This window comes from Pseudomonas sp. 21LCFQ010, from assembly GCF_024129905.1.
GTDB lineage: Bacteria > Pseudomonadota > Gammaproteobacteria > Pseudomonadales > Pseudomonadaceae > Aquipseudomonas.
Map to the genome: position 1 here is coordinate 57672 of NZ_JAMYDZ010000014.1, position 96956 is coordinate 154627.

Below are 96956 nucleotides of genomic sequence, written 5' to 3' on the forward strand. Positions count from 1 at the left end.
CGATAACTTCACGCTTTCGGCGGCGCGTGCCAGGGAGGCGCGCAAGCGTCTGGTGGCCGCACTTGATGCCGGCCAGGCGTTGCGGGTAGTGGTGGCCGGTTATGGTGATTCGCGGCCCAGGCCGGGGATCGATCCGGCCAGCCCGCTCAATCGGCGGGTGGAGATTCAGTTGCTGATGGTGCCGCAATTGGCTGCGGCGTCGCAGGAGCGGTTTTAACCGCAACACTGGTCACTTAGGTACTGTATACCCCCGATGGGAGTGACCTTGGTCTGGACGGCACTCCGACGAGAAGGCCAGTAACAACACTACATCTGCCGTGAACGCGCCGCCGTCTTCGTTGGCAACCGGAACACCGGCAGGCTTTAGCCCCTGCGCAATAACACCACGAAAAATATGCCGCCCAACGCTGCGGTGGCGATGCCGATCGGCAGGTCTTGGGGGGCGATCAATGTGCGTGCGGCGACGTCGACCCAGACCAAAAACAAGGCGCCCAGCAAGGCACTGACGGGAATCAGCCGGCGGTGTTCGGCACCGACCAGGTAGCGCGCCAGGTGCGGCAGCATCAGACCGACGAAGCCGATCGCGCCGGCTTGCGAGACCAGCACACCGGTCAGTAACGAGCAGCAGACAAATACCTGCCAGCGCACTTTGCGTGTGTCGTAGCCGAGACTGACTGCGGTTTGTTCACCGCTCATCAGGGCATTGAGCGGCCGGGCGAGGGTCAACAGAAGCACAAACCCCGCCAGGACGCATATCGCCGGTACCGCCAGCAGCTCCCAACGTGCCAGGCCCAGGCCGCCGAGCATCCAGAACATCACCGAACCGGCCGCGTGCGGGTCGCCGATGTACAGCAACAGATTGACCAACGCCATCAAGACAAACGACACCGCCACCCCGGCCAGCAGCAACCGGTCGCTGGCCAGCCGGCCTTGGCGGTTGGCCAGGTTCAGCACCAGCAGCATGCTGCCCAGCGCGCCGATAAAAGCGGCCAGTGGCAGGCTCAGGTCACCGGCAAAGCGTCCCAGGTACATCACCACCAACACCGCCCCCAGCGCCGCGCCGGAGCTGACGCCCAACAGATGCGGGTCGGCCAGCGGGTTGCGGGTGACCGCTTGCAGGGCACTGCCGACCATCGCCAGCCCGGCGCCGACCAGCGCGCCGAGCAATACCCGTGGAGCGCGAATCAGCCAGACGATCTGCTGTTGTCCCTGGCTCCAGTTGCCGTTTACCGAAAACCCCAGTTGATCCAGGATGATGCCGCCGACCTGGGTCGGCGACAGGCTGGCCGAACCGAAACCAAGCGCCAGTACGCAAGACAGCGTGAGCAGCGCCAGCAGCCCGAGAATCAGGGCACGATAGGCAATTCGTCCGATTACCGGCTTCACTGCGTGCTCTGGCTGAACAGCTGCGGATACAGCGCGGCGGCGAGTTTCTCTACCGCTTCGGCGTTGTGCAGTGAAGGCGTGGCTTGCAGGTAGCTGAGCACGACAAAACGCTGCTTGCGAATCGCCTCGACACTTTGCAGCGCCGGGTGACGCAGCAGGAAGTCGCGTTTGGCCTGCCAACCGATGGGGCCGTAATCAACGATGACGATCAGTTGTGGATCGCGCTCCACCACGCTTTCCCAGTTGACGCTGGTCCAGCTGGCGGCCAGCTCATCCATGACATTGTGGCCACCGGCGCTGTCGATCAGCGCTTGCGGCATGCCCAGTCGTCCGGAGGTCAGTGGCCGGTCTTCACCGCTGTCGTAGAGAAACACCCGTGGCCGCTGTGCTTGCGCGGCCACACGCTGATGGACCTGTTGCAGGCGCTGTTGCATCTGCCCGATCAATTGTTGCGCGCGGTCTTGGACGGAAAAGATTTTCCCCAGGTTGCTCAGGTCGCGGTACAGGTCTTCGAAGCGAGCCTCGCGCTGCTGCATGACAAACGAGCAGGATTCGCTGAGTTCATAAACCGGGATACCAAACGGCGCCAGGCTTTGCGGGGTGACCGGGCCGTTGATGCGCATGCCGTAATTCCAGCCAGCAAAGAACAGGTCGGCACCCGCTTCGAGCAGGTTCTCCGGCGACGGGTAACGGGCGGCCAGTTCGGGCAGCCCAGCGAGCTGCTCGCGCAGCGACGGGTCGAGGGTTTTCCAGCCGCTGATGCCGGTGTAGCCGACCATCCGCTCGCGCAGGCCCAGCGCCAGCAGCATGTCGGTCATGTTCACGTCATGACTGACGGCACGCTGCGGCGCGCGCTCGAAGGTGACCTCGCGCTCGCAACTGCGCACGGTCAACGGGTATTCACTGGCCTGAGCCGCATGGCTGACGGCCAGGGTAAGTAACAACAGGATACGGATCATGCTTGGGTTATCCAGGTAATACGCGGGTGGTCGGCCAGCGGGTGACTGTCGACCAGGGCTTGGACACCGAACACTTCGCGCAGCAATTGCGGGGTCAGCACTTGCGCAGGCGTGCCGCTGGCCGCCAGTTGGCCGTCATGCAGCACGTAGAGGCGATCACAGAAGGCTGCGGCCAGGTTCAGGTCATGAAAGCTGGCCAGGGTGCTGAGCCGCAGGCGGCGCAGCAACTGCAGCAGTTCCAGTTGATAGCGTGGGTCGAGGTGGTTGGTCGGCTCGTCGAGAATCAGCAGTTGTGGCTGTTGCACCAGCGCGCGGGCCAGCAGCACCCGCTGTTTTTCACCACCGGACAGGCTGGCAAAGGTGCGCGTTGCATGCAGCTGCATGCCGCTGCGTTGCAGGGCCTGGTCGATCAGCGCCAGGTCCTCGACGTTGTCACCTTGTAACAAGCCTTTGTGCGGCGCACGCCCCATGGCCACCACATCCAGCACGCTGAGGCCGAAATCCTCTGGGAATTCCTGCTGCATCACCGCGATGCGCCGGGCGCTCCAGCGCTGGGTCTGCTGCCAGAGATTCTGGCCGTCAAGCAGCACCTGGCCGGCATCCGGCTGGCTGAAGCGCCAGGCGCAGCGCAACAGGCTGGTCTTGCCGCTGCCGTTGGGACCGATCAGGCCGACGAACTCGTGCTCACCGACCTGCAGGTCAATGCCGTGCAAGGCGAAGCCAGCGGCGCGCGCCCATTCAAGTTGCTGGATGTTCAGATGCGCCATAAAGGATTCCAGTCGGGGCGCTGGCGGTGGGCCGCCAGCGCCAATGGCGGTCAGAAACGGTAGTCAGCACTGACAAACAACGAGCGAGGCTGGCCCATCAGCCATTGCTGACCGCTGTTCTGCCCGGTCACCACGTAGCGGCGATCCAGCAGGTTATACAGTTGCAGCCCCAGACGCACGTCCGGCAATGCCTGCCAGCCAAGGTTGGCATCCACTACCGTGTAGCCCGGCACCTGGGTGGTATTGGCGGTATTGGCATAACGGGCATCGACGTAGCGCAGACCGATCCCGGCGTCCACATCGTCACTGACCGCCTTGTTCAGCCACAGGTTGGCGCTGCGCCGTGGCACGTCGGTGGGACGGTTGCCTGCCCGCGAAACGCTCTGGCCGTTGGAGACTTCGTCAAAATCATCGTATCTGGCGCGTACCACCGAGGCATTGGCCGAGACCTGCCAGCCCTGCGCCAGGCTCAGGTCAAGACTGGCTTCCAGGCCATTGGAGGTCTGTTGGCCGACCTGCTGGCTGAGGCGGGTCAACGGATCGACCGACAACAGCTTCTTCTTGACGATGTGGTAGGCCGCCAGGGTCCATTCACCCTGCCCGTCCCAGAACTGCTGCTTGAGGCCGAACTCGGTCTGTTTCGCCTCGGTCAGGTCCATCTGCTGCTGGGTCGGGTTGAGGCTGATCAGGTTGCTGATGCCGTCTTCACTGGTGGAGTACTGGCCGTATAACGACAGCTGGTCGGTGACCGCAAACACCAGCCCGGCACGCCAGTTGCCGCCATCGAGGCTACGGTCGCTGCGGGTGCCGGCGCGCATGTCGTCGCGATCGATATGGTTCTGGTCGCGGCGGATGCCGGTAACCAGCGACCAGCGCTCGGACAGTTGCAGGCGATTCTCGGCAAACAGAGCGAAGGTGTGGGTGACGGTGTTGGCCAGCGGCCGGAACGGCGAGTTGCTCTGGAAATAACCGTCAGCCGCTAGCCATGGGTCGATGTAGTCACCGCCAACATCGTTGTACGGCGAGTTGTTATCGAGCTCGAAGCGGATCTTGTTGTACTCGGCGCCGACCACGGTCTGGCTGTCCAGGCCGAACAGCGAGTGCTTGAAAGTAAAGCTCTGGCGGTCGCCGATCTGTTCCTGGTCGTGCTTGATTTCCAGGTAGTCGCCGCGCAGCAGTTGGCCGCGTGCGCTGTCCCAGCTGTAGACCTCGGCATTGCGCCAGTGGCGGCGGCTCTTGATGTAGTACAGCTGGTTGCTGGCACTGACCGAGTCGCTGAGCGTCCAGTCAGTGGTCAGGCGGGTCCATTGATCGTCGTAACGCTGCACGGCGTTGCGCAGGTTGTAGTTCTCGTCGCGCAGGCTGTCGCGGTAGTGGCCGTCGATCAATGGTGTGCCAAAGTACGACGAAGGCTCGCTGTTGCCGCGATCATGGGCCAGGGTAAAGCTCAGATCATCGCTGGCCTGCCAGCGCACGGCCAGGCTTAACGCATCGCTGCGTGAGTCGCCGTGATCGACCCAGCCGTTGCTCTGCTGCTGGTTGAGGGTCAGGCGATAGCTCAGGCTGTCGCTCAACGAGCCGCCACTGTCCAGCGCCGCCTGCTGACGATCGTACGAGCCATAACCCAGGCGCAGGCGGTTGCGAATTTCGCCTTCGAACGGTTTCTTCGGCACGATGTTCACCGTTGCACCGGTGGCGCCCTCGCCATACAGCACCGACGCCGGGCCGCGCAGCACATCGATGTGCTCGACCATCCAGGTGTCCACCGGAAAGGTCTGGGTGCCCATGCCGGTGTAGAAGCGTGAGCCGTCAAACAGGGTCATTACCGATTCGTGCCCGCTGAAGCCGCGGGCCGACAGTGCGGTATTGCCATTGCCCGGTGCGGCAATGCTGGTGATACCCGGTGCGCGGGTCACTGCGTCCTGCACGCTCTGATTGTTGCGCTGCTCGATGGCAGTGCTGTCGATGCGGGTGGCGCTGGCCGGGGTTTGCAGCGACGTCAGATTGAGCCGCGAAGCGCTGGGCAACGGGGTGCTCAGGGTGGTTTGCGGCTGATCGGCCTGCTCTTGAACTGTGGTTGCCGGCAAGGCCAGGCTGCCGGGTTGCTCGGCCAGGGCGACAGGAGAAAGGACCACCGGCGAGAGCGCCAGCAGGCTGAACTGCAATGGAGAAAAACGGGACATGCTATTCCAACTCGATGAGGAAAGATGAACCCGGAGGGGAATAACGCATAGGCAATCAGGCACGCAGACGCACCCGAATACCGGCCTGCGCCCGCCCACCGCGGGGTTGCCAAACTGAAGTTGCAGGCCGGTCTCCGGGCTTGCGAGGATCATGAAACCTTCACCTTCCCATGCAGCCTGTGAGGCTGTAGCACAGTGGTATATAGAAGGTTTCGCTCGCCTACCGTTGCGGGGGCAGCGCCGGACTGGTCATCTGAGTGACGCACCGGCTTCCCGTTTCACCCCATGCACGGCGGCATGGGACACCTGAAACTGGGCGGCATATGACCACCGATGAACGGTCACGTCAATAGAAGATGGCTCACCGCCGTAGGAGCGGCTTTAGCCGCGAATTGGTCTTGCGTTTTGTGCATGGGTCATTGTCGCGGTTGTCTGGGCTGCCGGTTTCGCCCCCGACGGGCGACCTACTTTGGTTATGCCCAAAGTAGGCAAAGGCATTACTCCTGGCTTGGGTCCGCCCTGCGGGCGAACTACCCTCCGTCCGGCATCGATTCGGGGGCCGGCGCGATGGGCGTCCTGCCCAGCGCACCTGAAACTGGCTTCCCTGCCAGTTTCTCCCCCGAATCGACGCCTACCCTCGGCCAGCGCCCAAGTCGCGATTTGCGTCGTCTGTGCCATCTCTACTCAAAGATCAAAGGCAAAGGCAAAGGCAAAGGCAAAGGCAACGGCAACAGCAACAGCAACAGCAACAGCAACAGCAACAGCAACAGCAACAGCAACAGCAACAGCAACAGCAACAGCAACAGCAACTGAAGAAACTTCAGTTGCTTGAGTGTTCAGTCGTAACGAAACGCTGTTGCACGCTGACCCGGATAAACGCGCCGATAAACAGCACGGTATAGAACATCACGATGGTCGGCGCCGGGGCGCTGTCGAGGAAGAACGCCAGGTACACCCCGAAGAACGCTGCCAGCACTGAAATCAGCATGGCCACCAGCAGCATGGCCCTGAAGGTGCGGGTCAACAGCAAGGCAATCGCTCCCGGCGCGATCAACAAGGCAATCGCCAGAATGATCCCTGCCGCCTTGAGTGCGCCGACGATGGTCAGGGAAATCAGACTCAGCAGTCCATAATGCAACCAGCGCACCCGCAGGCCCACCGCCTGGGCGTGTGCCGGGTCAAAAGCATGCAGCAGCAGGTCTTTCCATTTCAGGCCGATGACCAGCAGGGTCAACGCGGCGATCAACGCTGAGCCGAGGATGTCGTCCAACCCTACCCCGAGAATGTCGCCGAACAGGATGTGGTCCAGATGCACAGCCGATTCGATCTTCACATACAGCACCAGCCCCAGACCGAACATCCCGGAGTACACCACGCCCATCACCGTGTCCTGTTTGATCCGGCTGTTGTCCTTGAGAAAGCCCGAACTGATGGCGCAGAACATCCCTGCCACGAAGGCGCCCACGGCGTAGGGAATATTGATGATGTAGGCGATCACCACCCCCGGAAACACTGCGTGGGACACCGCATCGCCCATCAACGCCCAACCGCGCAGGACCATGAAGCACGACAGCAGCGCCATCGGCAGCGAGACCAGCACCGCAACGATTAGTGCGTTGACCATGAAGTCGAACTCAAAGGGGCTGAGCAAGGTTTCCAGCAGGCTCATGGCTGCACGTCCAGAGCCGCCTTGCCGCGTCGCCGCGCCGCCAGCATGCCGTGTTTGGGGGCGAGGAAAAAGGCGCAGAGGAAGATCAGGGTCTGCAGCACCACGATGATCCCGCCGGTGGCACCGTCGACAAAGTAGCTCAGATAGGCACCGGCAAAGCTGGTCAGCGCACCGATGCTCACCGCAATGATCAGCAGCCGCTCGAAGCGGTCGGTCAGCAGGTAGGCCGTGGCGCCGGGGGTGATGACCATGCAGATCACCAGAAACGCCCCCACGGTCTGCAATGCCGCCACCGTGCAGGCTGACAACAGGGTGAAGAAGATGCCCTTGAGCAGGGTCGGGTTCAGGCCAATCGAGCGGGCGTGGTTTTCATCGAAAAAGGTGACCATCAGGTCTTTCCACTTGGCGGTGAGAATCACCAGCGAGATCACGCCAATCAACACCAGTTGCACCGTATCGCCCGGCGTAATCGCCAGAATATTGCCCTGCACGATGGTCTGGATGTTCACGGAGGTGGGCGACAGCGAGACCATGAACAGCCCCAGGCCGAAGAACGAGGTGAAGATCAGGCCGATGATCACATCTTCCTTGAGCTTGCTGCGCTGGTTGAGAAACAGCATCACTGCTGCGGCCAGGCCGCCAGCGAAGAACGCGCCGATCGAGAACGGCAGACCGATCATGTAGGCACCGGCCACACCGGGCACGATCGAGTGCGACAGCGCATCGCCGATCAGCGACCAGCCGCGCAGCATCAGGTAACAGGACAGAAACGCACAGACACCGCCGACCAGCGCCGCGACCCACATAGCGTTGCGCATGTACTCATAGGCGAAGGGTTCCAGCAGCCCGGCAATCACGACTGCGGCTCTCGCGGTTCACGGCGGGTAGCGATGCCATCGCGAATCACCAGCGGCCGTTCGTCGTCGGTGAAGATTCCGACCCGATGCCCCGGATCGCCCACCGCCGGATTGATCATGAAGTGGCGTAATACACCACCGAACGCCTGTTCCAGATTGTCCTGAACAAACACCTCTTCGGTCAGGCCGTAGGCCAGTACCGTGTTCTTGACCAGCACGGTGCGGTCGCAGAACTCAGGCACCGAGCCCAGGTTGTGGGTAGAAACCAGCATCACCCGGCCTTCGTCACGCAGCTCACGCAACAGCGTGATGATCTGGTCTTCGGTCTTGACGTCCACCCCGGTGAACGGTTCGTCGAGCAGGATCACCTTGCTGTCCTGAGCCAGCGCACGGGCAAGGAACACGCGTTTTTTCTGGCCACCGGACAACTCGCCGATCTGACGCTTGGCCAGGCGGGTCATGTCGACCCGCGCCAGTGCTGCTTCGACGGCCAGCCGATCGGCCTTGCGCGGGATGCGCAGCATGCCCATGTGACCGTAGCGGCCCATCATCACCACATCTTCGACCAGCACCGGAAAGGTCCAGTCGACCTCCTCGGCCTGCGGCACATAAGCCACCATATTGCGCTTGAGCACCTGGGCCACCGGCAGCCCCATGACCCGGATCTCGCCCTTGGCCAGCCTGACAAAGCCCATCAAGGCCTTGAACAAAGTGGACTTGCCAGCACCATTGACGCCGACCAGTGCGGTGATGGTGCCAGCTGGAATGCGAAAGCTGGCATCGTGTAATGCCGTGTGTCCATTGCGATAGGTGACCGTGACATCGGTCACCTCAATACCCCAGTGCTGCGGGGCCGGGTCCGCTACGACGGTCGATTCAGTCATGGCTCAGCCCGGCCTGCAGGCCTTTGGTCAGGGTGTCGGTGGTCACGCGCAGCAGATCGAGATACGTCGGCACCGGGCCATCAGGCTCACTGAGCGAATCAACATAAAGCACTCCACCGTAATGCGCCCCGGTCTCGCGGGCAACCTGGCGAGCCGGTTTGTCCGACACAGTGCTCTCACTGAACACCGCCGGAATCTGCTGCGCCTTGACCTGATCGATGACCTTGCGCACTTGTTGCGGCGTGCCCTGTTGATCGGCGTTGATCGGCCACAGGTACAGCTCTTTGAGGCCCAGATCGCGAGCCAGATAGGAGAACGCGCCTTCGCTGGTGACCAGCCAGCGCTGCTGCGGGGCAATCTGCTCAAGCTGGGCGTGCAGCGGCGCGACCGTGGCCTGAATGCTGGCCTTGTAAGTCTCGGCATTGCGACGATAGGTGTCGGCATTGGCCGGGTCGTATTTGACCAGCGCATCGCGGATGTTATCGACGTAGATCTGCGCATTGGCCGAGGACATCCAGGCATGGGGGTTGGGCTTGCCGGTGTAAGGCCCTTCACCGATGCTCATCGGCTGCACGCCGTCGGAAACCGTCACACTGGGCACATCCTTGAGGTTCTGGAAAAACTTCTGGAACCACAACTCAAGATTCAGGCCGTTCCACAGAATCAACTGCGCGCCCTGAGCCCGACGCAGGTCGCCAGGGGTTGGCGAATAGTTGTGGATCTCGGCACCGGGCTTGGTGATCGACTCGACCGTAGCGGCATCACCGGCGACATTGCGCGCCATGTCGGCGATCACCGTGAAGGTGGTGACCACCTTGAATTTTTCTTGCGCCGGATCTTGAGCAAAGGCCGTAACGCTGCAGCTTAAGGCCAGCAACGTGCCCGCTAAATGGGCTGACAGGCGGCTCCATCGAGTGTCGCGTTTTCGCATGTACAGCACCTCCGGACAACAGGGCCAAGACGGCTTGCACGGTGATCGCCTGACAAATCAACGACCTGCAACGACCGGCAAGGTAGATAAGATTGATTTGCATTATGATTTCATCCGTCGCATCCAGCAAGACGAGTTTACTCCCGGCCTCGCAGCCAGACAGCTTGCAGACAGTAAAGGCCAGGTTCGGGAGTCGCGCTGAAGAGGCCGGGTTACATACCGAACGCTCCGACCAACCGGTGCAGCTCACGCGATGACTCGGCCACTTCGTTGCTGGCGGTGACCATATGACCGGCAGATTCGGCGGTCGATGCACTCAAGCTACGAATCTGCCGGGTGTTGCGCTCGACGCTCTCGACCACGCTAGTCTGCTGTGCGGCTGCAGTAGCGATCTGCACGTTGTGCTGGACGGTCTCGCCCATGCCTTGGGTGATTGCTTCGAATGCCCCGACAGCCAGGCGTACTTCGCACATGACGTCTTCGGCGCTGACATGGATGGCTTGCATGCGCTGCGCCGCGTTGTCGACTTCCAGGCGCAACCGCTCGATGGTGTTGTGCATCTTGCCGGTCAGCCCCTGCGAGTGAGTGGCCAGGCTGCGCACCTCGTCGGCAACCAAGGCAAAGCCCCTGCCCTGCTCGCCGGCCCGTAACGCCGGTGCACAATGGCGGGTCATCGATCGGTCTCTTTGAGCGCGTTGTTTTTACAGGCAGAGGAGCTCGGCGGAACAGCATTGTCGACGAAATTGTATTCAGCCTGTATACAGGTCAGGCGCAACGAATTATTCATTTCAACAAGACATATCCGGTTGCCTTGGGTCGTCTGCCTTAACATCTGCATCGCCAATTGGGCCTGCAATCGGGCGGGGATCTGGGTCATGATGCGCGTCTGTCCAGACCGCCATACGGTTTGATCCTGACCCTGAACATTTTGGTTTTGCGCCCGGCAAAGGGCGCTGCATCGCTCCAGGAGGTTATCCGCATGACCCAGTCTGCATACGTTCCGCCCAAGGTATGGACCCACGAAGCCCCGTCCGGCGGCGAGTTCGCCAATATCAACCGTCCGGTGGCCGGTCCGACCCATGACAAGGCCCTGCCGGTCGGCCAGCATCCGCTCCAGCTGTACTCGCTGGCCACGCCCAATGGTGTCAAGGTCACCATCCTGCTAGAAGAACTGCTGGCGCTGGGCATCCACGAGGTCGAGTACGACGCCTGGCTGATCCGTATCACTCAAGGCGAGCAGTTCTCCAGCGGCTTCGTCGAGGTCAATCCCAACTCCAAGATCCCGGCCTTGCTCGACCGCAGTGTCGAACCGCCAATCCGGGTGTTCGAGTCGGGCTCGATCCTGCTGTACCTGGCAGAAAAATTCGGCCACTTCATTCCGGCCGATCCTGCCGGCCGCGCCGAGACACTGAACTGGCTGTTCTGGCAAATGGGCTCGGCGCCTTATCTGGGCGGTGGCTTCGGGCATTTCTACGCTTATGCCCCGGAAAAACTCGAATACCCGATCAATCGCTTCACCATGGAAGCCAAACGCCAGCTGGATGTGTTGAATCAGCGCCTGGCCGAGAGCCCTTACCTGGCGGGCGAGCAATACAGCATTGCCGATATCGCGGTCTGGCCATGGTACGGTCAGCTGGTGCGCGGCAATCTGTACTCGGCAGCAGAGTTCCTCGCGGCGCACGAGTACCGGCATGTCCAGCGCTGGGCTGAAGTCATCGCCCAGCGCCCGGCGGTCCAACGCGGCCAGCGGGTCAACCGGACCTGGGGTGAAGAAGCCAGCCAGTTGCCAGAGCGTCATAAGGCCAGCGATCTGGATTGAATCCAGGCTTCATGCAGGGGGCTCACCGCCCCCTGTAGGGTGCTTCTAAAAACGCAGGCGATGGCAACGCAGGCCGTTTTTTGCCTGAAAATGCGCCAATCAAGCGCTGATCCGCGCGTCACGATAACGCCCGTGAATCATAAAGGCTTGTCTGTCGATCGACGGCTATAGTTAAGTCACCCGGTATCGATACAAGATACCTACCCCGTCTGTAAGCCTTATGTTTACGTCAGCGTTCAAGAGGTGCTGAACATGGCGACCCACGTGATCAACTTCACCGCCCCGGTCAATTCCACCACCTGCGGCCAGCTCATCGAAAAGGCCTCACTCGCAGCCCAACAGCAAGCTTCCAGCCTGATTCTCAATATCGCCACCATGGGCGGCGAATGCAGCTATGGCTTCACCCTGTACAACTTTTTACTGACCCTGCCGATGCCGGTGCATACCCATAATCTGGGTACGGTCGAGTCAATGGGCAACGTGATTTTTCTTGCCGGCGAACGGCGCACCGCCTGCCCGCACAGCAAATTTCTGTTCCATCCCTTTCACTGGCACCTCAACGGCGCAGTGGACCACTCGCGAATGTCCGAATACGCCATGAGCCTGGACCACGACATGCACCTGTATTGCCGCATTGTCGCCGAACGCACTCAAGGGGCAGCACAGGCCCTGGAAACAGAAAAGTACCTGACCGCCGCGCCGCGCATTCTCGAACCCGACCAGGCGCTGGAGTGCGGAGTGATTCATGCGGTGGAATCGCCGGGGTTGAGTGGTGAGTTCGTGACCCATTGCGTGCACTCCTAGCGCCTGCTGCTCAGCCGACAGCGCACACCTGAGACCACGCTGCACGGAACGTCTAAAGGCCCAACTGAATCGGCACAAAGCGGCTGCAATTGCGGCCGTCATGTTTAGCCTGATACAACGCGCGGTCGGCTTCGGCCAGCAGTGCCTGGGCTAGCACCGGGGCGCCTTTTGCGCCAGTAGCGCCTGACTGCGCGTGTGGCAGCGCACCAGCCTCCAGGCTCGCCACGCCCACCGAAACCGTCACCCGGCCGTAGTCGCTGGTTTCATGCGGACGGTTTTGCGCCCGCACATGCTGGACTATCTCTTCGCCGAGTTGGCAGGCGCCTTGTGCTCCGGTGCCTGGAACAAGCACGGCAAACTCTTCGCCACCATAACGGGCAACCAGATCGGTAGAGCGCTGCACGCACGCCTTTACGGCATGGGCCACAGCGATCAGGCATTCATCGCCTTGCAGATGCCCATAACAGTCGTTGTAGCGCTTGAAGAAATCGATATCGAGCATTAACAACGAGAAAGCCTCTTGGTTGCGCCGCGCGCGCGACCACTCACGCTCGATGTTCTGGTCCAGGAAACGGCGATTGGCCAGGCCGGTCAGGCCATCGGTCTGAGCCAGCAGGCTGAGCTGGTCGATGGCCATTTTCAGGCGCAGGTGGGTCTTGACCCGGGCAGTGACAATCGCCGGCTGCACCGGCTTGCCAATGAAGTCTACCGCGCCCAGCGCCAATCCGGCCTCCTCCACGCGGGCCTCGGTGTGGCTGGTGATGAAAATGACCGGCACATCCTTGAGCAGTGGGTCGGCCTTGATCGCCTCACACACTTCAAAGCCGCCCATATCAGGCATTTCGGCGTCGAGCAGGATCAGGTCCGGGCGCATCTCCTGAATCAACTTCAACGCTTGGGCACCGCCGGTGGCAAAGCGGATCTGCCCCAGGCCATGCAGGATCTTGCTCAGCACGCGGATAGCGGAAATATCATCATCGACAATCAACAAGCTGGGTATCGGTTGCATCGCGCACGGTTCTCCGTTCATAAATCGGCGCGTTCGAGCAGTTGCAAGGCGCGCTCGAACTCCAGCCCTTCAATGGCCTGCCAAAGCTGCTCGACCAGTACCTGGCCGGCAGCCGCCTGAAGCGCTGGCGCAGCCAGTGCAAAGTGGTTAAGCGCATCAATGTCATGGTTTTCCAGCAGTCGGTGCAGGCTCGCAAGAGCCTGACGAGCCGTCGTCGGATCAGTATCGGCACAAGGCACTGAAGCAGTTGAGGCCTGTATGCTGGCAGCCTGTTGCTGTAGGGCGATGAATGCTTCGCTCAATTTACTCAGCGTCTGCCTGGCATCACCGCCATTGCGCAACATGGTCTCGGCCTGCCCGGCCAGTTGCGCCAGCGCCTGGGCCCCCAACAGGCTGGCGACACCGCGTAGCTTGTGCAGCTCGGCGATCAATGGATCACACGGCAGGTCTGTACGTCGTACCACCGCATACGCCTCGGCAAAGGCGCCAAATTCGGAAAAAAACCGCCGCAGTGACGACAGGTACAACGCTTTGTCGTGACCAAACCGGCCGGTGGCCTCACGTACATCAATACCTTCGATCAGCGGCCAGTCCTCAGCAGCATCCAGTGCCTGAGTCGAAGCGATGTTGCTGACCGCCAGCGGGGATCCACGTACTCGCTCGACCGCCCTGCGGATCGCCCGGATCAGTGCCGTGGGTTCAAGCGGCTTGGTAAGGAAATCATCCATGCCGGCCAGCTCTGCCTGGCGGCGTTCCTCGGCCAGTGCCCCGGCGGTCAGGGCCAGCACCGGCAAAAGAGTCAGGCCCAGTTCGGTGCGTAACCGGCGCGTGGCTTCATAGCCGTCCATTTCCGGCATTTGCACATCCATCAGTACCGCATCAAACAGCGCAGGCGCCTGCCGCAGAAGCTCCAGAGCCTGCAACCCCGTGGCACAGGTCTGCACGCTCGCCCCTTGCTGTTGCAGCAACAGGCTGGCTACCTCCAGATTGATTTCGCTGTCGTCCACCAACAGCAGTTGCAGACCGCTCAGCCAGCGGGTCATGGCAGTATCCAGGCGCGTGGTGTGCAGGACCCGTTCGGTACTGCCGTGATAGCGGGCAATACAGGCATTGACTGCATTGAACAATGCCGAACTGTCGAGCGGCTTGAACAGCACATTGTCGACCGGCCATGATGGCTGGACTCCTTCTACCGGCCCGGTCACCAGAATGACCGGCAACCGGGTGACCTCGCGCAAGTGATGCAGGTCTTGCAGCGTCGGACGCTGCCAGTCCACCAGCAAGAGGTCGGGCAGCGGACTACCGGTTTGCTGGCGCTCCTGCACGATCAGACACAGTGCCTGCTGATCAGCGCAGTTGGCCACCCGCCAGCCCAGACCACGACACAGACGCTGCAGGTTCGGCACGCCTGACTCCTCACTGAGCACCAGCACTTCAAGGCTGCTACCCAGCGCAGAAGGCTCCAGTTCGCTCGGACACAACTGAAAAGGCAACGCTACCCAAAAATCACTGCCCATGCCCGGTTCGCTGCGAACCCCCAACTGCCCACCCATCTGGTCTACCAGCCCACGCACTACCGACAGCCCCAGCCCGGTGCCGCCAAACCGCCGGGTGGTGGAGGCATCAGCCTGGGTGAACGGCGAAAACAGCCGGTCGAGCACCTCGGCAGCAATACCGCAACCGGAGTCCTGCACAGAGAAGCGCAACCAGCAGCGCTCGGCGCTTTGTTCCTGGTGACTGACACTCACCTCAACACCGCCCTCGGTGGTGAACTTCAATGCGTTGCCCACCAGGTTCATAAGGATCTGATTGACCCGCAGGGCATCACCGATCAGCAGACCAGGCATCTGCATCGCACCATTGACGGCAAAACGCAGGCCTTTTTGCTGGGCCTGTGCAGCAAACAATTCGCCTAGCTCAGCAAGCAGTTGCCGAGGGCTGAACGGCTTGTTTTCCAGACGCATCTCGCCGGCTTCGATTTTGGCGATATCGAGGATGTCGTTGATGATCCCCAGCAAGGTCCGACCGGCGATCTGCAACTTGGTCAGCAGTTGTCGCTGCTGCTCGTTCAAGGAGGAGTTCTGCAAGAGATGAGCGATGCCGATCACGGCATTCATGGGCGTACGGATTTCGTGGCTCATGTTCGCCAGGAACAGGCTCTTAGCTGCGTTGGCAGCCTCGGCACTGGCTTTGGCCGCCTGCATGTCAGCGCTGTGACGTAGCCGTTCGGTGATGTCCTGAGCAATCCCAAGGTGGCCGATAAGCTCACCATCGGTGGTACGGATCGGTGTGATAACCATCGATATCGGCACCCGTGAGGTATCCTTGCGCACGTAGGTCCACTGCCGGGTTTCAGCGCCGTCCAGTGCCGCCTTGTAGCAAAATACGTCGATACCTTCGATGGGGATGCCATACTCGCGGCTCAGTTCGGCAGAGCGCAGATCGACTTCTTCGGGCAGGTGAAAATCCATCGGTGTCTTGCGCCTGACCATTTCGGCGTGACTGTAACCCAGCAGTATTTCGGCACCGCGGTTGAAGACCACGATCTGTCCGTCAGTGTCCGTGGCGATGATCGACACCTCCGATGATGCATCAAGCACCGCCTGCAGCAGCCCGGCAACCCTGGACAGCTCGGCAGTGCGCTCACTGACCTGTTGTTCGAGTTGCGCGTTGAACTCCATCAGGTAGCGCTCGACCCGCTTGCGATCGGTGATGTCGTGCATCATCTTTGCTGCCCCCAGAATGGAGCCATCAGCCTCGCGGATCAGGCTGCAGGTGATGGTCACATCAATCAGTCGACTGTCTTTATGCAGACGCTGGGTTTCCAGGGTTGAACCACGCTCGCCACGTGCCACTCGCTCCAGCAGTTGCTCATCCTCATGAATCCGCTGCAACGGCACCAGTAAAGGAGCCAGCGGACGGCCCAGCACCTCATGTTCGGCATAGCCGAACATCTGCTCAGCGGCGCGGTTCCAGGTAATGATTCGGCCGTTCAGGGCTTCACCGATGATAGCGTCGCTGGAATTTTCAACGATGGTTGCCAGCCGGGCCTGACCGGCAATCACCTCCTGCTGACGCTGGCGCGACAACAGCAGGGTGCCGACCATCGCGGTCAGCAACAGGCTGGCCAGCACGCCAATGACAAACACCCGGCTGGACGACACCGGATCCAAAGCTTCGACGAACTGCGGATGGGCGCCGACCTCCATGCGCCAAATCCGGCCATAAATCTCGCGCTCGAAGGTGTGCACATGAAGAATTTCCGGGTCAGGGCCGTTTTCCGGGGTCTGGTAGATCAGTTGCCGGGTATCACTGACGTCATAAAGCCGCAGATGCAAGCGGTGGTTGGCCGGGTCCAGACTGGACATCACCTCAAGCATGGTCAACGGCGCATAAGTCCAGCCGATCAGGTTGGTCTCTCGTTGTGTGGTGTCGGTCGGGGTTTCCGGGGTGTTGTAGACTGGCAGCAAAAACAGGAACGCCCGCAAACGCTCTTCGCTGCTCTGCTGCAGGGTGATCGGCGCAGACAGGGTTGCCGCACCGCTGCGCATGGCCTGGACGGCCGCTTCGCGGCGGCGCGGCTCCGAGGCGATATCCAGACCCACGGCCTGGGCATTACGCGCCGGCGGGTCGATGAACTGGATAATGTAGCGATCGCCCTGATTGACACTGAGCCGACTCAACGTGAACTCAGGCTTGCCGTCAGACCTGACCCGCCGCAGGAACTCGGCCTCATCAGCAATCGCTACCCGGCGGATGAAACCAAAGCCACGCGCACCGGGATACTCTTTCTCGATATTGCGCCCCTGGCTATAGCGGCTCATCTGACTAATGCTGATGTAGCTCAGGTCAAGCATATGAATGGCGCCGCGCAGACCGCGCAGCCGATACTCATAGACCCTCAACCGTGCTTGCAGATTGTCACCGATACCCTCCCCGGCATCCCTAAGCGCATCCTGGACGTGCCGGTCAATTGTCTTGTCCTGCTGGTAACTGGCCAGGTAGCTGACCATTAAACCGGCCAGCAGTACCAGCGCCATCCAGCCACCAAGCCCTGTCAGAGAATTCGTCTTCATCGTCCGCCCCGCTATCCCTGCCGCTCAAACGACCGCCACTGACTCTGTCGAAATCCGTTACACCCCGGCAGACCGCAGGACACACGAACCACACAGTGTCAGGGTGATAGCACCGATCAGGGTTCCGTTTTCCAGCGTAGATCGTCCTGCCTTATATGCCAGCCAATATGAGGCTCAGGACTGGCTCAACACCCACTCCCTGAACTCGCTCACCACCGGTTCCTCGGCAATCTCTTCGCGAATGGCCAGGTAGTGAAAGGTCTGCGGCTGGACCACGTCGAAGCCCACCAGGCGCACCAATTGGCCTTGCCTGATCAGATCGCTGACCAGATGGTGCCAGCCCAGCGCCAGCCCCTGATCGCGCAGGGCCATCTGGATCAGCATGCTGTAGTCGTTGGCCTTGACAATGCCGGGTGCACTGAGCGAACGCCCGTCCAAGGCCACGCCCTGCAGGGCGAACCAGATTTTCCAGTCGACATATTCGGCCAGCGAGGGTCGGCCGTAGGGGCTGAGGTTGAGCAGTGCCAGGTCGCGCAGCCCTTCCAGGCTCATGTTCTGGGGCAACTGGCTGAAATAGCCTGGGCTGCACACCGGGTAGATCAATTCGCCGAACAACCGGGTGCTGACATACCCTTCGCGAATCCGCGCCGACTGGGTGATAAACGCATCCGGTCGCACATCGGCTTCCAGACGATGAAAATCATGGGTCGCGACCACGCTCAATTCGATGTCCGGGTACAAGCTGGAGAAATGCGCCAGGCGCGGCGCCAGCCACAGGTTAGCGGTGCCGGGCGAGCAGCAGATGGTCAGGCTTGGGCGCTGGTAATCCTGCTCGCGCAACCGCTCGGCGGCCTGGGCGATGTTCATGAACGACAACTGCGCCACGTTGAAAAACAACGTGCCGGCGGTGGTCAGTTCCACCGCGCGGCCGGAACGGTTGAACAGCTCGGTGCCCAGCGCGTCTTCAAGTTCCTTGATCTGGCGGCTGATGGCCGCAGGCGTTACGCACAATGAATCGGCAGCACGGGTGAAACTCAGGCACTTGGCCGCTGCTACAAAAGACCGCACCGCACGCAGTGACGGCATCTTGATCAGCAGTTGATCGGGTTCGGTCTTCTTCAATCTTGTGCCTTAGAGGTTGCAAGACCGCCCGGCCCAACCCGGGCGGCGACTGCATATTTATATCAGGAAGCCATGCGCCAGCGGGTCGTTGTCATCAACGAAGATGGTGTTGTGACCGGTGACTCTGGCCCAGCCGGTGACACCAGGCAGGATCGCGGGGTACTCGCCGACGCGGGTTACACCTTCAATCCGGCCGACGAACGTCGTGCCGATCAAACTCTGGTGGCGGAACTCCTCGCCCACCGCCAGACGCCCGCGACCCTGCAACTGAGCCATACGCGCGCTGGTGCCGGTGCCACCCGGCGAGCGGTCGATGGCCTGGTCACCATAGAACACCGCGCAACGGCCATCGATGTCAGGAATCGGCGGCTGGTCGCACCAGATCACATGATGAACACCGCGAATGCGCGAGTCCTCCGGGTGCACCGGTTCGGGCAACTGTGCCAGGGCGCTGCGCAGATTCTGGCTCAATTCAATGATGCGTTTGGTCGGCATGCCGTCCAGACCGGCCCACGTCGCCTGAGGCTCGACCACTGCGTAATAGTTGCCGCCATAGGCGATGTCGACACTCAAGCGGCCGAGCCCCTCGACGTCCACAACCACGTCCTGGGCATGCAGGTAGCTGGCGACATTCAGCATCTGCACGCTGGAGACCCGGTCGCCTTCGCGGGTGTAGCGGATATCGACCCGGCCAGCCGGCGTCTCAATGCTCAACTGGCCTGGCACCCGCGGCGTGACCAGCCCCGCCTCCAGCGCCGAAGTCACCAGGCCAATGGTGCCGGCGCCGCACATCGGCAGGCAGCCGCTGACTTCGATGAACAGCACAGCGAAGTCGCAGTCTTGCCGGTAAGCCGGGTAAATGATGGCCCCGGACATCACGTCATGACCGCGTGGCTCGAACATCAGCGCCTTACGCACCCAATCGTGGTGCTCGACAAACAATGCACGCCGCTCGGCGATCGGCACGTGCGGCAACAACGGCGCACCACCAGCCACAAGGCGCACCGGGTTGCCACAGGTATGGGCATCGATACAGAAGAAGGTGTGTTTCATGCTTGGCTTTCCTGGGCGGGAGACGGCGTAGGGCCGCCGTCTGTTCAAAGCGTGGCGCCGGCGCCCGAGTGCGCCGGCAGCCTATTGAGGATCACTCAGTATTTCTTGATGTTCTCCCAGCGCTTGATCAGGTCGGCATTCTTGTCGGTCCAGTCTTTGACCGCCTCGTCCATACTCTTGCCATCCTTGACCGCACCGTTGATGGCCTTGATATCGGCAATTGGCACGTACACCCCGGCAAGCGCTTCACGCGCGTTGGGGTTGTCTGCCGAGAAGCCTTTGCGACCGATCCAGTAGTAGCTCTGCGGTGGCGGGAATACCCCTTTGGGGTCAGCCAGGTATTTCATTTCATACTTCTGGGTCATCCATGACGGATCCCACAGCGTCACGGCGATGTTTTCCTTGCGATCAATCGCCGACTTCAGCGCAGCAGTCATCGCGGCGGTACTGCCTTCAAGCAATTGCAACTTGAGGTCGTAGGCCTTGACCGCGTTGGTCGCGTCGTTCATCAGGCCTGAACCCGGCTCGATGCCGACGATCTTGTTGCCGAACTTCTCGGCATTGGCATTGAGCTGTTCAATGGAGTCGATGCTGCTGTAGGACGGCACCGCGATGCCCTGATACAGGCCATGGGAAACCGGTGAAATTTTCTCCAGACGATTCTTGTTCTTGTTCCAGTAATCCTGCGCCACGTAGTCGATCTGCGAGGCCAGAATCTGGATGTCGCCCTTGCTGAGTGCGGCATAGGCGATTCCCCATTCAGAGAACGAGGTCACTTTTACCGTGTAGCCGTGGTCTTCGAGCACTTTCTTGGTGATGCCGGTGATGGGCGTCAAGTCCTCCCAGGAGAGTGTGCCCATGGTGATGGTTTTTTCTTCCGCATGAACCGATACCAGCGTGGCGGCCATCATGGCCAGCGCGCAAAACGCTTTCTTCAACATGTGCATGCTAATTCCCCGATCAGTTTGTTCTTATTAACCCGCCTTGAAGGCGTTCTTTTATTGCGTACACGAATGTGGCTCCGTGTCCGTCACGCAATACCTGCCCGTCATCGGCGCAACCCGCGCGCACCGCGTCAGGGCGTGCGGCCGGTCCGGCCTGAACCAACGGGCGCCGCTAAAAACCGCTGCCGGCGACCAGCGCATCGGCCTCAAGGCCAGGCGGCGTAATGAACATCTGCATGTTGCTGCGCGACAGTTCTCAATGCTCGAACACCAGATCAACGACCCGCCCCTCGTCGTGCCGGCCAATGGCCTCAATGAATTGGTCGTGGTGCTCCACCGCCAGATCCAGGCGCTGTTGCATGTGCGCATCGCGGGGCCGAAAGAAGGTATGGCCGATCCGCGCGTGATCGATCAGCAGCCGGCCCAGACTCGGCTCCAGGTACGGATTGGCGGCCATCTCACCCATGATCTGGTGAAAACGATTGTTCTCCACCACCATGCCCATGGGGTCCAGCGTGCGACTGGCCTGACGGAAGCGCTCTTGCGTGGTTTTCAGGTCATTGAGCTGCAAGGGGGTGAAATTGTGTACCGCCAACCGGCCAATGGCGGCATACACCATCGGCGCAACCAGAAAGAAATTGCGCAGCGTCGAATAGTCCATGGGGATGACCCGGGCACCGCGATTCTCGCGAATATCCAGATAACCTTCACCGGCCAGGCGCCGGAAGGTTTCGCGCACCGGGGTACGGGACAGGCCATAGCGCTCGCTGAGCGTGGCTTCATCCAGAACCTGATCGGGCCTTAGCTCCATGATCAGAATCTGCCGTTTCAAATCTTGGTAAAGGCCGCTCTTGCCGGTTTTCACCAGGAACCTCCAGTGCGCTGTTGTACCAACGTCACAAGAGACTGGCATGCAGCAAGAGGCCCGTCAACGAACTGTATTCTTTATGTAGACACATTAAATCCATAAGAAATACATTTTTCCAGCGGCGTTATCCTTGTAAAACATGAGCTTAGCGGATTGAACGATGCGGCCAATACGGTCGCAGGTAGATATGCAGCTGTCGTATACAAGTAAATACTCATCAAATGGATGCGAACCTCAAAACCTGAGCGGCGCATCAAACCTTGCCTGACTCGATGATTGACAGAAATACGGCGCAATTGGCCCCGATTGCGATTACAACGACGCGCAGGAAGTAACTTTCTGATACCGTTCGCTGATTCATCCTGTGCCCAAAAATCCGGCCTCGATAGAACGGACCCTACAGGAGAGCCACTTTTGCCTATTGCCGACAATGCCCTGGATCAAGCCATCGAGCGTTGCAGCCAGGAGCCGATCCAGATCCCTGGCAGCATTCAGCCCCACGGGTTTTTGCTGGTGCTCGACGAACCCAGCCTGCAGATCCTGCAGGCCAGTGAAAATACCGAGCAGTGGCTGGGCGTGGCTGCTGGCGACCTGATCGGCAAGGATTTCCCCGGCTGGGTGGATGACAGCTTTGATCTGGCCGGCCATCTGCAGGAACTGCCGGCTGACGAAATCTTTCCGTTTCATATCGGCGACGTGCACCTGCGCCGGGGTCCTTGCAGCGACCAGCGCATGACCCTGCTGGTGCACCGTCATGATCAGGTACTGATCGCCGAATTCGAGCCTGTACCAGAGCAATCGGCCCGCCGCAGAAACGACTTCTATCCGTTGATCCGTGGTTTCGTCAGTGGCTTGCAGCAGATTACCGATATCGAAGAGCTGCTGCGCCGCTCCGTGCAGCAGATCAAACAGATCACCGGGTTTGGCCGGGTCAAGGCGTACCGCTTCGATGCCGATGGCAACGGCCTGGTACTGGCCGAGGCCGTCGACGCGGGTTATCCGCAATACCTGGGCCTGTGTTTTCCAGCCTCGGACATCCCGCGCCAGGCACGAGAGCTGTATCGCACCAATCGAATCCGGCTGATCCAGAGCGCCAGTTACCAGCCTTCGGCGCTGATACCTGCCAACAACCCGCGCACCGGTCAGCCGCTGGACCTGAGCTATGCCTCGTTGCGCAGCGTCTCGCCCGTGCACCTGCAGTACATGCGCAATATGGGCACGCTGGCCTCGATGTCACTGTCGATCGTGGTCGACGGCAAACTCTGGGGGCTGATTTCCTGCCATCACCAGCAGCCTCGCCCGGTGGACTTTCAGACCCGCACGGCCTGCGAACTGCTCAGCAGCCTGCTGTCGTTGCAGATCGAGTCTCTGGAGTCTCATGCCAGCACCCGGCAATTACTGGATTTGCGCAAACGCATCGTGCAGATGCTGTCGTCGATGGCCGATCATGACAGCGTCAGTGACGGCCTGCTGGAACTGCCTGAAGTGCTGCTGGCCTTCGCCGACGCCCAGGGCGCGGCGATCATTTCTGCCGGGCGCTGCGAACTGATCGGCGCCACGCCGCCCGAGTCGATGGTCAATGCACTGGTGCACTGGCTGGGCCAGCAGGATGCCGAGGAAGTCTTCCACACCGACAACGTGCAGCGCGACATCGACGAACTCCCGGAGCTGGGCCAGTACGCTGCGGGGGTCATGGCGGTGGCCATCTCGCAAATTCACTCACACTATCTGGTGTGGTTCCGTCCTGAACAGGCGCGTACCGTGAACTGGGCCGGGCGCCCGGAAAAAGACATCAGCCCACAGGGCACTCTCAATCCGCGCCACAGCTTTGAGCGCTGGCAACAGGACGTACGTGGTTTTTCCGCGCCCTGGAACCCGCTGATCATTGAAGGTGTGGTTGAGCTGCGCAGCGCGGTATTGGGTATCGTGATGCGCAAGGCCGAAGAGCTGGCGCAACTGTCTGGCGAGTTGCAGCGTTCCAACAAAGAGCTTGAAGCGTTCTCTTACAGTGTCTCCCACGACCTGCGCGCGCCGCTGCGACACATTGCCGGCTATACCGAATTGCTCAGTGAAATCGAAGGCTCGGTGCTCAGCGAGCGCGGCAAACGCTTTTTGCAGCACATCGAAGACGCCGCGCGCTTTGCCGGGACACTGGTCGATAATCTGCTGAATTTTTCCCAGATGGGCCGCTCTGCGCTGCGCTTGTCGGATGTCGACCTCAATGCCCTGATCGACAATATCCGCAGCGACCTGCAGCCTGATTATGCTGGCCGCGAGGTTGTCTGGGAAATTGCCCGGTTGCCTAAAGTGATTGGCGATCCGGCCTTCATTAACCTGGCCCTCAACAACCTGATTGCCAACGCGCTCAAATATACTCGTGGGCGCACCCCGGCGCGCATTGAAATCGGCGCCCGGCAGACCGAGAATGAAACCGAAGTGTGGATCCGCGATAACGGCGTGGGTTTCGACATGGCCTATGCCAACAAGCTGTTCGGGGTTTTCCAGCGTCTGCATCGCATGGAAGACTTCGAAGGCACCGGCATTGGCCTGGCCAGCGTGCGGCGCATTATCGAGCGCCACGACGGCGAAGTCCGCGCCGAGGGCGAAATCGACCGTGGCGCGACCTTCTACTTCACCCTTCCTCGTCACCTTTCGCATAGCTGAGAACCACCGATCATGCTCAAACCCATTCTGTTGGTCGAAGACAACCCCAGGGATCTGGAGTTGACCCTTGTCGCGCTGGAGCGCAGCCAGTTGGCCAACGAAGTCATTGTGCTGCGTGACGGTGCCGACGCTCTGGATTACCTGCTGCGCCGTAACGCCTTTGCCGAGCGTGACGACGGCAACCCGGCGGTGCTGCTGCTGGACCTGAAACTGCCCAAGGTCGATGGCCTGGAAGTGCTCAAAGTGGTGCGCGACACCCCGGAACTGCGCAGCATCCCCACCGTGATGCTGACCTCCTCGCGAGAAGAGCCAGACCTGCTGCGCGCCTACGAGCTGGGGGTCAACGCCTACGTGGTCAAACCCGTCGAGTTCAAGGAGTTTGTCGCGGCCATTTCCGACCTCGGGGTTTTCTGGGCCGTACTGAATGAACCTCCACCGGGTTCTCTGCGTCTGAACCGTCGACGCAATTAATGACGGAGCCCGGATGTTGGCCAAGCCAATGAATTTGCTGATGGTCGAAGACAGCTCGATGGACGCCGAGCTGACCCTGTTGAGACTTGAGCGCAGCGGCATGCTGATCCAGGCCCGGCAGGTGTTCGACCACTGGGGCGCAGAGCGCGCCCTGCAAGAGCAAAGTTTCGATCTGATCCTCTGCGACTGCGTACTGCCTGGCTCTTCGGGCAGCGACGTGCTGGCCATCGCGCGGCGCCTGGCCCCGGATACGCCGTTTATTTTCCTGTCCGGCATCTACGGCGAAGAACACGCGGTGGAAATGATCCGCCTGGGTGCGACCGACTACGTCCTGAAAAAGAACCTGTCATTGCTGCCCAAGGCGGTGGCGCGCGCGCTTACCGAAGTCCAGGAACGCCAGCGCCGGCGCCGGGCCGAAGAAGCACTGGCGGATGTAGAAGCGCGTGCGCGGATCGCGATTGACGCGGCAGGCATGGGCAGTTGGGACTTTCGCCCGCAGGACGGCCTGTTGCTCTGGGACGATCGCTGCAAGGCGCTGTTCAGCCTGCCCGCAGATACCGAGATGGATCTGCCATTGTTCTATGCCGGCCTGCATCCCGATGATCAGGGCGCTGTCCGTGAAGCCGTGGAACAGGCCATGGCACCGGACAGCGATGGCAGCTATCGCATGGAGTTTCGCTGTATCAATGGCAAAGAGCCGCGCTGGCTGCTGAGCAGTGGCCAGGCGCGGGTCGTCGATGGCCAGTGCGTGCGTTTCTCCGGTGTATTACAAGACATCCATCAACAGCGTCAGGCCACCCAGGCACTTAAACAGCTCAATGAAATCCTTGGCGAACGGGTCGAGCGGCGCACCCGCGAGAGGGATCGTGCCTGGGAGTTGTCGCAAGACCTGCTGGGCGTATTCAATAAGGATCTGACGCCGGTGGCGCTCAACCCGGCCTGGGAACAGGCGCTGGGCTTTAACCGCCAGGCCCTGGCGCAGATTTCACTGATGCAATTGCTGCCCGAAGATGACCGCCAGGCGTTCTGCAGCGAGCTGGCGACCCTGGCGCGCAACGGCGACAGCGTGCGTTTTACCGGCCGGATCCGCCATGCCAATGGTCAGCAGCGCTGGCTGTCATGGGTGGTGGTGCCGGAAGACACTCTGCTCTATGCGGTGGCGCGGGACATTACTGGCGAGCGTGAGGCGACCGAAAGCCTTGCCGAAGCCAATACCCGGCTGCGCGATCAGATTGCCGAGCGCGAGCGGATCGAAGCCGCCCTGCAACAGATGCAGCGCCTCGAAGCGGTCGGCCAATTGACCGCAGGCGTGGCCCACGACTTCAACAACCTGCTGACCGTGATCCTCACCGGCTCCAGCTTTCTTGAACGTGAGCTGGACAAACCAGATCTGGACAAGGCGCGGCGGCGCCTGAAGCACATCCGTGAAGCGGGCGAGCGCGGTGCCAAACTGACCTCACAGTTGCTGGCCTTCTCCCGGCGCCAGCGCCTGGAGCCGGTGCCGCTGAACCTCAACGACACCTTGAACGGCCTGGAAGAACTGCTGCGCCGCACCCTGGGCGGAAGCATTCTGGTTCGCCTGGATCTGCACGCTCAGTTGTGGCAGGCGCTGACCGATCCGACCCAGACCGAGATGATCATTCTCAACCTGGCGATCAACGCCCGCGACGCGATGCCGGCCGGCGGCCTGCTGATCCTGCGCACCCACAACACCCGCGTGCGGCAGGCCGCGCAACGGCCGGAAGATCCCGAGCCTGGCGACTACGTGATGCTGTCAATCCGCGACACCGGCTGCGGCATGAGCCAGGATGTGCTGGCCAAAGTGTTCGAGCCGTTCTTCACGACCAAGGACATCGGCAAAGGCTCCGGGCTGGGCCTGGCGCAAGTGTTCGGGTTTGCCAAACAGTCCGGAGGCGGCGTGCGCATCGACACCGAGCCGGGCCGTGGCACGGAAGTCAGCGTCTATCTGCCGGCGGTGCAGCAGACCGCAACACAGACCGAGCCGCCAGTGCCCGCTCAAGAGCCACAGAACAGCGGACATAACCGCTGCATCCTGGTGGTCGACGATGAACACCTGATCCGCGACATGCTCAGCGAAATGCTGGTGCTGCAAGGCTATCGGGTCCGTCAGGCCAACAGTGGCGAACAGGCGTTGCAATTGCTCGACGATCAGGTCGATCTGCTGCTCACCGACTTCGCCATGCCCGGCTTCAACGGCGCACAGTTGGCCCGCGCGGCGCGCGACCGTTATTCACAGTTGCCGGTGGTGTTTCTGACCGGTTATGCCGAACTGCAAGGCCTGGAATTGCCTGAAAGCCTGGTGCTGCAAAAGCCGGTCAAGCCTGATGAACTGTTCCGGGCGCTGAGCCAGATGCTGTGATGATACAGGGGTGGCGGTCGCGGCTAATGTCATGCTGGTGGCCCAAGCCAATCCTGTTCAGACAAGCATTGCGCACCAGGGGCGAGCTTGCTCGCGAAGAGGCCGGTAAACGACCTCTGCTGCGAGCTATTTCTCAAGACTCAATAGTAACGGCGACCTTGCTCTGAGCGGCACACACTCAGCGTTTGGCCGCCATTGCGGTCACTTCCACGCGCATGCCCGGCACAGCCAGCGACGCGACACCAACGGCGGCACGGACTGGCCAGGGCTTGCTGAAAAAGCGTTGATAGACCTCGTTGAAGGCACCGCGCTCATTCATGTCGGTGAGGTAGATGGTCAGGTGCAACACACGATCCAGCGAACTGCCGGCGTTTTCCAGAGCGACCTTGAGCGCCTGCAGGGTGCATTCGCTTTGCGCAGTGATGTCACCCAGTTCCAGGCTGCCATCGGCACGGGTCGGGATCTGGGTGGACACCAGCAAGCCAGCGAAACCGGCGACGTCGCTAGAGATGGACTCCGGGTCTGGATCGGGCAGGAAATCGATATCAGAATTGGCCATGTGAATCTCTGGTCAGGTGAATGAAGGCCGACCAGTGTAATGCCCTATCGCGGCTAAAGGCGAAAGCGATTTGCCGGTGAAGCGCCGCTGTCCGTTACGCCTGAACAATACCGCGAGCGCCTGGTTGGCGCTTGCCCCCTGAACCGGAGCCCTGATGAATACGCAAGACACCCTGCGCCAGCAACTGATTGGCCAACCCCTGCCCTCTTTGACCCTGACCGCCACTGACCACTCCAGTGTCGACCTCAGCACCCTGCCAGGCCTCAGCGTGGTGTTTATCTACCCGCGCAGCGGCAACCCCGAACTGCCCGCCCCGGCAGAAATGGCCAGTGTGCCTGGTGCCAAAGGCTGCACCCCGCAGGCCTGCGGCTTTCGTGATGCGTTCGATGATTTCGCCGCCCTGGGCGTACAGCGAATCTTCGGCCTCTCGTCGCAAGACACCGCCTACCAACAGGAACTCAAGGAGCGCACGCAACTGCCCTACCAGCTGTTGTCCGATCAGGACTGTGCATTAGGCAAAGCGTTGGGCCTGCCGGTGTATCAGGCCGGGCCGCTGCAAGTGTATGGCCGCGCCGCACTGGTGATCGACGACGGTCGGCTGGCGCAGCTGTACACCGAGATCCCGGAGCCGGCGCGCAATGCCGAGGACATTCTTGGCTGGTTGCGCCAGGCACAGAGCTGACGCAAACCGCTGCTTCAGAACATGGTATTGATGTTGGCCGCCTGCTGCGGGACGTTCTGGATCACGTCCCAGTGCTCGACGATCTTGCCATTGGCAACCCGAAAGATGTCCACCACGGCCTGACCCGGATCCTTGGCGCCATTGGTGGAGTGCACGTGCAGGTACACCAGGTCACCATCGGTGGCGCTGCGCACGACACGTGCCCTCGATTGCGGGTTTTCCTTGAAAAAGCCCGCAAAGAATTCCACGAACGGCGCCTTGCCATCCGGCACCTCAGGGTTGTGCTGCTTGTAGCTGTCCGCAACCAGCTGCGCGGCACCGGCTACGTCATGTTTGTTGAAGAAGCGTTCGTAAAAATCCAGCACCAGGGTGCGGTTGGCCTCTTCCGCTGCCAGGTTGCGCGGGGTAGCGGCGTGACTGGTCGCTGCCACAACAACGAGCAGCGCGGCCAGCGCCAGACCAGCCAGGGTTTTCAAGAAAGAGTCATAAGGCTTCCTGAGAGAATGAATGAGGCGCTGATAGTGGTCTGTTGGGCGGCTACGAAACTATCACCAGCCTGACATGTGAAACGATTGTCGAGGGGGCCGTATGCTGTCGCACCCGGCCCCGCTGCGGGATCAATAGCCCAGCGACAACCCGGTATTGCGCCGCGGATCGTTGGCGCCGTAGTACTTGTTGTTACCCACCGGTTTGCCGTCCAGCGAAGGCGCGCCGACCAGAATCGCCGCTACGTGATTGAGCGGTTGCGGCCCGGTGAATTTGTGGCCCCAGCTTTCGAGGATCTTGCGCGTATCAGGGCTGATCGCGAAATCTTCCAGGTGGGTTTCCTCAGGCAGCCATTGCTGGTGGAAACGGGTCGCGTCGGTGGCTTCCTGGATGTTCATGCGGTAGTCGATGACGTTGAGCATGGTCAGCAGGGTCGCGGTAATGATCCGGCTGCCGCCGGGCGTACCCACCACCATGACAGTCTTGCCGTCCTTGGTGACGATGGTCGGGCTCATGGATGACAGCGGGGTTTTACCGGGGGCAATGGCGTTGGCTTCGCCCTGCACCAGGCCATACATGTTCGGCACACCGACCTTGGAGGTGAAGTCGTCCATCTCGTCGTTGAGGATCACCCCGGTCTTGCTGGCCATCACCCCGGCACCGAACCAGTCGTTGAGGGTGTAGGTCACCGACACCGCATTGCCCCATTTGTCGACGATGGAGTAGTGCGTGGTGTTGTTGCCTTCATGGGGCGCGACGCCAGGTGCCAGGTCTTTGGAGACTGCGGCTTTCTGTGGGTCGATGGCAGCGCGCAGCTTGGCCGCGTAGTCCTTGTCGAGCAGCCGCTCGAGCGGGTTCTTGACGAAATCCGGGTCGCCCAGGTAGCTGTTGCGATCGACATAGGCATGGCGCATCGCTTCGATCTGGTAATGCATGGCCTGGGCGGAACGGAAGCCCAGATCCTTCATCGGATAGCCTTCGAGAATATTCAGGATCTGGCAGATCACTACACCGCCAGAGCTCGGTGGGGGCGCAGAGACGATGTGGTAGCCGCGGTAATCGCATTCCACCGGCGCCAGTTCACGGGTCTTGTAGCGGTCCAGGTCGGCCTGGGTAATGATGCCCTTGCCGGCCTTGCTGGAACTGACCAGGGCATCGGCCACCCAGCCCTTGTAAAAGCCGTCCTCGCCCTTGGCGGAGATTTCCCGCAGGGTGCGCGCCAGGTCTTTCTGCACCAGCTTCTGGCCCACCTGCATTGGCTTGCCGTCATCGAGGAAGATCGAGCCGGAATCCTTGATGTCCTTCTTGAAGTCTTCGGTGGCGGTCCACAGCAGGTCCACGTCGCCCTGCTCCAGCACAAAGCCGTCATGGGCCAGCTTGACCGCCGGGGCGATCATCTCGGCGCGCGGCTTGCTGCCGTACTTGCTCAGTGCATACTCCATCCCCGAGACCGTGCCCGGCACAGCAACCGCCAGGTGGCCGCGCGAACTCAGGCCCGGCACCACGTTACCGTCCTTGTCCAGGTACATGTCGGCAGTGGCAGCCAGCGGCGCCTTTTCGCGGAAGTCGAGGAAGGTTTTCTTGCCGTCAGCCATCTGAATGGTCATGAAGCCGCCACCGCCCAGGTTGCCCGCAGCCGGATAAACCACCGCCAGCGCGTAACCCACCGCCACCGCCGCATCCACGGCATTGCCACCGGCCTTGAGCACGTCGACGCCCACATGGGTGGCCAGATGCTGGGCAGTGACCACCATGCCGTTCTCGCCGGCCACTGGGGCTTGCGAAGCGGCCAGGGCCAGAGGGCTTTGGGTAAAACAGAAGGCGACAGCGACGAAGGCCGTCAGCTTGCGGTACATCATGAGCCAGATTCCTTGTTCAGTTTTCTGATTGTTTGCGGGTGTTTGCCACCCTTGGCATATGGCCTGCAAGAGCATAGCGCTAAATCAGCAAACGACGCGAACCAGGCTCAATCAACGGTGGCGGGTGGTCGAGCGCAGCTTGTAACGCTCGCCGGGGTGAGTCAGGCGCACATAGCTGACCAGATTTTCGCTGGACCAGGTTCGCCGCACCATGCACAGGCAGGCCGCACCGGGGTCGATTTCCAGCCACTGAGCGGTCCGCGCATCGGCGTGGATGGCTTCGACCACATGCTCGATATCGCTGATCGGGCAACTGGCGACCAGTACCTCGTTGGGGGTCTGCTTCGAGAAGTCGCTGGACAGGTAGTGCGGCACCCAGCGCGGGTTGACGTAGCGGTCTTCGAGCTGGATCGGCAAACCGTTCTCGCGATGCACCAGAATGCTGTGAAACACCGGGCTGCCGATGCGCAGGCCCAAACGCAGGGCCACTTCATCGTCGGCGGTAATGGCTTCACTGCGCAGCACATCGTTGGAGTAGTGATGCCCGCGGGCGCGGACCTCTTCAGCGATGTTCATCACCTCCTGCAACGAAGACTCGGCGCGTGGGTCGGTGACGAAGGTACCCAGCCCGGCCTGACGCACCAGGTAGCCCTGCTGCACCAGGTTGGTGATCGCCTTGTTGGCGGTCATACGGCTGACGGAAAAATCCCGGGCCAGTTGCTCTTCTGGCGGAATCTGGTGATTGACCGGGTAGTCGCCTTCGCGGATATGCGTCAGCAGGAACTCTTCGATCACTTTGTACCGAGGGGGTTTCGGGGTACTCACCAGTTCTCCGGATGTGTGGGCAAGGAGTCGAATAATACCCCGCAGCCCACACCTTGCCACCCGTTTTCAGTCACTGCTGGCCAGTGCCCGGCCCTGTGCCTGCGGTTTGACCCAGATCCAGTACGCCAGGACCAGCAGGCCGAGCCACACCACCCCGACCCACATGGCCGGACGGCTGTTCGGGAACCAGGCCAGCACGCCGAACACGAACAGCATGAAACCGATGGCCGCCGCCGGGGCAACCGGCCAGAACGGTACCCGGAACTTCAACTGCGCAACCTCGGCGCTGCTCATACGGCGGCGCATGCCCACCTGGGAAACCAGAATCATCAACCACACCCAGACGGTGGCGAAGGTGGCCAGCGAAGCGATGAGCAGGAAGATGTCTTCAGGGATCAGGTAATTGAGCACCACGCCGATCAGCAACGCAGCGGCCATCACCAGCGCCGTGAGCCACGGCACGCCATTGCTCGACACCTTGGCAAAGCCGGCCGGTGCCTGACCTTGCAGCGCCATGCCGTACAACATGCGCCCGGCACCGAAGACATCGCTGTTGATCGCCGAAATGGCCGCCGAGATCACCACGATATTAAGCAGCGCGGCAGCAAAGCCGATGCCCAGGTTATCGAAGATCTGCACGAACGGGCTGCCTTGGGTGCCGATCTGCGGCCACGGGAAAATCGACATCAGCACGAACAGGGTCAGCACGTAGAACAGTAGGATGCGCAGCGGCACGGCGTTGATCGCCTTGGGCAGTACCCGTTGCGGGTCCTTGGCTTCGCCGGCAGTGACGCCAATGATCTCGATGCCGCCAAAGGCGAACACCACCACGGCAAAGCAGGCGATGAAGCCGCCAATGCCATTGGGCATGAAGCCGCCGTGCTGCCACAGGTTGTGGATGCCGGTGCCGCCGTCACTCAGGCCGAAGCCGTAGAACATGATGCCCAGGCCGCCCAGAATCATCGCCACGATAGCGCTGACCTTGAGGATCGACAGCCAGAACTCCATTTCGCCGAAGACCTTGACCGTACACAGGTTCAGGGCGCCGATGAAACAGATGATCGACAGCACCCAGATCCAGCGCGGCACATCGGGAAACCAGAAGCCCATGTAAATGCCAAACGCGGTGACGTCCGCCAGGCAGACGATGATCATCTCGAACGCGTAGGTCCAGCCGGTGATAAATCCGGCCAGCGGCCCGACATAGGAGGTGGCGTATTCACCGAACGAGCCGGACACCGGATTGTGTACGGCCATTTCGCCCAGGGCGCGCATGACCATGTACACCGCAGCGCCCGCGATCAGGTAGGCCAGCAGTACCGACGGGCCGGCCAGCTTGATGGCCGAGGCCGAACCGTAGAACAGCCCGGTGCCGATGGCCGAGCCTAGCGCGATAAAACGAATATGACGGGCACTCAGACCCCGTTTGAGCCCAGTGTGGGTACTCATGTCAGTGCATCTCCGATTGTTTTTATAGTGCAGAGATGGCCGCCCCGCGTGCCGGGCGGCCTGTGCTCAATCGAGCGTCAGAGGCTAGGCAGCAGGCGCGGCGGCACCAGCGCATTGAGACAACCGCTGGCCAGCAGAGCACTGGCGGTCTCGATGTCAGGGGCGAAGAAGCGGTCTTCCTGATAGTAAGAAACTTCGGCGCGCAACAGGCTGCGGGCTTTTTCCAGCTTCTCGGAGCTCTTGAGGCCGTTACGGAAGTCCAGGCCCTGACAGGCACCCAGCCATTCGATAGCCAGGATGCCACGCACATTGTCGGCCATGGCCCACAGCCGCTTGCCGGCGTTGGGCGCCATCGACACGTGGTCTTCCTGGTTGGCCGAGGTCGGCAGGCTGTCGACACTGGCCGGGTGCGCCAGCGCCTTGTTGTCGCTGGCCAGGGCCGCTGCGGTGACCTGAGCGATCATGAAACCGGAGTTGACCCCGCCGTTTTCCACCAGAAACGGCGGCAACTGCGACATGTGGCGGTCCATCATCAGCGAGATGCGGCGCTCCGACAACGAGCCAATCTCGGCAATGGCCAGCGCCAGGTTGTCAGCGGCCATGGCCACGGGCTCGGCGTGGAAGTTACCGCCAGAGATCACATCGCCCTGCTCGGCGAACACCAGCGGGTTGTCCGACACGGCGTTGGATTCGACTTCCAGCACTTCGGCGGCTTGGCGCAACTGGGTCAGGCAGGCGCCCATCACTTGCGGCTGGCAGCGCAGCGAGTACGGGTCCTGGACCTTGTCGCAGTTGGCATGCGAGCGCGACACTTCGCTGCTGTCGGTAAGCAGGTCGCGGTAAGCGGCAGCCACGTCGATCTGCCCGCGCTGGCCACGCGCGGCATGAATGCGCGCATCGAACGGCGCCCGCGAACCCAGCATGGCTTCGACGCTCAGGCCGCCGCAAACAGTGGCGGCAGCAAACAGGTCTTCGCCTTCGAACAGCCCGCGCAGCGCGTAGGCCGTGGACACCTGGGTGCCGTTGAGCAGCGCCAGGCCCTCCTTGGCGGCCAGGGTCAGCGGCTCAAGACCTGCCACCGCCAGCGCTTCGGCGGCTGGCAGCCACTGGCCTTTATAGCGCGCCTTGCTCTCGCCGATCAGTACCAGCGACATGTGCGCCAGCGGTGCCAGGTCGCCGGAGGCACCCACCGAGCCCTTGAGCGGGATGTGCGGGTAGACCTCAGCGTTGATCAGGGCGATCAGCGCGTCGATGACCTTGCGGCGAATCGCCGAGAAACCACGGGCCAGGCTGTTGACCTTGAGCAGCATGATCAGGCGCACCATCGCATCATCCAGCGCCTCGCCGACACCGGCGGCGTGAGACAGCACCAGCGAGCGTTGCAGCTTTTCCAGATCTTCAGGGGCGATGCGGGTCGAGGCCAACAGGCCAAAACCGGTGTTGATGCCATAGGCAGTACGGCCTTCGGCCAGGATACTCTCGACACAGGCGACGCTGGCGTCGATGGCGGCATGGGCGCCGGGGTCCAGCTCGACGCGCACCGGTTGCTGGTAGGCCTGACGCAACTGGGTCAGGTTCAAGGTGCCGGGTTTGAGGGTCAGGGCATTCATCAATCAGGCTCCTTTGTTGTTCTTGCTGCCGATCATCGGCAGGTTGAGGCCCTGTTCATGGGCGCAGTCGATTGCAATCTGGTAACCGGCATCGGCGTGACGCATCACCCCGGTGCCCGGGTCGTTGGTCAATACCCGGGCAATACGTGCCGCGGCATCGTCGGTGCCATCACAGACGATGACCATACCCGAATGTTGCGAAAAGCCCATGCCTACGCCGCCGCCATGGTGCAACGACACCCAGGTTGCGCCGCCGGCGGTGTTGAGCAGCGCGTTGAGCAGCGGCCAGTCCGATACAGCGTCGGAGCCGTCACGCATGGCTTCGGTCTCGCGGTTAGGGCTGGACACCGAACCGGAGTCCAGATGGTCACGCCCGATCACCACCGGCGCCGACAGTTCGCCAGAGCGGACCATTTCGTTGAACGCCAGCCCCAGCCTGGCACGCTGGCCCAGGCCGACCCAGCAGATCCGTGCTGGCAGGCCCTGGAAGGCAATGCGCTCACGGGCCATGTCCAGCCAGTGATGCAGGTGGGCGTCGTCAGGGATCAGTTCCTTGACCTTGGCGTCAGTCTTGTAGATGTCTTCAGGGTCACCGGACAGCGCCGCCCAGCGGAACGGGCCGATGCCGCGGCAGAACAGCGGACGAATGTAGGCCGGCACGAACCCCGGGAAGTCGAAGGCATTGGCTACGCCCTCTTCCTTGGCCATCTGGCGGATGTTGTTGCCGTAGTCGAAGGTTGGCACGCCGGCTTTCTGGAAGTCGAGCATCGCCTGTACGTGCACGGCCATCGATTGCTTGGCCGCCTTGATCACCGCTGCCGGGTCAGTCTTGGCACGGTCGCGGTACTGCTCCCAGCTCCAGCCGATCGGCAGGTAGCCATTGAGCGGGTCGTGGGCGCTGGTCTGGTCGGTGACCATGTCCGGACGTACCCCACGACGGACCAGTTCAGGGAGGATTTCAGCCGCGTTGCCGTGCAGGGCGACCGATACCGCTTTGCCTTCGGCGGTGTATTTGGCGATGCGTGCCAGCGCGTCGTCCAGGTCAGTGGCCTGCTCATCGACATAACGGGTGCGCAGGCGGAAGTCGATGCTGGTCTGCTGGCATTCGATGTTCAGCGAGCAGGCACCGGCCAGCGTCGCCGCCAGTGGCTGCGCGCCGCCCATGCCGCCAAGACCGGCGGTCAGTACCCAGCGCCCGGTGAGGTTGCCGCCAAAGTGCTGGCGACCGGCCTCGACGAAAGTCTCGTAGGTGCCCTGGACGATGCCCTGGCTGCCGATGTAGATCCAGCTGCCAGCGGTCATCTGGCCGTACATGGCCAGGCCCTTGGCATCCAGTTCGTTGAAGTGCTCCCAACTGGCCCAGTGCGGCACCAGGTTGGAGTTGGCAATCAGTACCCGTGGCGCGTTGGAGTGGGTCTTGAACACGCCAACCGGCTTGCCGGACTGGACCAGCAGGGTTTCATCGTCGTTGAGTTCCTTGAGGGTCTCGACGATCTTGTCGTAGCACTCCCAATTGCGTGCCGCACGGCCAATGCCGCCATACACCACCAGCTCTTTCGGATTTTCCGCCACCTCGGGGTCGAGGTTGTTCATCAACATGCGCAGCGGCGCCTCGGTCAACCAGCTCTTGGCGTTGAGGGTGGTGCCGCGGGGTGCACGGATTACGGTGTCACGAAACGTCGTCATGGTCAGGTCCTGATACAGGGTGTTGTTCTTGTTGAAAGGGTGTTCTTGAAAAACTTGCCGTCAGCGTTCAGCCGCCTAGCGCCAGGGTATGAATCAGCCGCGCCGCCGCCTTGGCGGTGTGGCTGTCGATATCGAACGCAGGGTTGAGCTCCGCCAGGTCGATCAGCCGCAACCGACCGCTGTCACGCAAGCGCTCGATCAGCGATTCGAGCAGGTGCATGGGCACGCCCCGCGCCGCCGGCGCGCTGACGCCTGGCGCTTCGCTGGCCGGCAGTACATCGATGTCGATGGTCAGGTACAGCGCGTCACAGCTGCGGGCAAACGCGTGCAGCTCATCACCGATCACCTGCAGCGTGGCTTCGCGGATCTGGTGATCCTCACGGACCAGCACATCGAGCTCGGTTGCGCGGTTGAACAGCGCCTGGGTATTGCTGGCGCGGCTTACACCGACACAGGCATACAAAAACGGCCAGCCACGCGCGGCGCATTGCTCGGCGATCTGTGAAAACGGCGTGCCAGAGGAACGGGTCTGGCTGAAATCTCGCAAGTCGAAGTGCGCATCGAAGTTGACGATGCCGATGCGCGGGGTGTCCGCCCGCCCGGCAAAGTGCTGCGCCAGTCCCGACCAACTGCCGTACGCCACTTCATGACCGCCACCGAGCACCACCGGCAGGTGGCCGTCGTCGAGCAGCCGGCACACACCGTCGGCCAAACGTTGCTGCGCGGCCTCCAGATCAGCGTCATCACAGACCACGTCACCGGCATCGTAAGCCGGCCCCTGGCGATGCCAGGCCAGATTGGCCAGCGCCTTGCGCATCGCCAGCGGCCCGGCCGCTGCACCGGTACGGCCGTGGTTGCGGCGCACACCTTCGTCACAGGCAAAACCCAGCAGCGCCAGACCAGGGACCGCGCTCGCAGCCCAGGGCTGGATGCGCTGGTGCCAGCGCGCGCTGTCCTGCTCCGGATCGACGCGCCCGCTCCAGGCGTCCAGGCTCTGACGATCAGCGAACATAAGTAACGACTCCTGCAAAAACGCGCTGGCGCAGACGGCCAGCCTGGATGGCATAGGCAAGTTCGGCCGGGTGACGGACATCCCACAGGCACAAGTCGGCCGGTGCGCCCACGGCGATCCGACCCAGCTCCTTGTGGCCCAGCGCATAGGCCGCATGGGCGGTCATGCCGGCCAGGGCTTCGGTGGGGGTCAGACGGAAAAACGTGCAGGCCAGATTGGCCATCAGGGTCGGCAGGCAGATCGGCGAGGTGCCGGGGTTGGCATCGCTGGCCAGGGCCATAGGGATGCCGTACTGGCGCAACAGGGCAATCGGCGGCTGCTGGGTCTCGCGCAGTACATGGAAGGCACCCGGCAGCAGCACCGCAGCGGTGCCGGACTCGGCCATGGCACGTACGCCGGCCTCGTCGAGGTATTCGATATGGTCCACCGACAGGGCGCCATAGCGTGCGGCCAGCGCGCTGCCACCCAGGTTCGACAACTGCTCGGCATGCGCCTTGATCGCCAGGCCATGGGCGATGGCTGCCTGGAATACTCGCTCACATTGCGCCGGGGAAAAGGCGATACCTTCGCAGAACACATCGACGGCATCGGCCAGCCCCTGTTGCGCAGCGGCCGGGATCATCTGCTGGCAGACCAGATCAATGTAGCCGTCACTGTTGCCGACATATTCGGGCGGCAAGGCATGGGCGCCGAGCAAGGTGGTGACGACCCGGACCGGGCGCAGCGTACCCAGGCGGCGCGCCACACGCAGCATCTTCAGTTCGTCTTCAAGGGTCAGGCCGTAGCCGGACTTGATCTCGACGGTGGTCACACCATCGGCCAGCAAGGCGTCCAGACGCGGCAGGCTGGCCGCGATCAGCTCATCTTCCGTGGCAGCGCGGGTGGCACGCACGGTGCTGAGAATCCCGCCACCGGCGCGGGCGATCTGCTCGTAACTGACGCCCTGCAAACGCTGCTCGAACTCCACTGCGCGATCACCGGCATACACCAGGTGGGTATGGCAGTCGACCAGCCCCGGCGTCATCACGCCGCCCCGCCCTGCTTCTTCGGTGCCGACAGCCAGCACAGGATCAAAGTCCTTCTCTGCCCAGAGCGCCGCAACGCGGCCTTGCTCGACCAGCACGGCCATGGGCTCAGGCAGTTGCTGTTGCCCGTCAAACAGGGTGACCTCGCGCCAGAGCAGGCGCCCGGATGCAGTGGAGAGCATTTGTCATGCCTTTTCTTGTTTAATGTATATACATTTAGCGCTCATCCCGCGAAAAGGTCAACCTCCAGACAAAAGAAAGCCCGATAACTGCCACATCAGGCACAGTTAACGGGCTTATTGTATATACATATCGCTAGGCATGACGCTCAATCTGCCGCTGGTTGCGCTGTTTCGGCTAGAGCGCCACCGCCGGATAGGCCTCCAGCGGCGCCACGATCTGCTCTTGCGCCACCACCAGCGGCAAGTCACGCGAGCCTTCGGCGGTGGCCTTGACCAGCCCGAACAGCGTCGCCGTAGCCAGCTCCAGCGCGCGCGGCAGCGGCTGGCCGCTGAGCAGGCGCGCCAGTAAGGTCGCCGAGAACACGTCGCCCATGCCGTTGGGCAGTGGATGCAGGGCCAGACGCGGGGTGTTGACCAACCAGGCGCCCTCGCCGTTGACCGCCAGGGTACCGAGCTGATCGGCAGGAATATCCGGCGTGGCCAGGCTGGTGATCACCACCACATCCGGCCCACGGCCGCGCAGTTGCCGCGCGGTGCGCACCGCATCTTCAACACTGACAAGCCGGCTGCCGGTGAGCAGCTCGAACTCGAACTGATTGGGCGTGACAATCGTCGCGTGAGGTATGGCCAGGTTGCGCAGAAAATCCGGAATCGCCGGGTTGACGAACACCCCACGACCCACGTCGCCCATCACCGGGTCACACAGATAGCGCACCGCCGGGTTGTCGCGACGAATCTCGTCGACCGCCTCAAGGATCACTGCACCGATCCCCGCATCGCCCAGATAACCCGACAGCACCGCCGAGACCCTGGACAACACGCCCCGGTCACGCAACCCGGCGAGCACCTCGCGAATGTGCTCGGCATCGAACACCTGACCGCGAAACTGGCCATAGCCGGTGTGGTTGGAGAACTGCACGGTGTGCACCGGCAAGACCTCAAACCCCAGGCGCTGCAACGGGAATACCGCGGCGTCGTTGCCGACATGGCCGAGGGCGACATGGGACTGGATGGACAAGACGTACGGCGGATGACTGTGGGGCATGGCAGCAAGGGGTCCTATTGTTCAGACGTGGGGTGAGCACAATCAAGCCATCATACCGGCATGCCTGCCACTGGCCACATTCCAGGCAGGAATGCACTGGATAAAAACTATGACTTTTTCGTCATTCGAAGAAGCGGCTAAAGTAGAGCCTGACGTCGCTGGTATACCAGCGACCGACCCACCGTGACCTGAAGCCGCCGAGAAGAGGACCGCACCATGCCGCTGCGCGATGAGTTCGATAACCCGCAATTCAAGAAAGGCCTGCAAGTGCGCCGCGAAGTGCTGGGCGCTGAATATGTGGATCGTTCGGTCAATGAGGTCGAAGACTTCATGATTCCGATGCAGAAGATCACCACCGAATGGTGCTGGGGCGAGGTCTGGACCCGGCCGGGCCTGGAGCGCAAGACCCGCAGCATGCTCAACCTGGCGATGCTCACCGCCCTGAACCGCCCCAACGAAGTCCGTCTGCATGTGCTGGGCGCGCTGAACAACGGCGTCACCCCGGAGGAAATCCAGGAAATCCTCCTCCAGGCCTGCATCTATTGCGGCGTGCCCGCGGCGCTGGACAGCTTCAAGATCGCCCACGAAGTGGTGAAGAAGTTCCAGGCTGACCAGGCCAGCGAGCCGACGTAACGGCTATGGGGCCGTTTACGCGCGGCGTCGCTCGCGCAGTGAGTCAAGCCTAAGCGTCACACGTTGAAACGCCCCAACAACTGCCCCTGCTGCTGCACCTGCTCGACCATCATCGAGCACTGGCGCACCTGCTCTTCAGTACCGGCCGCCACTTCGTGGCTGAGGTCACGAATGTTGGTGGTGTTGCGGTTGATCTCTTCGGTGGTCGCGCTCTGCTCTTCGGCCGCCGTTGCGATCTGGGTGTTCATGTCGTTGATGCGCACAATCGCCTGACGGATTCGCACCAGCATCTGGTTGGCCGCACCGGCCTGTTCGGCGGTTCTGCTCGCGCTGTCGCGGTTCTTTTGCATGCGGGACTCGGCTTGCTGCACGCCAGACTGCAACTGGTCGATCATCTGGCGGATTTCCTGGGTCGATTGCTGGGTGCGCGACGCCAGGGTCCGCACCTCATCGGCCACCACGGCAAAACCACGTCCTGACTCACCGGCACGGGCGGCCTCAATCGCCGCGTTGAGCGCCAGCAGGTTGGTCTGCTCGGCGATGCTGGTAATGACCCCCAGAATCGACTCGATGTTGTCGCTGAACCGCGCCAGCTCCAGGATCGCCTGGCCGGTTTCCTCCATTTCGACCGCCAGATGACGGATCGCCTCGGTTGAACGCTGCACCACGTGTTCGCCGCTTTCGGCTTCCTGATTTGCCGCCAGTGCCGCCTGCGCGGCGGCCTGAGCGTTGTGGGCCACGTCATCGGCGGTCGAGGACATTTCCTGCATCGCAGTGGCCAACTGATCGAGCTCCTGCAACTGACGCTGCAAGCGGCTATCGGCCTGGGTCGCTTCGCGAGAGGTTGCTGCGGTGCTCTCGCGCACTTGGCGCGACGAGCCCAGCACCTGACCGATCAAGCCTTGCAGGCTTTCGAGAAACAGGTTGAATTCCCGGGACACACTCGCCACTTCATCGTTGCCATGGGCAGGCAAGCGGCGGGTCAGGTCGCCCTCACCGCTATTGACCTCTTTGATCGAACGCTGCAACAGATCAAGCGGCTTGAGCAGCTGCTTCATGAAGGTACTCAACAGCAGCAGGCTGATGATGACCCCCAGCACAGTGGCGATGATCGCCCACTTGCTCAGGTTGTCGGCCTCGGCCATGACGATCTTTTCATCAAGTACAACCCCGATGTACCAGTCAGCACTGCGCAGGTTGGTCAACGGGGTGAAGGCCACCAGCAGGTCCTTGCCATCAACCTGAACCTCCTGAAGTTTGCCGGTCAACGTCGGCTGCTGGCCGGCAAACAGTTCGCTGTAGTTTTTGGCGTTGAGCTCTGTGTTGGGGTGCGAAATGATATTGCCGTTCTTGCTGAGCAAAAACGCGTAGCCCGCCCCGTTGAAGTCCAGGGTGTTGACCGCATCACTGATCGCCTTCAACCGAATATCGCCGCCCATCACGCCCAGGAACTGGCCGTTATCACGCAGCGGCACCACGGCGGAAATCAGCGTTTCCTGGGTCGTCGAATCCACATAGGGATCGCTCAGCACGGCTTTGTCGGCTGCCTTGCCGGTTGCATACCAGGGCCGTGTGCGACCGTCCCAGTCGGCCTTGGGCTTCCAGGACGAAAGATTGGAAATGGGTTTGCCATCACTTTGCAGCGCGCCGAAGATCATGATGAATTCATCGCTGAGCATCGGGCTGTGGATGACGCGTAATACATGCGCGGGGCTGTAATCGCTGTCGATGTTCTGCGCCACCAGATCGATGAGTTTGAGCTTGGCTCCCAGCCAGTTTTCAATCTGCCGAGCCAGCGCACCACTGGACTCGGCAATGCTGGCAGAGACCTGACGGTCCAGTGAACTGCGCACCTGGGTGACCTGGGAAACCGATAACAGACCGGTGGTGAGAAACAATACAGCTGCAGCGGCCATGCTGACTTTATGGACGATTTTCAACGGCACACTCCCTTGACTAGCCGGACAACAAAATCTGTCGCGCAAGGTAATGGCGATTTGAAATCAATACAATCCACTTAAATACAAACTTAATGCTCACAAACGGCATTTTACACTTGCGTTACATTACGGCGCGCAACGAGGTGGATGCCGTTGAACAGCGGCCAATAGCTGTTGGAACGCTCTGCGTCGCGGGTTACCGCGGCGCATGAGACGTTTGGAGGATGGACGCTGCGCGGCTGAGCCTGATAGTGCCGCGCATTGGCAGGACGAATGATCAGATTTTTGAAACAGGCGCTTGTTGTGACATTTTGTAAAATCCAGGCTGAAAATCTGCTCACCACGCTCAGCGATTCAACCATCCGGACACCTTTGAGTCAGCCGGATTTGGCCTGTTGCTGCTGGAAGCTGATGACCAGAAACTCTGTCGGATGCACGACTGCGACCTTCACGGATACGTTCAGGTAGCCGTTGAGTAAATCGTCGGCGGTCATCGTGCTTCCCAAACCTACATCGACTTGAAATGCATCCGCTGGTGAGGCTCCTTGCAACCCGCCCTCCTGCCAGACCTGGGTCAGGAAACTGGTAATCATGGATTTCACTGCAGCCCAGGTGTTGGCATCGTTGGGCTGGAAAACATAGGCCCTGACGGCCTGTTTTATCGATTGCTCCAGGAAAATCACCGTGCGCCGTACTGAAATGTAGCGCCAGTCCTGGCTGTTGCCGTCCAGGGTTCTCGCCCCCCAGACCAGAATGCCCTGACCGTTGAAAAAGCGGATGGCGTTGATCGACTCGCCAGACACCGCGTCGATATTCAGATTAGCCTGCTGAGCGTCCGTTAAGCGGATCGGCAGGTCGATGGCGCCCATGATCCCGACGTTGGCCGGTGTTTGCCATACTCCGCCGTTGTTGTCGTTGACAGTGTACACACCGGCCATCGCACCACTGGCCGGCAGCAGGTTGGTGCACGCCAGCACCTGAGTGACGATCTGGCTGTAGACCGCGCTGGCACTGAGCAATGCGGCTTGCAACTGGCTATTGCTCATCGGGTTGGCCGGCGGATTTTGAATCATCTCCAACAGCTTGGCCGCCGCCGGATTGGGTGCCGAAGGCGGGTTGAGCAGCGCAGCCAACCGGCTGACATCACCACCGAACAGGTTGGTGAAGTCGATATCCGCCTGCTGCATGATGGTAGTGCCGATAAACGGATAGTAGGCCACGCCGTAGCTCAAGCCATTGCTGCCCGTATTATCGCGGAAGGTCTGGATGTCTTGTGTGTACAGAACCGGGTCCGGATTGGCACCGCCAATCACGTCGAACACACACACTGCCGTGCCCATCTGCTGAGCCTGCAACAGCATGCCTTGCATCAGCGTGCCGTTGTCGGCAACCGACAGCAGTGTGGCTTCAGGGCAGATGTACAGGGTCGGTTCCGGTTCGTTGCGCAATAAGGCCAGACCGCGTTGCAGATCAGTCAGTTGCACATTGGGATTGACCACCGCAGCGGCCGGGGCTGCCAGCGGCTTGTGGCTGGCAGGACCATAAGTGCCCACCGCCACGATGTAGGCATCGCCGCCACCATTCTGGTAGAACAGCCGCACACTGTTGTACAGGTAATAAAGGGTGTTGGGGTCAGGCAACACCACATAACACTGGCCGTTGAGGGTCAGGGCGTCTGCGGGCGCGGGTTCCGACGACTGCGGCACCAGATAGTACTGCGGGCTGTATTGCCGTGCCGGGTCCGCCGGTGGCGGCGGATTATCAAGCATGAACAACGCCTGAAACTCGGCGAACGAGGAAATTTTCTGCGCCTTGTTATAGAACGACTGGCCTTGATAGTCCGCCCGTGGCGTGTAGCCGATGAACGCCGGCACCGCCGTGGCTACCGGCACCACTGAATTGGGGAAGGCGTTGACTTCATTGATGTATACGCCGGGTGTTGAGTAGCTGGTAGCCATTGCTCGTCCTTGAAAGGTCATGGATGGAGTGGACGTATGGGCGGAGTCGGTACGTGTGACTGCACGTCAACTACAGACTTGCACACCCTTAAACACAATTTGAATGCCTTCGCTGTTTTTGATATTACGACAATATCACTCAGGACGCTGCGAATGGATAACACGCAACAACGCTTGGCCAGTGCCTACCACGAAATACTCAAAGGGCTGCCACAGCACTGGCTTGATCGTAGCCGATCCCACGAAGCGCAATACGCCAAGCTTTCTGGCCTGTTCCTGCCGGGCACCTCGCCTGACTACCAATGCGCACCGCAAAAAATTCTGGTGGTCGGGCGTGAAACCCGCCGCTGGGACGTGCTTAAAGGCGAAGAAACATTCGAGAGCCTGGAAACGTATATCTGCAAAGCCATGGCTACCCAGCAAGACCACCTTGCCAGGTTCATAACCCGCCCCAGAGACCGGGGCGAAAGTTTCTTCAATCTGCTGCGCGATCTGGCCGACCAACATGGTTCTGCAGCTATCGCCTGGGCAAATCTGTTCTGCTTCGCCTGGAACAAGAAGTCTCCGGTGCGCTGGGAGCACTTCAAAAAACTGTTGGCAATCTCAGAGCAGTTGCTTAAAGCCCAAGTAAAGATCCTGCAGCCCGACATCATTATTTTCGCGAACGGTGCCAGCAGTGCAAAGTTTCGCCAAGGCTACTTTCCTCACAAGGGCGAATCGAGTGTATGCAGCGAGCTGGGCGATTTCTGCGAGCAGGGAATCGCGCTTAATCAACTCTGGCGATTCAAGCTACAGCAGCGTATTCAATGCTATCGAATTCAGCATCCAAGCAGCATCAGCACGGCCTCTCGCGCTGCGCGTCGTTTTTTGCTGGAGCAGTTACGCATCAGTACAGAAGGCAGATGAACGCTATCGGGCACCATCAAGAACGTCAGCGAGGCAGTCAGCGCCAGACATCCAGACCAGCCCTGCGTGAATGCAGACATGAAGCGGTGAACGACAGAAACCTGCAAAAACGAAAAAGGGCGACTACCTCTCAGTAGTCGCCCTTCTCTTGGTCTGGCTCCACGACCTGGACTCGAACCAGGGACCCAGTGATTAACAGTCACTTGCTCTACCAACTGAGCTATCGCGGAATGGGTGCAATCATACTGCCCTCATTTTTCCTGTCAATACTCATGACAAAAAAAACCAGAAAAATCAGTAGGTTCGCATGCTCACCTGCATCCCAGCGCGCTCAGTGTCGGGCACCATCAAGCTTGGGGTCCACAGTCGCGGGTCAGACCAGTTGCCAAAAATTCGAAAATCCGCACCACAGCTTTGACGGCCACCTGCCGTCACAGCCTGCAAATTAGTGCCTTTGTGCAATCAAGTCAAACAGGTTTGCCGATGTATATTTTTGTTTAATTCAGGCGATCGTGTTTATCAGTTCACGCATCTGGGTTTGATTGACAGCCACATACTTCATGGTTGTAGCAATGTTCTGATGCCCCATGATGTTCTTCACCGTATGAATATTGCGATCAGGATCACGCATCAACTCGGTGGCAATGGTGTGCCGCAATCGGTGCGGGCTTATTCTTTCAGGTGAGTGGCGTGACAAGCGCTTGAAAAAGCTGGATAGCTGATTCATGTCCATGGTTTTTCGGGAGTGCCTGTCAGAAAAAACGTTGACATTAAACAACTGCTGCTCGGGAGTGATGTGCTTTTTGCGTGCATTGAAGATTAGCTGTCGAAGGTAAGGCACCAGATTGTCATGAATAGGAATTTTCCGCTCATGATAGTTTTTTGAAAACTCGGCAGACACCCGCAGCAACCCTTCCTGCAGGTCAATATCGCAGGTTCTTAAATTCAGCAGCTCGTTGGCGCGAATGCCGGTACAAACCAAAACCTCAAATACAGTTCGCCAGAACCACGCCGGGTGAATCTCACTCAGTTGCTGCCACTTGGTCTCCTGCGTGTGCAAGACATCCAGGTATCCCCTGGCAAACTTTATGGTGGATTTTTTCACCGTCTTGTTGGGTCGTTTGAGGCATCGCACCTGCAGGTTTTCGAACGGGTTGTTGATGCCTTCCATCATCCCTGTCTGCAGGCCAAACTGGTAGAGAATCCGTAGCTGGCGCATGTAGGTATTCCAGCTCACAGCCTTCAGGTTGACGTCCAGAACCTCCATGCGCCACTGAAGAATCGCCTCCCTGTCGATTTCGTCCAGCAGACAATCCCCAAACCGTCGAATAAGTGCCCTTGCAGCGACGCCATACGAATCGCACGTGCTCTTTCTCAAGCGTTTTTCGGCAATATAAGCTTTGAGCAAATCTGATATCGAACACATTACAGGTCTTCCCCTTTTTGTGATGACGTCAACAATTCGAGGTAGGGATTGTCGTAGGGCACCGTTGCAAACAGATCCGAAGGCTCTTTGAGTAGATAGCCTTTAAGCGTACGTGCCTTGCGCGGCCCTTTTATTTCACACGTCCATATGTTCAATCCGTCATGCCTCTTTTCGTGCAGCCCGAGCTTTTCAAAAGCACGCTGCACCATTCGCCAATCGCTGACGCCTTCTTTCTTTGCAATAGCTGCCAGATCCACATGCTCCTGGGCATAGCGCTGAAAGAGCTCAGGCGTTACCAGGAAAACCGTACCTGCAACCGTATGAACTTTGGCCCTTGCATCATTGATGACTATTTTATGGTCGATCACCCCTTTTTTGAGCCAGCCCATGAAGGCATGCCCCAGTGTAGATCCACTTGCACCTAATTTAAGCGGTTCAGTGGATTTAAAGAGTTCTCTTACAGGATTACAGGAATCATCATCGGGATGACTTTGAACCACGTCACAACGATCTGATACATTCGCCCCGTCTGCGCGTTCTGCAGGCGTAGTAAAACTTAGAAGACTGAGTAAAAGTTCGACCTCATCACCGGCTTTATCGTCTTTTAGCTCCGACACCTGCTTTGCAGTGTCTGCTTGCTTGCGATCATGCGTGACGACATTGGTGTCTGGCGCGGCAGACTTCTTGCCCTCGCTGCCCGGATGTTTGCCCGCGTCCGTTTGTGCGGCCGAATCACACTCGCCTGGCGTAACAGCACCTGAAAATACGGCGGGTCGCTCAGTGTCTGCCCAAATCAATACCGGCGAGAGCTTGATAAACGTCAAGGTCTGCTGCCAGCTCCCGCCAGTCACCGTGGCTTTCCAGATAGCCTTGCCCGACTCGTTGGGCAAAATCAGGCCTTGATCTTGCAGCAGATTAAACAGCGTCGGGTTTGAAGCCGGTATGCCCTCTGTACCTTGCGCGAGCAGGTGAGCCCGCAGTTTGTCAGCGACGGTTTTGCTGACCAGCCAGAGCGCATCCTGGGTCAGCCAGCCATCTGCGGCACCTGATTCATTCAATTTGAGCTGCTCAGTCACCAGCAAGCGCAGCGCATCGACGAGTTGACGCTGCAAAGAACTGATCGGCGCTCTGGCAGCCCTATCAGGATTCGCACCAAGCTCCTGAGCAACGGATGCGCGATCAGCCTGGACGACCAGTTCGCCAAGAATTCCTGCATGCTCATACTGCCCTGCCAGCAGAAAAATGAACGGCGTCCAGACTTCACGAACCGCACACAACCAATCCAGAACATGCGCTGGCAGGATCTGCATGTAGACCAGCCCGGCTGCCGCACCATGCAGCCGGTACTCACGCTCTGCCCGATAGCGGATACGGTAGTCCGCCGAAATTGCGCCGTGCCATGGATACCAAGGCTGGCCACCTTCCAGAATGACATCCACGTCCACAACGATCTTGCCGAGATCATGCAACAGAGCCGCATACGCAATCGCTGCAGTCCAGACATCCGCCTGCGCGGCCTGCGCTTCAGGTGCTGCGCCCAATGGCAACAGATACGACTGCCGGAGCTTGAGTGCATAGGCAACGATCTCAAGCCCGTGATCAAGCATGCCGCCCGGATAAGCATGATGATGATTCTGCGATGCAGGAATCTGTTGGACCATCTGCGCGAAACGCTGAATGGGCTCCATGTACAAACGCTGAAACTGCTCACGCGACAAGCAGGTCTTTTGCCAGATGTGCTCCAGAATGCGCCGCCGACGTGGGGTGTCGAGCAGTTCGGAAGCATTCATTGGACGATGCGAACCATCTTGCAGAGGCGCTTCAGCTATCGGAGCAGAGCCTTTTGCTTGTCTCCATTTCAGCGGCCAGATCATTTCATCCTCGAATCCAGTTTGATGAGAGCCTTTTTCTGTCCAGGGTCAGATTGCAGTCCTTTGCAGATAGGCCTCTTACCCTTGGCTGCCCTTCCCTTGCCCTTTGCCATTTCCTTTTCAGGGGTCTGCATTAGGCGGACTGGGTCAGATGCGCTCAAGGTGAAAACTGGTTCAGGGTGATCCTCAAAAGGTGGTTGCCAGAGGGTTTGATGACGCGGACTGGGCCAGGTCGAGCATTTCGTAATGGCATAGACTTGGGCCATTAACGAATCAAGGTGCTGCACCTATTCGACAACCGTGCAATATTTCTATTTTCAAGAGATGATTGGCACTACGCCACTATCAATAAGGACATGCTCCGTGGAAGCGTCTACAACCATCCGTAATATGATGGCAAACAACCGAATCGTGGTTCCTACCTACCAACGCGCCTACGCTTGGGAAACGCCTACAGAGAACTCGAACCGGACCACGCAAACGGATGTATTCCTTCGTGACCTTGAGTCATACCGCAACAGCAAAACTCGGACTCCATATTACTTCGGACATTTTCTATTTGAGGAGACGCAAGGGGAGTTCAGAGTAATTGACGGTCAGCAACGTCTAACCACAATCAGCCTATTCTTAGCGGCACTATTCACATGCCTACAGCGTAAACGAGCGCTTACAGAAGATGAGCAGGACTGCTATAAGGACCTAATCAAGCAGGAAAGCCAGATCCGCCTCAAGACAGTCCAATATGACAATCAAGTTTTTGTCGATTATGTTATAAACCAAACCAGGCAAGACGTACCTTCTTTAAAGACGACCTCAGCTAAACGGCTAATCACGGCTTTCGATTACTTCAGAATAACGCTAAGCAGTCAATCTGAAGAATATCTGACCGACATGCTGAAAATCGTGTCTGAAGCTTCATGTAGCACGCACCCTGTAAGGGATGAAGCTGAAGCAATTCAAATGTTCATTTTTCAGAATAATCGAGGCAAGCGACCATCCAACCTAGAGGTAGTGAAGGCGCAATTCATGTACGCCATACATCTACACGGTTTGGACCAGCACCACAAAGACAGTCTCATTGAGGAGGTAAAAAACCGGTTTGAGACCATTTACAAGTCAATATCGGCGATTGAGTACCGAATCAATGAAGATGATGTGCTGCAATACACCCTTCGCGTTTACTTTAACTCTCTTTGGGAAAGCGCCGCGCTTGATCGGGTCGAAAAAATGTTGTCTGAGCCGGAACCGCTCTTATTCGTACAGTCGTTCACCAATTCATTAGCAATAAGCTTTGAGCATCTGTCGCTTTTTTTTGGCGAGGACGAACGAAACCATTTTCCGATCCATTCGCTGATAAGCTTAAGCGGGATTGCTATTGCACTTCCATTTATCCTGAAAGCCTATCAATTCGGCCTAGGCACCTCTAGCAAGAACAAACTTTGCGTAGCTTTCGAGAGCCTAATTATTCGTCACCGCCTAATTGGCACGCGCGCAGATATCACTTCCCGCATTAATGATGTTTATGAGGGATTCACTACTGACAACCCATCAATAGACCCTATTCTTGATCAGATTAGTCGACTTAAAAGCACGAAGGATTGGTGGTGGGCTTATTGGAACGATGAGAAGTTTCTCGACGCTTTAGACGGGGGGATTAACCATAGGACCGCCAAGCATCTGCTATGGAAGTACGAGGTACATCTTCAAATATCTGGCCAGCGCGGCTATAAACTAACGCGCTATAGTGATGTTGAACGCCCAGAGCTGGAGCACATCGCTCCCACCACTGAGCCATCGGCATCCCCCCACGGTTACGACACCTATGATGAGACCTTCAGAGAGGAGTATCTAAACTGTCTCGGCAACTACCTACTCCTGCCCAAATACCATAACTGTGCGGTCGGCAACATCCCGTTCAAACAGAAACTGGAAACCTACACCTACAACTTCCAGCAGCGAGAGATCGCGAGCTTCGTGAGTAATGGTCGAGTGTGGGGACAGGACGCCATCCAAGAGCGACATGAAAAAATCGTAGCAGCCCTGATGACCATGCTTTAACTTTATCGGATGAAACGACTCGGCTTTTGAGTACCCCACGTCTTGAACTCGTGGGGGCCACCCCCACTCTGATTCGACTGCTGCCAGCGAATGAGATGCCGTATGCTACGCAGGCAGATTACTAATAACTAGCCAGTAGCAGTTCACCGTTCCAAACGACAACAAATCCCAGCCCTGCATCTGAATTACCCAACCACCTCAAACCAGTTTTCCACTCTCCCCCCGTAGCACCCCATGCCATGGTTATCACTCCTGACTACATGGACTGAGACATGCGCCTGTTCCTCTGCGAAAAACCCTCACAGGCCAAGGATATCGCCCGAGTCCTTGGTGCAAACGCACGTGGTGACGGCTGCCTGACCGGCAACGGTATATGCGTGACCTGGTGCATCGGGCACTTGCTCGAAACTGCCCCGCCTCATGCGTATGACCCACGCTACAAGGCTTGGACGCTGGACCATCTGCCGATCATTCCGGATGTCTGGAAGGTCGAGGTGAAGGCCAAGACCGCCAGCCAGTTCAAGGCGGTCAAGAAGCTATTGGCGCAGGCCAGTGAGTTGGTGATTGCGACCGATGCTGATCGTGAGGGTGAGCTGATCGCACGTGAAATCATGGACTTCTGCGGCTATCGCGGGCCGGTACGGCGCCTGTGGCTGTCGGCACTCAACCCTCAGTCCGTCCGCAAAGCCATGGCCGAGCTGAGGCCCGGCGAATCAACCGTGGGCCTCTATCACGCGGCGCTGGCTCGCTCACGCGCGGACTGGCTGATCGGCATGAACCTCAGCCGGCTGTTCACGCTTATGGCGCGACGTGATGGACATGATCAAGTGCTGACCGTTGGACGTGTACAAACGCCGACCCTGAATCTTGTGGTGATCCGCGAGCGGGCAATCACGAGTTTCGTCAAAAAGCCCTTCTGGGAAGTGGAGGTCAATCTGCTTGCTGACGGACACAGCTTCGTCGGCAAGTGGTTACCTCCCGCTGAGTGTCTTGACGCTGATGGCCGGTGCATCAACCAGCCGATGGCACAGCACGTATCCACTCAGTTAGCCTCAGGCCAGGCCCGTGTGGTTGAGCTGGTCATTGAACGCAAGACCGAACGCCCCGTTCTGCCGTTCGATCTGGCCGCCCTGCAGGAGCAATGTGATCGGCAGTTCGGCATGGCAGTGGACGAGACGCTGAACATTGCTCAATCGCTGTACGAGACCCACAAGGCCACCCACTACCCGCGCACCGAGTGCCCTTACCTGCCGGAAAGCATGCTTGAAGAAGTGCCGACCGTGCTCGAGGCACTGGGCAAAAGTGACGCATCCTTGCAGCCCATACTGGCCAGCCTGAATCGACAGCAGATCTCTGCCGCATGGAGTGACAAACATCTGGACGGGCCTCACCACGGCATTATCCCGACCACCGAGCCGGTGGACATCACCAAGATGTCCGAGAAGGAGCTCAAGGTCTACGACCTGATCCGTCGTCGCTACCTGGCGCAGTTTCTTCCCGATCATGAATATGATCGTACCCGGGTCAAACTGGTGACGGGCAGTCAGCACATCGGCGCAACCGGCAAACAAATCGCCGTCATGGGCTGGAAGGCGCTGTTCAAGCCGGAAGTGGATACCGAACTCAAGGATGCCGAATCTGTTACCCAGCCGTTGCCACAGCTTCGTGAAGACCAGATCTGCACAATTACCGGTGCCGGGCTCAAATCACTAATGACCACACCGCCACGTCCTTACACCGAAGGCAGCCTGCTCAAGGCCATGAGGAACATTGCCGAACAGGTTGATGATCCGCGGCTTAAAGCCACGCTGAAGGCCACCACCGGGATTGGCACCCAGGCCACCCGTGCGTCGATCATCAAGGGGCTGCTTGAACGGGGCTACCTAGAAAAGAAACGTCGTGCACTGAGCCCGACGACAGCGGCATTTGCGTTGATTGATGCCATTCCTGAGCTGGTGAAAAACCCGGGTATGACGGCCATCTGGGAGCAGGCATCGGATGAGATCGAGGCCGGCCGCATGAGCCTGGAGAAATTTCTGGCCGGCCAGCATCAGTGGCTGGAGCGGCTGATCCAGCAATGCTCGACCGCTACGCTGGCCCTGCAACAAACACCACCCACACCCTGCCCGGACTGCGGCGCGCCCATGCGTCGGCGCACCGGCAAGAATGGAGCGTTCTTTTCCTGCTCATCCTATCCCGCTTGCAAAGGCAGCCTGAGTATAGAAACCGGCAAGAAGCGCAAGAACAAGCCTACTGACAAGTCGCACAATACGGATGGCAATCGCTGACAGTGAATCTGTCTTACCGGATTACGGGGCTTATGGAACAATGCCCGGGCTTGGATCAAACCCGCTGACTACTGGCGGTCATCAGTAGATGTGGAGCTGCTCCACTCCCAGGCACGACTCACCTCGACATGCGTGCCGACTCTGCCAACGTCCTGTACCCAGGGCATGTTGCCGTCACAATCACCCTGCTGCGGGTGCATGGACAAATCGAGTCAGAGGTTTACTTTACCCAGGGCCAGCTGACTTTCGGTGGCCCCTACTACTTACCCCATCGGTAACGACGAAGAGTGCCCTGAACGCCCTGGCCAGGGTGCTGAGGACACTCTTTCAGGAGCCAGTATTCAATGCCGGTGCCCACCGGTGATCAAAGGGATCCTTTTGTGCGCGGATGCGTGCCAGCAGATACCGATCCCCACCACGATACGGATCGGGTGAAAACAGCCACGACAGGTCTACGCCAAGGGGCCGTCAGTGCCTGGTTTCATGGGTGGTTTGAACATCTCTCCAGCCGAGGCCAAGACTTCGGCACCTTTCTCCTTTGCGGCTTACACCCGTCCCTCTGAAAGAATTCCTGATCATGTTGAACCGACCCGGTCGGTCCATGCCCAGGTAGCCAGGGTCTTCAAGGCTACGGTGTGCACGCACACTGACCCGCCCCAAAGATCGCACCAGCATTCCGATAACGCGATCGTCCGGCAAATTTGCCAGGAGAATGCTTGCTCACTTCAACCATGCGGGGATCAACGCCCCATCGGGACGTGGCTCCTTGCAAATACTGCAGGAGGCTCCATGCCCACAACCACACTCATGTATAACATTGGATACACCGCAGGCCTGGCCTGTCGCTGGCTTCGAGACAATCAGGTGCTATCCATCACCGCTGCCTGGCAAGCCTGGCGGCTACGCAGGTTCGACAAGCTCTGCGAGACCCCGGCCATGGTGCGTAAAGGTATCAACCTGGACCTCTGGTATGGCAATAACGTCAGACCCGCTCGCCACCCCCAACCAGACCAGCAGGCTTCCAGAAGCTCGCTGGATCAGTTTATCTGACACTACCCACACCTACCTGGCCGCTTATGCGGTGCCACTTGATCAACAAACCCTACCGGGAAGAAACCTTCCCTACGGGCAGGTGCTTTCCGGCTTAAATGCTCACGGAGAATCACCATGACTCAGACAACTACCCCTACTTATTTCGATCTGCACACCAGCGGCATTGGCTACCTGAACAGAATTCGCGAGGTCGAGGTCCGCAAGGGCGCGCCCTTCATGGCCGTAACCGTTGCAGCCTTGCATGGCTCATCCGAGCAAGCCGAATACACCTACATCGACTGCAAAGTCGCAGGCGGTGAAGCAGAAAACCTAGTACGCCGCTGCCAGCAAGCAGAAGCCGCCAACCGCAAGGTGCTGGTCGGTTTCCGGATTGGCGATATTCGTGTGGAAACCTTCACCTACGAGCGCGGCCCCAAAAAAGGCCAGACCGGTGCCAGCCTCAAAGGCCGGTTGCTGTTCATCTCCTGGATCAAGATCAATGGGGAATATGCTTACCAGGCTCCGCAAAAAGAGTCAGGCCAATCGGCACATGCCAATCCGCATCAGGACTCAAGCGCTGAAGCGGCGACTTACCATGAAACCCAGCAACACTATGCTGCTGAACCCACCTACGCGGCGCCCAGACCTGCCTACAACCAGGCACAGCGCCCGCAGGCCAGCCGTCCGATGGCGACACGTACGGCTGATTATTTCTGAACACCCTTGCTGACCAAACTTAATGCCCTGTCTGACAGGGCATTTTCTTCTCACCTGTCTAAAATCGGGTGCACATTTTCAGAATCGTCTGATTGACGCTACCGCACCACTCAACCAATCATTGCTACAGGTATCGCTGTCGTGAACAGCACCCTGCCCAGGTAACCCGGATCTTCAAGGTTACGGTGCGGCTCGCCGCATTGATTCGCCCGGTTCGCCTCACATCCGATTCACGCGAACAACGCCGAGCCAGCTCGGCGTCCGGATGTCTGTTTGACCTACCCTGACGGGACACACCTGTCAGGGGTGTCTCCGTCCTGCACATGGAGATGCCATGAAAATATCACTGACACTTTACGATGCACTGATTGCCGCGAATGTGCCCGCCGACAAGGCAAAAGCGGTCGTCGATGCCTGGGAGACGGATGTGGAAAAGCTGGCAACCAAGTCTGACCTGCAACAGGCCGAAACCCGGCTTGGAGCCTCACTGTCAGAGCTGCGCTCTGAAATGAAGGTGATGCGCTGGCAACTCGGTGCCATCTTCGTCTGCGTGGTCATGCCTCTTTTGAAAATGGGCTTCGACCTATTGAGCCGCACCACTTCCTGACCAGGACTGGCAAAGCTCGACACTCTGCCTGACCACTTTTCTGTAAACCTACAACCAACCCATACGGGGAAACACGCCCCCGTCCGGGCGCGGTGTCTTCTCGTGTTCACGATATGAGGACATCCCTATGCCCAACAGACTCACCGCGGAAAAAATAGCGTACCTGAAGCTGCCCATTACCATCAGCGAAGCCGCCTGGCTGCAGGCGATTTACATCAATGACTTCCTCTATCTGGAGGTCAACGAACGCTTGAACTTCCTGCTGGAATCAACCTATCGCGAGATCCTGAACCAGGCGGCAAGTTTCTCCGCTCGCCATATCGACTATGGCCTGTATCGATTCGAGCCTCACGGCAAACGTGATGAGCATGTCTGGCTGAGCCTGCGCCTGCATATCGTCTATACCGATGAGACTCCGGTGCAGCTGCGCGTCACCTTGCCAGATGAAAGCCTGCCGGCCTGAACAGCCCCTACCCCATCACACTGCCCCATTTCCCATCAGGGGCGTTCTTGCCCTCAGGGCATGAGCGCTCCGTTTCAGACTGGAGTTGCATCATGTCCGAACTCTACACATTGCAAGACTGCAACACGGGCCGTCAGGCCTCACAACGCTATGCACTGGCATCAGCGGATCAGATTCTGGCAGCCGCACGCCATGCCATCGATATCAAGATGCAACGCGGGGCATCGTTCGCCTCTCCTCAACCGGTCAAAGACTATCTGGTCATGAAACTGGCGGGCCTTGAACACGAGGTTTTCGCAGTGCTGTTTCTGGACTCGAAAAACCAATTGATCAATTATGCAGAATTGTTCAGAGGCTCGATCAACAGCGCCTATATCCACCCACGCGAGGTGCTTAAAGAAGCACTGCAGCACAACGCAGCCGGCGTGATCATTGCGCACAATCACCCAAGCGGTAATCCGCAACCGAGTACGCTGGACATCGACATAACCCAAAAGCTCAAGACGACCCTCGATCTGGTGGAAATCGCAGTACTGGATCACATCATCGTGGCAGGGCAGCAAACCGTATCGTTCGTTGAATGCGGTCTGCTGTAATCATCAAGGGGGCTCCAGCCCCCTTTTTCATTTCTATGGCCTGCTGAGCACCGTGTGCCTGACCGCCTCGATGTTCTCAAGCCAAGCGGCCGTTCGCGGACAGCGCCAGGCTACGAGCCTGTGCATCCGTTCGTAGTCGGCCAACAGGTTGCGGGCGAAGATCGGCTCGTGGTGAGCGATCCGGTTACGGATGCTGCGTACGCTTTCCAGTTCGTTGTAGAGCGTTTCTCTGCATTGCGTGACTGACATGCCTTGAGGCAGACCGGGAAACATCCGATGGATTTGACTGGCCCATACCCGGCTCTCAAAACGATGTGCGAACAGACGAATCCAGAAGGCAAACTTCAACTCCGCAACCACGGTACTGGTTCGGCCTGGCGTAGCCTTGCTCCGGGCAGCACATAGCTCATTCTTCAAACTGAAACCCGAGGTACTGCCGGGAAGGCTGCGCTCGAACCCCGCAGCCCATGGCCAAGCGTTGCCATACACGGCAGACAGAGCATCGGAAACGGCATTGCGTACCACAACTTCACAGACTTGCTGCGCCAGCATCAATGCACCTGAAACCTGGGCATTCCAGACATACAACCGGATGGCCTGCTCGGTGCTGCGCGCCTTGGGCATTCCGAGATAAGTGCTGAGCCGGTCTCTGGACAGAGCCAGCTCGACGGCTTTGGCATCATCGACACTCATGAGCAACTGGCGACTCCTTGACCTGGCCGGTGACTGAGCAATAGAATTGCCTCGATTGCTCTGGGAATTTGCTGGCTTCGGCCTCCCCCCGGGGACACATGTAAGGCCCATCATTAGATGGGCCTTTTTCATTTCCGGTCAGGTGAACCCTGTCGAGAGGCGGCCCCGATCATAGCCAGCCTCAACCTGCCGCTGTCTCTATCCGCCAATCTTTAGACGATCCCTACAACAGTCTCAGGCGCGTCCTACACATCATCTTGCAGAGCCCGTAAAAGGCTCACCCCCCAGACCTGTTTTCCAGCGGTTTCATCGTCCCGACTTTGCCAAGGTTTCCCCACATCCCTGTGGAGAATCTGCGCATGCCCTCGATCACCGCACCACTCGCGGCCCACCGCCCGGTAGCCTCATTAGCCATCTGCCTGCTGCTGGCCGGCTGCAGCACGACACCTCACGAACCGGCACAGCCCGTTGTCTACCCTTCAGCCTCAATACACAACCAAGGACTGCGGCCTTACTTCATTCGCTCTGACCGATACACCTTAGCAAGCACTGCGCCAAGATCCGACCAACAGGATCTGCTGCGCCAGATCGTGGATATCCGCATACCCGATCATCTGGCGCCCACGGTCCAGGACGCGCTGACCTATACCTTGCGCCGCTCCGGTTATCAGTTGTGCCCGGCGGCGGACGCAACGGCCAGGTTGTTTGCCTTGCCTCTGCCTGCCGCACATTACCGACTGGGGCCGATCCCGTTACGCGAAGCGCTGCAAATGCTTGCCGGCAAAACCTGGCAACTGGACGTGGATGACCTGGATCGGCAAGTGTGTTTCAGCGTGCGGCCAGAGCATCAAGCGGCTGCTGCAGGTGCCCAGCAATGAAATTCAAGCCGGGAATTTCCACGTTCCACGTTGCCATTCTGTTCATCCTCAGTTGCTCGATGGTCGTGCTGGCTGTGAAGCTCAGGACGCTGAGCACTGGTTCGGAATCGGCCCCGACGCTTGCCAGTTTCGAAACGTTGGCGGACCAGCAAGGTGAACTGCGCACTGAGCTGGAAAAACTGATCAGTTCCAATCTGATCACTCTGTCCCGCTACCAGGCCGATCAAACAGAGCTGCGCCAGAAAATCGAAACCCTGGCCAACCAATCCGCCACCGAACAAGCCCGCCTGCAACTGGAGCAAGAACTGGTTGCTTTGGCAGCTGAGGCAGAACAGATCAAGAGCCAGATCGCCCAGTTGCAGAAAGTCCTCGAAGCGCGCCAGGCCCAGCCGACCCACCCCATCGTGCGCAAACCAGTCGCCAGACAGGCGCAGCCTGCCAGGCCGCCGTTTGCCGTCATTGGTTTCGAGCTGCGCGGTTCAGAAGCCTTCCTTGCTGTGGCAGCCCATCACAACAGCTCACTCAATGAGGTTGTGCTGCTGCGCCAGGGTGATGCCCGCGAAGGCTGGCAACTGACAGCGCTTGAAGCGGGCAAGGCGCATTTCATCCAACCCGACGGCGTTCGCCAGTCCATAGACATTCGTTGAGGCCCCCATGCGAATCCTCTTTTTCTGCCAACTGACCCTGATTGCCCTGCTCCCCCACACGGTACATGCCGCACCGGAGACGGCCCTCACGGCAACGGACACGACCGAGGCCCAAACCAGCCAAGTCAAACAGTCCAGCCTTGAAAGCGCCGCTCGTTGGGGGCTGGATGAAACCGAATGGGCACGCTTCAAGGATCTGATGCAAGGCCCGCTGGGCCTGCAGTCACCGCATCTGGACCCGCTTTCGGCGCTGGGCATCGAGGCCAGAGACGACGCGGAACGTACCCGCTATGCCGAGCTGCAGGTGCAAATGGAAACCGCCAGAGTCACCAAGCTGCTGGCCTACCAGAATGCCTATGACCAAGCCTACAAACGGCTGTACCCGGACATCCTGCCAGTCAATCTGATTGGCAGCGCCGCACAGGTTTCTCCGGTCACTGCCAACAACCGGGCAGCCGTGTTCGTGACCCTGGACTGCAAGGCCTGCGATGAACTGATCAAACGCATGCAAGGCACCCATCAACCCTTCGACATCTACCTGATCGACAGCCACGGAAACGATGATCGAATCCGTACCTGGGCGCGCAAGTCAGCCATCGACCCGGTGAAAGTCCGTAGCCAGCAAATCACCTTGAACCATGATCAGGGCCGCTGGGTAAGGCTGGACGGTCAGGGCGACTTCCCTGCCGTGCTGCGCCAGCACAACGGCAAATGGGTGCGTCAATGACGGCGCAAGCTCTGGCATTGCTCCTGGCATTGCTGACTACGCCAGGCCGGGCGCAAGAAATCCCGCCTCCGGCCTATCACGTTGCGGCACATGCCGCCTCCGTACCTTCGGATGTGCTCTACGCCCTGGCCATGCAGGAGAGTGGCACCGCCCTGCGCGGCAGGCTGATCCCGTGGCCATGGACATTGAACGTGGCCACTGTCGCCTACCGCTACCCCACCCGCGCAGCGGCCTGCAGTGCCCTGCAGCAGGCCATCGCCGAGGTGGGAGCCAAACGGGTCGATGCCGGGCTGGGGCAACTCAACATCGGCTGGCAACGGCAGCGGCTCGCACACCCCTGCGATGCGCTGGATCCCTACCTGAACCTGTCCATCGCCGCGCAAATTCTCGCTGAGCACAAACCCAAATCCGCCAACTGGATCGAGGCCGCCGGCCGCTATCACCGACCTGCCGGTGGCCGGCCTGCCCAGCGTTACCGGGAAAGCTTTGCCCGCCATCTGAAACGCATCAGGGGCACCCGCTATGCCCAAGGAGACCTGTAAGTGAGATTTCTCATGACTGTACTGACACTGAGCATCACCCTCAGCGCATACGCCGAACTGATCGTGGTCGAGGACCTGGGCGGCGTCTCTGCCCAGCCTTACTACCAGGCATTGAACCTGCTGCCCGGCGAAGCCCAATCACCCCTGGCCAGCCTGCCGCCAATCCCGATAAAGCCTTACGGTGAAGCAGACATGCTGCCGGTGAGGTCGCCCAGGCTCACACCCGGCCCGGTGACCAGCCGCACTCTGCAAGCCCCCGGCCTGCAGCCACTATTCCTGATTGGCGACGACCCGCTGTCGCGAACCTGGCTTGTCCAGCGCGCCGATGTACTGCGGCAACTGAATGCTGTCGGGCTGGTGGTCAATGTCGAACAACAGGCAGCCTTGCAAGCACTGCGTCAGTTAGCCGATGGTTTGCACCTGGCACCCGTCGCCGGCGACCAACTGGCCGAGATGATCAGGCTGGAGCATTACCCGGTACTGATCACTGCCACAGGGCTGGAGCAGTAAATGGCTCAGGATCACGTCATCGAAGCCCTGCTACGTCCGCCCGTGGAGATGTACACCGTGTGCGTCTGCGCGATCGGCGCCTGGCTGGCGGTCTTCGCGCCGTGGGCACTGGCCCTGTCTCCGCTGTTCGGCCTGGCTGCCGCACTGTTCTTTCTGGGCTTTGGTTGGGTACGGCTGCGCCAGGCCATGCGTGTCATCCGCTATCGGCGCAACATCCGCCGTCTGCCGCGCTATGTGATGACCAGCAAGAACGTGCCCGTCAGCAACCAGAGGCTGTTCATTGGCCAGGGGTTTCGCTGGGAGCAACGCCACACCCAGCGCCTGATGCAGACCTATCGCCCGGAGTTTCGCTGCTATGTCGAACCTACCCCGTGGTTCCAGGCTGCCAGGCGTCTGGAGCAGCGCCTGGAACATGCCCCGGCCACGCTCAAGCTGATCAGCAAAGCAACCGCTTGGGACAGCCCGCTCAATCCGGTACGCCCACTACCACCCGTGGGTGGCGCACCACGCATCCATGGCGTGGAACCCGACGAAGTGGAAGTCTCGCTGCCGCTGGGCGAACGGGTTGGCCACAGCCTGATCCTCGGCACCACGCGGGTCGGCAAGACCCGCCTGGCCGAACTGTTCATCACTCAGGACATACGCCGGGTGAAGTGCGTCAATGGGGTGAATGAGTTCGAGCCGGTGATCGTCTTCGACCCCAAAGGCGACGCCGACCTGCTCAAGCGCATGTACGTCGAAGCCAAGCGTGCCGGCCGCGAGGGTGAGTTCTACATCTTCCACCTGGGCTGGCCCGACATCTCGTCGCGCTACAACGCCGTTGGCCGCTTCGGACGCATCTCGGAAGTCGCCAGCCGGATCTCCGGCCAGCTCTCGGGTGAAGGCAACAGCGCGGCGTTTCGCGAATTCGCCTGGCGCTTCGTCAACATCATTGCCCGGGCGCTGGTCGAGCTGGGCATCCGCCCGGACTACATGAAGATTCAGACCCACGTCATCAACATTGATGCGCTGTTTATCGAGTACAGCGGTCACTACTTCGCCCGGCACGACAGCAAGGCTTGGGAAGTCATCGTGCAGATCGAGGGCGGGCTCAATGACAAGAACATTCCGTTCAACATGAAGGGCCGCCAGAAGCGCGTCATCGCCATCGACCAGTACCTGTCACAAACCCGGGTCGCCGATCCGGTCATGGACGGGCTGCGCTCGGCGGTACGCTACGACAAAACCTACTTCGACAAGATCGTCGCCTCCCTGCTGCCGCTGCTGGAAAAGCTCACCACCGGCCGCATGGCCGAGCTGATCTCGCCCAACTACAGCGACCTCAACGACCCTCGGCCGATCTTTGACTGGATGCAGATCATCCGCAAACGCGCGATCGTCTACGTGGGGCTGGATGCCTTGTCAGATGCCGAAGTCGCAGCGGCTGTCGGCAACTCGATGTTCTCCGACCTGGTCTCGGTGGCCGGCCACATTTACAAGTTCGGCATCGACGATGGGCTGCCCGGTGCCAACAGCGAACAGAAGATTCCGATCAACCTGCATGCCGACGAATTCAACGAACTGATGGGCGATGAATTCATTCCGATGATCAACAAAGGCGGCGGTGCCGGCATTCAGGTCAGCGCCTACACCCAGACCATCAGCGACATCGAAGCGCGAATCGGCAACCGTGCCAAGGCCGGGCAAGTGGTCGGTAACTTCAACAACCTGTTCATGCTGCGGGTGCGCGAGACCGCCACCGCCGAGTTGCTGACCAAGCAACTACCCAAGGTCGACGTCTACGCCACCACCTTGGTAAGCGGCGCCACTGACAGCTCCGATCCCTCAGGCACTACCGACTTCACCAGCAACACCCAGGACCGGGTCAGCTCCACCAGCGTGCCACTGATCGAACCCGCACACATCGTCAGCCTGCCCAAGGGCCAGGCCTTCGCGCTTATCGAGGGCGGTAACCTCTGGAAAGTCCGCATGCCGCTGCCGGCACCCGATCCCGATGAAGTCATGCCCGAAAACCTGCAGGCCCTCGCGCAACAGATGCGCAAGAGCTACATCGACGGCGGCGGCCAATGGTGGACCAGCACCGCCAGCCGCACCCTGCCCGACCAACTGCCTGCCGACCTGCTGGACGAAACGCCACCGGAGACTGACTGACCGCCATGAGCAATAACGCCACGCAAAACGCCCGTACCCAGCAACAACAGGTACGCGAGAAAGGCCCGCTGCGCATCCTGTCCGCCCCGTTCGCCTTCATAGGGCTGCTGTTGAGCTCACTGGTCGTCAGCATCCTGATCGAGTGGGTTGGCCTGTACTTCTACTGGCGCGAACAAGGCTGGCACCACGCCCGCGACATGCTCAACCACGAACTGCGCTGGATCGCCAAAGGCTACGTACAGAGCCTGCTGATGGATAACCCTGGCCGAGCAGCCAAAGCGTTGATTGACAGCGCATATGGCTGGGCCTTCGAGAAGACCGGTTTGATCGAATGGATCAACTACTCAGCCGCGCAGTCCAGAATCAACGGCAGCCAGGCACAGGGCATCCATCGCTATCTCGGCATCCTGTATGTGCACGTCGAGGACTACGGCCTGGCGGCGGTATACACCGTACTGACTTTCCTGGCCCGACTGCTGATCCTCACCTTGAGCCTGCCGCTGTTCCTGATGGCCGCGTTTACCGGCGTCGTAGACGGCCTGGTGCGGCGCGACCTGCGCCGCTTCGGCGCCGGGCGCGAGTCAGGGTTTATCTACCATCGCGCGAAGATGATGATCGTGCCGCTGGCAGTGGTGCCTTGGGTTTTGTATCTGGCGTTGCCGGTGAGCATCAGCCCGGTACTGGTGTTGATGCCCTGTGCGGCGGCGCTGGGGGTGATGGTTAGCGTTACGGTTGGGAGTTTTAAGAAGTATCTTTGAGTTAAAATTTCTCTCATGAACTACAGCCCCCCCAAGAATACCACTGGAAACCCACTAGAAACTCACTTCGATGGCTGGGAGTCCAAAAACTCAAAACCCCATCTCAAAACAACTCACTACGCGCACAACAAAAATATTAAAAGCCATATCACACCCAAATAATAAACACCCACCAACTCCCCCCCCCAAAAACGCACATATAGACACACAAATATTCGCCCCCCACACAAGCACGAACAAAAACAAGTCTCGACCGATAACGATCCTTCATATTAGACATAGCAGGCTTACGATTAAAGCAAGATAACCACCCACTATGAATACATATAAAACGCCCTCTTACATTCATATAGAACACACTAACCACAGCACATACCAAGATATAACATAAAATCGCAACAGAGGCTTTCAGGTCATTCCCAAAGCGAGCACGATAGATCCTTTCCATAATCTTGCTCATCCGCGCCCCAAGTCCATATTGACACCTGCTAAGATAATTTGGCAGATTGACAAGCCAATTTTAGACAAAACGAAGACCCCTCATGATTTACGAAGATATCGATCTAGAAAATTTGCTGGGTGCTCCAGAGCCAGTTGTCACCGACGTTATTAATCCAATGCTTGAGGAATTACCTTGGGAGCAAATGCACTGGAAAAGCTTTCAGATGCTTTGCGCGCAGATGATCGAACTTCAGTACATCGGATTCGACACTCAAGTATTCCAATATGGAAAATCTGGACAGGCACAGGAAGGAATCGACATCATATGGAGAACAGCCAAGGCAAACAAATATAGTGTCGCAGAGGTAAAACACTGGAGATCAGTTAAACCATCCAGCATTCTTAGTTGGCAGAAAAAATTTTTAAATGGCCAACTTGCAAAGGATTCTCGCATTTGGTTTCTTTGCGCATCAATCAACATCGAAAATAATCCTAAACTCGTGAAAGCTTGGCACCTCGCAAAAGCTGAGATGGAGTCACACGGCATTCAAGCTGTGGTTTGGGACAGAGCAGTTATCGAAAAACTTCTTCGGGATAATCCAAAACTTGTCCAACGTTTTTTCTCCAAAGAAATCCGTGACCGATTTTGCTATACCCTTAGCATGCCAACCGAAGATCCAACGAATTTCCGTCATACTTATATTAGCGAATCTGACCACCCCCTTACTGTCGAGAATGAGAGCGTCAGAATGGAGGTGATCTTACCCAATCGTACGTCCCCCCATGTCTCTGCCATTCTTTCGTTCGCCCGTTCAAATCTAGCAGGCGTATCGCTTGCAATTGACGGAGATAATCTTGTGCGATGGCTGCAATGGGCAGGACATACTCACAATTCTCTGAAGAATCCTTTCACCCTGCCGTTGAGTGCCCCAGATCGCTTTCTACTCACAACATCGAAATTTCAATTAAGCTTAAACAGCAAAGAGCTAGAACAATTAGACTGGTGCCTAAAAACGATATGGACCCACTACTTCTCCGCAGTGGAGACATTGGAAAGTGCCTGGCGATCCTTGCGATTCAAACGGCTCAACGGAACATCGCAACAGATCTATGCATTGGTTAGCCTGCCACGATCTCTGTGGATTAGAATAATGGAGTATGTAAGTAAACACGATTATGCTAGGGGCGAATCTGACGAGCATATTTTCGACGCATCCAACAGCGCATTAAAAATTTTCTCACCAACAACGACGACGGCCATGGACGCTGGATATCATCTGATTTCATATGCTTACGATGAAGGCGGGCCAACCGGCCGCTACGAGCCGAATGTCATAATAGGCTGGAACCCAAACAATCTGCGCGAACTTTCCAGCGACTGGGGACCGAGAGGACAGTGGGATGCTGAGTTCACCCATGACTGGCTGTTTTCAACACTCCTACCAAAAGTTATAAATTGGCACCGAAAGGAAGCCTTAAAAAAGCTATCATGGCTGAAAAATCCAGTTCAAAAGCTCACAGACGACATTACTAATTTTTCGATAGATGACCATGCTTTTTCGCTAGCACAGTTCAGCGTAAGAAATATAGTAGAGGCAACCACAACAGTACAACTCACTAGCTGCTTGCACTCCATGCAGCTACACTTCAGCTGTCTTAGCACTCAGGCGGACATTGAATACGATCTGCTCGACCGCATCCTGCGCTGCATTCAAAATTTAGCGCATCGCCTTCCTGAGCAGCACCACAACTACATCCGAAGCAATCTTCGCCTAAATCAAAAACCTCTAATTGAAAGCCTGACAGATATCAGAAAACCCAACAGCAAACGCACACCTAGCTCAACAATGCTAGACATGCCACTTCGATCACTCATTTGCTGCATTGAAAACAGCAACTGCACTATAGACGATTTAAAATGGACAAAAAACATGCTCCAGCCAGTATGGAAAAGAATGCGCGAAAACTTATTATGCGAGACATTTCACTAACACCTCCAAACGAAAGCCCTCACTTAGCACCCCTTAAATAAACCTTGTTAAATTCACCCTTTATTTTGATTGGATCTTAGATAATGGACATTTCTCAAAATTCACTTTATGAATTATTCGAGCGAAGCCTCAGAGCGTTCTTGCGCAAGGACGCCTCTCTAATCTACAGTAACGTCTCAGAGCGCAACCTTTGTGCACGATTGGGATACCAGTTCGAGCATCTGCTAACCGAATTCAAGCTGGTCGACTATTACACCGATCCTGAACACAATAGAAAGCAGAATGGCGAGATAAAAACGGTCATTAGCGGCGAATTTCAGGTCATCAAAGTAACGTGCGACCTGATCCTCCACAGCCGTGGAGAACAGATACCCGACAATCTAATTGCCATAGAAATGGCAAAACCTGACAAATCAGCTCAGGAGATTCTATCAGATCGCAACCGACTAATCGCACTAACAAAACAGAGTTTTAAAGAAGTTTGGTCGAATGATGGAAAAACGCTGCCAAAGCACGTTTGTGGCTACCTGCTGGGGGCGTTTATCATGGTAGATCGCTTGAACAGGGTCATATCCGTCGAATTTTTCGAAGATGGAAAATCTCTAGGAGAAAAAATCCGATTAGTTCTAGAGGCGTCTTAATATTTCCGTAGCAGCCTCACAACGTCACATCTAATTTTAACCGGATTGAATTCCAAGTACTTCTTAGCCTCTACCAGGAGGTTTGTCAGAGACAGAGGCCTACTAAACACAACCATCGCCAATCGTCGTACCAAAAACGCTCCTGCCCCAAAACCAGTTTTTCAACTGATTAACCGCCCTTCAAAACCCAACATGTCCTGACCCCTTTCGTCAGGACACAACCATGCATCAAGCCCTCAAAAACCCACAGTCCAGCACCCAGCACTGGCTCCCCATCACCCTGGCCATAGCCATACTCCTCTGCGGCGCGACTACTCAAGCCGACTCCCCTGCCTCAGAGCCCACCAATCTGCATCTGATCCTGCGTCAGCTCGACGCCATCGAGCGGCTGGCTCGCAGCAGCGAAGCGCTGCCCGTACCAGACGATGCCCGCTACACCTTCGACTACCCACGCCTCATCGCTGAACTCGATCTCATTCGCCAAGGCATCAAGGCCTACCAGACACCCATCCGCGCACAACCACGAACGCCGCCTGAATTGACGGGCCATTACACCCGTTCGCAGCCCCCTACCCCATGAGCATGACCCCGGCACAGACCAGCGCCTTTCAAGCCGGCGGCGGTTTTCTGCCGCAGGACAGCACGTTGCTGTTCGTGGGGGCAGCTCTGGTTCTGGCGTTGATTTTCGCCGCCTGGGCGCTGGGCAGTGGCTTTCGCGGCTGGAGCAAGGGTGGGCTGGATTTTGAGCAGCTCGCGCTGCTCGGGCTGAAGTTGATGCTGTTTTTCTCGGTGCTCAGCTACTTCCTGTTGCGCTGATTTTCGATTCGTTCTCGGGCTTTGGAGGCCTTTCATGACTGTACTCAAACTGTCTCATCACCTCACTCGCGCCTGGCTGTTTTGCCTGGTGCTGGTGTCGTCCCTGGCCCGGGCGGGCCTGCCGGATATGGATGCGCCCTCGCGTGGCGAAGGCGCCAACATGATCGAGACCTTCAAAAACTATATCTACGACTATGCCTCGCTGGTGGGGCTGGTGATCGCCGTCGCGGCGTTTTGTGGCGTGGCGTATCACGCGTTCGGCACTTACTCGGAAGTGCAGACCGGCAAGAAAACCTGGGGCCAGTTCGGCTTGACGGTCACCGTCGGCGGTGTGCTGTTGGTGATCATTATCTGGCTGCTGACCAAGGCCGGCGGAATTCTCTGAGGCGGGTGACGAGCATGACTGATATTTCCGAGGTGCTGCCTGACGGCACCTTGCGTTTCCTGCCCAACCGTCTCAACCGCCAGCCGGTGATCGTGCTGGGTCTGACGGCTGACGAAATGTGGCTGTCGGTGGGTTTATCGCTGCTGGCCGGGATTGCGCTGGGCAGCGGCATTGCCGTACTGACCCAAAGCCTGGCGATGATCCCCACGGTGATCTTCGCCTGCATCGCCCTCGGTCTTGCCCTGGGCGGCAAGCTGTTGCGCCGCCTCAAGCGTGGCCGGCCACAAACCTGGCTGTATCGACAATTGCAGTGGCACATCAGCCTGCACTGGCCGGTGCTGACCGCCTGGACCGGCGGTGCCGAGCTGATTACCCGCAGTGGCCGCTGGACCACGCGCAGGAGTAACTGCCAATGAGCCGCTTCAAGAATGAGGTCTCGCGCCTTGAGGCGCATGTGAAGTCATTGCGTGTGGTGCTCGGCATATTGTTCGTGCTGGCCGGCGCGATGGGCCTGGGCTGGTGGTCGGCCCCGCGGGATCTGACGGTGCATGTGCCGCCAGACCTGCGCTCCGGCAGTACCCGCAAGTGGTGGGAGATCCCTCCCGAAACGGTCTACACCTTCGGCTTCTACATCTTTCAACAGCTCAATCGCTGGCCCACTAACGGCGAGGAAGACTACGCGCGCAACCTGCAGCAGCTTCGTGCTTACCTCACCCCCAAATGCCAGACACTGCTGCAGGCAGAATTCGAACAACGCCGCTTGGGCGGAGAGCTGCGCAAGCGCACCCGTGGCGTTTACGAAATCCCTGAACGCGGCTACGGCGATGACCCTGGGTTTCGGGTCAAGACCTTGGGTCGCGATGCCTGGATCGTCAATCTGGACCTGACCGCCGATGAGTACTTCGGCTCCGAGAAGGTCAAGCGTGCCCTGGTGCGTTATCCCCTGCATGTGGTGCGCATGGACGTCGACCCTGAACGCAATCCGTTCGGTCTGGCGCTGAACTGCTACAGCGGCAAACCGCAGCGGATTGCGCCGGCAACGCCGACCCGCAGCATCGCCACTGACCTGGAAACCGATGTCGATGCCGAAGGAGAACAACCATGAAGTCGTTATTGGCCGCGCTGCCTCTGCTCTGCCTGTTGTCCCTGAACGCCACGGCGCTGGAGATCGTCCACTGGCAGCGCTTGCCCATTGCCGTCCCGCTGCAGGTCGGCCAGGAACGTATCATTTTCGTTGATCGCAACGTGCGGGTCGGCATGCCTCGCTCGCTGAAAAACCAGCTGCGTGTGCAGAGCAATGGCGGCGCTCTTTACCTGCGGGCCAACGGCCTGATCGAGCCGACACGCCTGCAACTACAAAACATGAGCAACGGTGAAATCATCCTGCTGGATATCGCGGCCGCAGAAGTTCCCAGCGACACCCCGGCCCTCGAACCGCTGAAGATCGTCAACGCCGAACCTGTTGAACCTGACAGCAATCAACCGGGAGACACTCAAGAGCAAAGGCCCGCGCAAACGCCTGTCCCGGTGGTCCTGACCCGCTACGCCGCACAAAACCTCTACGCGCCTTTACGCACGGTTGAACCTCTGCACGGCGTCACCCAGGTTCGTGTCGACCGGCACCTGAACCTGCATAGCCTGCTGCCGACCCTGCCCGTGCAGGCCTCGGTGCTCGGTGCCTGGCAACTGGACGACTTTCAGGTGACCGCCGTGCGCCTGCAGAACCGCTCGAGCAGCGCACTGCAACTGGATCCACGCCTGCTGCAGGGTGACTTTATCGCCGCCACCTTCCAGCACCGCAGCCTGGATGTTCAGGGCACTGCGGCCGACAGCACGGCGCTGTACCTGATCACCCGTGGTCACGGTCTGGCCCAAGCGCTGCTACCGGCCATGAGCCTTATCGACGCAACGTCAAACCTGCCCAACCCGCGGGAGCGTGCCCATGAAAAGTAATGGCCTGATCAAATGGCTGGTGCTGCCGCTGTTTGCCGTGTTGCTGGTAGTCATGCTGCGTTCCTGCTCCAGCGACTCATCCGAGGGTAACGAGCAAGGCAACGACCGTAACCTGTCGCCGGCCGAACTCAAACGCCTCGGCATTGAGGGCGACACGCCGCTGGACACTGTCGCCACGCTGGTGGGCCAGACCAAATCCATGCGTGAAGAGCTCAAATTGCTGCTGACCGACAACGAAGTTCAGAAGGAAGAGAATGAGCGCCTGAGACTGCGCGAAAGCGATGTCGACAAACGTATCCGTCAGGCACTCGAGGGTGAAAAGGAGCAGCTCAAAGCCGATCGGCAGACGTTCCAGGAAGAAAAGCAGAACACCCTGAACCTGCTGGAACAACTCAAGCAACAGTTCGACACCCGAGCGCTCTCGCAGACACCCGACCTGCCCATCGGCCTGGGCCTGCAACCGGGCGATAACGAGGCTTTCGAGCAGGAAACGCTGATCTGGGTCGACCCGCAAGACGGCACCGCGGTCGACGCGCAAGGCAAGCCCGTGCCGGCCGGCTCTGGCAAACCGGCCGCCGGCTTTAACTTTCCCTCGGCCTTCACCGAGCGAATCGACGCAGGGCAACGCGAACTTAAAGCGGTGTCTGGCGCGATGGGCCGCAACATGAAGACCGATGGCGACAAACCGGCCGCCAGACCGGTCTACACCTTACCGGAGAACTCAACCCTGATGGGTTCGGTGGCCATGACCGCACTGATCGGCCGGGTGCCGGTCGACGGCACGGTCAATGACCCCTTCCCGTTCAAGATCCTGATCGGCCCTGACAACCTGACCGCCAACGGCATCGACCTGCCCGACGTCGCCGGCGCGGTGATCAGCGGAAGCGCTGCCGGCGACTGGACCTTGTCTTGCGTGCGCGGCCAGGTACAGAGCATGACCTTCGTCTTCACTGACGGCCGGATCCGTACCGTGCCGCAACCACAGCCGGTAACCAATCGCCAAAGCAATAGCGGCCAAAGCGCGTCACAGATGGACAGGATTCAGGGCGGGATCGGCTGGATCAGCGACCCCAATGGCATTCCCTGCATCGCCGGGCTGCGGCGTTCCAACGCTCAGCAGTACCTGGGCAGCAAGAGCCTGATCACCGCTGCCGGTGCTGGCGTGGCCAAGCTGCTGGAGGCCGAGCAAACCACCACCACGTCCGCCAACGGCACCTCAGTCACTGCCGGCAGCCCGGGCACATCGGCACTGAGCACCATCCTTTCCGGTGGCGTGAAAGACATCGGCGACTGGGTCAACAAACTCTATGGCCAGGCCTTCGCAGCCATCTATGTGCAACCCGGCGCACACGTTGCCGTGCACCTGGACCGGCAACTGGAAGTGGACTACGAGCCCGACGGGCGCAAAGTGAAATACACCTCAGGAGGCCGCCATGCATCTGCCCTCGACTAAATCCGTCTGCCTGTGGCTGCTTATGGCACTGCTGACAGGCTGCAGCACCGACAAGGATGAACTGATGCCGCCCGGTACAGGAACCATGCTCGATCACTGGAATGGCGCCACGGTTTCAGACAGCAGCTCATCCAGCCGGCTGCTGATGGACGCCCGGCAACAACTGCGCCGCCCGTTGCACGACACCGACACCCAACTGGCGAGCTACACCCGCACCGCCCAGAACGAGATCTACAGCCAGTTCAAACGCCTGCCCAATCCCGACCTGGTTCTATACGTATTTCCTCACCTGACCGGCAAAGACCCCGCGCCGATACCGGGTTACAGCACCGTATTCCCCTTCTACCAACGCGTGCAGTACGCCATGCCGGGCGAACGGATCGAGGACTATTGAATGACCCAGCCTGAACAACCCAACGTCTGGCAACGATACCTGAACAAACTCGCCGAACTCGGCATCGGCCAGCCCGGCCCCCACAGCAAACCGGCCACCAGCGCCGACGAGCACGCGCTGTACGATGCAGCACCCAGCTTCGTCGACCTGCTGCCGTGGGTGGAATACCTGCCCGAATCACAGTGCATGCTGCTGCAGGACGGTGAATCAGTGGCCGCGTTCTTTGAACTGAGCCAGATCGGCACCGAAGGCCGCCAGCCCGAGTGGCTGCGCACAGTGCGCGATACCGTGGAAAACGCCCTGCAGGACAGTTTTGAAGAGCTGGAGAACCAGCCGTGGATCGTGCAGTTCTACGCCCAGGACGAAATCAGTTGGGATCACTATCTCCAGCAACTGGCCAGCTACGTACAGCCTCGCGCCCAAGACTCAGACTTCACCCGCACCTACCAGGAGATGTTCGCCCGCCACCTGCAGGCCATCTCCAAACCCGGCGGCCTGTTCGAAGACAAGACCGTGACCCGCCTGCCCTGGCGCGGGCAATCACGCCGGGTGCGCATGGTTCTGTACCGCCACAGCAAAGGCACTCAAGGCCACAAGGGTCAGAGTGCCGAACAGATGCTCAATCTGGTATGTGATCGCCTGACCGGGGCACTGACCCATGCCGGCGTGCGCACGCAACGCATGGACGGCGGCCAGATCCACGACTGGCTGCTGCGCTGGTTCAACCCGCACCCCGACCTGCTCGGCCCGAGCGCAGAAGACCGCACGCGCTTCTACCAGGCGACCCGCTACCCAGAACCGGCCGACGCCGAGGAGTTCGAACTGGCCAGCGGCACTGACTTTTCCCAACGGCTGTTCTTCAACCAGCCCCGCTCAGACATCGAAAACGGCGTGTGGACGTTCGATAACAAGCCGCATCGCGTCATCACCCTGGACCGCCTGCGCAGCGCACCCGGAACCGGCCACCTGACCGGAGAAACCCAGAAAGGCAGTGACGCCATCAACGCGCTGTTCGACCAGATGCCCGAAGACACCGTGATGTGCCTGACCATGGTCATCACCCCGCAAGACATGCTGGAATCGCACCTCAACCTGTTGGCCAAGAAGTCCGTCGGCGACACCGTGGATTCCGAACAAACCCGCGAGGCGGTACAAGGCGCCCGCGCGCTGATCGGCAGCGCCCACAAGCTGTACCGCACCAGCCTGGCGTTCTACCTGCGTGGCGACGACCTCACGCAACTGGACAGCCGAACCCTGCACCTGACCAACGTGATGCTCAACGCCGGCCTGCAGCCGGTGCGTGACGACCATGAAGTTGCGCCGCTGAACAGTTACCTGCGCTGGCTGCCCTGTGTGTACAACCCCGGCGCGCGCAATGCGGACTGGTACACCCAGTTGATGTTCACCCAGCATGTCGCCAACCTGGCCCCGGTCTGGGGCCGCAGCCAAGGCACCGGCCACCCAGGCATCACCTTCTTCAACCGTGGCGGTGGCCCGATCACCATCGACCCGCTCAACCGCCTCGATCGGCAGATGAACGCCCACCTGTTCCTGTTCGGCCCGACCGGCTCCGGCAAGTCCGCCACCCTCAACAATATCCTCAACCAGGTCACCGCCATCTACCGGCCGCGCCTGTTCATCGTCGAGGCCGGCAACAGCTTTGGCCTGTTCGCCGAGTTCGCCAAACGCCACGGCCTGACCGTCAACCGCGTCAAATTGGCCCCCGGGTCCGGCGTCAGCCTGGCGCCCTTCGCGGACGCCTGCCGGCTGATCGAAACGCCCGGCAAGGTCAAGACCCTGGACACTGACGAGTTGGATGACCCCGATACCGAACCGGGCAACGACGAGGACGAACGCGACGTACTGGGCGAACTGGAGATCACCGCCCGCCTGATGATCACCGGCGGCGAAGAAAAAGAAGACGCCCGCATGACCCGCGCCGATCGCAGCCTGATCCGCCAGTGCATCCTCAACGCGGCCCAAACCTGCGTGACGCAACAGCGCCTTGTCCTGACCGAAGACATTCGCAACGCACTGCGCGACATGGGCCAGGACTCGACCTTGCCGGAGCCAAGACGCACCCGCCTGCTGGAAATGGCCGATGCCATGGACATGTTCTGCCAGGGTGCCGACGGCGACCTGTTCAACCGCGCCGGCAGCCCCTGGCCGGAGGTCGACATCACCATCGTCGACCTGGCCACCTACGCCCGTGAGGGCTACAACGCCCAGTTGTCGATCGCCTACATCTCGCTGATCAACACCGTGAACAACATCGCCGAGCGCGACCAGATGCTCGGCCGGCCGATCATCAATGTCACCGACGAAGGCCACATCATCACCAAAAACCCGCTGCTGTCGCCCTACGTGGTCAAGATCACCAAAATGTGGCGAAAACTCGGCGCCTGGTTCTGGCTCGCCACCCAAAACGTCGACGACCTGCCCAAAGCGGCCGAACCGATGCTGAACATGATCGAATGGTGGATCTGCCTGAACATGCCACCGGACGAAGTCGAGAAGATCGCGCGGTTTCGTGAGCTAAATGAATCGCAGAAAAAGCTCATGCTCTCGGCGCGTAAAGAGTCGGGGAAATTTACCGAGGGCGTGATTTTGTCCAAATCAGTTGAAGTGCTGTTTCGGGCCGTGCCGCCAAGCCTGTATCTGGCGATGGCCATGACTGAGCCAGAGGAAAAGGCCGAGCGGTTCAGGGTGATGAATGAACTGGGGGTTGGGGAGCTGGATGCGGCGATTGAGATTGCGCGGCGGTTGGATGTGAGTAGGGGAATTTAATGACGGTTCGGCAATTTTCACGTGCTCATTTCACAATAAAGCGCCGATTCAGTGGTGGGGGTAAGAATGACCTCACCGTTGGCGTCGCGAGTGACCGCGAAAACCTGCCCATAGTTATCGGGCCCCAACGCCCAGAAGGTGTGACAGTTCGACTCCCGCAAGGCAATTACCTTTTTGAGTGCATTTCGCTCAGCAGGCTTGAAGTCATTGAGGGCCTCTTTCGTTATGCCTCGATGCGTCTTCATCAGGCTAACCATGGCGTCAACAGCCTTTCTGGTTGGCTTGACCTCACATACCACCAATTCAGTTCGCTGGTCTGCCTGGTAACCAACAAAGTCGAAAGCATAGGTCGCAGATTGCGCACCCAATCGCTCCGCAGGCCAACCGAAGGTACGCTGCATTCGCCACAACCCGGCAATGGTAATGACAGGCTCCAACCACAACGTGAGCCGGCGCGGCGAGACGCTGCTGGCCCCTTCCCAGAACAGATACTCCTTGGCTCTGCTGCAAGGTGCCCGGAAGGCACCTTGCTCGTGAACAACCAAACCGTGATCAACCGCATCCATGAAGTCTCGGGCATCGGCTTCGCTGAGTTTATCCATCGACTCCTGGACAAAGCCACCTTGCGCATAACCTCGTTGGGTGCAGTATGGCTCCAGCCACTCGCTGTATACGCGGCGTTTGAATTCATCCAGTGCTGGCATGGTATCTCTTCTTTGAGGTTGATGATGTCAGGACGCAGGGGGTTGGGAAAATACCTTGTCTACACAACGGTCGCCGATCTATAAATCAGTATCGGTTCAAGAGCGCTGTGGCCCATGATCGTAACTCCGGGGACGTTTCTTTTTCTCCATCTTTTTTGGGCAAAAGAAGGGAGACGGCCAAGCTCACGTAATCTCTTTTGATTTGCTGCTCTTGTAAACTGCGCTGCACCGAAAAACCAACAACCGCAAGCACTACCGGAATGGCTAGCATCGAAACGATTTGAGTTACCACCAGCAATCGAGACAGTCTTTGGTCAACGGATGAAGTCATTTTCCCTGCTTGGCCCTGGGCAACGAGAACCGTGCCCTCCTACGACCTCGGCCCAGCGCATGGGCTGGGCTTGGGCGTAGCTGGACGATTTCCTGAGAAAACTTTATCGACCTTTTTTCTCAAGCTTGGCTTTGATGGACTGCGTGGCCGTATTTATTTCATGATTTAAATCATCGTACTGACGATCAGAGATAATGTCGAAATCAAGTAATGCTTGCAAATACCCCCAAGCAGTTGAACTCGCCTCATCAACTAGATCTGTGTAAAGGCATGCTCCAATTTGTCTGATCTTCTCACGAACCTTTTCTTCAGCATTAGGCATTGAGTTTTCCCTATCGAGCCTGGGCGCGGAAATCGCTCCCCCTTTTACGGTCTTAGTCCAGCTCAAGGGCTGGGCTTAGGATGCACCGAAACGACCTAGTGCGGGATTTTCCTAGCTCAAGACAAGGCGTCTCAATAGCTCACCAAGATCCTGCCATGGGTAGCTATATGCCGAATTCGGGCAGTGTGGCCGATGCTCAACTGGATCACCCTCATTACTTGGCCATTGAGGGGCAAGACAGCCTCTACATCTAACCTCTTCCCACTCATCTGCCAGCGACCATTCCAGCGGGATACCATCACATCGGTGACTACAGCGGCGTGCATGCCGATGCTCAGCAGCCGATTAATTTCGTCCAAGTCATCTTTGTTCATATCGCTCCTTTCAATCCCTGCGTGCCAAGCACATTTTCCTAACTCTTTGCATTATTGATCGAACATGTCACTAGCAGGCCGAGTACGTAACCGACACCATACAAGCCTGCAATAACAGGCAAACAGGCCAGCAGGTAAAGTCCAGGCCAAGTGAGTCCCGTGAAATGTTCAAGTACCCCCATCGAATGCAGGGCCGCCATTTGAAGCGCCACTGGGATCTGGAGCCAAACGTATTGGGACTTATAATCATCGCTACACAGGCCAATCACTATGCAGATGACCGTGGGGACAACATACAGTAAGGCTAAGCAGGCACCTGCGCGGCTTAATTGCATGGTCTTTACTCGGTCATTGGGCTCGGGCATCTGCCATGTAGCTGTCACGCATGAGCCGCGAGTGCTGCACCATGCCCCATTGATTGATCCTGCGAGCACGTTCCAGCTCGCGACCGTAATAGCGGGCCAGCTTGACGCACCCTTGCCTTGAAATACCGATCATGATGTCGTTTTCCTACAAAGAAACGCGTATCCAACTCTTTCGAGCTTGGTACTCAGTGAACGGATGACTATGGACCCCATCAGGGATTACTGAACTGAAGCTCGGCAGGTCAAAATCAGGATCATGCAAAACCACACCAAAAACTTCATGACGTTCAGCTACTACCCAATGCCAGTTACGATTGGCCGAACCAAGGGAGCTGCTTACCGCTACGATTCCGAGGTCGTCCATAGCATCCCAGCTCGACCAACGCCTTAGCTCCGAATTGATGCCCATATGCTCCAGGCAACGACGTAGTTGGGAAAAGTTGGTGGCGAAAGGGCGTTTTTTAGCCTCTAGTCCGTGTTCAGTAAACACGCTTCGCGCATGCGCGTAGGGCTTCGCCGCGATCATTGCCGCGCACGCGACTCCGCACCCAAAGCGATCACGCTGCATTACCTTTTTGATACGGCAACTCGACTCCCATGTACTCATTGCGACGCTTTCCTTGATCTGAACTATGCGTACTCGCCGCGCAGCAGCCCGTCAGCGTCATGGCTGCTAGCCCCGTCGCCACCGTTGAAGTTGCCGTCGAGGTCAGCCAGGATCAGATCGCCACTGCCGCCATCGCAAAACCGCAACTGTCCGCCTACCCATGCCAAAGACTTGTACGCCCAGCGACTGCGCCTGCTTGGCATAGCGCGAAAGACCGCGTGCGATCCTGGCCACTTCGGCCGGGTCGAGGCCAGCGGCCTGGCATTCTTTTCTGTTGACCACCATCGGGGTGTTTTCCTACCTGGCCGGATCGGCTGTCAGCAACTGGTTCAGCTTCGAAGAGATGGCCAGGCGTTCGGCAGGATCAATACGGTAGCGAACATCAATGTCGGCCAGCACTAGCTGATCCTCGGCTTTCATTTGGGCAGTCACTGGCGCGTCATTCACCAACGATCCAGTCTGCATTCGCGATGCCCAAAACTGCCCGGAGAACGGGGCCACCACAGCAAAGCCGAGCGCAATGCCAACGATTACACCACCAGTTGCGATTGTTTCTCTACGCTTGCTCATGATCACTTGCTCCGCTGCCGCTTCTACGGCCTCGGCCCCGGTTTTTAGGCCGGGGCTTGGGTGTATCTGGTGCGGATACCTATGCGGCGAGCAATGGAATCGGCCAAGGTATCAGCGCACAGTAGCATTGTGCCCAACCTGGTTGCAGTGGTCATCGGTTCAGCTCCTTGCAGTTTAGAGTCAGCGGCCGGGGCCTCGATGTTGATGGGGAGGGGTTCAGGATTTCACGCCAACGTCCTTAGCATCCTGCTCCCAGGGCAGCGGCTGACCGGAAAGCACGCGCACCATGCATTGGGCGGCCCAGGCCCTGGCACTGTGCTCGAGGTGGTTCTTGGCCAGCTTCATCACCTGGGCTTCCAGCTCCTTGAGGTCCAGTTCAGGCCGCTGCGCGACGATCCTCGACAGCGCCCTGCGCACGTCTTCGGCCTGCGCCTCGCGCATCGCTTTTGCCTCCGGAGAATTGATGCTCGGGATCATGGGGGGTTTTCCTTGATCAATGTCTGTACTGAAAATTGCTGCGGCTAGTCACGCCAAACCGCATACATCAGGCTGACGGCAAATAAGTACACCAGAGTTTCTTGTCATGTGCGTTCCTACCCGGCTTCCAATACACCTCGCCAGAAAGCTCGTTAGGCACTTTGTAAACAATCTTCGTGTTGAGTTTTATGAGAGGGTTCAGTGAACGTAAACGGATTCCGTAGCCTTCGTTCATGATGGTTTCCGTGGTGTCAAACTTGAAATCCTTACCGTCCTTGCTGATGAACAAGCTGCCTTCCAGCGGTATCCGTCCTTCATTATCGATGTTCTTGAAGGTCGCATTCACAGTAAGGTAGCGCGCATCAGGGTCGGGCTTTAGTCTCGAGTAGCGATTGCCAGTGTCAATGGATTTGCTGATTGTGCAGCCATTCACTGTGACATCGAAATAGCCGACCTGCCCGTGCATGACTGCCTGCTTGGATTGCAACCCCTTGAGGTAGCTTGTGGCATACATGTTGTACGCATTGGTCGCGGTGCTTCCGATAGCCGCTATCCGGCATTCAACGACGTTGTAGGCATCCTTAAGAAGCTTGTGGTCCTTGAGAGCCTCGCCTAAAGCAGCATTAGCTGCATCGAAATCAGCTTCAACCATGTGGCTAAAGGACTCCTGCTTGGCTAGCTGTTTAATTTTCAGCACGTCAGCGTTAAATTCCTTACCTTTTCGTTCATCGTAGTATTCGCCAAGAATAGTCTCGGCTCCCACGGCGAAACCCAAGATTTCGGTTGTCATCAGGCTCTTCTGGATAGAGAACGTTAAATCTCTCTCTTCAGGCTTGAGATTAGAGCCATCAAGCTGCACAGTGTCGCAGTCCGGTAGATCCCTTTTTTTGATTTCTTTCTTGGCAGTCGCGGCAGAAGCGAGGCATGGTGTTGCAAGAGCAATCATTAGAACAAAGACACAGTGGCTGCGGTGCATTTCAAATTCCCTTTCCCTGCTTGATCCTGGTACTGGCTAAGCCCGCGCAGTGGCGGGCTTGGCGTTGCAGCGATTTGCCCTACTCAATCAGCACTTGAATGCGGGCAAGTACATCGTCCATCACCACCTCGGGAACAGACTCCACGCGCTTGGTGCCTCGGGCCTCAAGGTCAACGGTGCGGATCTGATTACACAGCACAACACCTTGCGTCTCGGTGCCTGAACCGCTCAGTGGCACGGCAAACCCGGCATAGCGGGCAAAGTCGCCGCCTTGGGTGATGAGCGCGATCAGGACCAAGCCTGAAACATTGAAGGCCGCAGGCGAAATGATCAGCGCCGGACGAAAGTCGCCCTGCTGCTCACGGCCAGCGGTAGGGTTCAAATTTAGGCGAACAATGTCGCCCCGATTGAATTTGGTCCGTTTCACACTTCACGCCCAACTGCTGGCATTGAGTTCCACGCGGCCAATTCGGCAGGCTCCGAAGCATTCAAATCGCACTGCGCCATCAGATCGGCCAGCTGGTAACGTGGCTTAACCTTCGCGGGCTTGAGCGTCATGGCTTCAGCAGCAGCATCGACATTGAGCAGCAGCACGTCACCGCTGGCCAGACTCATTTGCTTGAGCACGATAGCCGGCAGGCGGATGGCCGCACTGTTGCCCCATTGCTGAATTTTGACTTCCATAAGTACCTCCTGAACGTTTCAACATTGTAGATAGGCGATATGTCGGACTCAAGCGCTTTGTATAAACATAGTATCTACAATGCCAGCTCAAAAGCGCGCCGTAGAGTGGCTTGGTCCACTGACAGGTACGGCTTCGAGTGGTCCAGCTCAGAATGCCCAAGAATCATTTGCACCGTCTCGACATCACCAGTCGCGGCCAGCACCTTTGCCGCAAGTGAGCGTCTGCCGCTGTGCGACGATCCCTGTTTGATACCGGCCTGCCGGTAGAGCCTGCTGATGGTTTGCTGGAGCGAGTCGCAAGCCCTGTACACCTCTGGCCCGCTCTCCAGCTCGCGATGCTTGAACGCTAGTTCAAAGGCCTGCCCTTTGTGCGTCATGACCAACTTTGAACCTGGGCGCAGGCCTCGATACATATCATCCCCGGAGAGGCCCCAGCGGCGCCGCAAGCGAATGTCGATCCAATCATCCAGGGCAGCAAGGCATCGAGCATGGGTCAGGTACACATTGCGTGGTCGGCAGCCCTTGGTTATGTCTGCTCGCAAATACACCTCAGGTTTGATAGCACCGCTTGGGTACAGCACATCGGCCACCTCCAGCAAGGCCAATTCGGTGACGTGAATACCGGTTGTGTGAGTGAGCCAGAGCAACATCACATCGCGCTCTGGTAATCGGCCAGTAACGGATGCAACGCGAATCAGGTGCTTGAATTGTCCAGGGCGTAGCGAAGTGGCACGGCGGGGAGTCATACGGGTTCTCTGTCAGGATTGGTGATGAATCGAAAACGATCCTGAGAGAGTTGGCAGCGGGCCTCCTGCACAGCTTACAGGCCCGCGTGCCGTGGTGTTCACGGAAAATGTCGTGAAAGCTCAGCCCAGTCAAAACATCTAGCACAACTGCTGACAGAAGCCTTGAAATCAGCGGCGTGCGGCCATTTTCGCCATATTCACGCTCGGTAGCATCTCGCCTCTGTTAGCTCGAATACGCGATGAAGTGGGCGAGTCAGTCTGCGGCCCAGCCCCACCGACAAAATAACCCCCACCCCCAAAACCAGTTTCCCTACAGCAATCACCCCATCTCCCGCGCTCCACTGTATCCGTCACTCAAAAACGGACGCCGCCCCATGGCCACCTTACGCAATCCACTCGCCTTCATCATCTCGATGCTGCTCAGCCTCACGCTTCACGCCGATACGCTCGTCATCACGGACAGCAACCATCCCACCCAACCAACCCCAGACTCAAAAATCATCCTTATCGACCAACCCTCAACTCTGGAGTCCAGCCTCTCAACCAACCTCCCTTCTGACCCACACCAAGCCCAAACCATAGCCCAGCAACGCCTAACCCCTGAGCTAACTGCGAAGATCACCCAAGCCCACCAAGAAGTTGTCACTGCCTGGAGCCTGGGCATCACCAAGATCCCTGCCGTTGTGGTCGATCAGAAATACGTCGTCTACGGCGAACCCGACGTGCAACGCGCGCTGGCTCTGATTGCCAGGCATCGCGAGCAGGTGCCTCAGCCATGAGCCTGCAGAGCCTGCATCACCTTGCAAAGCGTGCCCTACCCCTGCTGCTCTTTGCCTCTGCGCCTGCCTGGGCGCTGACGACGGCCGCCATCGTGCCGACGGTCATGTCGCCCACGTGCATGGACTACCGGGTCGTCGGTGTTTGCTACTGGCTGTTCTGCACCAACTTCGGCTGCCAGGTGAAGACCTCAGCCAAGGTCGGGCACTACGTGCCGGATGCGGTGGTGTCGAGCTATTCCACTACTGGCCAGAACCCGTGGCTGGAGGTGCGCAGCCTCAGCGCGCCGACTGCGGGTGCGCACAGCGGTGGGGCTGGTATCAACAGCGAAGCGCATGAAAACAACATGGCGGTGTTCAAGAACGTCGACGTGATCGGCCATCCGGGCGGTGAGGCGTTCAGCTCGTTTGCCAGCGGCTCGGGCTACGTGTGTGCCGGCGCCGGCAGAGCCTATGTGCCGAGCATGCTCAGCACACTGGATACCCTGGCCTGGCGGCATGGCATTCCCGAGAGCGTGTTCCCCCAGTCACTGACGCCGGGCCTGCGTGAGGTGGGTAATCGGCTGACCGCGACGATGTGGGGCAGCGTGTATCCGCGCAGCGGCTTTCTGCACCAGGTGGATGACTACAAGGCTTCGGCGGTGACTGCGCAGCGTGCCGGGGACGTGGTTACGCGCATGGGCCAGGTGCATGTGTACCAGCCGCTGCTGGCCATGCCCTCCCCCGGCTACTGGCCGGCCGGCGAGTTGCGTGAAGGCGAGATCCGCACCGGTAAGTGGCAGCAATTGTCGCCGGTTACCAGCCCGAGTTGCTCGGCGTTTCCAGAAGTCATGCCTGGCTTGCGGATGCAGTCCCAAGACGGCGGTTACGCCTGGGCGCTGTGGCGTCCCTACAGCTGTTGCAAACGTGAAGGCCAGACCTTCCTGGGCAGCACTGGCGTTTATTGACCCTATTTCCAGAGGTTTCATATGAGCAGAACACTTTCATTCTGGCGCTGCGCCAGCCTGCTGCTATGCCTGCATGCCGTGCAGGCACAGGCAGACCCTATCAATGTCGAAGCGGCAGGTTCAGTGATCGGCGATGACGTGCTGTACCGCATTGGCGGCGGCAACGCGGTGTCGATGGGCACCGTCGGCACCATGCAGAGTCTTGGCGTGGGGGTTGGCTGGAACAGCAACCTGATGTGCGGAAAGATGGACCTTTCGACCACCCTGCAGAACCAGTTGAACGGGGTCACCGACGGCTTCAACAACATCATGAGCAGTGTGATTCAGGGCGCCACTGGTGCTGTGGCTTCGCTGCCGGCGCTGATCATCCAGCGCGCCGACCCGGCCTTGTACAACCTGCTGACCAATGGCGTGCTGCAGGCGCGTCTGGACTTCGATCGGGCCAAGACCAGTTGCCAGGCTATGGCGGCGAAGATGATGGACATTGGCGGCAACCAGACCGGCTGGAGCGCTTTGGCCGGTGGCCAGGCATTGAAGGAAGCGGTCAGCCAGAGCCCGGACGCCATCTCGGCCACCAAGACCGCAGAGGCCGACAAGGGTAATACCGGCGTGCCGTGGATCGGCGGTACCAAAGCCGGTGGCCAAGGCCAGCAGCCGATCAAGGTTATCGGCGAAGTGACCAAGGCCGGCTACAACCTGTTGAGCCAGCGCAGCCCTACCGACAACGCACCGATCAGTACCAGTACCTGCAACGGAGGTATGGTCTGCAGCACCTGGAAAAGCCCCGAAGAAGCCGCTCAGTTCGCCAACCGGGTGTTGGGTGAGGTCGAGCAACAGACTTGTGAAACCTGCACCAAGACCACCTCGACGGCTGGCGTGGGCCTGACACCGCTGATTCAGGAGGAGTACGACGCCAAGCTCAAGCAGCTCAAGAAGTTGATCCAGGGCAGCAAACCGCTCACCGCCGAGAACCTGGCCGAAGCCAGCAGTAATTCGCTGCCTATCACCCGTGCGGTGATCAACGCCCTGCGCGACGAGCCTGATCAGGAACTGCTGGCCCAGCGCCTGGCTTCCGAGGTGGCGGTCTCCAGCGTGCTGGAAAAAGCCCTGCTGTTGCAGCGCACCCTGCTCGCCGGCAACAAGGAACCCAATGTCTCGGCCAACGACCTGGCCACATCGGCGATCAACAGCGAGACCCAGAGCCTGAAGCTGGAGATCGACAACCTCAAAACCGAGGTGGAACTGCGCCGCACCCTGGCGAGCAATTCACCGATGGCAATCATCACGCGCCATAAAGAGCGCAAGGAAAACTCCCGCAGCATCTACGAAGGCGAGACCGAGCTTAATCGCCTGGATGACGCACAGAGTGCCTCCGGGCAGCGAGGTGACCTGTGAGGATCTTCAGTCGCATCAAACGCTCCACCCTCTGGCGAGCCATCGGCCTGTCTATTGGCACTCTAGCCATCGCCACCTTCATCAATCTGTTTGGCATCCACCTGCTGGGCGGCCTGGCGCAGTGGGAACAGTGGCTGCATGAAAGCTACTGGTACTTCTTCGCTTGGCGGGTGCTGCTGTATGCCGCGCTGGTTTGGGGCTGGCTCTGGGCACGGCCGCGGATTCTGCGTCGTGAGGCAACCACCTCTGCGCAACTGCGCCGCGCCGAACTGACCCTGGCAGCCGCCGTGCTGCTGATGGAATTCACCCGTGCCCTCCCGCACCTGAGCTAGGAAGCTGCTATGACACTCTACGCCAATGACTATCTGGAATATTACCTGACCCTGGTGGGCTGGCTGATCCACAACGGCCTGTGGAACGTGATGATGGACGCCGGCCTGTTGGCCCTGCCCTTCGCCGCCATCATCCTGCAGGAATGGCTCAAGGCTCGCGGTGAAGGCGCCGACGAAGGCAACAAGGGCATACTCTCGACCACACGTATCGAGAACCGCATGTTCGTGGCCTCGGCGGTGATCCTGTTCGCCGGCATGCCGATCATGAACCTCAGCCTGAGCACCCTGAAGTTCGACGACACACGGGCGCAGCAATGCCAGGTGCAGATTGCCCAGCCACAAGACACGCGCTGGGGCACGACCTTCACCACCCTCAACGACCAGAGCGCCAAAGTGCCGGTGTGGTGGTTCCTGGTACATGGCCTGTCCAAAGCGGTGACCGGCGCAGCAGTGGCCTCGATCCCCTGCGGTACCGACCTGCGCCAGATGCGTATGGAAGTCAGCACCACACGAATCAAAAACCCGCTGCTCGCCCAGGAAGTCGCCGACTTCACCAACGACTGCTACGCCTACTCCCGGGCCAGACTGTTCATGAAGCGCCCGCCACTGGACGCGAAACTGATGAACGACATCAACTGGATCGGTTCCAGCTACTTCCAGAACCAGCCGGGCTACTACGACACCGACTACTCACGCAGCCCACGGACGCAGTGGCCGTACGACCCGGTACGGGATGCCGGGCTGGCACAGGTCAAGAACGGCGGTGGCTACCCCACCTGCAACCAGTGGTGGTCGGATGCCAACAAAGGATTACGCGCGCGCCTGCTGGAGCAGATCAAACCTGATCTGACCGAACGCTTCGTTAGCTGGGCCACGTTCATGAGCCCGCAGGAAGTGGGTGATGCGCTGATTCGGGAGATATCCTCGCCCCGGGCGCAGCGGTTGACTCAGGGGCAGGTGTATACCGATTACGGGGGTCAGGTGGGTGGGTCCATGTTTAATGATATGAGCCGGGTGACAGGTGCTATCGGATTGGGGGCCGGATCGATGGTTTACTTTCCTGGCATGGACGTGGTTCGCCAAGCGCTGCCGATGGTAATGGCATTGTTAAAAATGGCCTTGATCATCTGCATACCGTTAGTCTTACTGATGGGGACATTTGACCTCAAGTCCGCAATTACCATGTCAATCGTACAATTCGCACTGATCTTCGTGGACTTTTGGTTCCAGCTAGCCCGCTGGCTGGATACGACAATCCTCGACGCCCTTTACGGCGCGGGCTCACCTCATGGCACCTTGAACCCGTTACTGGGGATGAACAATACCCAGCAAGACATGCTTCTGAATTACGTCATGGGGGGAATGTTCATCATACTGCCAGGCTTCTGGATTACCGCGCTGACTTGGGCGGGGATCAAAGCAGGAAGCGCCCTTGAAGGTCTGCAAGACGGCACTGGAGCTGCCAACCAGCAGGGCAGCAAAGGTAAAGATGTGATCACCAAAAAAGCACGTTGAAGCTAGCGTCCTTGGCAGCCATCGCAAGCCTGCCAAGGACAAAGGCTCATTCATCATGATAGGCGGGGTTATTAATATTCTTGTTACTGTATGGATCCGGGAACAGGTTACTTTTTTGATCGAAATCTGGCTCTTGAATCTCAACATGCGAGCGCCCCTCTAGCACGCCCTTTATCCCGAGAAATATAAAAACTCCCCATGCAAGCCAATAGGACAAATAGATCAAAGCAGCGACGATCAGCATCCTCACTATCAGCACCGCTGACCTACAGATAAGTTTTGGCAGTCCTCGAAGCATCAACCACTGGGATGCGGCTGATTCAGCTTTACGGTAGTTGCTAAAACTGGTCCCAGCCAGATACCCGATCCGCCAACACCCCTTGCGCTTGCTCATGTCCAAATCTCCTTCTTCCCTGGAGACACCAGCAGACCACAAGGCAAGCAAGGCTTGATGCCAGCACCTTCCGAGAATCACGCGAGAGATTTCGGAAAAACCGGGCACCTGGTAAACAGCATGCCTTCGCAACAGCAGTAAAGACGCGCCACGTCGATGCCGTCCCCGTGTCAGCTCAAACGAACCAATAAACCTTCTTGACGCCCACTAACCTACCCTACCATGATGAATTGCTGAACGCTGACTTGGTCAGCAACCTCCCCGCAGCCAAGGACCTTTTAGCTGCAAGCACCTGGTGCTGGTCCAGCCCAAGATCGCATAGCTTCTGGTAGCGCGATCAACCGATCGTGTCGACCGGTAGAAGCACCTCAAACCAACCCAGCGGGGAAATTACTTTCCCGACCGGGACGGTGTTTCTCTGCTTTTCATCCTGCAGGAGAAACACCATGACTGATTATTCGATGGTCATTCTGAAACGTGCCCGACAAACCCTCGGTCTCGGCGAACCTTTCACAACGCTCGAAGAGCTGGTCGATCAACTGTTTATCAACGCAGGCGACCGCGCCCAGACGGAAGAAATACGACATTCCAAGTTCTGCGAAAGCGTGTGGAGCCATCTGGGTGAGGAAGACAGCACCGAGAGTGTGCGACTTGCCTACGCATATGCCCGGGCAACCTACGGCTATCTGTCCCAAGATGAATTGGATCAGGCGACAGCCGACGACTGGGAAGAAGGCATCTGCTCACACGGACTCACGTCCTGGACCTGTCCTTGCGGCTGTTTCGAGTACTGACTTCAAGTCGATTTGCAAACGACGTTAATGGTGGTCGTTAAGGCTGTTGACCGCCTGCTGCGTCCTGACCAAGCCCTCTACGGAGGGCTTCTTTTTGCCTGGAGAAAAGTGATTCCACTGGAATCAAAAAACGACGCCAGACCTCAGGCAATGCAAGAGCTTCCTTGGATGATATCAAAGTGATATTTTTAAATTCACACACATCGCGCGTTGGTGAACATATGGAAATTGGTGATAAAACAGCAGCAGGGTCCGCAATCGCCACAGGTGCGGCTGCTGGTATAGCAAATGCGGCAATGGTTTATGGTGGAGCTATCGCGGTAGCAAATGGCGCAGGGCTGACGGGCGCTGCCGCAACAAGCTCCGCGTTAGCTGCTCTGGGAGGCGGTGCAATTGCTGCCGGTGGTGGAGGTATGGCTGCTGGAGTTATGGCTGTGGCCACCGCAGCTGCATGGCCGGCTGCTGCAGTAGCGGTAGCGGGATATGGCGGCTATCGGCTGTACAAGTGGCTGAAGTGAACCGGTGACAGCATACCTCACGTAAATATCTCCAAGCCAACGACAAGGGATCTTGAGGTCGTTAACGCTGGGCGTGAACAGTGAAGTGCGCTTACAAAACCTAAAAACTGAATTCTTAATGCTGGCTTCGACCTCGTTGCACAAGTTAATTTACTCGGGAACTAATGATGGCATACAGAGACGATACGGATCTTGAGTTTTTATCCAAGGTAGATTCAGAGTCACTGAATGATTTGGTGTATTGCCTTGTTCATGACAAAGATGGTAGTCCTCGACTGACAGAAGAGCTATCTACAAATGAAACATATAAAGCACACCACCCAGACCACAACAAGTACTGGAAGCTGATTGCTGCCGAAATTCAGTGCTTTGGGGGGAATTCCATTGCAACAATTTTTCGGGGCGGCAAAGGCGTACTCTATAAAGAAGTACTCCAAGACGTGTGTGACAAATTAAAAGTCAACTACAACAGCAACTCTAGCGTAGAGAAAATTGAGCAGAACATGCTTATGAAAATTCTCACCGACGCTGTGGAGAAAATGTCCCCAGAAGAGTTAAAAGAGCTAGCTGATGCTGTGGGTGTGAAAAACGTTAATCTGCTCACCTCTGAGGCCTTGCTGGGAGTTTTCCAGGCTGTCTTCAAGGCCGGTGGTTTTAAGTCCTATCAACTGACATTGATTATTGTGAACGCTATTCTCAAAGCACTGATCGGACGCGGGCTAAGCTTAGCTGGTAACGCCGCTTTAGCTCGGACAATGGCAGTATTGACAGGCCCGATCGGCTGGGTAATTACCGGTGCTTGGACTGCAATCGATATCGCAAGTCCTGCATTCAGGGTCACTATTCCTGCTGTCATCCAAGTAGCAGCACTTCGCCAAAAGTACCTGTACGAAAAGCAAGCCGCTGAGATAGAGTTCAGCTGAGCCAGTAGCCTTTTAATAACGCCCCCTACCGTTGCCGCTGACTGAAAAGAGCAATGAATATCTTAGAGACTTTTTGGCATCTGAGAAAAAAGAAGATATTAGGCTAAATCTGAACGCAACTTTTGCCCATATAAAAACTATACTGCTTGATGACTTTTTAACTCCACCGAAATAAAAAACGGCGCCCTCCCACAAGGAAGGGCGCCGCTAAGTCAAGCAACCAAAGCCACCGGCTGCGACACCGCCAACCGCTTCAGCCTCTCACCAACCATCACCGCCAACGCCTCAAACGCCACAAAGATCACCGACTGCCCCAAAATCTCATGAGCCGTGGTGTCAGAGACACCCTGAACCAGCTCAACCGGGATGGTCTTGACCCTTGCATGCTCGGCCACGGTCAGTAACCGGCTCAGGCCAGGATCGGTCGGGTGCTGAATGAATGGCTCGGTCGAGCGTGCCTTGGCATACCCTCGTCCGATGCATCCGCACCCAGGCGCTTGCGCGGTGAGTAACTGTCGACGAAAGCCCTTGCCGCTGGCCATGTCGCGCTGTTCCTTGAGTTGCAGGTAGTCATATGGCTTCCAGCTCTGGTGGTCGGGCGCTACGTGGTCCAGCACTTCGGCCAGGGTCGCTTCCTTGATGCGCAGTGGCAGCAGGTCTTGCTGCTCAAGTGAGTCGAACACACCCTCTGTGTAGGCCACGACTGCCATCCGTGAACGGTTTTCCAGTGCACCAAAGGTGTTGCCGTCGAGCATGCACTCGAACAGCCGGTACCCCAGCGCGCCCAGTAACGAGCGGATGACCATCATGGAGGTGCTGGCCAGGTAGTCAGGAACATTTTCCAAAATGGCCATGGCCGGGTTGCAGTAGCGCACGAAGTCCAGAAAGTCGACGAACAATGCGCCGGCCGTGGGGTGGTCTTCTGTTGCGAGCAGTTTGTTTTTCGCCTTGCCAGACCTCGACGCTCCCGTGCAGGGAATGCCTGCGATGACCAGGTCGCACAGGGGTATATCGTCGCCACGCCTGATATCGCGGATGTCCGAGCAAATAGCGAATGAGTCCTCCCGCCAGAGCATCGGATTGTTGCGCAGGCTGGCGTCCAGGTACGGTTCTTCGAGCTCGATGCCGATACGTGTGTAGCAGTCGATACCCTGCCTGGCCAGGCCGGTGTGAATCGCCCGGTCGAGTACGCCGCCACCATGAAACAGACTGCACACGGCCAGTGGCTCACCCGCCTGCAGTTTGTACCGCAGTCGGGACAGGCGCTCAGTCACCCGCTCGTCCCGGTCAATGGCCGTAACGGCAATGCGACCGAGCCGAATCACGACCCGGACTTTTTCAGCGGTGGTGAATAACTGGCGCAGCAGTTCGCTACGGATCTCCAGTAGCGGCGTGATGATGCCGTGGCGCTCTCGTTTCGAGACGGTAACCATGCGCGCAGAGTCGGCGCTGCTATCCAGTGGGACCAGTTCGAGACGGGCGCGCTGCTCGGCGACTTGCAGTGAATATCGGGCACCGATCTTGATGCCGGCCTTGAGCAGCTTGTGGCCTTCCAGCCAGATGCGTGCAACGCCGCGGGACTCACCTATTTTAGAGGTGATCAGGGTCGTGAAGGTTTTCATGGTGCTCTCCAGAACGGGAAGCACCCCCGATGGGAGTAGTTCCCATGGGGTAGAAGTGAGTTCAGATGCAACCATCGGCAGGTATTGAGCCGATCGTCCGCGCTGCCGGTTACTGGGCGGACTTTGGGGTGTGGATCGACGCAGGTGACTGCGCTGTAGCCTGAGATCCAGCTACCGGGGTGCTGACAAGGTCAGCCGTTTTGCAGCACCAGGTTGCTCAACGAAAGAGAGGCTGTCAACGGATGGCCGAAGTGAAATCGGCGGGAATTGAACCAGTGCACAACGCGGATCAATTGCGCTTTGGTAGTGAGTCTTTAACTCTGGACTTGGGTTTCTTGGCCTCCCTCGCTGTCTTGAACGCCTCCCAGACGTCCTGTTTCCACAGCATCACTGACGCAATGTTCTCTTGAGCCAGCATGATTACGCTGTATTCACCATTCGCATAGTCGGTGGTCATTTCCACCTGCAGCGTGTCCTTGTCACGGTACCCGCTGAGAAACGGCACCAACAGAAAATGCTGATCGACACCTTGTGCCTCGGTGACTTGCCCGAAGCTGATCACGCTGCCTACGTAAACCTTTCGATCCTGCATGGTGAACAGGTATTTGTTCTGCGGGTGCCGGATGGACGTCAGTAACAAATCAAGTCGCGGGTTGCTGGCCACGAAGTGTGTCAGCAGCAGCATATCCAGTTCGGCACGAGTGCCGAGGTTGTAGGTACGTTTCAAGCGCCACTCGGCGAAGCTCGCCCAAAACTTTGGAACCACCAGGCACAGCACTGCGGCCTGAACCAGAAAGGCACCAATATCGGCGTTATGGACGGATGAGAGCTGGTGGTCGACCAACCAGGCTTCGAGGGATGAAAGGTAATCCAGACTGACCGGATAGCCGCCATTGCAACCCGGTACGGTGAAAGACACGTAACGAAGCAAACCAAGCAGCAGGCTCAGAACTGAGGCGATCAAAAAACAGATGATGCCTTCACGGGCGACCAACAGATAAAGCAGTTGGCCTTCATAACGGTGAAAGCTGAGGGCTAGGCGAGGATGTTTGAGGCAGATCCAGTAACCGCTAACCAGAAAAGGCAGGAGTAAAAGTATTCCCATTTATGCACTCAGTAGACGGCGTGCTTCCTTGCGCTCCTTGATGAACTCTTCTGTTACAACTTCGGACGGTGAGATAGAGACCCGGCCATCGACCACGCTCAAAGTCTTGAGCTTCTTGATCGACTCGGAGATCTCACGATCCTTTTCGCTCATATGCTCGCCGGGCTTGCCGAAAAGCAGATTCAGAATATTCATGCAGGCTTCTCTATCGATGTGCCATGTGTACGAACCGCTTCAGATGCGGCCTGTATAGCATACCCCCCACCCCGAGAACAATTTTGCCCGCTCTCCGGTACAAGATTCGCAACACAGGTCACACCTGAACAGCGATAGACCGTGCCACCGCTTCAGCAGCCGCAGCCTGACCCGACTCAAGCTCCACCAGATCCTTGGCCACCGCCCTCTTCGCCTCCAGCATCGCCCAGAGCTGCTGATCAATGGTGTCTTCCAGCATCGGAATTTTCACCACCACCAACCGCAATTGCCCGTTGCGGTAGGCACGGTCTTCGGCCTGGTCTTGCAGTGCCGGCGTCCACGGCAGGCTGGCGAAGATCACGTAGTTGGCGGCGGTCAGGTTGTTGCCGGTACCGGCGGCCGAGGTGGTGCCGATGAATACTCGGGTATCTGCTTCGTTCTGAAATCGGTCGATGACTTTCTGCCGTTTGGTAAATGAGTCACTGCCGATCAGGGTCACCGCGTCGATGCCCAGCCGTTGGCATTTATCGCGCAGGGTAAACACGCTGTCCTTGAACTCGCAGAAGATGATGACCTTGTCTTCGATGTCCAGCTCCTGGACCATCTGCAGCACGCTGGCCAGCTTGAAGCGCTCCAGCAGGATGCGCAGTTTGCCGATACGCGCCAAGGCGGATTCGCTGCCGTTGTAGATCGCGTCGTACTGCTCACGTTGTTCGGCACTCATCGCCAGTGACAGGGTTTGCCGTTGCTTGCCTTTGAGCTGGGTCAGGACATCCTTGCGACGGCGCAGCATCCAGTCCGAGAGCTGGGCGCGCAATGCCTGTCTGAATTCGGTACTGCCGGTGAATTGCTTACAGAACGCCTTCAAAGGCATTTGCCCGATCGCATGGCCAGAAAGGCGCAGCAGGGTGTGCAGCTCGATCTCGCGGTTCAACACAGGTGTACCGGTCAGCAGGTAACGGTTCGGGACCTGAGCGGCAATGTCGAAGGCATGGCGGGTCCAGAGCGCGGTGGGCTCCTTGAGCCGATGGGCTTCGTCGATCACCAGCACGGCAAACTGCCCCGCCGTCTGCAGGTACTCGCCCAGCCGCTCGTAGTTGACCAGTACCCATTGTGCCTCGCTGTCGAAGCGTTGCCGGGCGATGCGGGCCTGCGGGTTGACCGCCAGAATCTCCCGCTCCCAGTTGATGATAAGGCTGAGCAAGCAGACCACCATGATCGGGCGACCGGCTGCCTGAACCTCGGCCGCGACCACCGCCTGACGGGTTTTGCCCAAGCCCATGTCATCAGCCAGCAACGCGCTGTTGCGCAGCAGCAGATGCCTGACCCCGGCGTGCTGATAGTCATAGAGTGAATACCCCTGCAACGCCTCGGCAATGCGGGCATCGGTCCACGGGGTACGCTCGATACTCGAGACGCTGGCGAGAAACAGATCCTTGGCGCCCTCGCCCTCCTCGCGCGCAGGATCGGCCTCCGGAAACTCACCGCCAATCCGAATACCGTCACTGCTGCGAACCGAGCTCAGTGAACCGTCGCTGTGCAGCTCCTGAACCGTGTTGAGCACTTCAATTTGCTCATCGGCAAAACCCAGTTCCTCGATGAGGTTGAGCTTGACCACTTCGGCGCTACTCGCCAGCTTCCAGGCGCGCATCTGCGACAGGTAGATGCCGCCCATGCGTTTGTAAACAGCGACCACGCCCGGATGGTAATCACCGCTGGCCAACACTCCGCCTTCGAGTAACGGCGCCAGACGCAGGTGCATGCCCCATGTGAACGCAGCGGAATCCCGCTGGGCGCGCGCCGCATCGAGTTTGGCGATAAAACTCGCGGCAGTCTCCCGCAGATCGATCGCTGCCAACGCCTTGAGTTCGGTAAACAGGCTTTCGGGGTCGTGATGGAGGTGATGTTTGGGAATCCGCCAGGCCCGATACAGCGGGTGCTCACTGCGGCGAATGTAAAAGCCCTGGCGGGCCAGCAACACCTTGTTGCCGCCCTCCAGGTAAGTGAGCAGCAGTCCGTAATCGTAACCGTCATACACCGCCGCTTTGAGCAGGCTGGGTACGGAGCGCTTCAGAAGTGTGCTCATTCGCGAGTCACCGCGAACCGGCCGCGCGAGGTGATTCCAGTGGATTCACCTCCACGACAGTGCGGCCTGATTCCACTGGAATCACCTGCCAACATCCACTTCATGCTGAAACCGCAGCATGACGCGCATGAAGCCTCGTTTCCCGAAAGCTTCATGCAGAGGGCGATTTTTATGCCAACCTCAGACATCAGGCTCGGCAGCGGCTTGATCAGGCGCACTGAGCATCACGGCGTCGACGCGGTGCGGCAGAATGCCGATGCGCGTGGCCTGAACCTTCATGGCGCAGTTCTCTACACCATCATCGCCCTCCCAGCGATCCATGATCATCTTGCCCTGCACCAATACCCGCAGCCCCTTGGCGTAAAGCCGCGAGTAACGCTCGGCGTCTTTGTGCCACAGCTCGACATTGGCCCAGAAACCGCCCCGGTCTTCATACTCACCGTTGTCCCGTGGGATCGAGTTGTCGAAGTACACATTGAGCCGCACCAGCCGACGCGGCTCCTTGTTGCCGTTGGCGAACTCCTTGAATTCGGGTTTGCTGCCAATGTTGCCTTCACCCCAGAAATGCGTGGCCATGTCAGGCCTCCTTGTGTGGTTTGCGGTTGATCGAGTGGATTCGTTGGCGGTAGACGCTTTCGGCCTGGCCCATCTTCTCGGCGCAGGCGCTGGCCTGCCGGCCCAGCGTGCTGAGCAGGCTGATCTGCATGTTGAGGGTGATACGCTGCTGCTCCAGGGCGAACAGGTCATCGAGCATGTGAACCGGCGTGCGTGCGTCTTCGAGCAACTGCTCCCAGAGCGCAACGCCCATCTGCCGACGATCGACCCGGGTCCAGCGCAAGAACACGGTGCCGGCACTGGTGGACTGTCGGGTCAGCCGAATCGGCAACAAGGTGAACGGATAACGCTCGGCCTGCCCCAGCACTTCATGAGTCGCCAACTGAATCAGTTGCTCCATGAGTTGCCGGCACGACAGCGCAAAATGGACCAGTTCCCCCTTACCTTTAAAAGGCTTTAAAAGCCCTTTGTGGAAGGCAGCGTGTTGCAGCTCGGCGAAGGCACTCTGTTGCAGCGCCCGGAAGGCAGGCTGTTTTGCTGCAGCACGACCAAGCAGATGTTCTGCGCCAGGCGATAGCGGATGCACCATGCTCAACCCTCTCCGGTATCCGGGGATTCGTCGAGGTCGGCTGCATCAGCAGGTTCGTCATCGCCTGCATCAGCGTGCCCAAGAACGGACCCGCCGCGCGGACGCACGATCGGCGGCGCGAACTCAGCCCGCAGCGTACCGTCGAGAATGTCCTGCGGCAGTTCTCCAAACTTCTCCCGTGCTTCACGAGCACGGGCATTGTTGGCCGCAAAGTCATCACGGCTGGCGCCGGAAAACTTGTAAGGCTGCACCAGCGCAAAAAGACTGCGCAGCACATGTGCACCTTCGTTGAGCCAGCGCTCCATGTCCCGCCGGCCAATCATCGCCGTGTGATGAGCCAGCAGTAGACGCCTGGCCAAGTCGTCGTACTGGGTCAGTAAATAAACCGCCATGAAGCCATGCTGCGAACTGATAAACAGTGGCAACGTAACCGGCTGCACATTGAGGTTATCGCCAATGCTCAACGCCACCGGCACATGGGCCATGACCTGATCCAGATGCTCCTGGACTTCACCCAGGATCAACTTCGAGCTGGCCAACTTTTCTTCAACCCTAATCAGCCACAGGTCCGAGTAAGGATCATCCTGCTCGGCACCGCGCTTGATCTTGTTGAGAATGCCGACAAAGCCACTCAGACCGATGATGCCGTTCTTGTCTTCAGTGGCAGACCGCCCATGCCAGATACGGGCAGCGTGATGGGTATGGAGCGTGAGCTTCATGGCGCTGCGTAACGCGCCCAGGTTGAGCTGAATGGAATCTGACACGGTAGGCCTCGTGATTGACTGGGAAAGCAGCCAGTCTTGCGAGGTCCGGGAAGGGGGTCAGTGGAAAAACTGGTTTGGGGGGTGGGGGTTTGTGGTTGGGGTGATTCCAGTGGAATCACCTTGAGTTGGCGCGGCGAAAAGCGTGATTGACGTTCAGTTCATCGCTAGGACTACAATCATGGCTACATGCTGCATGAGCAGTCAGCTCAATTGACAGCTTCAATGTATCGACTCAGTGAATCCTCGAAGTACTCCGCGGACACGCCACATACTCATCAAGCGAGGAAACACTTGGGATTGCTCAGCGCCACAGCACACCACCACCGCATCGCCGAAAGTCCCAGCACTTTCGAAAACTCGTAATTCTTCACTGATGGCTATCCCTAACCGCTTAAGGTACGCATCTTTGTGACCGTTTTTACTGGCAACAAAAGCTACAAGCTCGCCTTGTAGGCTTTGCAAGTCGCTGGACTTGACAAAGCTGTGGGGTTCCAAGAAAACCCAGTCTTGGTGACGTATAAGCGGGTAGCCACTATTATCGACAACTCTGGCGACAGCGAGAGGCGAATCCAAGATTGCGCTGCAACCAAGAGCTTGAGCCTCATCCCTACCGACCGCAGTAATCGAGTCGTAGAGGACCCCAACGATCGGCATGAGGCGGACTTTATTTCTACGCAGCACCAAAGCAGGTGCAACTCTCTCACTTACTGACTGCTCGCAGGCAAGCATAAGCTTGCCGACATCCAACTTGTCCGAATGATATCTACGAGCAAATATCTTGCCGTTGTACAACGCTACGACCGGTTCGCCGCACCTGGCTGTACGATCGAGAGAAACGATCACTATTTGTCCTTTACGGGCAAACGCCCCCAAGGAATCACCTTGGATTACGTAAAGAGCGATATCGCCCAGACTCTCTAGAGAAAGGCTAGCTGCAGGCACTGTTGACGAAGCTACGTGGGCCTGGGTCTGGGCACTGAAGTCACCATGGCTTGGATATTGCATGTGAGCAGTGATCAGCGCGGACGGCGCAGGTGGGGACTCCCCGAAGAACATGTCTTCATCGTCACGAGTCAGTCTGCCCATGAATCGCGCATACGCTGCGGAGCAACTGCGGATCAATCGATCCACCTCCAAGAAGCCTTCTTCGACCACTCCGGCATCGTAAGGTGTGATCTTCCTCAGATCATGATGCGCTTGGTTGATTGCTGTATAGAAGTGAGTCCCCGATTTCAAGAAACTACAGCTCAAGAGTTTTTCAAAAGGGGGATCTTGGAACGGCGGTTCACCTGCGTTGCGTGCCCCAGCAATGTGACCAACTAGATCTGCAAGAGTCGGCTTGTAGATTAACATCGGATCAGCTGCGAGTAAGTCCCAAAGGCGATTCTCGATGTGTAGCCGAACTCGCTCTACAAATTGCTGACTAATAACAACATCATTAGAAGACTCGACCCATGCTTTTTGACGCTCCTTGACCTCGTCGATCGTTGGGGTAAGTGCAAGCGTCGATCTGGACGAAGAGAGAGGGCTGATCTGAAGCATAGTCCATGATGGGTGCGCAGAAGAGCTTCTTGGCAGTTTGTCTTTAACCGCTGTAATGAACCGATTGTCGTTTGAGGTAATTAGAATCGCCATACCTGCGGCCACTAATGCTGGAACCGCAGCCGCGACATTTTCAGTGTTGATTGGATCAAAGAAAGTTTGAGGATCGTCCAGCTGAAGGATTTCCAATGCCCCCGCCCGCGCACGGATACGTTCCCAAAGGCTGAATACGAATGCCCACACACAGGCTCTCAAGTGTGAAGAGTTCATGATTTGATGGGCCTGAACGCGCACGACACCGAGCCCTGCGTAAATTCCTATTCCTTGAGCGCGAGAAGGGTCGAGTCCAACGTAACGAGGCCCACCGTTGTAGTGGGGTCGGTATATCAGATTGAGCCAATCAGTCGTCCGTGCTTCTAACGTGTGTATGAGACCTTGAACTTGGTGCTCGACCAACTGAGGCAGTCGTGTGAGCATGTGAACAGCTATTGCAGCGCGCTTGATAAGTCTCAGTCTTTGGCTCGCGACTACCCAGCGGCCACGAGCTGCTTCGATTACGTCAATCTGGCGTGTCAGGCTTATAAGAGGTTCCGCGGCATTAATGGTTTGCATAAGCACGAGCACCTGATGCCTTAGCGGCAGCATGTCTACAACGATCGCTTCGTCGATATTTTCACTTCGTGAAAATGACCAACCTCCTAGATAGCTACTTAGTAATGGCCGCATCAGACCGTCCATAGCATTGCGTTGAGCGCTTAAAGCCAAAGCATGCTGCAAATTATCAAATCGGCTAGCAAGGCGTCCCCCAACAAAATCCTTGGGCAATGCGACTTGGTCTGGGAGTTCCAGTTTTAAAGGGGGGAGAGTCTCTGTAAGAGTATTCCATAGATTACGCGCATTCGATTGAAGGGGACGTAGGTCAGCTGTGAAACAGCTGTCTTTGAGAGCCTCTATTACATATGCAGATTGGCAGAGATCAAGAATGTTCCTCCGATCTTTGTAATCAACAAAAAATTTCAAGCTATCCGGGAGAGACTCATTTAACTCACTCGCAACAGCTTGTTGCCACTCAGCTAGTGTAGTGTTTCACAAGTACCAATGAAAATATGGTCTATGCTCATTTGAAACCCACTCGTGAGAGCTGAGCATTTATATGGGCCGACCAGCGACTGTCATTGTCTTGTCTGAAGCCGAAAAAGCCGAGCTTCTACGCCGCGTTA

97 protein-coding genes, 1 tRNA gene, 1 pseudogene and 1 riboswitch (1 of these 100 only partly in view) are annotated in these 96956 nt (G+C 58.6%); of the genes and pseudogenes, 44 read left to right on the plus strand and 55 right to left on the minus strand.

Going from position 1 to position 96956, the window contains the following annotated elements; translation table 11 throughout:
* A protein-coding gene (locus NJC38_RS16825; RefSeq protein WP_045492308.1) for an OmpA family protein crosses the window boundary here: on the plus strand, window positions 1-217 show its 3' portion. It extends 452 nt beyond the left edge of the window; the window shows 217 of its 669 coding nt (coding positions 453-669); its start codon lies off the left edge, out of view; it ends in the stop codon at window positions 215-217.
* Between the two features lie 146 nt (window positions 218-363).
* On the opposite strand, the gene NJC38_RS16830 is transcribed toward NJC38_RS16825, so the two are convergent.
* From NJC38_RS16830 to NJC38_RS16845, 4 genes are read right to left on the minus strand one after another with little or no spacing between them, the layout of a single operon-like run.
* Window positions 364-1386 (minus strand): iron ABC transporter permease, encoded by a 1023-nt coding sequence (locus NJC38_RS16830; protein WP_253115959.1) that lies wholly within the window; start codon window positions 1384-1386, stop codon window positions 364-366.
* Entirely contained in the window at window positions 1383-2360 is a 978-nt protein-coding gene (locus NJC38_RS16835) for an ABC transporter substrate-binding protein (RefSeq protein WP_253116133.1), read from the minus strand. The genes NJC38_RS16830 and NJC38_RS16835 overlap by 4 nt, the downstream gene beginning before the upstream one ends.
* Window positions 2342-3112: an ABC transporter ATP-binding protein gene (locus tag NJC38_RS16840; protein WP_253115961.1), complete on the minus strand. Its 771-nt coding sequence runs from the start codon at window positions 3110-3112 to the stop codon at window positions 2342-2344. The genes NJC38_RS16835 and NJC38_RS16840 overlap by 19 nt, the downstream gene beginning before the upstream one ends.
* 50 nt (window positions 3113-3162) lie before the next feature.
* A complete protein-coding gene (locus NJC38_RS16845) occupies window positions 3163-5295 on the minus strand; it encodes a TonB-dependent receptor (protein ID WP_253115963.1) in 2133 nt (710 codons plus the stop codon).
* Between the two features lie 107 nt (window positions 5296-5402).
* A riboswitch (cobalamin riboswitch) is annotated at window positions 5403-5620 on the minus strand.
* A 242-nt stretch (window positions 5621-5862) separates the two neighbouring features.
* On the opposite strand from NJC38_RS16845, the gene NJC38_RS16850 reads away from it, so the two are divergent.
* Window positions 5863-6108 (plus strand): hypothetical protein, encoded by a 246-nt coding sequence (locus tag NJC38_RS16850; protein ID WP_253115965.1) that lies wholly within the window; start codon window positions 5863-5865, stop codon window positions 6106-6108.
* Window positions 6109-6115: 7 nt separating this feature from the next.
* On the opposite strand, the gene NJC38_RS16855 is transcribed toward NJC38_RS16850, so the two are convergent.
* The 4 genes from NJC38_RS16855 to NJC38_RS16870 are packed head-to-tail and all read right to left on the minus strand — an operon-like array spanning window position 6116 to window position 9636.
* Entirely contained in the window at window positions 6116-6964 is an 849-nt protein-coding gene (locus NJC38_RS16855; RefSeq protein ID WP_253115967.1) for a metal ABC transporter permease, read from the minus strand.
* Window positions 6961-7821, minus strand: a complete 861-nt coding sequence (locus NJC38_RS16860) for a metal ABC transporter permease (RefSeq protein ID WP_366856076.1) — start codon at window positions 7819-7821, stop codon at window positions 6961-6963. Before NJC38_RS16860 ends, NJC38_RS16855 begins: the two co-directional genes overlap by 4 nt.
* Window positions 7818-8705: a manganese/iron ABC transporter ATP-binding protein gene (locus tag NJC38_RS16865; RefSeq protein ID WP_253115969.1), complete on the minus strand. Its 888-nt coding sequence runs from the start codon at window positions 8703-8705 to the stop codon at window positions 7818-7820. Before NJC38_RS16865 ends, NJC38_RS16860 begins: the two co-directional genes overlap by 4 nt.
* Window positions 8698-9636: a metal ABC transporter substrate-binding protein gene (locus NJC38_RS16870; RefSeq protein ID WP_045492321.1), complete on the minus strand. Its 939-nt coding sequence runs from the start codon at window positions 9634-9636 to the stop codon at window positions 8698-8700. Before NJC38_RS16870 ends, NJC38_RS16865 begins: the two co-directional genes overlap by 8 nt.
* Between NJC38_RS16870 and NJC38_RS16875 the strand changes: the two genes are divergently transcribed.
* Window positions 9635-9838 carry a hypothetical protein gene (locus NJC38_RS16875; protein ID WP_045492323.1) on the plus strand — a complete coding sequence of 68 codons (204 nt, stop codon included), beginning with the start codon at window positions 9635-9637 and terminating at the stop codon, window positions 9836-9838. The two genes, NJC38_RS16870 and NJC38_RS16875, sit on opposite strands and share 2 nt — an antisense overlap.
* Window positions 9839-9848: 10 nt before the next feature.
* On the opposite strand, the gene NJC38_RS16880 is transcribed toward NJC38_RS16875, so the two are convergent.
* Window positions 9849-10310, minus strand: a complete 462-nt coding sequence (locus NJC38_RS16880; protein WP_253115972.1) for a methyl-accepting chemotaxis protein — start codon at window positions 10308-10310, stop codon at window positions 9849-9851.
* Window positions 10307-10513, minus strand: a complete 207-nt coding sequence (locus tag NJC38_RS16885) for a hypothetical protein (protein ID WP_253115974.1) — start codon at window positions 10511-10513, stop codon at window positions 10307-10309. The genes NJC38_RS16880 and NJC38_RS16885 overlap by 4 nt, the downstream gene beginning before the upstream one ends.
* A 102-nt stretch (window positions 10514-10615) precedes the next feature.
* Between NJC38_RS16885 and yghU the strand changes: the two genes are divergently transcribed.
* Window positions 10616-11455 carry a glutathione-dependent disulfide-bond oxidoreductase gene (yghU, locus tag NJC38_RS16890; RefSeq protein ID WP_253115976.1) on the plus strand — a complete coding sequence of 280 codons (840 nt, stop codon included), beginning with the start codon at window positions 10616-10618 and terminating at the stop codon, window positions 11453-11455.
* A gap of 252 nt (window positions 11456-11707) precedes the next feature.
* Window positions 11708-12259 carry an ATP-dependent Clp protease proteolytic subunit gene (locus tag NJC38_RS16895; protein WP_045492330.1) on the plus strand — a complete coding sequence of 184 codons (552 nt, stop codon included), beginning with the start codon at window positions 11708-11710 and terminating at the stop codon, window positions 12257-12259.
* Window positions 12260-12311: 52 nt separating this feature from the next.
* Here NJC38_RS16895 and NJC38_RS16900 read toward each other — a convergent pair whose 3' ends face one another.
* The 6 genes and pseudogenes from NJC38_RS16900 to NJC38_RS16925 all read right to left on the minus strand — a co-directional run bounded on the left by NJC38_RS16900 (window position 12312) and on the right by NJC38_RS16925 (window position 21328).
* Entirely contained in the window at window positions 12312-13268 is a 957-nt protein-coding gene (locus tag NJC38_RS16900; RefSeq protein WP_253115978.1) for a diguanylate cyclase, read from the minus strand.
* 17 nt (window positions 13269-13285) lie between these two features.
* Window positions 13286-17344, minus strand: coding sequence for a CHASE domain-containing protein (locus tag NJC38_RS16905; RefSeq protein ID WP_253115980.1), 4059 nt, complete (start codon window positions 17342-17344; stop codon window positions 13286-13288).
* A gap of 174 nt (window positions 17345-17518) precedes the next feature.
* On the minus strand, window positions 17519-18466 hold the full coding sequence (locus NJC38_RS16910; protein ID WP_253115982.1) for a LysR substrate-binding domain-containing protein: 948 nt from the start codon (window positions 18464-18466) through the stop codon (window positions 17519-17521).
* A 57-nt stretch (window positions 18467-18523) separates the two neighbouring features.
* Window positions 18524-19519: a 4-hydroxyproline epimerase gene (locus NJC38_RS16915; protein ID WP_253115985.1), complete on the minus strand. Its 996-nt coding sequence runs from the start codon at window positions 19517-19519 to the stop codon at window positions 18524-18526.
* 95 nt (window positions 19520-19614) lie between these two features.
* The gene (locus NJC38_RS16920; RefSeq protein ID WP_253115987.1) at window positions 19615-20466 is read right to left on the minus strand and encodes a glycine betaine ABC transporter substrate-binding protein; all 852 of its coding nucleotides are present in this window, start codon (window positions 20464-20466) and stop codon (window positions 19615-19617) included.
* 169 nt (window positions 20467-20635) lie between these two features.
* Window positions 20636-21328 (minus strand): annotated as a pseudogene (locus tag NJC38_RS16925) (GntR family transcriptional regulator).
* A gap of 417 nt (window positions 21329-21745) precedes the next feature.
* Between NJC38_RS16925 and NJC38_RS16930 the strand changes: the two are divergent.
* From NJC38_RS16930 to NJC38_RS16940, 3 genes are read left to right on the plus strand one after another with little or no spacing between them, the layout of a single operon-like run.
* Window positions 21746-23995, plus strand: a complete 2250-nt coding sequence (locus tag NJC38_RS16930) for an ATP-binding protein (protein WP_253115990.1) — start codon at window positions 21746-21748, stop codon at window positions 23993-23995.
* Between the two features lie 12 nt (window positions 23996-24007).
* Window positions 24008-24466, plus strand: coding sequence for a response regulator (locus NJC38_RS16935; protein WP_045492339.1), 459 nt, complete (start codon window positions 24008-24010; stop codon window positions 24464-24466).
* A gap of 13 nt (window positions 24467-24479) precedes the next feature.
* The gene (locus tag NJC38_RS16940) at window positions 24480-26846 is read left to right on the plus strand and encodes a hybrid sensor histidine kinase/response regulator (protein ID WP_253115992.1); all 2367 of its coding nucleotides are present in this window, start codon (window positions 24480-24482) and stop codon (window positions 26844-26846) included.
* A 178-nt stretch (window positions 26847-27024) separates the two neighbouring features.
* On the opposite strand, the gene NJC38_RS16945 is transcribed toward NJC38_RS16940, so the two are convergent.
* Window positions 27025-27405 (minus strand): RidA family protein, encoded by a 381-nt coding sequence (locus NJC38_RS16945; protein WP_045492343.1) that lies wholly within the window; start codon window positions 27403-27405, stop codon window positions 27025-27027.
* Window positions 27406-27559: 154 nt separating this feature from the next.
* Between NJC38_RS16945 and NJC38_RS16950 the strand changes: the two genes are divergently transcribed.
* On the plus strand, window positions 27560-28087 hold the full coding sequence (locus NJC38_RS16950) for a peroxiredoxin (RefSeq protein WP_253115994.1): 528 nt from the start codon (window positions 27560-27562) through the stop codon (window positions 28085-28087).
* 14 nt (window positions 28088-28101) lie between these two features.
* Here the strand turns inward: NJC38_RS16950 and NJC38_RS16955 are convergent, their stop codons facing one another.
* The 9 genes from NJC38_RS16955 to pdxY all read right to left on the minus strand — a co-directional run bounded on the left by NJC38_RS16955 (window position 28102) and on the right by pdxY (window position 39266).
* Window positions 28102-28563: a nuclear transport factor 2 family protein gene (locus NJC38_RS16955; RefSeq protein WP_253115996.1), complete on the minus strand. Its 462-nt coding sequence runs from the start codon at window positions 28561-28563 to the stop codon at window positions 28102-28104.
* Between the two features lie 141 nt (window positions 28564-28704).
* Window positions 28705-30432, minus strand: coding sequence for a gamma-glutamyltransferase (gene ggt, locus NJC38_RS16960; protein WP_366856081.1), 1728 nt, complete (start codon window positions 30430-30432; stop codon window positions 28705-28707).
* 111 nt (window positions 30433-30543) lie between these two features.
* A complete protein-coding gene (hutC, locus tag NJC38_RS16965; protein WP_045492348.1) occupies window positions 30544-31257 on the minus strand; it encodes a histidine utilization repressor in 714 nt (237 codons plus the stop codon).
* A gap of 66 nt (window positions 31258-31323) precedes the next feature.
* Window positions 31324-32706: an amino acid permease gene (locus NJC38_RS16970; protein WP_045492350.1), complete on the minus strand. Its 1383-nt coding sequence runs from the start codon at window positions 32704-32706 to the stop codon at window positions 31324-31326.
* A 77-nt stretch (window positions 32707-32783) separates the two neighbouring features.
* Window positions 32784-34316 (minus strand): histidine ammonia-lyase, encoded by a 1533-nt coding sequence (hutH, locus tag NJC38_RS16975; protein WP_045492352.1) that lies wholly within the window; start codon window positions 34314-34316, stop codon window positions 32784-32786.
* A gap of 3 nt (window positions 34317-34319) precedes the next feature.
* Window positions 34320-36002, minus strand: coding sequence for a urocanate hydratase (gene hutU, locus NJC38_RS16980; protein ID WP_253115998.1), 1683 nt, complete (start codon window positions 36000-36002; stop codon window positions 34320-34322).
* 67 nt (window positions 36003-36069) lie between these two features.
* Entirely contained in the window at window positions 36070-37014 is a 945-nt protein-coding gene (gene hutG / locus NJC38_RS16985) for a formimidoylglutamase (protein WP_253116000.1), read from the minus strand.
* Window positions 37004-38221 (minus strand): imidazolonepropionase, encoded by a 1218-nt coding sequence (hutI, locus tag NJC38_RS16990; protein WP_253116002.1) that lies wholly within the window; start codon window positions 38219-38221, stop codon window positions 37004-37006. The genes hutG and hutI overlap by 11 nt, the downstream gene beginning before the upstream one ends.
* A gap of 175 nt (window positions 38222-38396) precedes the next feature.
* Complete coding sequence (pdxY, locus tag NJC38_RS16995) at window positions 38397-39266, minus strand: pyridoxal kinase PdxY (RefSeq protein ID WP_253116004.1); 870 nt, start codon at window positions 39264-39266, stop codon at window positions 38397-38399.
* Between the two features lie 216 nt (window positions 39267-39482).
* Between pdxY and NJC38_RS17000 the strand changes: the two genes are divergently transcribed.
* Complete coding sequence (locus NJC38_RS17000) at window positions 39483-39899, plus strand: carboxymuconolactone decarboxylase family protein (protein ID WP_253116006.1); 417 nt, start codon at window positions 39483-39485, stop codon at window positions 39897-39899.
* Between the two features lie 56 nt (window positions 39900-39955).
* Here NJC38_RS17000 and NJC38_RS17005 read toward each other — a convergent pair whose 3' ends face one another.
* The 3 genes from NJC38_RS17005 to NJC38_RS17015 form a co-directional block, all read right to left on the minus strand.
* Window positions 39956-41839, minus strand: a complete 1884-nt coding sequence (locus NJC38_RS17005) for a methyl-accepting chemotaxis protein (protein WP_253116008.1) — start codon at window positions 41837-41839, stop codon at window positions 39956-39958.
* Window positions 41840-41949: 110 nt separating this feature from the next.
* Window positions 41950-42201 (minus strand): hypothetical protein, encoded by a 252-nt coding sequence (locus NJC38_RS17010; RefSeq protein ID WP_253116010.1) that lies wholly within the window; start codon window positions 42199-42201, stop codon window positions 41950-41952.
* A gap of 15 nt (window positions 42202-42216) precedes the next feature.
* Window positions 42217-43797 carry a phage tail sheath C-terminal domain-containing protein gene (locus tag NJC38_RS17015; RefSeq protein WP_253116012.1) on the minus strand — a complete coding sequence of 527 codons (1581 nt, stop codon included), beginning with the start codon at window positions 43795-43797 and terminating at the stop codon, window positions 42217-42219.
* Between the two features lie 153 nt (window positions 43798-43950).
* Here NJC38_RS17015 and NJC38_RS17020 point away from each other — a divergent pair, with 153 nt between their 5' ends.
* On the plus strand, window positions 43951-44703 hold the full coding sequence (locus tag NJC38_RS17020) for a hypothetical protein (RefSeq protein WP_253116014.1): 753 nt from the start codon (window positions 43951-43953) through the stop codon (window positions 44701-44703).
* A gap of 154 nt (window positions 44704-44857) precedes the next feature.
* Here the strand turns inward: NJC38_RS17020 and NJC38_RS17025 are convergent.
* From NJC38_RS17025 to mobH, 3 genes are all read right to left on the minus strand, one after another.
* Window positions 44858-44933: transfer RNA gene (locus NJC38_RS17025), tRNA-Asn, on the minus strand.
* A 272-nt stretch (window positions 44934-45205) separates the two neighbouring features.
* Window positions 45206-46129, minus strand: a complete 924-nt coding sequence (locus NJC38_RS17030; RefSeq protein ID WP_253116016.1) for a site-specific integrase — start codon at window positions 46127-46129, stop codon at window positions 45206-45208.
* The gene (gene mobH, locus NJC38_RS17035) at window positions 46129-48003 is read right to left on the minus strand and encodes a MobH family relaxase (RefSeq protein WP_253116019.1); all 1875 of its coding nucleotides are present in this window, start codon (window positions 48001-48003) and stop codon (window positions 46129-46131) included. The genes NJC38_RS17030 and mobH overlap by 1 nt, the downstream gene beginning before the upstream one ends.
* Window positions 48004-48363: 360 nt before the next feature.
* On the opposite strand from mobH, the gene NJC38_RS17040 reads away from it, so the two are divergent.
* The 7 genes from NJC38_RS17040 to radC all read left to right on the plus strand — a co-directional run bounded on the left by NJC38_RS17040 (window position 48364) and on the right by radC (window position 55761).
* On the plus strand, window positions 48364-50058 hold the full coding sequence (locus NJC38_RS17040; RefSeq protein WP_253116021.1) for a DUF262 domain-containing protein: 1695 nt from the start codon (window positions 48364-48366) through the stop codon (window positions 50056-50058).
* 272 nt (window positions 50059-50330) lie between these two features.
* A complete protein-coding gene (locus NJC38_RS17045; RefSeq protein ID WP_253116023.1) occupies window positions 50331-52346 on the plus strand; it encodes a DNA topoisomerase III in 2016 nt (671 codons plus the stop codon).
* A 789-nt stretch (window positions 52347-53135) separates the two neighbouring features.
* Window positions 53136-53396 carry a hypothetical protein gene (locus NJC38_RS17050; RefSeq protein ID WP_253116025.1) on the plus strand — a complete coding sequence of 87 codons (261 nt, stop codon included), beginning with the start codon at window positions 53136-53138 and terminating at the stop codon, window positions 53394-53396.
* A gap of 117 nt (window positions 53397-53513) precedes the next feature.
* Window positions 53514-54095, plus strand: a complete 582-nt coding sequence (locus NJC38_RS17055; protein ID WP_253116027.1) for an STY4534 family ICE replication protein — start codon at window positions 53514-53516, stop codon at window positions 54093-54095.
* Window positions 54096-54429: 334 nt separating this feature from the next.
* The gene (locus NJC38_RS17060) at window positions 54430-54702 is read left to right on the plus strand and encodes a DUF1640 domain-containing protein (protein WP_253116029.1); all 273 of its coding nucleotides are present in this window, start codon (window positions 54430-54432) and stop codon (window positions 54700-54702) included.
* A 127-nt stretch (window positions 54703-54829) separates the two neighbouring features.
* Entirely contained in the window at window positions 54830-55165 is a 336-nt protein-coding gene (locus NJC38_RS17065; protein ID WP_253116031.1) for a hypothetical protein, read from the plus strand.
* A gap of 92 nt (window positions 55166-55257) precedes the next feature.
* Window positions 55258-55761 carry a RadC family protein gene (radC, locus tag NJC38_RS17070; RefSeq protein WP_253116033.1) on the plus strand — a complete coding sequence of 168 codons (504 nt, stop codon included), beginning with the start codon at window positions 55258-55260 and terminating at the stop codon, window positions 55759-55761.
* Between the two features lie 33 nt (window positions 55762-55794).
* Here radC and NJC38_RS17075 read toward each other — a convergent pair whose 3' ends face one another.
* Window positions 55795-56454 carry an Abi family protein gene (locus tag NJC38_RS17075; RefSeq protein ID WP_253116035.1) on the minus strand — a complete coding sequence of 220 codons (660 nt, stop codon included), beginning with the start codon at window positions 56452-56454 and terminating at the stop codon, window positions 55795-55797.
* A 359-nt stretch (window positions 56455-56813) separates the two neighbouring features.
* Here NJC38_RS17075 and NJC38_RS17080 point away from each other — a divergent pair, with 359 nt between their 5' ends.
* From NJC38_RS17080 to NJC38_RS17165, 18 genes are all read left to right on the plus strand, one after another.
* The gene (locus NJC38_RS17080) at window positions 56814-57332 is read left to right on the plus strand and encodes a PilL N-terminal domain-containing protein (RefSeq protein ID WP_253116037.1); all 519 of its coding nucleotides are present in this window, start codon (window positions 56814-56816) and stop codon (window positions 57330-57332) included.
* Window positions 57329-57979: a hypothetical protein gene (locus tag NJC38_RS17085; protein ID WP_253116039.1), complete on the plus strand. Its 651-nt coding sequence runs from the start codon at window positions 57329-57331 to the stop codon at window positions 57977-57979. Before NJC38_RS17080 ends, NJC38_RS17085 begins: the two co-directional genes overlap by 4 nt.
* A gap of 7 nt (window positions 57980-57986) precedes the next feature.
* Complete coding sequence (locus NJC38_RS17090; RefSeq protein WP_253116041.1) at window positions 57987-58706, plus strand: TIGR03759 family integrating conjugative element protein; 720 nt, start codon at window positions 57987-57989, stop codon at window positions 58704-58706.
* Entirely contained in the window at window positions 58691-59248 is a 558-nt protein-coding gene (locus tag NJC38_RS17095) for a lytic transglycosylase domain-containing protein (protein WP_253116044.1), read from the plus strand. The genes NJC38_RS17090 and NJC38_RS17095 overlap by 16 nt, the downstream gene beginning before the upstream one ends.
* Window positions 59249-59260: 12 nt before the next feature.
* Window positions 59261-59758, plus strand: coding sequence for an integrating conjugative element protein (locus tag NJC38_RS17100; RefSeq protein ID WP_253116046.1), 498 nt, complete (start codon window positions 59261-59263; stop codon window positions 59756-59758).
* Window positions 59759-61909 (plus strand): type IV conjugative transfer system coupling protein TraD, encoded by a 2151-nt coding sequence (gene traD, locus NJC38_RS17105; RefSeq protein ID WP_253116048.1) that lies wholly within the window; start codon window positions 59759-59761, stop codon window positions 61907-61909.
* A gap of 5 nt (window positions 61910-61914) precedes the next feature.
* A complete protein-coding gene (locus tag NJC38_RS17110; RefSeq protein ID WP_253116050.1) occupies window positions 61915-62667 on the plus strand; it encodes a TIGR03747 family integrating conjugative element membrane protein in 753 nt (250 codons plus the stop codon).
* A gap of 542 nt (window positions 62668-63209) precedes the next feature.
* Window positions 63210-65099: a hypothetical protein gene (locus NJC38_RS17115; RefSeq protein WP_253116052.1), complete on the plus strand. Its 1890-nt coding sequence runs from the start codon at window positions 63210-63212 to the stop codon at window positions 65097-65099.
* A gap of 83 nt (window positions 65100-65182) precedes the next feature.
* Window positions 65183-65740 (plus strand): hypothetical protein, encoded by a 558-nt coding sequence (locus NJC38_RS17120; protein ID WP_253116054.1) that lies wholly within the window; start codon window positions 65183-65185, stop codon window positions 65738-65740.
* A 223-nt stretch (window positions 65741-65963) separates the two neighbouring features.
* Window positions 65964-66320: an RAQPRD family integrative conjugative element protein gene (locus NJC38_RS17125; RefSeq protein ID WP_253116056.1), complete on the plus strand. Its 357-nt coding sequence runs from the start codon at window positions 65964-65966 to the stop codon at window positions 66318-66320.
* The gene (locus NJC38_RS17130; protein WP_253116058.1) at window positions 66317-66556 is read left to right on the plus strand and encodes a TIGR03758 family integrating conjugative element protein; all 240 of its coding nucleotides are present in this window, start codon (window positions 66317-66319) and stop codon (window positions 66554-66556) included. Before NJC38_RS17125 ends, NJC38_RS17130 begins: the two co-directional genes overlap by 4 nt.
* A gap of 34 nt (window positions 66557-66590) precedes the next feature.
* Complete coding sequence (locus NJC38_RS17135; RefSeq protein ID WP_290447285.1) at window positions 66591-66941, plus strand: TIGR03745 family integrating conjugative element membrane protein; 351 nt, start codon at window positions 66591-66593, stop codon at window positions 66939-66941.
* Between the two features lie 14 nt (window positions 66942-66955).
* A complete protein-coding gene (locus NJC38_RS17140; RefSeq protein WP_253116060.1) occupies window positions 66956-67357 on the plus strand; it encodes a TIGR03750 family conjugal transfer protein in 402 nt (133 codons plus the stop codon).
* Window positions 67354-68046 carry a PFL_4703 family integrating conjugative element protein gene (locus NJC38_RS17145; protein ID WP_253116063.1) on the plus strand — a complete coding sequence of 231 codons (693 nt, stop codon included), beginning with the start codon at window positions 67354-67356 and terminating at the stop codon, window positions 68044-68046. The genes NJC38_RS17140 and NJC38_RS17145 overlap by 4 nt, the downstream gene beginning before the upstream one ends.
* A complete protein-coding gene (locus NJC38_RS17150) occupies window positions 68043-68894 on the plus strand; it encodes a TIGR03749 family integrating conjugative element protein (RefSeq protein ID WP_253116065.1) in 852 nt (283 codons plus the stop codon). Before NJC38_RS17145 ends, NJC38_RS17150 begins: the two co-directional genes overlap by 4 nt.
* Entirely contained in the window at window positions 68884-70347 is a 1464-nt protein-coding gene (locus NJC38_RS17155) for a TIGR03752 family integrating conjugative element protein (protein ID WP_253116067.1), read from the plus strand. The genes NJC38_RS17150 and NJC38_RS17155 overlap by 11 nt, the downstream gene beginning before the upstream one ends.
* Window positions 70328-70741, plus strand: coding sequence for a TIGR03751 family conjugal transfer lipoprotein (locus NJC38_RS17160; RefSeq protein ID WP_253116069.1), 414 nt, complete (start codon window positions 70328-70330; stop codon window positions 70739-70741). Before NJC38_RS17155 ends, NJC38_RS17160 begins: the two co-directional genes overlap by 20 nt.
* Window positions 70742-73528 (plus strand): conjugative transfer ATPase, encoded by a 2787-nt coding sequence (locus tag NJC38_RS17165; protein WP_253116071.1) that lies wholly within the window; start codon window positions 70742-70744, stop codon window positions 73526-73528.
* Window positions 73529-73545: 17 nt separating this feature from the next.
* On the opposite strand, the gene NJC38_RS17170 is transcribed toward NJC38_RS17165, so the two are convergent.
* From NJC38_RS17170 to NJC38_RS17225, 13 genes are all read right to left on the minus strand, one after another.
* Complete coding sequence (locus NJC38_RS17170; RefSeq protein WP_253116073.1) at window positions 73546-74232, minus strand: hypothetical protein; 687 nt, start codon at window positions 74230-74232, stop codon at window positions 73546-73548.
* 85 nt (window positions 74233-74317) lie between these two features.
* Window positions 74318-74563, minus strand: a complete 246-nt coding sequence (locus NJC38_RS17175; RefSeq protein WP_253116075.1) for a hypothetical protein — start codon at window positions 74561-74563, stop codon at window positions 74318-74320.
* Between the two features lie 103 nt (window positions 74564-74666).
* On the minus strand, window positions 74667-74885 hold the full coding sequence (locus NJC38_RS17180; RefSeq protein ID WP_253116077.1) for a hypothetical protein: 219 nt from the start codon (window positions 74883-74885) through the stop codon (window positions 74667-74669).
* A gap of 131 nt (window positions 74886-75016) precedes the next feature.
* The gene (locus NJC38_RS17185) at window positions 75017-75259 is read right to left on the minus strand and encodes a hypothetical protein (RefSeq protein ID WP_253116079.1); all 243 of its coding nucleotides are present in this window, start codon (window positions 75257-75259) and stop codon (window positions 75017-75019) included.
* Between the two features lie 348 nt (window positions 75260-75607).
* Window positions 75608-75757, minus strand: a complete 150-nt coding sequence (locus NJC38_RS17190) for a hypothetical protein (RefSeq protein ID WP_253116081.1) — start codon at window positions 75755-75757, stop codon at window positions 75608-75610.
* 12 nt (window positions 75758-75769) lie between these two features.
* Window positions 75770-76231: a cysteine peptidase family C39 domain-containing protein gene (locus NJC38_RS17195; RefSeq protein ID WP_253116084.1), complete on the minus strand. Its 462-nt coding sequence runs from the start codon at window positions 76229-76231 to the stop codon at window positions 75770-75772.
* 23 nt (window positions 76232-76254) lie between these two features.
* The gene (locus NJC38_RS29060; RefSeq protein ID WP_290447286.1) at window positions 76255-76377 is read right to left on the minus strand and encodes a hypothetical protein; all 123 of its coding nucleotides are present in this window, start codon (window positions 76375-76377) and stop codon (window positions 76255-76257) included.
* 151 nt (window positions 76378-76528) lie between these two features.
* Complete coding sequence (locus NJC38_RS17200; protein ID WP_253116086.1) at window positions 76529-76801, minus strand: hypothetical protein; 273 nt, start codon at window positions 76799-76801, stop codon at window positions 76529-76531.
* A gap of 216 nt (window positions 76802-77017) precedes the next feature.
* The gene (locus NJC38_RS17205; protein WP_253116088.1) at window positions 77018-77278 is read right to left on the minus strand and encodes a hypothetical protein; all 261 of its coding nucleotides are present in this window, start codon (window positions 77276-77278) and stop codon (window positions 77018-77020) included.
* Window positions 77279-77345: 67 nt separating this feature from the next.
* On the minus strand, window positions 77346-78254 hold the full coding sequence (locus tag NJC38_RS17210; protein WP_253116091.1) for a DUF4352 domain-containing protein: 909 nt from the start codon (window positions 78252-78254) through the stop codon (window positions 77346-77348).
* Window positions 78255-78333: 79 nt separating this feature from the next.
* Window positions 78334-78681 carry a type II toxin-antitoxin system ChpB family toxin gene (locus NJC38_RS17215; protein WP_253116093.1) on the minus strand — a complete coding sequence of 116 codons (348 nt, stop codon included), beginning with the start codon at window positions 78679-78681 and terminating at the stop codon, window positions 78334-78336.
* On the minus strand, window positions 78678-78938 hold the full coding sequence (locus NJC38_RS17220) for an AbrB/MazE/SpoVT family DNA-binding domain-containing protein (RefSeq protein ID WP_253116095.1): 261 nt from the start codon (window positions 78936-78938) through the stop codon (window positions 78678-78680). The genes NJC38_RS17215 and NJC38_RS17220 overlap by 4 nt, the downstream gene beginning before the upstream one ends.
* Before the next feature lie 74 nt (window positions 78939-79012).
* Window positions 79013-79684, minus strand: a complete 672-nt coding sequence (locus NJC38_RS17225; protein ID WP_253116097.1) for a site-specific integrase — start codon at window positions 79682-79684, stop codon at window positions 79013-79015.
* Window positions 79685-80058: 374 nt separating this feature from the next.
* Between NJC38_RS17225 and NJC38_RS17230 the strand changes: the two genes are divergently transcribed.
* From NJC38_RS17230 to NJC38_RS17250, 5 genes are read left to right on the plus strand one after another with little or no spacing between them, the layout of a single operon-like run.
* Complete coding sequence (locus NJC38_RS17230; protein WP_253116099.1) at window positions 80059-80463, plus strand: TIGR03757 family integrating conjugative element protein; 405 nt, start codon at window positions 80059-80061, stop codon at window positions 80461-80463.
* Window positions 80460-81407, plus strand: a complete 948-nt coding sequence (locus NJC38_RS17235; RefSeq protein WP_253116101.1) for a TIGR03756 family integrating conjugative element protein — start codon at window positions 80460-80462, stop codon at window positions 81405-81407. Before NJC38_RS17230 ends, NJC38_RS17235 begins: the two co-directional genes overlap by 4 nt.
* Before the next feature lie 21 nt (window positions 81408-81428).
* The gene (locus NJC38_RS17240; RefSeq protein WP_253116103.1) at window positions 81429-82802 is read left to right on the plus strand and encodes an integrating conjugative element protein; all 1374 of its coding nucleotides are present in this window, start codon (window positions 81429-81431) and stop codon (window positions 82800-82802) included.
* Complete coding sequence (locus NJC38_RS17245; protein ID WP_253116105.1) at window positions 82799-83134, plus strand: hypothetical protein; 336 nt, start codon at window positions 82799-82801, stop codon at window positions 83132-83134. The genes NJC38_RS17240 and NJC38_RS17245 overlap by 4 nt, the downstream gene beginning before the upstream one ends.
* A 9-nt stretch (window positions 83135-83143) precedes the next feature.
* On the plus strand, window positions 83144-84649 hold the full coding sequence (locus tag NJC38_RS17250; protein WP_253116107.1) for a conjugal transfer protein TraG N-terminal domain-containing protein: 1506 nt from the start codon (window positions 83144-83146) through the stop codon (window positions 84647-84649).
* A 46-nt stretch (window positions 84650-84695) separates the two neighbouring features.
* On the opposite strand, the gene NJC38_RS17255 is transcribed toward NJC38_RS17250, so the two are convergent.
* Complete coding sequence (locus NJC38_RS17255; protein WP_253116110.1) at window positions 84696-85043, minus strand: DUF3742 family protein; 348 nt, start codon at window positions 85041-85043, stop codon at window positions 84696-84698.
* A gap of 446 nt (window positions 85044-85489) precedes the next feature.
* Between NJC38_RS17255 and NJC38_RS17260 the strand changes: the two genes are divergently transcribed.
* From NJC38_RS17260 to NJC38_RS17270, 3 genes are all read left to right on the plus strand, one after another.
* Window positions 85490-85837 carry a hypothetical protein gene (locus NJC38_RS17260; protein WP_253116111.1) on the plus strand — a complete coding sequence of 116 codons (348 nt, stop codon included), beginning with the start codon at window positions 85490-85492 and terminating at the stop codon, window positions 85835-85837.
* Window positions 85838-86001: 164 nt separating this feature from the next.
* Complete coding sequence (locus NJC38_RS17265) at window positions 86002-86355, plus strand: hypothetical protein (RefSeq protein WP_253116113.1); 354 nt, start codon at window positions 86002-86004, stop codon at window positions 86353-86355.
* Window positions 86356-86522: 167 nt separating this feature from the next.
* Complete coding sequence (locus tag NJC38_RS17270; protein ID WP_253116115.1) at window positions 86523-87278, plus strand: DUF3944 domain-containing protein; 756 nt, start codon at window positions 86523-86525, stop codon at window positions 87276-87278.
* A 212-nt stretch (window positions 87279-87490) separates the two neighbouring features.
* Here NJC38_RS17270 and NJC38_RS17275 read toward each other — a convergent pair whose 3' ends face one another.
* From NJC38_RS17275 to NJC38_RS17310, 8 genes are all read right to left on the minus strand, one after another.
* Window positions 87491-88900 carry a DNA cytosine methyltransferase gene (locus tag NJC38_RS17275; RefSeq protein ID WP_253116117.1) on the minus strand — a complete coding sequence of 470 codons (1410 nt, stop codon included), beginning with the start codon at window positions 88898-88900 and terminating at the stop codon, window positions 87491-87493.
* 289 nt (window positions 88901-89189) lie between these two features.
* Window positions 89190-90005 (minus strand): hypothetical protein, encoded by an 816-nt coding sequence (locus NJC38_RS17280; protein ID WP_253116119.1) that lies wholly within the window; start codon window positions 90003-90005, stop codon window positions 89190-89192.
* Entirely contained in the window at window positions 90006-90200 is a 195-nt protein-coding gene (locus NJC38_RS17285) for a hypothetical protein (RefSeq protein ID WP_253116121.1), read from the minus strand. It abuts the gene before it with no gap.
* Window positions 90201-90318: 118 nt separating this feature from the next.
* Complete coding sequence (locus tag NJC38_RS17290) at window positions 90319-92286, minus strand: DEAD/DEAH box helicase (protein ID WP_253116123.1); 1968 nt, start codon at window positions 92284-92286, stop codon at window positions 90319-90321.
* Between the two features lie 180 nt (window positions 92287-92466).
* Window positions 92467-92862 (minus strand): single-stranded DNA-binding protein, encoded by a 396-nt coding sequence (locus NJC38_RS17295; RefSeq protein WP_253116125.1) that lies wholly within the window; start codon window positions 92860-92862, stop codon window positions 92467-92469.
* A 1-nt stretch (window position 92863) separates the two neighbouring features.
* On the minus strand, window positions 92864-93430 hold the full coding sequence (locus NJC38_RS17300; protein ID WP_253116127.1) for a DUF3158 family protein: 567 nt from the start codon (window positions 93428-93430) through the stop codon (window positions 92864-92866).
* Window positions 93431-93432: 2 nt separating this feature from the next.
* Complete coding sequence (locus tag NJC38_RS17305) at window positions 93433-94194, minus strand: PFL_4669 family integrating conjugative element protein (protein ID WP_366856093.1); 762 nt, start codon at window positions 94192-94194, stop codon at window positions 93433-93435.
* 219 nt (window positions 94195-94413) lie between these two features.
* Window positions 94414-96561 (minus strand): hypothetical protein, encoded by a 2148-nt coding sequence (locus tag NJC38_RS17310; protein ID WP_253116129.1) that lies wholly within the window; start codon window positions 96559-96561, stop codon window positions 94414-94416.
* Window positions 96562-96956 lie beyond the last annotated feature (395 nt).

Coding starts and splice junctions, on each gene's coding strand:
- NJC38_RS17065 (WP_253116031.1), top strand. CDS start 54,830: ATGCCCAACAGACTCACCGCGGAAAAAATAGCGTACCTGAAGCTGCCC.
- NJC38_RS17240 (WP_253116103.1), top strand. CDS start 81,429: ATGAGCAGAACACTTTCATTCTGGCGCTGCGCCAGCCTGCTGCTATGC.
- NJC38_RS17290 (WP_253116123.1), bottom strand. CDS start 92,286: ATGAGCACACTTCTGAAGCGCTCCGTACCCAGCCTGCTCAAAGCGGCG.
- hutH (WP_045492352.1), bottom strand. CDS start 34,316: ATGAATGCCCTGACCCTCAAACCCGGCACCTTGAACCTGACCCAGTTG.
- NJC38_RS16900 (WP_253115978.1), bottom strand. CDS start 13,268: ATGCAACCGATACCCAGCTTGTTGATTGTCGATGATGATATTTCCGCT.
- NJC38_RS16855 (WP_253115967.1), bottom strand. CDS start 6,964: ATGAGCCTGCTGGAAACCTTGCTCAGCCCCTTTGAGTTCGACTTCATG.
- NJC38_RS17010 (WP_253116010.1), bottom strand. CDS start 42,201: ATGGTTGAATCGCTGAGCGTGGTGAGCAGATTTTCAGCCTGGATTTTA.
- NJC38_RS16870 (WP_045492321.1), bottom strand. CDS start 9,636: ATGCGAAAACGCGACACTCGATGGAGCCGCCTGTCAGCCCATTTAGCG.
- NJC38_RS17180 (WP_253116077.1), bottom strand. CDS start 74,885: ATGCCTAATGCTGAAGAAAAGGTTCGTGAGAAGATCAGACAAATTGGA.
- radC (WP_253116033.1), top strand. CDS start 55,258: ATGTCCGAACTCTACACATTGCAAGACTGCAACACGGGCCGTCAGGCC.
- NJC38_RS17230 (WP_253116099.1), top strand. CDS start 80,059: ATGGCCACCTTACGCAATCCACTCGCCTTCATCATCTCGATGCTGCTC.
- NJC38_RS17120 (WP_253116054.1), top strand. CDS start 65,183: ATGGACATTTCTCAAAATTCACTTTATGAATTATTCGAGCGAAGCCTC.
- hutI (WP_253116002.1), bottom strand. CDS start 38,221: ATGCTCTCCACTGCATCCGGGCGCCTGCTCTGGCGCGAGGTCACCCTG.
- NJC38_RS17210 (WP_253116091.1), bottom strand. CDS start 78,254: ATGCACCGCAGCCACTGTGTCTTTGTTCTAATGATTGCTCTTGCAACA.
- ggt (WP_366856081.1), bottom strand. CDS start 30,432: ATGATGTACCGCAAGCTGACGGCCTTCGTCGCTGTCGCCTTCTGTTTT.
- NJC38_RS16950 (WP_253115994.1), top strand. CDS start 27,560: ATGAATACGCAAGACACCCTGCGCCAGCAACTGATTGGCCAACCCCTG.
- NJC38_RS17220 (WP_253116095.1), bottom strand. CDS start 78,938: ATGGAAGTCAAAATTCAGCAATGGGGCAACAGTGCGGCCATCCGCCTG.
- NJC38_RS17055 (WP_253116027.1), top strand. CDS start 53,514: ATGACTCAGACAACTACCCCTACTTATTTCGATCTGCACACCAGCGGC.
- NJC38_RS16940 (WP_253115992.1), top strand. CDS start 24,480: ATGTTGGCCAAGCCAATGAATTTGCTGATGGTCGAAGACAGCTCGATG.
- NJC38_RS17125 (WP_253116056.1), top strand. CDS start 65,964: ATGCATCAAGCCCTCAAAAACCCACAGTCCAGCACCCAGCACTGGCTC.
- NJC38_RS17115 (WP_253116052.1), top strand. CDS start 63,210: ATGATTTACGAAGATATCGATCTAGAAAATTTGCTGGGTGCTCCAGAG.
- NJC38_RS17165 (WP_253116071.1), top strand. CDS start 70,742: ATGACCCAGCCTGAACAACCCAACGTCTGGCAACGATACCTGAACAAA.
- NJC38_RS17140 (WP_253116060.1), top strand. CDS start 66,956: ATGACTGATATTTCCGAGGTGCTGCCTGACGGCACCTTGCGTTTCCTG.
- NJC38_RS17275 (WP_253116117.1), bottom strand. CDS start 88,900: ATGAAAACCTTCACGACCCTGATCACCTCTAAAATAGGTGAGTCCCGC.
- hutG (WP_253116000.1), bottom strand. CDS start 37,014: ATGTTCGCTGATCGTCAGAGCCTGGACGCCTGGAGCGGGCGCGTCGAT.
- NJC38_RS17090 (WP_253116041.1), top strand. CDS start 57,987: ATGCGAATCCTCTTTTTCTGCCAACTGACCCTGATTGCCCTGCTCCCC.
- NJC38_RS16875 (WP_045492323.1), top strand. CDS start 9,635: ATGTACAGCACCTCCGGACAACAGGGCCAAGACGGCTTGCACGGTGAT.
- NJC38_RS17285 (WP_253116121.1), bottom strand. CDS start 90,200: ATGAATATTCTGAATCTGCTTTTCGGCAAGCCCGGCGAGCATATGAGC.
- NJC38_RS17295 (WP_253116125.1), bottom strand. CDS start 92,862: ATGGCCACGCATTTCTGGGGTGAAGGCAACATTGGCAGCAAACCCGAA.
- NJC38_RS17280 (WP_253116119.1), bottom strand. CDS start 90,005: ATGGGAATACTTTTACTCCTGCCTTTTCTGGTTAGCGGTTACTGGATC.
- NJC38_RS17170 (WP_253116073.1), bottom strand. CDS start 74,232: ATGCCAGCACTGGATGAATTCAAACGCCGCGTATACAGCGAGTGGCTG.
- NJC38_RS16885 (WP_253115974.1), bottom strand. CDS start 10,513: ATGACCCAGATCCCCGCCCGATTGCAGGCCCAATTGGCGATGCAGATG.
- NJC38_RS17085 (WP_253116039.1), top strand. CDS start 57,329: ATGAAATTCAAGCCGGGAATTTCCACGTTCCACGTTGCCATTCTGTTC.
- NJC38_RS17260 (WP_253116111.1), top strand. CDS start 85,490: ATGACTGATTATTCGATGGTCATTCTGAAACGTGCCCGACAAACCCTC.
- NJC38_RS16970 (WP_045492350.1), bottom strand. CDS start 32,706: ATGAGTACCCACACTGGGCTCAAACGGGGTCTGAGTGCCCGTCATATT.
- NJC38_RS17255 (WP_253116110.1), bottom strand. CDS start 85,043: ATGAGCAAGCGCAAGGGGTGTTGGCGGATCGGGTATCTGGCTGGGACC.
- NJC38_RS16905 (WP_253115980.1), bottom strand. CDS start 17,344: ATGAAGACGAATTCTCTGACAGGGCTTGGTGGCTGGATGGCGCTGGTA.
- NJC38_RS17050 (WP_253116025.1), top strand. CDS start 53,136: ATGCCCACAACCACACTCATGTATAACATTGGATACACCGCAGGCCTG.
- NJC38_RS17185 (WP_253116079.1), bottom strand. CDS start 75,259: ATGAACAAAGATGACTTGGACGAAATTAATCGGCTGCTGAGCATCGGC.
- hutU (WP_253115998.1), bottom strand. CDS start 36,002: ATGACGACGTTTCGTGACACCGTAATCCGTGCACCCCGCGGCACCACC.
- NJC38_RS17300 (WP_253116127.1), bottom strand. CDS start 93,430: ATGGTGCATCCGCTATCGCCTGGCGCAGAACATCTGCTTGGTCGTGCT.
- yghU (WP_253115976.1), top strand. CDS start 10,616: ATGACCCAGTCTGCATACGTTCCGCCCAAGGTATGGACCCACGAAGCC.
- NJC38_RS17045 (WP_253116023.1), top strand. CDS start 50,331: ATGCGCCTGTTCCTCTGCGAAAAACCCTCACAGGCCAAGGATATCGCC.
- NJC38_RS17225 (WP_253116097.1), bottom strand. CDS start 79,684: ATGACTCCCCGCCGTGCCACTTCGCTACGCCCTGGACAATTCAAGCAC.
- NJC38_RS17155 (WP_253116067.1), top strand. CDS start 68,884: ATGAAAAGTAATGGCCTGATCAAATGGCTGGTGCTGCCGCTGTTTGCC.
- NJC38_RS17160 (WP_253116069.1), top strand. CDS start 70,328: ATGCATCTGCCCTCGACTAAATCCGTCTGCCTGTGGCTGCTTATGGCA.
- NJC38_RS17135 (WP_290447285.1), top strand. CDS start 66,591: ATGACTGTACTCAAACTGTCTCATCACCTCACTCGCGCCTGGCTGTTT.
- NJC38_RS16915 (WP_253115985.1), bottom strand. CDS start 19,519: ATGAAACACACCTTCTTCTGTATCGATGCCCATACCTGTGGCAACCCG.
- NJC38_RS17030 (WP_253116016.1), bottom strand. CDS start 46,129: ATGTGTTCGATATCAGATTTGCTCAAAGCTTATATTGCCGAAAAACGC.
- NJC38_RS17000 (WP_253116006.1), top strand. CDS start 39,483: ATGCCGCTGCGCGATGAGTTCGATAACCCGCAATTCAAGAAAGGCCTG.
- NJC38_RS17100 (WP_253116046.1), top strand. CDS start 59,261: ATGACTGTACTGACACTGAGCATCACCCTCAGCGCATACGCCGAACTG.
- NJC38_RS17060 (WP_253116029.1), top strand. CDS start 54,430: ATGAAAATATCACTGACACTTTACGATGCACTGATTGCCGCGAATGTG.
- NJC38_RS17235 (WP_253116101.1), top strand. CDS start 80,460: ATGAGCCTGCAGAGCCTGCATCACCTTGCAAAGCGTGCCCTACCCCTG.
- pdxY (WP_253116004.1), bottom strand. CDS start 39,266: ATGCCCCACAGTCATCCGCCGTACGTCTTGTCCATCCAGTCCCATGTC.
- NJC38_RS17250 (WP_253116107.1), top strand. CDS start 83,144: ATGACACTCTACGCCAATGACTATCTGGAATATTACCTGACCCTGGTG.
- NJC38_RS17175 (WP_253116075.1), bottom strand. CDS start 74,563: ATGACTTCATCCGTTGACCAAAGACTGTCTCGATTGCTGGTGGTAACT.
- NJC38_RS16880 (WP_253115972.1), bottom strand. CDS start 10,310: ATGACCCGCCATTGTGCACCGGCGTTACGGGCCGGCGAGCAGGGCAGG.
- NJC38_RS16895 (WP_045492330.1), top strand. CDS start 11,708: ATGGCGACCCACGTGATCAACTTCACCGCCCCGGTCAATTCCACCACC.
- NJC38_RS17130 (WP_253116058.1), top strand. CDS start 66,317: ATGAGCATGACCCCGGCACAGACCAGCGCCTTTCAAGCCGGCGGCGGT.
- NJC38_RS16840 (WP_253115961.1), bottom strand. CDS start 3,112: ATGGCGCATCTGAACATCCAGCAACTTGAATGGGCGCGCGCCGCTGGC.
- NJC38_RS16920 (WP_253115987.1), bottom strand. CDS start 20,466: ATGCACATGTTGAAGAAAGCGTTTTGCGCGCTGGCCATGATGGCCGCC.
- NJC38_RS16865 (WP_253115969.1), bottom strand. CDS start 8,705: ATGACTGAATCGACCGTCGTAGCGGACCCGGCCCCGCAGCACTGGGGT.
- NJC38_RS17080 (WP_253116037.1), top strand. CDS start 56,814: ATGCCCTCGATCACCGCACCACTCGCGGCCCACCGCCCGGTAGCCTCA.
- NJC38_RS16935 (WP_045492339.1), top strand. CDS start 24,008: ATGCTCAAACCCATTCTGTTGGTCGAAGACAACCCCAGGGATCTGGAG.
- NJC38_RS17150 (WP_253116065.1), top strand. CDS start 68,043: ATGAAGTCGTTATTGGCCGCGCTGCCTCTGCTCTGCCTGTTGTCCCTG.
- NJC38_RS17190 (WP_253116081.1), bottom strand. CDS start 75,757: ATGATCGGTATTTCAAGGCAAGGGTGCGTCAAGCTGGCCCGCTATTAC.
- NJC38_RS17095 (WP_253116044.1), top strand. CDS start 58,691: ATGGGTGCGTCAATGACGGCGCAAGCTCTGGCATTGCTCCTGGCATTG.
- mobH (WP_253116019.1), bottom strand. CDS start 48,003: ATGATCTGGCCGCTGAAATGGAGACAAGCAAAAGGCTCTGCTCCGATA.
- traD (WP_253116048.1), top strand. CDS start 59,759: ATGGCTCAGGATCACGTCATCGAAGCCCTGCTACGTCCGCCCGTGGAG.
- NJC38_RS17110 (WP_253116050.1), top strand. CDS start 61,915: ATGAGCAATAACGCCACGCAAAACGCCCGTACCCAGCAACAACAGGTA.
- NJC38_RS17020 (WP_253116014.1), top strand. CDS start 43,951: ATGGATAACACGCAACAACGCTTGGCCAGTGCCTACCACGAAATACTC.
- NJC38_RS16845 (WP_253115963.1), bottom strand. CDS start 5,295: ATGTCCCGTTTTTCTCCATTGCAGTTCAGCCTGCTGGCGCTCTCGCCG.
- NJC38_RS17015 (WP_253116012.1), bottom strand. CDS start 43,797: ATGGCTACCAGCTACTCAACACCCGGCGTATACATCAATGAAGTCAAC.
- NJC38_RS17195 (WP_253116084.1), bottom strand. CDS start 76,231: ATGAGTACATGGGAGTCGAGTTGCCGTATCAAAAAGGTAATGCAGCGT.
- NJC38_RS17205 (WP_253116088.1), bottom strand. CDS start 77,278: ATGATCCCGAGCATCAATTCTCCGGAGGCAAAAGCGATGCGCGAGGCG.
- NJC38_RS17200 (WP_253116086.1), bottom strand. CDS start 76,801: ATGAGCAAGCGTAGAGAAACAATCGCAACTGGTGGTGTAATCGTTGGC.
- NJC38_RS16850 (WP_253115965.1), top strand. CDS start 5,863: ATGGGCGTCCTGCCCAGCGCACCTGAAACTGGCTTCCCTGCCAGTTTC.
- NJC38_RS16945 (WP_045492343.1), bottom strand. CDS start 27,405: ATGGCCAATTCTGATATCGATTTCCTGCCCGATCCAGACCCGGAGTCC.
- NJC38_RS17270 (WP_253116115.1), top strand. CDS start 86,523: ATGGCATACAGAGACGATACGGATCTTGAGTTTTTATCCAAGGTAGAT.
- NJC38_RS17145 (WP_253116063.1), top strand. CDS start 67,354: ATGAGCCGCTTCAAGAATGAGGTCTCGCGCCTTGAGGCGCATGTGAAG.
- NJC38_RS17075 (WP_253116035.1), bottom strand. CDS start 56,454: ATGAGTGTCGATGATGCCAAAGCCGTCGAGCTGGCTCTGTCCAGAGAC.